This is a genomic window from Halovulum sp. GXIMD14794 (genome assembly GCF_054457455.1).
In genome coordinates this window covers 341,440-451,449 of the sequence record NZ_JBTLNF010000006.1, presented here as the reverse complement: position 1 = coordinate 451,449, position 110,010 = coordinate 341,440, and the positions used below count along the sequence as shown (strand labels likewise).

The window sequence follows — 110,010 nt, the reverse complement described above, 5'->3', positions numbered from 1 at the left end:
AACATGCAGTCTGCTTGATGGCATGGACGGGCCGGTGCTTCCTGCGCCGGCCCTCGCCTAACCGAATGGACGAATGGCGCCGTGGCGGTTTTGCCCCAGATATCTGGAGGAGTTCTGTACCAGGAAGACCGCTACGATCCGAGTCTGCCAGTTCCGTCAGCTGATTGACCTTCGACTAACCGCGCGGCGAAACTGGATCGAAAGCGATCACGCCGCGTTGAAGCAGCGGCTGCGGCCGATGCGGTCTTTTCGAACGTCGGCCGGCACCAAAGCAACCCTCGCCGGGATCGAGATTTTCCGAACAATCAGGAATGGCCAGCTCGAGAACAGCAAAGTCGGCGTAGGTAATGAGATCGTGTTCGTCGCCAATTTCTTCCCCGACGCTGCCTGATCGAAGCGATTACTGCTTGTAATGCACCGAAGCGTGGGTAGCGCAACGGATCGAATATAACGGCTTACTCGAATTCGTGAAGCGCGTTCAGCGCACCGGAATGCCGGACCTGGTCAAGAAAAGCGGTCTGCAGCCGTTTGGGGGGCTCATCCGCTCGGTAGAGCGCGCACACGGGGACTTGCTGATCCGGATAGAGTGGGCGGTACTCCAGTTTGTAGCGCTGACCGGCGGCGGTGAGGGAATCCACTATGGTCGGGCCTATCCCGGCTTCGGCAAGCAGACAGGCGAGCGAGGTGTATCGGACCTCGGCGACGGCATTGGCGCGAAGGTTCTCGGTCAGATAGTTCTCCTGGAGGATCAGGTTCAGTTTGCTGTCTGGCTCGAACAGGACGAGCGGATAGTCGTTGAGATCGTTAGCCGTGATCGCCGACTTTTCCATCAGCGGGTGCCCCGGTGGGAAAGCGCAGACCATCTTCGCAAGTGCCAGTGGTTGGCGCACCAGGTTGGGGCGTTCCGGTGGATTGAGCGCGAAACCGATGTCCGCGCTGCGTGTTTCGAGCGCCTCGAAGAGGCCGTCGATCCGCCGGGAGTCGAGATTGATGCGCACCTTCGGGCGGCCCGCCACGAAGTCGCTGATTGCCGGCGGCATCAGCGCATTGGCCACCGGTGGCGTGCAGACGATCCGCAGCGCGCCAATCGTATTGCTCTTCCGGCTTTCCAGACGTTGCGTGAACACGCTGTAAAGCTCGAAGATCGCTTCGCTGTCGCGAAAGATCTCCTCGGCATCCGGTGTCGGGACCAGGCGTTTCCCTACGCGTTCGAACAGATCGAAACCGATATGCGCTTCCATCTGCCGGATGGCGTTGGAGACGGCGGGCTGTGAAATCCGCAGGGTCTCTGCCGCCGCCTGGGTGGTTCGACTTCGCATGACCTCCCGGAAGGTCTCAAGTTGTCTAAAAGTTAGCAAGCCGGCACCCCTCCTGCCGAATTGTTCGGCAATATCACCTGAAGTTATCAAGTGGGCGCAATTATTAATCAATGGTGATATTGGCAGACGGCAACGCGCGTGCTGACCTGAGCGCACCGGTCCTCGATAGGCCGACGCATCCTCAGGGGCCTCCAAGAAGACAGCTTTCCCGCGGCCCGCTGGCGCGCGTGGCCAGGGCACATGTCGCAAGGAGTCTGATCATGAGTTCGCTACCGAAACTTACCGCTTTTGCCGTCGCGGGGATGATGGCGAGTACCGCCTCGGCCGATGTCCTGCGCTGGTCATCGCAGGGCGATATCGTGACGCTCGATCCCTATGCGCATACCGAGAGCTTCACCTCGAGCGTGCTGCACCACATCTACGAACCTTTGGTGCGACGGTCCCGTACGCTCGAGATCGAACCGGCGCTGGCAACAGGGTGGGAGATCGTCGAGCCGACCCGTTGGCGCTTCACGCTTCGGGAGGGGGTGTCCTTCCACAACGGCAGCCCCTTCACCGCCGACGACGTCGTCGCGTCCGTTGAGCGGCTGCTGCATCCGGACTCGAGGGCGCGTGGCAACCTCTCCACCGTCACCGGTGTCGAGAAGGTCGACGACTACACCGTCGACTTCACGATGGACGGTGCGTACCCGCTGCTGCTGAATGACCTGTCCGGCATCTTCATCATGGACCAGGAGTGGATGGCGGAGCACGATGCGCTCGAGCCGGGGAATATCGCGACCGGCAAGACGTCATTCGCCTCGACGAATGCGAACGGTACGGGGCCATTCGTGCTGGAGTCCTACGCGCCCGACGTCGGTACGGTGATGTCGGTCCACGAAGGTTGGTGGGACGAGCCTGAGCACAACCTCACCGGCATTGAATTTCGGCCGATTACCTCGGACGCGACCCGCGTCGCGGCGCTGATGTCGGGAGAGCTCGACATGATCGCTCCGGTTCCGCTCCAGGATATTGACAGACTGGATGCCGCGCCCGGGTTCAGCGTGGTCCAGGAGCCGGCGTTGCGGCTGATCTTCCTCGGGCTGAACTACCGCGACGAGTTGCTGGCCATGCCCGGCGAGGCTAACCCACTGCTGGACGTAAACGTACGCAAGGCGCTCTGGCACGGGATCAACCATGATGCCCTGCGCGAGAAGGTGATGCGCGGCAACTCCCGCACGGTCGGCAGCATGGTCGCACCGCCGGTGCCGGGCTATGACGAAGCCAGCGATACCCCCCTGCCATTCGACCCCGAAGCAGCGAAATCCATGCTGACCGAGGCAGGTTATGCGGACGGCTTTTCGGTCAAGCTCGATTGCCCGAACGACCGCTACATCAACGACGAGGCGATCTGCGTTGCCGTGAAGGCGATGTGGGAGCAGATCGGCCTGTCCGTCGATCTCAATACCGAGAGCCGGGCAACCTATTTCCCGAAGGCCACCAACGGCGAGACGGACATCTACATGCTGGGTTGGGCGACCCTTCCGGCGATGGATGGTTGGAGCGTCATCCGCGCATTGCTCGCGACCCAGGACGGCGCCCTGGGCGGTAACAACTACAACGGGCTTTCCGATCCCCGGCTGGACGAGATCGCGGCCAAGGTTGCGGTCGAACTGGATGAAGACGCCCGGCGTGCGATGATGTCCGAGGCGTTCCAGATCGTTCATGACGAGGCCTACTACATCCCGCTGCACCAGCAACCCGTCGCCATGGCCCTGCGCGATGGCGTGGAAGTGCCGCAGTTCGCGGACGAGTACATCCGGCTCTGGTTCTCGACGATCGAGAACTGACCCGAATGCTGAAGCTGCTTCTCTCTCGGCTGTCGCAGGCGGTGCTGGTCATGCTTGCCGTGACCGCGCTGTCCTTCGCGATGTTCCGCTTCGTCGGAGATCCGGTGCAATTGATGTCGAGAGAGGACGCTTCCGTCGAAGAGCGCGAGGCGTTGCGCGATCGTCTCGGGCTGAACGACGCTATCATAGTACAATACGGCCGGTTCATCGGCCGTGTTGCCAGCGGCGATCTCGGCGTCAGTTTTCGCAATCAGAGAGATGTGGCGGAATTGATCGCCGAGCGCGCCCCGGCGACCCTGGAACTGGTGTTCGTGGCCACGATCCTTTCGCTGCTGATCGGGATACCGGCGGGTGTGCTTTGCGCACTAAGGCCGAACGGGGTGCTCTCGCGGCTTGTCCAGTCCGGCTCGCTTGTGGGCATATCGGTACCCACGTTTGTCACCGGGACGATGCTCATTCTCATCTTCTCGGTCACGCTTCGCTGGCTACCCTCGTTCGGACGCGGCGAGACAGTCGATCTGGGGTGGTGGTCGACCGGGTTTCTCACGGCCTCCGGCCGAGCGGCGCTGGTCCTGCCGGCGGTGACGCTCGGCCTCTATTCGATGACGCTGATCATGCGTCTGATCCGGTCCGAGATGATCGATATTCTGTCGACCGACTACATCCGGTTCGCGCGCGCGCGCGGCCTGCCAGCGCGGCGCATCCATTTCCGGTTGGCGCTGAAAAACGCGCTGATGCCGGTCATCACGGTGACCGGTCTTCAGATCGGATCGCTGATCGCCTTCGCGATCGTGACCGAAACTATCTTTCAGTGGCCGGGCCTGGGCCTGCTGTTCATGCAGGCGGTAATCTTCGTCGACATTCCCGTGATGACCGCCTACCTGCTGCTGGTCGCCGCGGTCTTCGTGATCATCAACATGCTCGTCGATGTGACCTATGCGGTCGTCGACCCGCGCCTACGGACACGCGGGGTCTGACATGAGTGCGACGGCCAAACGACTGACCAACGCGATGCCACCCTATGTCATCGTTGCCGCAGGCATCGGTGTGCTGATCATTCTTGCTGCGGTCTTCGCGCCCTGGCTGGCGCCGCAGGACCCCACCTCCACGTCCAGTTTCAACCTGATGGACAGCGAACTGCCGCCGTCCTGGATCGAAGGCGGAGATCCACGTTACTTTCTCGGGACGGACAATCAGGGGCGCGACCTGCTGTCCGCAATCCTCTACGGTACCCGGATCTCGGTGATGATCGGCGCCGGCGCGGTGCTTCTGGCCGCCACGCTCGGCGTCTCACTCGGCCTTGTCGCCGGCTATTTCGGCGGCTGGATCGAAACGGTGGTGATGCGGATCGCCGACGTGTTCCTGTCGCTTCCGACAATCCTCCTGGCCCTGTTGGTGGCAGGGATCGCCCGCGCGCTGATCCCGGATGCGGACAGCGTGTTCTGGGCACCGATAATCCTGATCGCCGCCATCGGCATAAACGAGTGGGTGCAGTACGCGCGAACCACACGGGCGTCTACGATGGTCGAGGCGTCCCGAGACTACGTGCGCGCGGTCCGGATCATGGGGCTTCCGAACCGGCGGATCCTATTCCGGCACATCCTGCCCAACATCGTCGGTCCGGTTCTGGTCATCTCGACCATCAACCTGGCTGCGGCGGTGCTGACCGAGGCAACGCTCTCGTTCCTCGGGGTTGGGATGCCGCCGGACTATCCGTCGCTCGGCACCCTGATCCGTATCGGCAACGAGTTCGCGTTCTCCGGCATCTGGTGGATCACGCTCTTCCCGGCAGCGACGCTGGTCGTTCTTGTGCTGTCGGTGAACATCACCGGTGACTGGTTGCGCGACCGCTTCAATCCCAAACTCGAGGGCAAGTCATGACAGCGGCCCTCAAGATCAGCAACCTCCGTGTGGAGTATCCGGCAAGTGACGGCCAGCCCTTCGCGGCGGTCGATGATCTGTCACTTACGATTGCACCCGGCGAGATCCATGCGCTGGTTGGCGAATCCGGGGCTGGCAAGTCGACCGTGGGCAATTGCATCATGGGCTTGCTGGACCCGCCGGGCCGGATCGCCGGAGGTCAGATCAGTGTTGCGGGCCGTGCACTGGATACGGCCACCGGGCGGATCGAGGGGCTGCGGCCCGGCCGGGACATCGGCGCGATCTTTCAGGACCCCATGACCGCGCTGAACCCCCTGTTCACGATCGGGCAGCAGCTGTGCGAGACGATGGCGTTCCATCTGGGATTGGGGCGCGCGGAGGCACGGGAAAGAGCGCTCGATCTGATGCGGGCGGTCGAGATCCCCGAGCCCGAGAAGCGCTTCGAGCAGTATCCGCACCAACTGTCTGGCGGTCAGCGTCAGAGGGTCGTGATCGCTTCGGCGCTCTCATGCGATCCGGACCTGCTGGTGGCGGATGAGCCGACGACCGCGCTCGATGTCAGCGTGCAGGCGACGATCCTCGATCTGCTGCGCGGGCTCGCAAGCCGTCGGAACCTCGGCATCCTGCTGATTACGCACAACATGGGAGTGGTGGCGCAGGTCGCGGACCGGGTGACCATCATGCGCCACGGACGGACCGTTGAAACCGGTCCCGCGCGGCAGGTTCTGGGACAACCAACCGCAGACTATGCCAAATCGCTGATCGGCGCCGTGCCGCGGCTGGACCGCAAGCTCCACCGCTTCCCGGTGATCGAAGACCAACTGCCGGGTGAGGTCGCGGCGCAAGAGAAGGTGGCGGGCCGGGCTCGGCACAGGACCGGCTCTTCCGATGACCTGCTGTCGGTGGATGGAGTCGGTATCACCTATGGTGGCGGTTTCCTCGGTGGGCCGGGGTTCAAAGCGGTCGAGGATGCCCGGTTCTCGGTCAAGCGGGGCGAGATCTTCGGGATCGTGGGCGAATCCGGAAGCGGCAAGTCGACGCTTGCAAGTGCGATCGCCGGGCTCATGCCGATCTCGGACGGTGAGATCCGGTTCGACGGCCAGCCGTTGGGAATGCGTCGCAAGACGGCGGTCCGGCGCGCCATCCAGATGATATTCCAGGACCCTTATTCTTCTTTGAACCCACGGATGAGAACAGGCGCCGCGCTCCAGGAGCCGCTGGCCTTCTTCGGCGCGGGCGGCGAGGTCGATCCGAGCACGCTGGTCGAAGCGGTCGGGCTGCCGGCAGAGTCAGTGGGCCGCTATCCGCATGCGTTCTCGGGCGGTCAGCGGCAGCGGATATCCATCGCCCGAGCGCTTGCGGGTCAGCCGGACCTGCTGATCTGCGACGAGCCCACAAGCGCGCTCGACGTCAGCGTTCAGGCGCGGGTCCTCAACCTGCTCAAGGACCTACGGGACAGAACCGGTCTGACCATGCTCTTCATCAGTCACGATCTGAGCGTGGTGCGTCAGATGTGCGACCGCGTGGCGGTGATGAAATCCGGCCGGATCGTCGAACTCGCCGAGGCCGAGATCCTGTTTAACCATCCGCGCGATCCATACACGCGCGATCTGTTGTCTTTGATCCCGACGCTGGACGAACTCGCACCGGCGCCGCAATTCACTGGAGGATGAATTGGCTGACCTGATCATCACGAACACCATCGTCGTCACCGTGGCCCCGGAAAGGCGCGTGCTGTTCGACGCGGCTGTTGTGATCGCGGGCGACCGGATTGCCGATATCGGCCCAAGCGCGGAGCTCGAGGCGAAATACGCCGGTGCCGAGATACTCGATGGCACAGGAAAGGTCGTTCTTCCGGGGCTCGTCGACGTACATGCTCACGCGGGACACGGTTTGATCAAGACGTTGGCGTCGGGCGACAGCGCCAAATGGTTCGACGCCTGCAAGGTAGCCTACACCACCGCATCCACCCCGGACTTCTGGTATGCCGAGGCCCAGCTGGCGGCGCTCGAGCGTGTGCGGTTCGGGGTCACGACCGGTGTGTCCCTGCTCGGCGGGGGCGACTCGATCATGCGGACGGACGATCCGGACTATGGCGACGCGCATTGCGACGGCGTGGTCGCGGTTGGTACGCGGTCGGTCGTCGCCGTGGGCACCACGCGCCCGCCGCACCCGTTGACCTACGCCCGCTGGGACGGCGATAGCGCGACGGAGTTTGCCGTCGGCTTTGACCGGCAGCTGGCCACGTCCGAGGACCTGATCCGCCGACGGCATGGCAGCGAGGGGAGGCGCATTAATTTCGCCCTGCTGACACCGACGCTGCGGGCCGAGCATGTTGAGTCTCTGGGCGAGGCCAACCTGGACGAGGCTCGTCGGCAGGCGCGCATCGTCTCCGGCAAGGCACGGGAGTACGGGCTCGTGTTCACGCAGGACGGTCACCGGAACGGCTCGGTTGCCTATGCACATGAACTCGGAATCCTGGGCCCCGAGGCGCTACTGTCGCATTCCACGGACCTGACCGAGGAAGAGATCGCGATCTGCGCCGAGACCGATACCAAGATCGCACACAATCCGTCGGCGATCGCGTCCGTCTTCGGCCGGTGTCCCGCGCCGGAGCTCATGGCCGCTGGCGTTACCGTCGGCCTCGGATCCGACGCCACTGCGCCTGACCGCTCGGGCGACATGTTCCGCCACATGCAGCAGCTGATGCACTACCATCGCCGGCACTTCCGGGATCCGTCGTGGATTCCCCCCGGCAAGGCGCTCGAAATGTGCACGATCGACGGCGCAAGGGCCCTGGGGATGGAGGACGACATCGGCTCGCTTGAGGTGGGCAAGAAGGCGGACATGATCTTGGTCGACATGCGCCGGCCCCACCTCTACCCGGCGAACATGCATGTCAGCCACATCGTCAATTTCGCCAACGGAAACGACGTGGACACGGTGATCTGCGATGGACGCGTCCTGATGCAGGGCCGAAAGGTTGCGACCGTCGACGAAGATGCCGTGCTGGACGCGGCTCAGCGCGAGACTGACCTGATGCTCAAGCGCGGCGGGCTCGAGCCACTGTTGGAAACACCCAATGACTTCTGGGGTAAGTTACAGATGAACGCCGGGTCGGCTTGAGTACAACGCCTGAAAGGACGACGGGCGTGTGCGAGTCTCGGTAGCTGGGCGTAGCCGGGCCCTCGATACTGCCGATGTACAAACGGTTTGCGGATATTCGTGGCAGCGGAGCGTGTATTTGGCACTCTGCTGCCGGGACGTTTTGTGCGCGCGGGTTTATGCCGTGGTCGGCGCTGCAACTGTGCGAGCGAATTGAAGTCTGTGCCAACCGAACTTGCGCTCTGCAGGCCTTGAGAGTGCTGGCCGATATGGACTCCGTTCAAAATTGTTGACGCAGTCCAAATAGTACGTACTAATCGCGTAATGTTGAAGTTTTCGATCGATATCGGGGGCACGTTCACGGATGTTGTCGCCGAAACGCCCGAGGGGCTGACTTCGGTCAAGGTCCTGACCACGCCCGAAGCGCCGCAGACCGGCGCGCTGGAAGGGGTCGACTGGTTGCTGAAGCAGCTGGGCCGGACCTATGCCGAGATCTCGGCGGTCATCCACGGAACGACGCTGGCGACCAATGCGCTGATCGAACGGCGCGGTGCGAAGACCGCGTTTGTCACCACCGCCGGGTTCCGCGACGTGCTGGAGATGCGCTATGAGAAGCGCTTCGAGCAATACGATCTGAACATCGAGATGCCGACGCCGCTGGTGCCGCGCCCGCTGCGCCTCGGACTGCGCGAGCGGATCCTGTCGGACGGCAGCGTGCTGGAGGCGCCGCGCGAAGACGAGATCGACGAGCTGGCCGACCGGATCGCCGCCGAAGGAGTCGAGGCGGTCGCCGTCGGCTTCCTGCATTCCTATCGCAACCCCGCGCACGAGGCGCTGGTGGCCGACCGGATGCGCGCCCGGCTGGGCGAGACCGTCACCATCTGCCAAAGCGCAGAGGTCGCAGGCGAGATCCGCGAGTACGAGCGGTTCTCGACCGTCTGCGCCAACGCCTACGTGCGTCCGCTGATGGCGCGCTATCTTGACCGGCTGCGGGCCGAGCTGGTGACGCGCGGCTTCGACGGCTCGCTGCTGATGATGCTGTCGGGCGGCGGGCTGACCACGCTGGATCAGGCGATGCGCTTTCCGATCCGGTTGGTCGAAAGCGGTCCCGCCGGGGGCGTCGCACTGGCGGCGCATGTCGCGCGGGAGGTCGGCTCTACCCGGACGTTGTCGCTGGATATCGGCGGGACGACCGCGAAGATCTGTTTCATCGAGGATGGTGTTCCCCAGACCACCCGCCGGTTCGAGGTCGCCCGCGCCTGGCGCGACGTGAAGGGCAGCGGCCTGCCGGTGCGGGTGCCCACGGTGGAACTGGTCGAGATCGGCGCGGGCGGTGGTTCGATCGCCGAGGTGGACGGGCTGGGGCGGCTGAAGGTCGGCCCGCGGAGCGCCGGGTCCAGCCCCGGACCGGCGGCCTATGGGCGCGGCGGGCAGGATGCGACGATCACCGATGCACACCTGGTCGTGGGCAATATCGGGGCCGAGGGTTTTGCCGGTGGCATGATCGAGCTGACCCCGGCGAACGCGCCGCGCGCCATTGCTGCGCAGGTGCAGGCGCCGCTGGGAATGGACGACGTGGCGGTGGCCGCCGCCGGGATCATCGAACTGGCGGACGAGACGATGGCGAATGCCGCGCGGGTCCACGGGATCGAGCTGGGGCATGACATTGCCGGGTTCGACCTGCTGGTGACGGGCGGCGGCGGTGCGCTGCACGCCGCGAGGATCGCGGAAAAGCTGGGCATCCGGCGGATCATCGTGCCGCGTAACGCGGGCGTCGGCTCGGCCGTTGGGTTTCTGCGCTCGCCCGTCGCGTTCGAGACGGCGATTTCGGTGATGGAGCCGCTGCAGGAGGTCGATGCCGACGCGCTGACCCGCGCCATCGCGGCGCAGTTGGATCACGTGCGCGGGATCGTCGCCAAGGCCGTCCCGCCCGAGCGGGTCGCGACGCTGGTCAAGGTCGAGATGCGCTACAAGGGGCAGGGCATGGAGCTGTCGGTGGAGCAGGGCGGCGACGACGGGTTCACGCTGGACCCGGCGGCGCTGGAGGCGGCTTTCGTGGAGCGGTATCGCGCGATGGTCGGGTTCACGCTGCGCGACATCGCCGTGGAACTGGTGTCTGTCAGCGTCACCGCGCGCGAGCAGCGGGAGGTCGCGGTTCCGGCCGCCGAACCGGCGCAGGCCGAGGCGGGCCATGAGACGCGCGAGGTGTTCGACCTGAACGCCCGCGCGCACCTGGGGTATCGCGTCATAGACCGCGCGGCGGTGTCCTGCGATGCCGTCGCCGGCCCTGCCGTGATCGCCGAGGCGCAGACGACGACGCTGGTCCGCCCCGGCTGGTCGGTCCGCGCGTCCGAGCCCGGACACCTGGTTCTGGAACGGAGCGTGGCATGAGCGGATCGCTGGATATCGTCGCGCAGAACGTGCTGTGGAACCGGCTCGTCTCGGTCTGCGAGGAGCAGGCGAACGCGCTGATGCGCGCGGCTTTCGGTGCCATCGTGCGCGAGGCGGGCGACCTGTCGGCGGGCGTGTTCGATGCGCGCGGCGACATGCTGGCGCAGGCTGTCACGGGCACGCCGGGGCATGTGAACACGATGGCGGCCTCGGTCCGGGCGATGCTGGAGTTCATTCCTGCCGACCGGCTGAAGCCCGGCGACGTGCTGGTCACGAACGACCCGTGGCTGGGCGCGGGGCACGTGTTCGATTTCGTCGTGGTCACGCCCGCGTTCAAGGATGGCGTGCTTGTCGGCTTTCTGGCCTCGACCAGTCATATCGTCGATATCGGCGGGCGCGGCTGGTCCGCCGAGGCCGGATCAGTTTTCGAGGAGGGCGTCACCTTTCCGGTGACCTACCTGCGGCGCGGCGCGGAGCTGAACGAGGATCTGCTGGGCATCGTCACCGCGAACTCGCGCGTGCCGCACGAGGCGCGCGGCGATATCCTGTCGCTGCTGTCGTGCAACGACACCGGCGTCGCGCGGCTGCTGGACCTGATGGGCGAATACGGGCTGGGCTCGCTGGACAGTGTGGCCGGGTTCATCTTCGAACGCTCCGCCGAGGGCACGCGGGCGGCGCTTTCGCGTGCGCCGCAGGGCAGCTATGAGAGCGAGCTGAAGCTGGATGGCTATGACGCGCCGATCGTGCTGCGCGCGAAGATGGTCATCGGTGACGGGCGGATCGACGTGGATCTTGCCGGATCCAGCGCGGCGGTGGCGCGCGGGATCAACTGCCCGCTGAACTACAGCGCCGCCTATGCCGCCTTCGGCATCCGCGCGTTGCTGGCGCCCGAGATCCCGAACAACCGCGCCTCGCTGGAGGCGATCAGTGTCACCGCGCCCCCCGGCCTTGTCGTCAGCGCCGAGCGACCCAGCCCCGTGTCGGCGCGCCATGTCATCGGGCAGGCGCTGCCGGACCTGATGCTGGGCTGTCTCGAACAGGCCTTGCCCGGCGAGGTGCTGGCGGAAAGCTCGGGCGCGCTGTGGACGCTGTCGCTGTCGGGCGCGGGCCGGACGTCTTTCGCCTCGCTGAACGTGGCGCTTGGCGGCATGGGCGCGCGGCCCGGCGCGGACGGGTTGTCGACAACGGCGTTTCCGTCGGGCGTCGGCTCGGTCCCGGTGGAGGCGGCCGAGGTCGCGGCGCCGGTGATCTACCACGCCAAGGAATACGTGACCGACAGCGGCGGGGCCGGGCGCTATCGCGGCGGCCTTGGCCAGCGGATCGAGATCGGCTCGCGGCTGGGCGAGGACATGCTGCTGTCCGCCGCCGCCTTCGAACGGCTGACCACCGGCCCGGCGGGCCGGCAGGGCGGCAGGCCCGGTGCGGCGGGGCGCGTCGAAATCAGCGACGGCACCCGCGTCACCGACAAGGGCATGTACAGTATACCGGCGGGTGAACGCCTTGTGCTTCAGACGCCGGGCGGGGGCGGGTTCGGAGAGCCCGCCGAACGCGACAGGGGTGCGCTTGCGCAGGATCTGTCCCATGGTCTGGTGTCCGAAACGGCTGCCGAGACCCTCTATAACAGCGACAAAACCAACGGGAGTACACGCGAATGACCTGTTCCAAGACCATCCTCGCGGCCATCGCCGGACTGAGCCTGACCGGCGGTGCCGCGCTGGCCGACACCAAGTGGGACATGAGCACCGCCTGGGGCGCGAACAACTTCCACGCCGAAAGCGCCATCGCCTTTGCCGACGCCGTACGCGAGGCGACCGATGGGTCGGTCGACATCACCGTGCACCTGTCGGGCGAGATAGGCGTGAAGATCTCGGAGAAGCTGACCGCGGTCGAGACCGGCATCGTGCAGATGGCCGATATGCTGCTGTTCCTGCAGGCGGGTGACGAGCCCTTCCTGGGCGTCGACACGCTGCCCTACCTGATCCAGGGCCAGGACGAGATGCGGACCTGGCTGGAGGTCGCGGGCCCCACCTATGACGAGATCTTTGCCCGGCATAACCAGAAGGTGCTGTACTACGTGCCGTGGCCCTCGCCGGGTGTCTACACCAAGCAGCCGATCGTCAGTGCCGACGACATGAACGGCCAGCGCATCCGCGCGTTCAACGCCACCTCGTTCACCTTCCTCGAAAAGATGGGCGCGGCTCCGGTCGAACTGCCCTTCGGCGAGCTGGCCGCTGCCGTCGCCGCCGGTACGGTGGACGGGGCCGCCACCTCGACCTCGACCGGCGTGAACTCGAAGCTCTACCAGTTCACCGATCACTTCAATCCGCTGAACTGGTCCATGTCGCCCGACGCCGTCACCGTTAACCTGGACGCCTGGAACGCGCTGACTGACGCGGAACGCGCCGCGATCGAGGGGCTGGCCGACGAGATGGAGGCCGATTTCTGGGCCGCCTCGGCCGGCGAGGACGAGGCGATGACCGCCGTGCTGGTCGAGAACGGCATGACCGTGTCCACCGCCGACGAGAGCCTGACCGCGAAGATGGCCGAAGCCGGCAAGGCGATGTGGGCGGATTTCTTCGCCGATGTCCCCGAGGCGCAGGCCGTCGTCGAGGCCTATGCCGAGAAGACCGGAAAGTGAGCGAGTGCGCCGGGGGCGACCCCGGCGCGCCGCTGTGCCCATGACCCGGTTCCTGTCCCTCATCGACCGACTGTCGCGGCTGGCCGAGACGCTCGCCGTCGTGCTGATCTTCGGCTATTGCGCGCTGATGCTGGCCGAGGTGGTCGCGCGCGCGCAGGCCCGCAGTTTTTCCTTCACGTGGGAGTTCAGCCAGTACGCGATGGCGGCGGTCTTTGCGCTGGCCGCGGGGCCCGCGGTGCGGACCGGGGTGCATGTGCGGATCTCGCTAGTCTCGGACAAGCTTCCGCCGCGCGCGGCGCGGGGGATGGATGGGGCCGCCAACCTTGTGGCGCTGGCCATCGTCGCGCTGCTGGTCGGCGCGATGTGGACCAAGACCGCCACCTCGTGGGAGCGGGGGACGCTGGCGACCAGCGTGACCAAGACGCCACTGTGGATCCCGCAGGTCTTCGTGCTGTGGGGGTTCGCGCAACTCTGGCTGGACCTGCTGGCGCGGCTGATCCGGCTGGGAACGGGCCGGGTGCATGAATGGCGCGGGGCCGACGGGATAGAGACCGATGCTTGAGATCGCCGCCGTCACGCTGCTGCTGTTCGTCGTGCTGCTGGCCGGGTCGGTCTGGATCGGCCTGTCGCTGTTCGCAACCGGCTATATCCTGCTGTCGGTGTTCAAGCCCAACATCCCGATGGACATCTTCAGCAGCGGGGTGATCTGGGGGGCGATCACGCCGACGCCGCTGCTGTCGCTGCCACTGTTCATCCTGATGAGCGAGGTGCTGGTCGCCGCCGGGTTGGGCCGGTCGCTGTTCTCGGGGCTGGCGCCCTGGGTGGGGCGGCTGCCGGGCGGGCTGCTACATGTGAACGTCGTCGGCTCGACCCTGTTCGCCGCCGTCTCCGGGTCGTCCGCCGCTACGACCGCTATCGTCGGCAAGGTCAGCCTGCCGGAGCTAGAGGCGCGCGGCTATGACCGGCAACTGGCGATGGGATCGCTGGCCGGGGCGGGGACGCTGGGCTTCCTGATCCCGCCGTCGATCATCATGATCATCTATGGCGTGGTGGCCGAGCAGTCGATCCTGGAGCTGTTCGTCGCGGGCGTGGTGCCGGGGCTGGCGCTGGCGGCGCTCTACATGGCGTATATCGCCGCGCACCAGGTGGTGACACGCTCGCAGCCGCCGGTCGAGCGGCCCACGGCCCGCGCGCTGCTGCGGGGCCTGCGCGACATCGGCCCGGTCGCGGCGCTGATCTTCGGGATCATGGCGTCGCTGTACCTGGGCATCGCCAGCGTCAGCGAGCTGGCCGCGCTTGGCGTGCTGGGCGCGGTGGCGATCTCGGTCGGGATGGGGCGCTTTTCGGTCGCGTCGATGATCGCGGCGGGGCGGCGGGCGGTACGGACCTCGGCCATGATCGGGCTGATCATCGTCGGTGCCGCGCTGCTGAACTCGGCCTTCGGGTTCCTTGGCATTCCCAAGGCGGTGGCCGGGCAGATTGCCGGGCTGGGCCTGTCGCCCTTTGCATTGATCGTGGTGCTGCTTGTCTTCTATGCCGTGTTGGGAATGTTCCTGGACGGGACCTCGATCATCGTCATGACGCTGCCGATCACCCTGCCGCTGGTCACGGATGCCGGGTTCGATCCGATCTGGTTCGGGATTTTCGTCGTGGTCGCGGTCGAGATCAGCCAGATTACCCCGCCCATCGGCTTCAACCTGTTCGTGATACAGTCCTACACCGGCGAGAGCGTCGGGCGGATCGCCCGCGCCGCGCTGCCGTTCTTCTGCATCCTTCTGGGCTTTGCCCTGCTGCTGGCGCTGGTGCCGGACCTTGCGCTGTGGCTGCCGAGGACGTTGCAATGAGTGCGCTCTACAAGCAGGTCTGCGACGACATCCTGGCCCGGATCGACGCGGGCAGCTTGAAGGTCGGCGACAAGCTGCCCCCCGAAGCGGACTATGCCGCCGAACTGGGCGTCAGCCGCTCGACCCTGCGGCTGGCCTTTGGCGAGTTGGAGCGGGTCGGTGTCCTGCGCCGCAAGAAGCGCGTGGGGACCGAGATCATCGCCGACAAGCCGCGCCCGCAGTTCAACATGAACACCGCCGGTCTGACCGAGTTGCTGAGCCTTGGCCGCGATACGGAAATGGTGATCACCGGCACCGGGATGGTGCCCAGTTCGGTCAGCCCCTATCTCGACGACGAGCGTAGCGAGACCGGGCACTGGCTGGAGATTCGCGGCACCCGGTCGCTGCCCGGTGAGGCGAGACCGTTCAACAGCACCTGCATCTACGTGCCCGCGCGCTATGCCGGGATCGAGCCGGTGCTGCGTCCGGCGGAACTGTCGATCTTCGAGGCGATCGAGCGCACCTTCGGCGTTGCCATCGGCCGGGTCAGCCAGTCGGCCACGGCAATCGCTTGTCCGCCCGAGGTGTCGGCCACCATCGGCCTTGCCCCCGGCGCTCCGGCGCTTCGCATCGTGGCCGAGCTGTTCGGGCAGGACGGCAGCCTGATGGAAATTTCCGTCGCGACCTTCGATCCCGCGCGCTTCCAGCTGCGCACCGATGTCGAGGTCGACTGAGATGGCGCTGCGGACCATCGTTTCGGGGGGCAGCGGGGCCCTTGGCTCTGCCATTCTTGCCGCTGTCGAGGCGCGGGGCGACCGTGCGGTGAACCTCGATCGCGCGCCGGGCGGCGGTGGCGACTGGCTGCCGGTCGATCTGGCCAGCGGCGCGTCGGTGAACGCGGCCGTGACCGAGGCGGTCGAGCGGCTTGGCGGTCTGGACGTGCTAATCAACTGCGCCGGGATCTTCAAGGCCAGCGAGTTCCTCGACGTGGACGAGGCCGAGTTCTCGCGGATCGTGGACGTCAATCTGCTCGGCAGTTTCCGCGCCGCGCAGGCGGCGGTGCGGCACATGCGCCCGAGCAGAGGCGGGCGGGTGCTATTCGTCTCGTCGATCCATGCGCAGCGCGGTGTGCGGGGCCGGCTGGCCTATGCCGCCTCGAAGGCGGGGATCGAGGCGATGACCCGCGTGATGGCGACCGAGCTTTCGGCGCATGGCATCCGCGTCAATGCGCTGGCGCCCGGCGCGGTTTCGGCGGGGATGCAGGGCAGCGGCGGGCTGGTGTCGGACTGGGCGCGGGTGACCCCGGCCGGCCGCAAGGTGACCGCGCAGGAGGTCGCCGAGATGGCCGCGCTGCTGACCTCGGACACGGCGAGCTTCGTTTCCGGGCAGGTCGTCAGCCAGGACGGCGGCGCAAGCGTCTGCCAGATGTTCTGAACTGAGGTTTCGGGGCACGGTTGGCGGCTTGCCCCCTTCGGAAGGTCCGGCTACCAGACCACCGGATGCGTCTGGCCGGTCTGGACCTGTACCAGCCCTTGTGGCGCGTGTCTCGATGGCGCGACCAGGTTCCAGCGCCAGGGCGAGCAGGTGAGCGTTGCGAAGGCGAGACGCTCGGGGAAGCCCGGGGCCCAGCGGGGGTGGAAGCTGGGCTCGTACATCCAGTCGACTTTCTCACCGGCGGCGTAGAGCGCCTGCATATCCGCGTTCAGCGCCTCGGCAGGCCGGGCGGTCATCAGGCCTGCGATCTCGTAGGCGACCGTCGCGACCACCTTGCCGCCATGGACCAGCACCCAGCCGCCGCCCATGTCGGCGCAGGTATTCACAGCCAGCGCCATCGCCGCATCGGATGAGCCGGCGCACCAGATGTTGTGCTTGTCGTGCGCCATCGAGCAGCAAAGCGCCGTGTCGTTGTCGCGTGGACCGCATCCCAGCCAGAACATCTTCGACACCGCCGCCGTACCGCTGAAGCGGTCGACGATGGCGAACTTGGTGATGTTGCGCGTGGCGTCCCGCTGCACCGCGCCCTTAGCGACGGGCAGATCGAACGTCAGGAAGTCGTCGGTCCAGTGGAACGGGCGCAGGACGGCGGCTTGCATGGTCTCGCGCCCCGGCTCGGCGGGGATAGCGAAGTCCTCGGCGATCAGCGTGCGCCCGATGTTGACGGTCTGCCGCGCCCAGTCGGGCCAGTCGATCTGCGGTACCTCAGCCAGGTAGTCCGCCCCGCGCGAAACCTGGCGACCGTCCGCCCAGACCTCGGCGATGGAGAGTGTGCCCACGTCGTCGAGCAACACCATGTCCGCGAACCGCCCCGGCGCGACCGAGCCGACCCATGGGGTCAGCCGCATGTGGCGGGCGGGGTTGATCGTAACCAGCTGGATCGCGGTCTCGGGCGACAGGCCGGCGTCGATCGCCATGCGCACGTTGCGATCCGTCGCACCGGTCTGAAGCACCTCGCCCGCCGGGCGGTCGTCGGTCGCCAGCGCGACCTGCGACCAGTCCTTCAGGCCGCGCTCCAGCAGGCCCGAGATGATCTCGGGGCCGGTGTGGATCCGGATCTCGACGAAAAGCCCCGCCTGAAGCTTGTCGAACGCTTCTTCGGCCGTCCACGCCTCGTGGTCCGAGGCAATGCCCGAAGCGGCGAAGGCATTGATGTTCGGCAGGTCTCGGATCCCGGCAGCGTGGCCCTCGACCACGGCACGGGCGTCCCAGGTGGCGGCGATCATTGACCACAGCCGGTCGTGCGCCGGGTTGTCCCGGTCGCGGACGGCGGGCCAGTCCATCACCTCGTCCAGCCCGGCGCAGGCAATGCTTTCGCGAAGGAACCGGGTCTGGTCGTCGCCGTCCAGATGCGCGCCATGCTCCCACGCGGTCGGCGGCACGGCCGAGCCGGGTAGGGGGAAGATCTTCAGCGGCGAGCCCGCCTTGCGTGCCGCCAGCCAGAAATCCAGCGTCCGCCCCGGCACCACGTTGGAAAACTCGTGGCTCGCCTCGCAGGTCCAGGTGTTGCCGCGCGGGACGACTAGCGCCGCCTCGTATTCCGGGGTCACGTGGCTGCTTTCGATGTGCTTGTGCACCTCGCCAAAACCGGGAACGGCGGCCAGATCGGGGCGCAGGACAGTTTCCGACGCCTGCCCCGGATAGCTGCCGGACTGGCCGACAAAGGCAATGCGGCCGAAGGCCATCGCGATCTCGATATCCTCGCGCCAGAGGCCGGTGTGGGTGTCGAGCAGTCGCCCGACGCGCAGCAGCACCTCGGCCGGTTTGCGGCCGAGCGCCACGTCGATCAGGTCGCGGCGGATGTCGGTTTCGCTGGCGGCATCGATCATGGCTGGACCCATCCTTCCCCGGAGCGTTGCAGGATCGGCGTTCGGAAAGCCGCCTCGACCGGGCGGTCGCCGACCTGCGCCGCCCAGACCTCTCCTTGCAGCATCGCCGCGCCGATGGCCACCGGGGTGACGCCGCGAAGCGCCAGCAGCCGCAGCACCGAGGCGATGGAACTGCCGGTGGACAGCACGTCATCGATCACCGCCACCCGCGCGTCCAGCAGCGGCAGCATCCGCGGATCCAAGTACAACCGCTTGCCCGCGCCCGGCGAGGTGATCGAGGACATATCGACCGACAGCGCGTCGTCGTACCAGAACTTGCGCGAGTTGCTGAGCGGCACCAGCCGCCTGTGCCCCAGCCGCCGTGCGACAGCCTCGGCCAGCGGCAGGCCGAGGGTCGGTACGGCGACGATGACATCGGGCGCGTGGCGCGTGAGCTTTTCGGCCAGCGCGTCGGCGATGGCGTCCAGTACCGCGAAGCTGACCTGGTTCAGGATCAGCGAGGCGACGCCCCGCTGACCGTCCGAAAGCGCCCGGATCGGCAGCAGGATGGTGCGGTCGCCGAAGGGCACGGCATAGGTCTCCTGATCCGGCTGCACCCCGGGCGACAGGTCGTCGTGCAGCACCTGCCAGACGTCGGTTCTCATGCCGTTTCTCCTTGTTTGCCGGGCGATCCTGCGTAGGGTCGGGCGCAACTGAAAGGACCTGCCCCGATGCCCCGACTGATGGATGACGCCACCCTTGCCGAGCTGACCGCGCTGCGCCGCGACCTGCACGCCCACCCGGAGCTGGGCTTCGAGGAGCATCGCACCGCCGCCATCGTCGCCGAGCGGCTGCGCGCGGCGGGGCTGGAAGTCGCCACCGGGATCGGCGGGACCGGTGTCGTGGGCACGCTACGCAAGGGCACGGGCAATCGCGCCATCGCCTTGCGCGCGGATATGGATGCGCTCGCCATGCCCGAGCACACCGGACTGGACTATGCCTCGACCGTGCCGGGGAAGATGCACGCCTGCGGCCACGACGGGCATACGACCATGCTGCTGGGCGCCGCCGAGGCGCTGGCTGCGCGCGATTTCTCGGGGACGGTGCATTTCGTCTTCCAGCCCGCCGAAGAGGGGCGCGGCGGGGCGAAGGCGATGCTGGACGACCGGTTTCTCGACCGGTTCCCCGTCGATGCAGCCTACGGGCTGCACAACATGCCGGGGCTTGATCTGGGCGTCGTCGCGGCGGTCGAGGGGCCGCAGTTGGCAAGTTCCGACAGCTGGACCGTCACTTTTCGCGGCATCGGCAGCCATGGCGCCAAGCCGCATCAGGGGCGCGACGCGGTCACGGCGGCAGGCGTGTTCCTGGCGCAGGTGCACGGCATCGTCGCGCGCGAGGTCGATCCGTTGCAGCCCGCCGTGGTGTCCGCCTGCGCGCTTTCTGCGGGCGATTTCGCGGCGCTCAACGTGATCCCCGCGGAAGTCCGCATCGGCGGCACCGCCCGCGCCTATACGCCCGAGGTTCGCGATCAGCTGGAAGCCGCCATCGGGCGCCATGCGCAGGGCGTTGCGGCGGGCTACGGGATCGAGGTCGATTACGAGTTCATCCGTCGCATCCCGCCGGTGGTGAACGCCGCAGGCCCGGTCGCGCTGGCGCAGGACGCCGTGCGCGCGGCGCTTGGCGACGACCACTTGCGCACGCAGTTCCCGCCCTCGACCGCCGGAGATGATTTTGCCGAGTTCGGCGGCCGCGTTCCCGGGGCCTATGTCTGGCTGGGCATGGGTGCCGAGCGCGAGAACGGGCAGCATCACAACACCAATTACGACTTCAACGACGCCTGCATTCCCCACGGCGTCGCCTGGTGGTGTGCCGTGGTCGAACAGGAACTGGCTCAGCGCGCCAACCCCTGAAGCAGCGCGGCGCGCAAGGGGTCCGCATCCAGACCCATCGCGACGCTCAGCTTGTGCGGACCGGGCACCAGCGCACCGGTGTCCAGCTCGACGTCGAGGCTGCGCTCCTCGATCCGGAACAGGTCCGGGTGCTGCGCCAGAAGCGGCACGCAGGGATCGTGGAGCGGGCGGCTTTCGGCGCCGTTGGTGGCGGCGAAATAGGCCTCGATCAGCGCAGCCGAGGCGATGGCGGGCGCAAAGCCGGTCTCGCGCAGGGCGGCGATATAGGCGGCGTCGGCCCTAAGCTGGCGCGTGGCATCCAGCGGGATCAGCGTCAGCGGTAGGCCGGCGGCCAGCACCGTTGCCGCCGCGTGCGGATCGTGGGCGATGTTGAATTCGGCCTTTGGGCCGACATTGCCCGGCTCGTCCACCGCGCCGCCCATGGCGATCACCCGGCGGATCCGGCGTGCGGCCTCGGGCGCGCGTTGCAGCAGCAGCGCAAGGTTGGTCAGCGGGCCGAGACAGTGCAGGTCGACCGTCTGCGGCGGATGCGCCTCGAGCAGGGCGATCATCGCGGCGACGGCATCCTCGCTGGCCGGGGCTGCCTCGGGCTCGGGGAACTCGACGCCGCCAAGCCCGTCGTTGCCGTGAATGCCGGTTTCGGGGCGCGGCTCCTTGCCCAACGGCGCGGCCGCGCCCGCGTGAACTGGGGTCGGGACATTCGCCAGCGCGCAGATCCGCCCGGCATTGCGGGTGGTCACCGACAGGCCGATGTTGCCCGCCACCGTGGTCAGTGCGACCACGTCGAGGTCCGGATGCCGAAGCGCGTAGAGAATGGCGATCGCGTCGTCGATCCCCGGATCGGTGTCGATGATGACGGTCATTGCGCCAGCCCCTCGATGATCCGCACCCACGAGCGCATGCCGCCGCGGAAGCTGGACAGATCGTATTTCTCGTTCGGGCTGTGGATGCGGTTGTCGAAGCGGGCGAAGCCGACCAGCAGCGCATCGACGCCCAGTTTCTCGCGCAGGGCACCGATGATCGGGATCGTGCCGCCGGTGCCGCAGGTGGTCGAGCGGCCCCATTCCTGCGCCAGCGCCTCAAGCGTCGGGGCAAGGAACGGGTTTGCGGTGTCCATTGCCCAGGCAGGCGACAGGCCGTGGTCGGAGAAGCTGACGCTGCAATCGGCGGGCAACTGCGCGCGGACATGCGCCTGGAAGGCGTCGCGGATCCGCTCGGGGTCTTGCCCCGCGACCAGTCGGAACGACAGTTTCGCGTGCGCCTGGCACGGGATTACGGTCTTGAAGCCCGGATCGGTGTAGCCGCCCCAGACGCCGTGGATCTCGCACGAGGGGCGCGCCCAGACCTGATGCAGCACCGGGCGGCCCTGCTCGCCCGCCGGGACGCTCAGGCCGACGTTTTCGAGGAACCCGGCCTCGTCGAAGGGCAGGGCGGCCCAGTCGGCGGCGGTCGCCTCGGGCAATTCGGTCACGCCGTCGTAGAAGCCGTCGATGGCGACGCCGCCCTGCGCGTCGCGCAGCGAGGCGAGCACTGTCGACATGACCCCCAGCGCATTCGCGGCGGCGTTGCCGAACATGCCGGAATGCAGGTCGCGGTCCCCGGCGGTGATCGTCATCTCCTGCCCGACCAGCCCGCGCAGCATGGTGGTGACGGCGGGCGTCTCGCGGTCCCACATGTCGGTATCGCAGACCAGCACCACGTCGCAGGCCAGCTCGTCCGCCGCGCTTTCGAGGAAACCGGGCAGCGAGGCCGAGCCGCTTTCCTCTTCGCCTTCGAACAGGAAGCTGACGCGGATCGGCAGGCCGCCTTTCGTCTCGATCAGCGCGCGGCAAGCCTCGACAAAGGTCATCAGCGCGCCCTTGTCGTCCGAAGCGCCGCGCCCGACAATATGGGTGTCGCCGTCGACGGGAACCAGCACCGGCTCGAACGGCTCGGTGTTCCACAACTCCAGCGGATCGGGCGGCTGCACGTCGTAGTGGCCATAGAACAGCACGTGCGGCGCGTCCGCCGGGCCGTCGAGATGGCCGACCACCATCGGATGGCCGGTGGTGGGGTGGACCTTTGCCTCGGCCCCCATGTCGCGCAAAGTCTGCGCCAGCCATTTGGCGGCGCGGGCAACTTCTGGCGCGTAGGCAGGATCGGTGGACACCGAGGGGATGCGGATGAAGTCGAACAGCCGCGCCAGGCGGTCGTCCATCGTGGCGTCGATATGCGAGAGCGTGTCGGTCATCGGGTCTGTGCGGTCCTGTCAATTTCGGCGATGCGGGCCTTGAACTGGTTCGCCACCTGCAACGCGTCGGCCAGAGCCTTGTCCGCGTCGAGGGTCGAGACCTGCCGGTCCTGCATCAGCCATTGCCCCGCCACCATCGTGCCGCGCACGTCGGTGGGCATCGTGGCGAAGGTCAGCATGGAATAGATGTCATAGATCGGGTGCAGGCGCGGGTCCTCGAGCGAGATACGGATCAGGTCCGCCTGCTTGCCCGGCTCGAGCGAGCCGATGCGGTCGGCCATGCCAAGCGTCGCCGCGCCCTCGATGGTGGCCATGCGGATCACGTCTGTGCAGGGCAGGATCCCGCGCGAGCGGCCGGCGATCTTCTGGAACATGGCTGCCGGGCCGAACTGGCTGAACAGGTCCAGCGTGTTCCCCGACATCGGCCCATCCGTGGCGATGCCGACTTGGATGCCCCGTTCGCGCAGCGCGGTGATCGGCGCGATGCCCCGCCCCGCCTTGCCGTTGGAGCGGGCGTTATAGGCGACATGGACGCCGCGGTCGGCCATCAGGTCCATGTCGGCCTCGGTCGGGTACATGCAGTGCGCCGCGACCAGCGCCGGGGTCAGTAGGCCGGCGCGGTCGGCCACTTCAACCGTGGTGCAGCCGTAGTTCTTCTGCGCCCATTCCAGCTCGGGTTCGGTCTCGGCCAGGTGCATCTGCACCGGCAGGCCGGGGTGATCGGCGGACCATTGCGCGACGCGGGTCATGACGTCGAGCCCCGTCGAATAGGGCGCGTGCGGCGCGGCCGAGGCAGTGATGCGCGGGTGATCCCGGTACAGGTCCGCCAGCGTGTCGAGCCGGGCGAAGCCCTCGTCCATCGTCGCGTGATCGGGGGCGGCGAAATCGGCCAGCGTCTGACCGACGACACCGCGCAGGCCCGACCTGTCCAGAACCGCGCCGATCCGGTCTTCGAAATAGTACATGTCCGCGACCGTTGTGACGCCACCGCGGATCAGTTCCAGCGCGGCCAGTTCCGCGCCGGTCTCGACCACATCGGCGGTGACCAGCGCCCGCTCCAGTGGCAGGATGTAGCGGAACAGGCGGTCGTCCACGTCCTCGCCCAGACCCCGGAACAGGGTCATCGGCATGTGGCAGTGCGGGTTGACCATGCCCGGCATGACCAGATCGCCGCCCATGTCCTGCACCGCGCCCAGACCTTCGGGCGGGTCCCCCGCGCCGAGCGCTGAAATCCGGTCGCCGTCGAGCGCGATCCAGCCGCGCTCGATCTCGGTCAGCTGCCCGTCCATCGTCAGGATCCGGGCGTTGGCGAGAACCGTCATTCTGCCGGCAGCAGGCAGCACTGCTCGGGTTGCGGGACGAGGGTGACATTGGCGCCGCTCTCCAGCGGGGCCGTCAGCGGGCCGTTGGCCGCGACGCTGCCGCCCGGCGTCTCGCAGGTGTATTGGTAGGCGCGGCCGATATAGGTGCGCAGGCCCAGCGTCGCCGGGATGCCCTCGGCCTCGGGCGTGGGAGAGACCAGCAGCCCGTCGGGGCGGGCGGCGAAGATGAACTTCTTGCTGGGCACGGCGAACTGGCTTTTCGGCAGCACGATCTGGGCACCGCCGTCCATCTCCGCCGTGACGCTTTCGCCGATGTCCGAAATCACGCGCATGTCGAGCATGTTGTCGAAGCCGACGAAATCCGCAACGAAAGCGTTGGCGGGCTTTGAGTACAGCACCTCGGGCGTGTCGAGCTGCATGATCCGCCCGCCCTTCATGATCGCCACCCGGTCCGAGATCGAGAACGCCTCTTCCTGGTCGTGCGTGACATAGAGCGCGGTGGTGCCGTTCGCCTGCTGAAGCCGCCGGATCTCGACCCGCATGTCGACACGCAATTTGGCGTCGAGGTTCGACAGCGGCTCGTCGAACATCAGCAGCGGCGGGTCGATGACCAGCGCGCGGGCAAGCGCCACGCGCTGCCGCTGGCCGCCCGACAGGTTCGCCGGATGCCGGTCGGCCAGCGCGCCGAGGCCGACACGCTCGATCATCTCGTCGACGCGGCGGGTGCGCTCGGCCCCGCTGATCTTGCGCTGCTTCAGGCCGAAGCCGACGTTGTCGCGCACCGTCAGATGCGGGAACAGCGCGTAGGTCTGAAAGACGAGGCCGATGTCGCGGGCATGGGCGGGCAGCCGGGTCAGGTCACGGTCGCCCAGGCGGATCGCGCCCGAGGTCGGCTCGAGGAAGCCGGCGACAAGGCGCAGCGTGGTGGTCTTGCCGCAGCCCGAGGAGCCCAGCAGTGACACCAGCTCGCCCTCGGCGATGTACAGCGACAGATCCTCAAGCACCTTGGTGGTGCCGTAGTGGGCGGTGATGTTCTCAAGCGTCAGGGATTGGGTCATTTTGTCAGGAATGTCAGTCCAAGGGTCCGCTCGACCACCGCCATGACGGCCACGGTCACGCCCATCAGCAGCACCGAGACCGACGCAATGGTCGGGTCGAAGAACTGCTCCATATGGGCCAGAAGCTGGATCGGAAGGGTCGAGACGCCGGGTCCGGTCAGGAAGATCGAAATCGACACGTCGTTGAGCGAAGTGATGAAGGCCAGGATGAAGCCGGCGATGATGCCCGCGCGGATGTTCGGCAGCACGACGATGAAGAACGCCTTGAGCCGGGGACAGCCCAGCGACACGGCTGCCTCTTCGATCGAGAAGTCGAAGCTGTTGAGCGACGCCCCGACCACACGCACCGTGTAGGGCAGCACCAGCAGCGCATGGCCGATCAGCAGCGCCGCCATGATCGGCAGGCCCATGCCCGCGGCCAGCGACTTCATCAGTGAAAAGCCCAGCACGATCTCGGGGATCAGGATCGGCAGCACGAACACGTTGCCCAGGAAGGCGGGTAGCTCGACCCGGTAGCGGGCCAGCGCATAGGCCGCCGGGATGCCGATCAGCATCGACAGCGTGGTGCCGCCGACCGCCAACATGAACGAGGTGCCCATCGTGCGGGTGAATGCGGAGATCTCGAAGATGTTGGAGAACCAGCGCAGGGTCAGTCCCTGCGGAGGGAAGGTCAGGAAGGTCGTGTCCGACAGCGCCGCGCCGATGATGACGACCAACGGGCCCAGCAGGAACAGGAAGGTGACGACCGTGGCGGCAATCAGAAGCGGGTGGATGCGATGTTTCATGTCGTCAGCCCGCCACCGGGTTCAGCTTGCGGGCGATCTTGGACATCACCAGCACCGTGGTCAGCGTCACCACCACCATCACCGCAGCGATGGTCGAGGCCCCGACCCAGTCGAAGGTGACCATCGCCCGCTGGTAAAGGAACGTACCCATCATCATCTGCCGCTCGCCGCCCAGCAGCTGCGGCGTGGCGTATGAGGTGAACGAGCCAGTGAACACCAGAACCGAGCCGACGATCAGCCCCGGCACCGCCATCGGCAGCACGACCTGCCGGAAGGCCGCCGCCGGTGTCGCACCCAGCGAAGCGGCTGCATCGGTCATGTCCTGCGGAATACCCTCGAGCACACCCACCAGCGTCAGGATCATCAGCGGCACGAACAGGTAGACCATCGCGACGATCACCGAGCCTTGCGTGTAGAGCATCGACAGCGGCTCGGCGATGACGCCGATCTTCAACAGGAACCCGTTGAGGATGCCGTTCTTGCCGAGGATCACCAGCCAGGCGAAGGAGCGCACGACCACACCGGTCAGCAGCGGAAAGACGGCGGCGATAATCAGCAGGCTTTTCAGGCGCGATGGTGCACGGGCAACGACCCAGGCGGTGACGAAGCCGATCGCGACCGAGATGATCGTGGTGATCAGCGCGACCTCCATCGTGCGCCAGAGCACGGTCATGCGGAACTTGGAATTGAAGAAGGCGGCGTAGGTCGAGAACGGGCCCTTCGGATCGCCGAAGGTCGTCAGGAACGTCGCTAGCACCGGCAGTCCGAGGAACACGAAGACCAGCAGAGTAGCCGGTGCCGCGAAGAGCCAGGCGCGCAGGCGGGTAGACATAGGGCTTCCTTGAATGGGAATGGCAGGGCGCTGCGAGCGCCCTGCCTGTCAGGCAATCGCCAGGATCAGAGGCCGAAGACCTCGTTCCAGCGATCGATCCAGTCGGTCTTGGCCGCGTTCATTTTCTCGTAGTCCATGCGGTTCAGCTTGCTGATGGCCTCAGGGCCGTAGGTCCAGCCGGCGGCCTCTTCCGGGGTCAGCTCGACCTCGGCGTTCACGGGCGCATCGACGCCTTGCGAGCCGTTGGCGTGCTGGACTTCGGTGGACAGCACGAAGTTGATGAACTCGTAGGCCAGGTCCACGTTTTCGGCCCCGGTGGGGATATTGATCGTGTTCAGCGTGGCGATGTCGCCATCTTCGAGCGTCGCCCAGGTCATCGCCGGAAGCGCCTCTTTCAGCGATGCCAGGGTGAAGTCCTGTGCGATCGCGACCGAGGCTTCACCGGTCGAGATCAGGTTCACCATCTCGGACCCAGTGTTGTAGTTCTTGACCGAATTCGGCTTCAGCGCGGCGACTGCCTCGAAAGCGGCATCGGTGTCTTCGTAAGCATCGACACCGGCATATTTGCCGGCCTGGACGACGACCATCGGGCCGGCGGTGGTGGTGATGCCCGGAAGCGTAACGGCCCCTGCCAGATCTTCGCGCCAGAGATCGTTCCACGAGGTGATTGGCTCGACCGTGTCGGCATTGTAGACAATGCCAGCGCGCCCAACAGCGTAGGCCGGTCCATAGCCGCCCTGCGGGTCCTGCGCGATGTCATAGAGCTTTTCGATATTCGGGATCCGCGAGCGATCGATTTCCTGGAAGGTGCCTGCCTCGATGCCGATCTGAGAGTAGCTGTCGGTCAGGTAGATCACGTCCACGCCGCGCCCGCCGCGCGCCTGCAGCTTGCCCAGACGGTCGGCATTGTTGCCGGTCTCGAAGACGACTTCGCAGCCGCAGATCTCCTGGAACGGCTCGACGATGTTGGCCTGAAGCTTTTCGCCGTTGTAGCCCCACCAGGAGATGGTGAACGTTTCGGCGTGGCTGACACCGGCGCTCATCGCGGCGATGCCCGCAGCTGTCGCAAGCACATGTTTCATCGCAGAATCCTTCTCTTCTCGGGGGACTACTCGAGGCCAATTGCCATACCGGAATCCCCCCCTGTTGCAAGCAAGCAGGGGCAGAATAACGCGCTCCGCTGGTCGGTTCCTCCGTAAAATGCTCACCGGTGCCTATCGAACGGGCGATTGATCAATAGGTGACCTTCGGCCTTGTCGGAGAAAGGACCCTGGCGCGCCGACCATGGTTCGCAGAAGGCACGCGAACAAGCGATGGAAGGTCACGCCAGCGAGGATATTCCCGGGCCATGCCGGGCGCGAATGCTACAAAGCCTCTTGAGAACGCCGTATCCGCAACGCCGCGTCCGGGCGGTCGGTGGTGAAGACCGGCAGGCGCTGGCGGAAGGCCCATTCGATGGCCTCGTCCTCGAGCACCGCGAAGGCGCTGGCCTCGAGCCCGGCGTCGCGCAGCGTTTCAAGGCTGCCGTCGCGCATCAGGCGCTGGTTCGGGGCGACCTGCGTGATCCCGGCGTCACGTGCCAGCAGCGCCACGCCCCCGGGGCCGCACAGCCGGAAGACCTGATCCGAGACCAGCCACAGCAGCCCGGCGAGCGGCAAGGCGTGGCCCGCGACCTCGCGCAGGGTCGGCAGGTGGAAGCTGGTAATGACGGTGCGTTCCAGCAGGCCGCGATCCGCCATCGTGCGGAGTGTCTTGTCGATGATGCCGGGGTAGGGGACCATGTCGACGCCCGGTTTGAGCTCGCATCGAAGGATGATGTCCGAGAGGGCGAGGATATCCAGCCCCTCGTCCAGCGTCAGGATCCGCCCGCCGCCGTTGGAGATTTCGAGCGCCTTCAACTCGTCCAGCGTCTTCGCGCCCATCGGGCCGGTGCCGTTCGTCACCCGGTCAAGCGTGCTGTCGTGGAAGATCATCGGCTCGCCGTCTGCCGAAAGCTGCACGTCGAACTCGATCTGCTCGACCCCCAGTTTCAGCGTCTCGCGGAAGGCGGTTTCGGAGTTCTCGGGCCAAAGCGCGGCGCCGCCGCGGTGCGAGGCGATCTGTGTCATCGGAAACTTCCCATGGTGATGCCCCGGATCAGGTGCCGTTCGGTCACCACATAGGCGATCAGCAGGGGGGCGAGGGTGATCATCGTGCCGGCCATGACCAGTGGCCAGTCGGGGGTCGCGCCGACCTCTTCGTTGCGCAGCAGGTAGCGCAGGCCGATCTGGACGGTGCGCATGTCCTCGGAGGTGGTGGCCAGCAGCGGCCAGATGAACTCGTTCCAGTTGTTCATGAACGAAAACAGCGCCACGACCGAGATCGCCGGCCAGCTGAGCGGGACCACGATCGTCCAGAGGATCTTCCACGGGCCGGCGCCGTCGATGCGAGCTGCCTCGTCCAGGGATCGGGGGATGCCCATCATGTACTGGCGCAGGAAAAAGACCGAGAAGCCCGAGGCCAGGAACGGCAGGATCAGCGCGGCGAAACTGTCCAGCATCTCGAACCGGGCAAAGGTCAGGTAGTTCGGGATCAGCGTGATGTGGCCGGGGATCATTAGCGTGCCGATGACGACCAGGAACAGCAGGTCGCGGCCCGGAAACTCGGCCCGTGCAAAGGCATAGGCGGCGAGGATCGCAGTGAACGTGCTGCCTAGCGTTACCGCCAGCGCTACGGCCAGCGAGTTCAGGAAGTAACGCGGGAAGGGTATACCGGTCCACGCCTCGACATAGGCCGAGACATCGGGCGGCCAAGTGGCGGCCTGCATCGAGCCGAGCCCCGCCTCGGGCATCAGCGAGACCTTCACGATCTGCCACAGCGGGTAAAGCACAACGAAGGCCAGCAGTCCCAGGAAGGCGGCGCGCAGCGGCAGGCGCAGGCGCGGGCGGTGCAGGGGCGTGGCGGCCAGCGGCCGGGCCTCAGTCATAGCCATAGTGCACCTTCCGTCCGATGGTGAGCATTTTCAGAAGCGTGATCGCCAGCAGCACACCGAACAGGAACAGTGCCACCGCCGAGCCGAGCCCGACATCCGCCGCATCGAAGCCGACGCGGATCAGGTAGTAGAGGATCACCTCGGTCGCGCGCGCCGGGCCGCCCTGGGTCATGACCTCGATGAACGTGTAGACTTGGAAGCCGTTGATGACCGAGAGGATCAGCAGGAAAAAGGTCGTCGGCATGATCAGCGGGAAGGTGATGTCGCGGAACTTGCGCCAGGTGCTGGCACCGTCGATACGGGCTGCCTCGTAGATCGTGTCGGGGATCGCCTGCAGGGCCGCCGCATAGATCACGACCGCATAGCCGAACTGTTTCCAGACCTCGACCATCGCGATGGAATAAAGCGCCAGTTGCGGGTCGGTCAGCCAGCGCACGCCGCTGAAGCCGAGGGCGCGCAGCGCGGTGTTGAACGTGCCGATCTCGGTGTTCATCATCCAGTCGAAGACCACGCCTATGGCGACCGCCGACATGATCGTCGGCATGAAGAACACCGAGCGCAGCACCCGGTTCGGCCGCGAGGGCGGCGCGATCAGCGCTGCCACCGCCAGCGCCAGCCCCAGCGTCGGGCCGACCGAGACCAGCGTGAACAGCGCAGTGTTCCACAGCGCCTTCTGGAACTGGCTGCTGTCCAGCATGACGCGGTAATTTTCCAGCCCCACGAACTCGGGCTGAGGCATCAGCCAGTCCCATTGGTGGACGGACAGCCAGACCGAGTAGACGATCGGCCAGTAGATGAACACGCCCAGCACGATTAGCGCCGGGGCGGTGTAGAGATAGGGGGCAAGTCTTTTCATCAGGCCGCAGACACCACGGTTCTGTGACACCGATGTTTCACCCAACTGACAAAAACATGTCACTGACCGTGGCGCATGTAGGGGCCCACATGCTTGCACCTGTAACGAGGGGACCCCCAATGCGCATGATGACCAGTGCCGCCGCGCTTCTGCTGGCGACCGCCACCACCGTTTCCGCCCAGACCGAGATCGAGTTCTGGCACGCCTTTTCGGGCAACAACGGTGAAGCTGTGGACGAGCTCGCCGAGATGTTCAACGAGGCGCAGACCGACTATGTGCTTAAGCCGGTCTACACCGGCAACTATACCGAGGGCACGCAGAAGCTGACCGCCGCCATCGCCGGCAACACCGCACCGGGCCTGGCCATGCTCGAGGTCACCCGCTACGGCCTGTTCGCCGCCCGCAACGTGCTGGAGCCGCTGCAGCCCTATATCGACGAGGCCGGCGAGGAGTGGGTCGGCCAGATCCGTCCCTTCGCGCTGGAGGCGTCGAAATACCTGGGCGAGAGCTATGTGATCCCGTTCAACGTCTCGACCCCGGTCATGTACTACAACAAGGACATGTTCCGCGCCGCCGGGCTGGACCCCGAGACGCCGCCCGCGACCTGGGACGAGTTGCTCGAGGCCGCTCAGGCGCTGACCGTGAAGGACGGCGATACCGTGACCCAGTGGGGCGTGAACACCCCGCCGCAGTGGGTGCGTTGGGCGATGACCAACCAGGCTGGCGGCGGCTGGGTCGATCCTGCGGACAATGCCGTGCAGATCGACATGGACGCTTCGGCCTTCGCCTACCAGACCGCGGCGGACTGGGTGAACGTGCACCACGTTGCCTCGCTGGATGCCGCACTGGACGAGGACGTGGCCGACCAGTATTTCAGCGCCGGCAAGGCGGCGATCGAGTTCAACTCGACCGGTGGCCTGACGCGCAAGCTGACCGAGCTGGAGTTCGACCTGGGCGTGGCGCCGCTGCCTTGCCAGGAGGTCTGCGCGGCCCCGATCGGCGGTGCGACTCTGGGCATCATCGCCAGCGCCGATGACGCGGTGAAGCAGGGCGCGTGGGAGTTCATCCGCTTCGTGACCACGCCCGAAAACAACGCCCATATCTTCACCCGCACCGGCTATCTGCCGATCATCAAGGGTGCGCTGGACACCGACACCGCCCGCGAGCGGATCGAGGCGCATCCCGAGTACCTTGTCGCCAACGAGCAGTTGGAAGTGGCCTTCGGCCGCGCCCGCCCACCCGCGATGCCGGCGATCCGCTCGGAAGAGCCCGCCGTGTGGCAGTCGATTGTTCTGCAGGAGCAGACCGCCAAGCAGGCGCTGGCCGAGTTCGGCGACTGGATGCGCGGCAAGATCGCGACCAACTGATGTGACTGGCGGCGGCCGGGTTTGCCCGGCCGCCTCTGCCGCTCCGGAGGCATCGGGGCAGACGGCGTGCCCGGAGTATAACGCAAATATTCAGGCGTATTCTGTCGCGCAAAGCCAACCTAGGATGCCCCCGATGCCGGTCAACGCGGTGCCTCTCGATCACGCCCGGCGTCGATTGTCAGATCGCTCCAATCTGATCTTCAATGACCTGAGCGAGTTCGAGCAGCGGCAGTTCCGCGCCGGGTCTCGCAGCAAGGTGCACGCTTATGCTCAGGTGCTGGTGGGGGTAGCCATACTTGCAGACAGGCAGACCGATCGCGGGCAAGCCAAGCAACGTGAACAAGCGCTGCGGTTCTCTCAGTCCGGTCCCGCTGCCGATGCCGGGCGGGAGGTCGATCACCGAGGGCATAAGGAGAATCGCGTCCTCGGGCGTGGCCTTGAGCATCTTCATGCGCATGTAGTCGCGGTCTTCAACAGCGTTTAACCGGGCTCGAGCCTTTGTGTAGGCAAATCGACAAAGGCAGTGTACCCGCCGCCGCACTGGAGAAAGTTCTTTAGGCGCGCTTAAGGGCAGGCAAGGAAGAATAGTTGATCTCGCGGTGATACTCGCGACGATGGGTCAGCCTAGATACGATTGAGACAGCGCCGCGTTTGAAAGGGCGTGGAGGCCCTTGCGGAGTTCGCCAAGGTCCAGGGGACCTCCAAGGCAAACTCGCACATTCTCGGCCGGCGTCCCGGAAACGGTGAAAGCGTCGGATGCCACCACACCGAGGCGCTGGCCGGCCATCCGGCCGATGATCTCCGCTCGGGTGGATCCTTTGGGTAGTCTTGCCCACAGACTGAACGCATGTTCTGCCATCGTGTATTCAAGGCCTTCGAGGATCTCCTGTGCCATAGCTTGGCGCAGTGCGGTTTCCCTGCGGATTGTCCTTCGGATCCGATCCGCGGTGCCGTCCTCGATCCATCGGGTTGCAAGGGCCACGGAGAGTGGGGATGGCATGACGTTAAGATCGTGAGTGACCTGGCCCAACTGGAAAGCAGCCTTGCTGCCGGGTGCCACGACAAAGGCAAGCCGGAGCCCCGCCCCAAGGCATTTGGCAAGTCCCCCAACGTAATAGGAAATCTCCGGTATGCTCACAGCGAGCGGAGCTGGCGGCTCGGGGGGAATGAAACCGTAAGCGTCATCCTCGATCAACTTGAGTCCATGGCTTTGCAGGACGTCGGCAATCTCGAGGCGCCGTTCGATGGGCATCGTCAGCGTCGTCGGATTGTGGATCGTAGGGTTCAGATAGAGGGCGCACGGTCTGTGCTCTCGGATCGCGTTTGCGAGCGCATCGGGAAGAATGCCGTGTTCGTCCATATCGATGCCTCGCAGGTCGAGCCTCAGGCGCCGCGCTATCGAGCGGATCCCCGGGTATGTCACCCTTTCGCACAGGATCCGGTCACCGGGCTCCGTCAGCATCGTAAGGATCGCCGTCATCGCGGCGTGCGCGCCAGGGGTGATCGCGATGCGCTCGAGCCCAGGGACAAGACCGTGCATGCCTAGCCAAGTCGAGGCGGCCCGCTTGTCCTTGTCCGACCCGGTCGGAGATTGGTACCGCAGCAGTGGACGAAGGTTGGCAGCGACATAAGAAAGTCCGTCCTGCATTCTGGCCATCAGTTCCGCGTCGTCAGGTTCCGGCGGCATGTTCTTGGATTGATCGGTCGCGCCTTGCCGCTCGGGGTCGATCGTCGCGATCAGGGCTGGCGCGGCCCGGGTTTGTGCGCGGACGAAGCTTCCGCGTCCTACTTGTCGGTCGATCAGGCCGCGGGATCCGGCCTCGGCATAGGCGCGCGCGATGGTGGTAAAGTCGACGCCGAGCCACTCGGCCAACTGACGCTGGGCCGGCAAACGCTCACCCGGCGCAAGGATGCCGCGATTGATCTCTTCCTCCATCTTGTCAGCGATGGCTTTGTAGAGCGCTTTACTCCGATCAATCTCGAGATTTTCCCAGTCAATCATGACCACCTCCACCCCCTCAATTCATATCGTTCCTCCTGGAAGAAGGGAAGGTGTTTCATCGAATCACCTATCCCGACGATGGATGCTGGCAATCGCTCCAAACGCTATCCGAAGCGTTTTCCTGATCAGAGCGGTGAGGAGTGAACTTAGCTGGACGCAGTGTTTTCAACTGCTTCCGCCTCCATATTGTATGCATACAATAAGGTATTTCGTCCAATCATTATTATGGCGTAGAAGGGGTGCATTGATGCCTTTGGGGAGGCCCTCATGCCAAGTACTGTCCGCACTCGAGTCCAATGTCCTGGTCCGAACAGCAAATATGTGGCGACGCGCAGCGTGCGACCACCGGATCCTGCGGCCCTCTCGAGCAGTCTACAATGCCACCCCGCGATTTCATCGAAGCTCGCCGCCGCCAAGGTGGTCGAGGCGCTCGGCCTCGCGCCGGGTGCGGCGGGATATCCGGGGGACGATGCAGCGATCCTGCCGCGATGGGAGGGGGCCGACCTGCTCTCGTGCCAGGGAATTGCCCCTGCTCTGACGGCGCATGATCCCTGGCTTGCGGGGTGGTGCGGGGTTGTGGCCAATCTGTCCAGCATCGCCGCGATGGGTGGTCGGACCGCCGCCCTCGTCAACCAGGTCTCAACACCGAGCATTGCGGCTGCTGCGCCCATGATCGATGGCATGGCCGCGGCGGCGCGGGCCTACGATGTGCCGCTGGTCGGCGGCCATACGGATTGCTCTGGGCGTGACTTGAGCTTCTCGGTCTCGGCTCTTGGTTACGTTGACACGCCGGTGAAGTGCTCTGCTGCCCGACCCGGACATGTCCTGATGGCCGTTGCGGATCATCGGGGTGATCTGAGGGACTTCGATCGCTTTTGCTCGGGGCTCGGTGCTCCGGCAAAGCGTATGCGCGAAGATCTCGAGCTTTTGCCGCGCCTCGCGGAAGATGGCATGCTGAAAGCCTGCAGGGGTATCGGACAGGCCGGTCTCGGGGGAGCTGCCATCGCTATGGCCGATTGCTCGGACGTTGGCGCAGTGCTTGATCTTGAGCACATCGCTCCGCCGGAAGGAATCCCGCTCCAACAGTGGCTCCGCACTTGGCCGAGCTACGGGTTTCTTCTGTCCACAGCGCCCGAACTGACCGAGGCCGTCCGGAATGAGTTTGTTGCGCGGAACATTCGGTGCGATGCCATTGGCGAGGTGATCGAGGGACCCGCGGTGCTTTTCCGCTCCGGGGGCGACTGCGTTCCGTTCTGGAATCATGCCGAGCGCCCTTACATCGGGCTCTCGAGGAAACGACCCGGGGTGCCGGCGGCGTTCGACGGCGCGGTATCTCCGTGACTGGGCGTGTTCGGGTCGAGGCGGGCTGCGTCGATCTCGCCTTTATGAACATCCACAAACTGAGCGACGCTTTGGCAAGCCATTCCGCGAGCGCGCCGTACGAGGCGAGCAGTTGCTCATGCGTCGAGCCCGCTTTCTCCATGCGTCGAAGCCGTCAATTTGGAGGCTCCCGTTGCGCAGCAGCGAGGTCGCGCAGGCCGGCGCTTCGGGTTCGCCTGATGGCACGGCACTGCGTTCGTAAACCAGTATGTTAACCCTGCAGGCTCAGAGGCCGCCTGGTGGGAGAGATTTCTGGAGCCGCACATCACAGAGCTTTGAGGAAATAAGGATTGAAATGAATTACTGATCGGTTCATTTATTGCCCATTAAAGTGAACAGATCGGTAATGATATAGGATCGTGCACATGGGCGACATCGTCAGACCCCCGCTCCCCCCGTTCGACGAGGCGTCGGCCATCGCCAAGGTGCGTGCTGCGGAAGATGCGTGGAACAGCCGCGATCCGGTGCGCGTCGCATCTGCCTATACGCTCGACAGCCATTGGCGGAACCGGGCTGAGTTTCCTCACGGCCGTGCCGAAGTCGAAGCCTTCCTGGCGCGCAAGTGGAAGGGTGAGGATGAGTACCGGCTGATCAAGGAACTCTGGGCCTTCACCGGAAACCGCATCGCCGTTCGCTTTGCCTATGAATGGCGCCGTGCCGGCGGCCAGTGGTTCCGCAGCTATGGGAACGAGAACTGGGAGTTTGCTGCGGACGGGCTGATGGCGGTACGGCGGGCCTCAATCAACGATCTGCCCATCCAAGAAAGCCAGCGCCTGTTCTTCTGGCCTTTGGGGCCCAGGCCCAAATGCCATCCCGGGCTGACGAGCCTGGGTCTCTGACATGGCCCGCGCGTTCGCCCGTATCGCCTTCACCCCCGAGGTTCTGGCGGAGCAGAGATCCGATGGATCCGCTGCGGCCTATGCGCGTCTGCTCGCCCCGGATGTGCCTGCGGCCGACGTGCTGAGCCCCGTCGAGGCCGCCTTCATCTCGGCGCGCGACGGGTTCTACCAAGCCAGCGTTTCGAGTTCGGGCTGGCCTTATGTACAGTTTCGCGGCGGGTATCCCGGGTTCCTCAAGGTGCTCGATGCGCGCACGCTGGCCTATGCGGATCTCCGGGGGAATCGTCAGCATCTGAGCGCCGGGAACCTCTCGAAAGACGGGCGGATTGCCCTGTTTTTCATGGACTATGCCGAACGCCGCCGACTGAAGGTCTGGGGCGAGGCCACTTTGCTGCGTTCCGATCAGGATCCGGGCCTTGCCGCGCAGCTGACAGCGGACGTGCCGCGTACCAAGGTCCAGCGTCTGGTGCGGATCCGCGTACGCGCCTTCGATTGGAACTGCCCGCAACACATTCCCCAACGTTTCACCCTCGAAGAGGTCGAGGCCGGTGTCGCGCACCTCCAGGCCCGGCTTGCGGAGCTCGAGGAGCAGAACGACTGCCTGCGCTCGGCGCTCGAAGCTTGCGACGGGGACCATACATCACGCCCGCCCACACGGAAATCGCAGAAGGACGCATGACATGCCCTCGATGCCTCTTGCCGCCACGGCCGCGCTTGCCTTGGCCATCACCGCTCCGGTTTCCCTGACGATACCCGCCTGGGCAGACGGAACGCAGGACGACACACCGCTTCGCGGGGAAACTCATCACATGATCTTGCTGGATGGCCAACAGGTCGCCTGGCGCGAGGCCGGGGATCAGAGCAAGCCGACGATCGTGTTGGTGCGGTGCAACCGGGACCTTGCCGATCTGCGGATGCTGATGCGGTCGCTTGTCGATCGCTATCATGTGGTCGTTCCCGATCCGGGTCAGGTGAATGGGACGGCCGTCGGGAACGTGGGACTGGTCGCTTCGCTGATCTACGGACAAGCGGGCGATGACTGCACGCTCATGGGCGGCGTGACGCGCGGCCCACACTAACCGCCTTCGACACCCTACGAACTGAGCATGGGCGGCATCAATCGATGCCGTCGCTAAAGCCGTGTACGATTTAAGTATTTGGTAAGTAACGATAATATCTCGTTCTTGTGTATTGCTTGTGCGCCAAGGTGGAGGCATCAAGAACCAGCAAGTGAACAGATCAGTTAGTTTTCTGACGGTCCGCTTGCCGAACCGACCGGAACCGCCGGGCTGCGTGCCCGCCTCGTGAAGGAGCTACCTGATGACCCGCTGCTGCGATCACCATCATCACGACCACTATCACCGGAAAGACGAAACCAACGTCAGCCGCCGCGCCGTGCTGACCGCCGGCGCCGCGACCGGCGCCATTGCCGCCACGGGCATGGCTGCCTCTCGCGCCATGGCCTCGGACAATCCGGCCTATGCCGAACCGGCAGAGGGCGCGCTGCCGCCGTCGAACATGACGTTGGAAAAGGGCCGCGCAGCCCTGCTGGTCGTCGACCCGCAGATCGATTTCCTCAGCCCCAATGGCGTCTCCTGGGGCGTGGTCGGCGAAAGCGTCACCGAACATGACGTCGTGAACAACCTGACCAAGTTGTTTCGCGCAGCCAAGGCTGCCGATATGCCGGTGGTGATCTCGCCGCATTACTACTACCCTCACGATCACGAATGGAGCTTCGAGGGCGCGCTCGAGAAGGTCATGCACGGCATCGGCATGTTCGATCGCCCCGGCCCGCTCGACATGACGGATTTCGAGGGTTCGGGCGCCGACTTCATGCCCGAGTACAAAGACTACATCTTCGACGGCAAGACGATCATCGCCTCGCCGCACAAGGTCTATGGCCCCGAGCAGAACGACGCCTCGCTGCAATTGCGCAAGCTGCGCGTCGACCAGATCGTGCTGGCGGGGATGTCGGCGAACCTCTGCGTGGAAAGCCACATGCGCGAGTTCCTCGAGCAGGGTTTCGAGGTCGCCGTGGTCCGCGACGCCACTGCCGGAGCGAAGGTTCCCGAAGGTGACGGCTACCTCGCCGCGCTCATCAACTTCCGCATGATCGCCAACGCCGTCTGGTCCACCGACGAAGCCGTCGAGCGCATCACCGCGGTCGCTGGCTGATCCCCCTCCCTAGAAAGGAAGTTCGACATGAATCGCATCTCCACCGCTATTGCCCTGCTGGTCGTCACCACGGTTGCGCCCGCCTTCGCCGCCGACGAGTACAACCTGTCGACCGGAACGACCGTAGAGGGCCAGCGCGTCGCCGTACGGGGCACCGACACCGTTGCTCTGGCGCTCGGTCTCGGCGTGACCGAAGGCCAGGCCCGCTTTACCCATGTCCATGACGGCGGGGCCTACTATTTCGCCAGCGAGGCGGCGATGAATGCCTTCGCCGCAGACCCCGAGGCCTACCTTCCGCAGTACGGCGGCTTCTGCGCCCTGGGCGTCGCGCTCGGCAAGAAGCTGGATGCCAACCCACGCTACGCGGACGTGGTGGACGGCAAGCTCTACCTGTTCCTGAACGCGGCCGTTTTCGAGAAGTACCTCGAGGACAAGGAGAGCGTGCTTGAAGGGGCGGCCAAGAACTGGCCCGAGATCCACCATCTCGCCGTGGCTGACGCCAACAGCTGATCCTCAACGCAGAGAGGCACCCCGGCGACTTCAGGAGCGCCGGGGTGCTCGAACCACACTTCAACCCTATCCGAACCGGAGAAAATCATGGCTCGTATTACCTACCCGGACAGTATCGAGGCTGCACCCGAAGCCTCGCGCCCGCTTCTTGAAGAGGTGAACAAGATGCTCGGCAGCACGCCGAACCTGTTCCGCCTCACGTCCGTCAGCCCGGCGGCGCTCGAGGGCTATCTCGGCATCTTCGGCGCGCTTGGCAAAGGCAAGCTGCCCGCGCCCACGCGCGAGCGGGTCGCCCTTGCGATCGCCGAGTACAACAAGTGCGGATACTGCCTCTCGGCGCACACCTATCTGGCGGCGAACCTCGCCAAGCTCTCGCCCGAGGAAATCGCCGCCAACCGCCAGGGACGATCGACCGACGCGAAAGCCGATGCGGCCGTCGCCTTCGCACTGAACGTCGCCGAGAACCGCGGTCACGTGGCCGATGACGACCTCGCCGCCGTCCGGGCCGCTGGATATGATGACGCGCAGGTCGTCGAGATCGTTCAGCATGTCGCGCTGAATGTCTGGACCAACTACCTGAACTCGGTCGCCAGGACCGAGATCGACTTCCCGGTCGCCGACAACATCGCGGCTTGATTCATAACCGCTGGCGGCGAGCATTGCGTCGCCGCCAGCCCCCTCGTTTTCCACGCGTCTGCCCGAGGCCGTCATGAAAGCCGAGATCATTACAGCCATTCTTGCAGCCATGTTCGTTGGCGCCCTCAGCCTGCCGGTCACCCTGCCGCGCGACATAGGATCGGGTGCCGAAGGCGAGCCCATGCCGGGAGGTCCGGTCCGGGTCCTTTTAGTGAACGAACGCAAGCCTATCGAGATCACGGCGCTCTGTGGGTCGAACGTGACATTCCCCTGCCCGGAAGAGTGAGCCAGAGGCTGCTCGACATACGCATCAGATTGACCGGAGGATAAGGTTCATGGGACGGACCATCATCGCTCAGATCGTCAACGGCTTCGTCACCGACGGCCAGGGTGGAAATCCCGCAGGGGTCGTTCTGGATGCTGACAACCTCAGTGAAGGGCAGATGCAGCAAATCGCGCGCAAGATTGGCGTGTCCGAGACCGCTTTCGTATCCGCTTCGGACGAAGCCGGCTTCCGCTTCGACTTCTTCACGCCAAACCGCCGGATCGCGCACTGCGGGCATGCGACCATCGCTGCGTTTTCTCACCTCGCCCAGATCGGCAGGGTGGCCGAGGGCGAAACTTCGAAAATGACTGTCGACGGTCCGCGAAGGATCATTATCCGCGGGACGCAGTCCTTCATGGAACAATTGGCACCCAGTTATTCCGGCCCGGCCGAATGGACAAAATGCGGGGTCACGTCAAACGATGTCCTGGTGTCCCTCGGACTGGTGGAAAGCGATCTGGTCGAGGGTCTCTCGCCGCAGCTCGTAAACACCGGCAACTCATTCATCGTCGTGCCGATCCGGGATGCTGGGACATTGGCCCGTATCGTGCCGGATCAAGCCGCAATCGAAGCGATCAGCGACAAGCTGGATCTGATCGGCCTTTACCCTTTCGCGCCGGTCCGCGATCCGTCCGGGGTTGATGCGACGACCCGAATGTTCGCGCCGCGGTATGCGATCCCCGAAGAAGCTGCGACCGGCATGGCAGCGGGCCCGCTGGCCTGCTACCTCAGAGACGTGTCGGGGGTGTTGCAGACCCACTTCGAGATCGCGCAAGGGCACTTCATGACCCCGCCGTCGCCCAGTCGGATCAGTGTCGATCTCGATTGCGACGCGAACGGGGCCATCCTCGGCCTGATCGCCGGTGGACACAGCAAGTCGATCCGCGAGATCCCGATCACCCTCGACTGAGAGGGGCGTCTCAGGTTGACGCAAACAGGCAATGGAGCCGGATGAAGTCGATCACCTCGTCCGGGCACCATACCCTGTCGCTAACCTCGAGGTAGGCGAGAACCCCGCCAAGGTGCGTATCGACTGTATTCACGTCACGTTCGGAACGCGCCATGTTCACAAGAGCCACGTCGTAGCACAGGTCGAGAAGCTGGCTGATCAGGGGCAGGGTGCCGGGATGACTGCACGTGTCTACCACCACCACCTTGGCGATCCTTCGCGCGCACAGGTGGCGGTTCAGGTCCGGAGCGAACGAGCAAGTGACCTCCTCGCTCGGCCGCCAAGGTTTGAGGTCTGCTTCAGGTAGCCGGAATACCGGGATCTGGGCAGATCTTGCAGTCGCGATCAGCTGCTCGGCCTTGCCCATGGCAGACCGATTTTCCAGGTCGCAATCTGTGCCCCGTTCCGGACCGCGGTGACAAACGGCAGTAGCCGGAGTTGTCCCCGCAATAACGAATGCGGTGCGGCTCAGATCCCCGGTGTTGCAGCTGAAGCGAAGTCGATCTGGATGCATCGGTGACTGGATCATTCGCGGTCCTCCGGGTGATGCGAGCGTGCCGCCACAGCGGCGCGCCGGGCGACATGGTCGACTTCCAACGCGGTCAGGAGTCGGCGATCCGCATTGTCACGAGACGCCTCCCCGACAGCCGGAGCGGAAGCGGACTCGATAATCGGGCTGGGCATGGTTACGGGCAGCGCGAGGATGCTCGCAGCGACCGCCGCGCCTCCCGCGAGGATGAGCGTGAACGTCATGTCGCTCATCTCGCCATGGGCAGCGCGCGGCGTGCGTGTATTGAGTGTGAAACGGCGGGACTGTCCCATCTCGGGCCTCCAGGTTTAGGAGAGCCCGACGAGGTCTACTGCGAATGACGATGGCCGCGCAGTTCCCGGGGGCTTTCCAAGGGTCGGTTGACCATAGCTACCCGGAGGAAGGCTCTTCGGTCTTGGCTGCGCCTGCCAAGGCTTTGGCAGAACCTGCCATCGCGCGGCAGGGGGACGTCAACTGCGGGCTGTCTGAGCCCTGAACTGCGCAGGTGTATTGCCGACCCGACGCTTGAACGCCCGGCTGAACGAGCTTTGCTCCGAGAACCCGGTCAGAAACGCGACTTCGGCGATCGAATTGCTGCCGTTCCCGAGGAGTTCTTGCGCGAGGCGGATCTGCGCGTCCTGCACAACCTCCCGGTAGGTCAGCCCCTCGTCCGAAAGCCTTCGGAACAGCGTGCGCTCGCTCATTCCGAGGGACCGTGCCGCATCGGATGCGGCTGGCGGTCCACTGCTCAGGCCTGGGGTCAGATGGCGTAAGAGAGCGGCCCTTATAGGGGGCTCTGCCGAAACACTCTCCTGCTTCTCCATCTTGTCCATTTCGGCGTCCAGATGCCGCGTAAGGAAGTTGGACACGGCAGGATCGCCGAGGAGGTTAGGCATGTCCAACGTGCGCGCCGCGAAACAGATGGCGTCCCGGTCTGCGTCGAAGTGAACCGGGCAACCGAACCCAGCTACGTACCGGTCAGGGTCAGCTTGGCAGGAATGCCGGAAGGAAACGCCGCTCAACTCGAGGCCTTCGCCGACGAAGCGGCGCATGTTGCGTGCGAAGCCCGCAAGCGCGCATTCATTCCGCACGGGCAAGGCGGGGTGATGTCCGTTTCGGCCTTCGATCACGAAGTAGGCGCTCTCCCGATCCTCTTCCAACCGATACTCCGCGGTATCCGTAACGAGTTGGAAGTAGCGCTCTACGCGCCGGAGTGAGCCGCGCAGCGTCGGGGCTGTCTTGATCGCTAGGCCAAGCACGCCGAGATGATCGACCTGGATCTTGTCCGCATAGGCGAACACGAGAGCTACCATGTCGGGGTGGTTTGCTCGTATCCATTCAATGAGATCGTAAAGGTCTGAGGCAGGGACCTGTCCTTCGTCCGATTGATCCAAGCGATAGACTATGTCTTCTCCGGACCGGACGATGCCGTCCTCGCCGATCGTCAAACCTGCAGCGGACGCCATGGTATATGCGAACGCACTCGTAACACGCGACACCTTGGGCAGCCCCTGTTCCCCCAAACTTCATTACCCAATACACCGGAAATGCCGGTGCGGACAGGCGCAGAAGCTCGCTCGCCACTGCCCAAGGATTGCTAGCGGTCAACGGCAGCTTCTCGAACGAAAGCGCTATACCGTCGCGGTCGGCGGCCAGGGAACCACCAGTCACTGCCTAGCCGTTGAGATCGCACGGGTTTGGGTTCCAAAGCGTCTGCGAGGCAGCTCTTTCAACGCGCCAACCTCTTGAACAAGTCTTGCGTCAAAGCAGGCGCAGAACTACGGGCCGCTGTCTCCGTTCACACACATGGCCACGCTACTTGGCAACTATTCTGCATCAAACCAGCTATTTTTGGGCTTGGGGTGTCAATACTCAATAATAATTCAGTGCAGATTGGTGCATGCTGTGCGGTTCGTCGCAGAAGGCGAATTTGATCACGGCGGATATTGAACCGGAATAGAGGCTCGACAGGGGGGGCACAAACGTCGCCAAAGGTATGGCACCGAACCGCGACCTGGGAACGATAGCCTGGCACGCCGTGGAAAATCCTGAACCAGCGGCTGGCTGTACGGTGCAACAACAATGAACGTGTCGGAACGATTGGACCGTCACGGTTGGGGCGAGCAGCTAGCTGGCCGAGGACCAGACTTTGCGGCCGTTGTCGTCTTCGGATCGGCTGAGGCTCATTTCGAGCTGGTACATGTCCGGGCGATAAAGCACCTCGATGAACTGGATTGGCTGGCCTTTCGCGTCGCGAACGAGGCGGCTGATCTTCAACAGGGGCGACCCCACCGGCAGCTTCAGGGCCTGCGCGACGATCGGGTCTGCGGGCACGGCCGAGATCGTCTGCCTGGCCGAGCTGATCTCGTGCCCGGATTGCTCGATCAGCTGCAGGATCGGGCGGGCGGACAGCTCGCCCTCGCCGAAAGTGCGGCCAATGGCTTCGGGCAGATAGCTGGTGATGTAGGAGAACGGCTCGTCATCGCGGGAACGGCGTCGCTCGGCGCGCTGGACCAGCGCGCCCTCCGGCAGTTCCAGAAGCTCTGCTACCGGGGCGGGGGCGGCGGTGTAGGTCAGCGAAAGCACATCGACTGTAGTTGTCGCGGCGATGTTGACGAGATTTTCCAGTAGTCCCGAGAATCCGTCACCGCCCGCGCGCTCCGGCGCGACATAGGACACGGTCGTGCCCCGGCCGCGGTTGCGCGTGACCAGTCCTTCCTCGGCCAGTTCGTTCATCGCGCGCTTGGCGGTGATCCGCGAGACCGAGAAAGCCGTCGCGATGTCCTCTTCGCTGGGAAGGCGCTCGCCGTTGTTCAGCACGCCTGACAGGATCCGGTGCCGGTAGTGCAGGTAGATCTGGTGGTAGAGCGGCGTCGGGTTGTTCGGGTCCAGCTCGGGCAGGGTGGCGTCGGTCATTGCGCGGCCCTTTCCGGCGGGGCGTAATGCAGCGGCAGTCCGGCGTCGGCCAGAAAGCCGTAGACCGGCGCGTCGGGACGGGCCGCGGTCAACGCCTCGGCCAGGTCCTTGCGGGCCGCGATCAGGGCGGGCAGGTCGATCCCGGTGCTGTGTCCCATCGCCTCGAGCATGTAAACAAGATCCTCGGTCACGATATTGCCGCTGGCGCCGGGTGCAAAGGGGCAGCCGCCCAGCCCGCCGAGAGAGGCGTCGAGCGTGGTGATCCCGCACTCCAGCGCCGCCAGCGCGTTGGCAAGGCCCAGGCCCCGGGTGTTGTGCAGGTGGACGCCGGTGATGTGCCGCGCGCCGATGGCGCTCTGCACCGCGCGCACCCGATCGCGGATCATCTTCGGGTCGGCGTAGCCGGTGGTGTCCGACAAGCCGACCTCGTCGGCCCCGGCCTCCATTAGGCGCTCGGCCAGATCGGTGACTGTGGATTGCGGCACATGGCCTTCTATGGTGCAGCCGAAGGCGGTGGCGATGCCGACCTCGATCGAGGGGCGGACCTCCGTGGGCAGATCGTCGACCAGCGCGCGGATCGCCGCGACCTCGTCGATCATCTGGGCGTGGCTGCGGTTTACGTTGCGTAGCGAGTGGGTTTCGCTGGCGGAAAGCGGGATCGAGAGCTTGTGCGCGCGGGCCTCCACAGCGGCTTGTGCTCCGCGCAGGTTCGGCACCAGAACCGCGACCGCGAGGCCTGGCAGCGTGAGGGCGTGTTTCACCAGCGCGGCTGTGTCCTGCATCTGCGGCAGGCGCTTATAGTTGACGAAGGACCCGACCTCGATCTCGGGGACGCCGGCCGCCGCCTCGGCAGTGATCCAGCGCTTTTTCACCTCGATATCGACAATGAAATCAAGGCTCTGAATGCCGTCACGGGGGCCGACTTCGCTGATCGTGATCACGGGTCTTCCATTTCTCTTTGATCTATTGGTATGTTATTATATCATTTAACCGCGAATGGCAATCGGAGCAGGCATCGCATGGCATATCTGGAGGGCGTCCGCGTCCTGGAATTTTCGCACATGGTGATGGGGCCGACAGTCGGCATGATCCTGGCGGACCTGGGCGCCGAGGTCATCAAGGTCGAGCCGGTGGGTGGTGACAAGACCCGGACCCTGCCGGGGTCCGGCGCGGGCTATTTCGCGATGTACAACCGGAACAAGCGCAGCGTCGTGCTGGACCTGAAATCGCCCGATGGGATGGAAGTCGTGCGGGCGCTGCTGAAGCGCTCCGACGTGATGGTCGAGAACTTTCGGGGCGGGGCGCTGGACAAGCTGGGCCTTGGCTACGAGGACGTGAAGGCGATCAATCCGGGCATCGTCTACCAGTCCTGCAAGGGGTTCCTGTCGGGTCCCTACGAGAACCGCACCGCGCTGGACGAAGTCGCGCAGATGATGGGCGGGCTGGCCTACATGACCGGGCCCAGCGGGCGGCCGTTGCGCGCCGGGGCGAGCGTGATCGATGTCACCGGCGCAATGTTCGGAGTGATCGGCATCCTGTCGGCGCTGCTGGCACGCAAGGACACGGGGCAGGGGGCCGAAGTACGGGCGTCGCTGTTCGAGACGACGGCTTTCCTGGTCGGGCAGCACATCGCGCAGGGGGCCGTCACCGGCACGCCCGCGCCGCCGATGCCCGAGAGGATCTCGGCCTGGGCGGTCTATGACGTGTTCAACACCGCCGACGGGCAGATGTTCGTGGGCGTGGTCAGTGACGGCCAGTGGAAGGCGCTGTGCGGCGCCTTCGGACTGGGTGACTGGGCGCGCGATCGGGAGATGGCCGACAACCGAGGTCGCGTTGCCCGGCGGGACGAGATCATGCCGCGGTTGCGCGGCATTTTCGGCGCGCTGAGCACCGAGGCGCTGAGCGCAAGGCTGGAAGAGATCGGCCTGCCCTTCGCGCCGATCCGCAAGCCCGATGATCTGCTTGAGGACCCGCAGCTTGCTGCCGGGGGCCTGCACGAGATGGAACTGCCCGACGGCAAGCGAGTGCGCCTGCCCGCGCTGCCGTTGGAATTCGACGGCGCCCGCCCCGCACTACGCGCGTCCCCGCCGAAGGTCGGGGCCGACACCGCGGCGATCCTGGCGGAGCTGGGGTTGGGCTGAGATGGGCGAAACGCTCTACCAGAAGATCCGGGCCGCGCACGAGGTGCGGCGGTTCGAGGACGGCTCGTCGCTGATCTACATCGACCGGATCATGCTGCACGAGCGGACGGGATCCATCGCGTTGTCGAACATGATCGACGAGGGGCGCGGGATCATGTCGCCCGAAATGGTGTTCGCGACCATTGACCATATCGTGGACACCCGACCGGGCCGGCCCGGAGGCACGCGGATGCCCGGGGGACAGGTCTTCATTGATGAGATGCGGCGCACCACCGGGCAGCTTGGCCTGCGGTTGTTCGGCACCGATGATGCGCGGCAAGGCATCGTGCATGTCATCGCGCCCGAGCAGGGGATCGCGCTGCCGGGCATCACCATGGTCTGCCCGGACAGTCACACCTGCACGCTGGGCGGGCTGGGCGCGCTGGCCTGGGGGATCGGATCGACCGATTGCGAACATGCGTTAGCGACGCGGACTCTGCGGATCGCGGGGCATCGGCAGATGCGGATCCGGCTCGAAGGCAGGCGCCCCGGCTGGCTGACCGCGAAGGACATCATCATCCACCTGATCGGCCGTTACGGCGCGGGGTTCGGCGCGGGCCATGCGATCGAGTTCGCCGGGCCGGTGATCGAGGCGATGGAGGTCGAGGAGCGGCTGACGCTCTGCAACATGGGGGTTGAGTTCGCGGCGTTCACGGCGCTGGTGGCGCCGGATCGCAAGACGCTGGACTATGCGCGCGGGCGGGCTTTCGCGCCGCGCGCCGAGGATTTGCCCGCGGCAGAGGCACAGTGGTTGGCGCTTGCCAGCGACGCGGATGCGGTGTTCGACCGGGACATCGCGGTGAACGTCTCGCGGATCGCACCCACGGTCAGCTGGGGTACCAGCCCAGAACATGCCACCCCTGTGGACGGGCTGCTACCCGGCGCGCCGGGGCTGGAGGCCGCCTATCGCTACGTCGGGCTGGAACCGGGGACGCCGATCCTTGGTCAGCCGATCGACGGCGCCTTCATCGGATCGTGCACCAACAGCCGATTGAGCGACCTGCGCCGGGCCGCGCATATCTTGCGCGGGCGAAAGGTGCCCGAAGGCGTTCGCGCGGTCTGCGCGCCCGGCTCGACAGAGGTTAAGCGCGCCGCCGAGGCTGAGGGGCTGGACGCCGTGTTCCGCGACGCCGGGTTCGAGTGGCACGAGGCGGGCTGCGCCTTCTGCTTCTATGCGGGCGGCGAAACCTTTCCACCCGGCGCGCGGGTCGTATCGTCGACCAACCGAAATTTCGAAGGGCGGCAGGGGCCGGGTGTGCGCACCCATATCGCCAGCCCCGAAACCGTCGCCTGGAGCGCGGTCAACGGACGGATCAGCGACGTGCGCGAGGTGCTGTCATGAAAGGGTTCACGGCGCATACCGGTGTCGCGCTGCCGCTGATGACGGACAACATGAACACCGATGTCATCATCCCCTCGCGCGAAATGAAGCGCGTCTCGAAGGCGGGGCTGGCGGACGGGCTGTTCGGAAACATCCGCTATGCGGACGGCAAGCGGCAGCCGGATCCGGAGTTCCTTCTGAACCGGGCGGAGTATGCCGATGCCTCGGTGTTGATGCTGGGGCGGAACGCAGGCTGCGGCTCGTCGCGGGAACATGCGGTCTGGGCGTTGGTTGACTACGGCTTCCGTGTGGTGCTGGCCGAGAGTTTCGCGACGATCTTCCACGACAATTGCGTGGCAAACGGCATCCTGCCGGTGGTGTTGCCGCGCGCGGCGCTGGACGGGATCGCGGGTTGGGTCGCGGGTGATCCGCAAGCACGGCGCGTGACCGCGGACCTGAACGCCGGGCGGGTGGAAGCAAACGGGGCGCATGAGTTCGAAATCGCCCCGCTGGCGCGGCGGATGCTGATCGAGGGGCTGTCGCCGATCGACCTGACGCTTGAGGACCGCCCGCTGATCGAGGCCTTCGCCGCAGAGGACCGTGCACGGCGCGGTTGGCTCTACCGCGCGGGGCAGAGCTGAGAGTTCAGCCCGCCGCCGCCGGGAACAACGCCTTGAAGCGCGGCATCCATTCGGCCCCGTCCACCCAGTTCATCAGCGTTCCCTCATTAAGCGGGCGGCCCCGCTGCGGCTCGACGCAGGCCCAGGCGAGGGCGAGGTTGCACGAGATCGGCACCGGGCCGTCGCCGCGTTCCCCGGCGACCAGCGGCAGCAGCGTGGGCATTCCGGTACCCAGCATCGCGATGGCGTCGCAATCGAGCTGTTGCAGCTCCTTCAGTGAGGCAAGCGTTGCCGCACCGGTCATCGCGTAGATCGGGTGGAACTTCTCGGTCACCAGCTTGGGGCCGGTGCAGGCGACGACCTCGTAGCCGAAGCTTTCCCAATAGGGCACGCACTTGGCGTTCAGGGTGTCCGGGTAGGGCGAGAGCAGGGCGATCTTCTTCGCGCCGATCGCGTCGAGCGCCTTCACAGTCGCGGCGGCAGCGGTCCAGCAGGGCATGTCGTGGGCCTGGGAGATCTCTGCCATCAGACGCTGTTCGGTCTCGCGACCGATCAGATAGGACGCGCCGGTGCAGCCGATGCCGATCACGTCGATCGGGGCATTGGCGAACTGCTGGGCGGTGTCGACGAATCGGGTGGTGTAGTCGACGAGCCGCTCCTCAATGGTGCCCTTGTCGCTGGTCAGTCGCGCGTTGATCATCGACCAGTCGTAGGGCAGCAGTGACCAGAATTCCGGCTCGACGGTGGTGTTGGCCTGCGGGGTCAGCATCCCGATGATGCCGCCCTCGCCATAATCCGACTGGCTCATGCGGTTTCCTTCAGCAGTTCGAGCGCCTCGGCGCAGGTGAGGCAGGTGGCGACGGTCGAGAGGTCCGCGATGGCGGTCTGGTGCACGGTCTCCGAGAACGCGCCGCAGCCGTCGCTGAGCACATAGGTGCTAAAGTCGCGCAGGTGCGCGTCTCGCACGGTCGAGGCGACGCCACCGTTGGTGACGATGCCGCAGATGAAAAGCGTGTCGATCCCCGCCTTGCGCAGCACCCATTCGAGGCGGGTCATATAGAAGGCCGAATAGGCGACCTTCTCAATGGTGAAATCCGCCGGTTGCAGCATGTCGACCAACTGGTGCCCCCATTCGCCGGGGGTGAAATCGCCCTTCCCGAGGAACGGGCGCAACGCCTTCAGATGCGGCGAAATCAGCGGCTCACCGCCCTTTCCGGGTACCAGTGTGAACTGGGTGGAGAGGATGGTGCCGCCTGCATCGCGCATTGCCCGCACCACCGGGGCGACCCGTTCGGGCAGCGCGGCGATCTGCGGCGCGCTTTGGCCTGCGCGCCCGTAAGCGCCTGCAGAGTCTAGGAAATCGTTCTGAAGATCGACGATCAGAACGGCGCTTGTCCGGGGGTCTGGAGAGGTGTTGTGCATGGCTCCGATCAAGTGGCTTGACAGCTTCTCAAAAGATATAAGAGTATATCCTTATGTCAATTGCCATTCCCCCAGCCCGGCAAGGAGGCCCCGCATGAGCAAATCCGTCATCATCGTCGGCGCCGGACCCGTTGGGCTGACGCTGGCCTGGCGGCTGCACGGGCAGGGCGTTCCCGTCACCGTGTTCGAAGCCGAACCGGCGGTGCCCGACCAGCTGCGCGCCTCGACCTTCCATCCGCCGACGCTGGACATGCTGGACGACAGCGGCATCACCGCCGAGCTGATCGATGCCGGCAGGATCACTCCGCGTTGGCAGATACGCCAGCACGAAAACCGCGACATGGCGGAATTCGATCTGAGCGTCCTGAAGGACGACACCGCGCATCCCTATCGCCTGCAATGTCGCCAGGCGCGGCTGTGCGAGGCGCTGCTGCGGCGGCTGCCCAGCGACATGGTCCGATTTTCGACCGAGGTCGAGGCTGTGGGGCAAAGCGATAACGGCGCTTGGGTCGAGGCTGGCGGCGCGCGGCATGACGCGGCCTATGTCGTGGGTTGTGACGGCGCGCGCAGCATCGTGCGCGGCGCCATGGGTGTGCATCTGGAAGGGCAGACCTACCCCGAAAGCACCGTGCTGGCGACGACTCACCTGCCGTTCGAGGAATTCATCCCCGGCCTGTCGGGCGTGAACTACATCTGGTTTGCCCGCGGCACCTATTCGCTGCTGCGGCTGCCGGACGTCTGGCGGATTTCGCTGCATCCGACCGAGGGCGAGACGCCCGAGGATGCGCTGACCGACGCCTCGATCCAGGAGAAGACGCGGGCGATCGCACCGCACGCGCCAAAGATCGAAGTGGTCGAGAAGCGGATTTACCGGGTGCACCGGCGGATCGCCGAGAGTTATCGCCGGGGTAGGCTCCTGCTTGCGGGTGACGCTGCGCATCTGAACAGCCCCAAGGGCGGCATGGGCATGAACGGCGGCATCCACGACGCCTTCAACCTGGCCGAGAAGCTGGTCCATGTGCTGGACGGCGGCAACGACGGTCTGTTGGATCTGTATGAGCGGCAGCGCCGCCCGATCGCCGCCGAGGAAATCTTGGCGCAGGCCGACGCCAACCGGGCGCGGATGAACACCGTCGACCCCGAGAAGCGCCGCGCCCACCTGGCCGAACTGCAGGCCATCGCCGCCGATCCCGACCGGACGCGGACCTTCCTGCTGCGCTCGTCGATGATCGCCGGGCTGCGCCGCGCGGCCGAGATCGCATGACCGGGCGCATGCTTGTCCTCGGCGGCGCGGGTGGCATTGGGCGCTGCCTGGTGCGGATGGCCTGTGAGCGGGACTGGCAGGTTTCTGTGGTCGACCTCGATACTTCTCTGGCGCGGCATCCGGTGCCCGACGGCGTCACCGCCTGCGGGTTTGCGCTGGCCGAGAGCGGCGCGCTGGACACGGCATTGGAGGCAGCGGGCGATACGTTCGACGCTTTTGTGAACCTTGCGGGTTATGCCGCGCCCTCGGCGCCGCTGGCCGAGGTGGACGACACCGGCTGGCACGAGGTGATCTCGGGCAATCTTGGCACCGCTTTCCGGGCCGCGCGTGCCGTCGCGCCGCGGCTGCGGAAGGGCGGGGCGATCGTCAACACCGGTTCGGGACTGGGCAGCCATGCGCGCCCCGGCTATGGCGCCTATGCGGTGGCCAAGGCGGGGATCGCGGCGCTGACCCGGCAGTTGGCCGTCGAGATGTCCCCCCACATCCGCGTCAACTGCGTGGCCCCGGCCGCCGTGGACACCGCCTTCCTGACGGGCGGCACCGGCCACGGCGACGAAACCGCCCCGCCCAGACTTGACCGCGAGGCCTATGCCGCCGCCAACCCGATGCGCCGCCTGGCCTTGCCCGAGGATGTTGCTGGCCCGATCCTGTTCCTGACTTCGCCCGATTCCGCGTACATCACCGGCCAGACGTTGCACGTCAACGGTGGCGCCTACATGACCTGAGGACGACCAGACGTGACCTATCAGCACCCCATCACCGCCCCGGAACGCATCGGCGGCCTTGTCGCGGGCTCAGCTTCTACCGGCGGCGGCGCGGACATCCCCGTGTGGTATCCGGCGACCGGTGCGCAGGTCTCGACCCTGACCGAGGACGGCCCCGAGGCGGTGGACCGCGCTGTTGTCGCCGCGCGCCGGGCCTTCGATGCAGGCAGCTGGCCGAAGCTGGGCGCCGAGGCGCGGATGCAGGTGCTGCGCCGCTGTCAGTCGATCATCCTGGAGCATGCCGACGAGTTGGCCCGGCTTGAGTGCCTGAATACAGGCCTGCTGCTGCGCGAGCTTAAGGCGCGGCACATGGTGCGCGCGGCTTACAATTTCGGGTTTTTCGCGGACTACATCGGGCAAGCGACCGGGCAGCGCTATGACCAGGCGGCGGACTACGTGACCACCGTGACCCGCGACCCGGTGGGCGTCGCGGCGCTGATCGCGCCCTGGAACGCGCCGGTCGCCTTGGCCTCGATGAAGATCGCCGCCGCCCTGGCCTTCGGGAACACCTGCGTCGTGAAACCCTCCGAGCAGACCCCGCTGGCGGTCGCCCGGCTGGTGGAGCTGTTGCAGGAGGCGCTGCCCGAAGGGGTGCTGAACCTCGTCAACGGGCGCGGCACCATCACCGGCGCGGCGCTGGTGGCGCACAAGGGCGTGGATCTGGTCAGCTTCACCGGCGGGACCGAGACCGGCCGCGCGATCATGTCTGCCGCCGGTCAGAACCTGGTGCCCTGCACAATGGAACTGGGTGGCAAGTCGGCCAATATCGTCACCGAAAGTGCGGATCTGGACCGGGCACTGGACGGTGCGCTGCTGGGGATCTTCTCGAACAACGGGCAGCAGTGCCTGGCGGGCTCGCGGATCCTGGTGCACCGCTCGATCATGGATGAATTCGTGGCCCGCTTCGTGGAACGGGCCGAGCGCATCCGGGTCGGCGACCCTACCTCCGACGAGACCGAGCTGGGGCCGCTGGCCTCGGCGCCGCACCGGGACCGGGTGCTGGGCTTTGCCGACATCGCCCTGGCCGACGGCGGGTCCGTCCTGACCGGCGCGGCGCGGCGCGAGGATCTGGGCGAGGGATATTTCGTGACACCAACGGCGGTACGGGCCTGCTCGAACGCCGACCGGGTGGCGCAGGACGAGATCTTCGGCCCGTTCGCGACCTTCCTGCCCTTCGACAGCAATGACGAGGCCGTCGCGATGGCCAATGACACCGCCTTTGGGCTGGTGGCCTATGTCTGGTCCGACGACCTGCCTACGGTCATGCAGATGACCGACGGGCTGCGCGCAGGCGTTCTGTGGGTCAACACCCCGATGATGCGCGAGCTGCGCGCGCCCTTCGGCGGCTATGGCGCGTCGGGCGTGGGGCGCGAGGGCGGCGCGGCATGCGAGAATTTCTATACCGAACAGAAGACCATAACGATCCCTCGGCGTCCGGTTCCGCTGCGCGCCCTGGGGCAGAAAAGCTGACGGCGGAACCCCAACAGGAGGCTAGACCAATGAAGATGATACGGACCCTGGCGGCAGCGACTGCCCTTCTTGCCGGAAGCGTCGCGGGCGCGGCAGCGCAGGAGCTGGTGAAGGTCGCGACCTTCGTGCCCGAACAGTCCACCGGCGTCGCGGGCGTCATCAAGCCCTGGATGGAGGCCGTTCAGGCCGACGCGGGCGATGCCGTACGCATGCAGGGCTTCTGGGGCGGCACGCTGGGCAAGAGCCCGGTCAAGCAGTTCGAGCTGGTGCAGAACGGCGTCGCCGACGTGACCTGGGTGCTGCCGTCCTACACCGCCGGGCAATTCCCCGAGATGAGCCTGTTCGAGTTGCCGTTCCTGTTCCAGACCGCCGAGGAAGCCTCGATCGTGGGCTGGAAACTCCACGAGGCGGGGCTGCTGACCGGCTTTGACGGCGTGCACGTGATCGGCATCTTCGCGACCGAGCCGAACGCGCTGTTCATGGAAGAGCCGATCGAGGGTCTCGAGGAGCTGTCGGGCAAGAAGATCCGTTCGGCCGGTGCGATCCAGGCGAAATGGCTGGAAGAGTTCGGCGCGTCGCCGCAGGCGCTCAGTTCGGCCGAGTACAACGAGGCGCTGAACCGGGGCACCATCGATGGGGTGATCCAGGGCTGGACCGGCATGAACACGTTCAAGTCCTTCCCGCTTGTGAACCAGGCGGTCGAGGTGCCCGCAGGCACCATCCCTTTCCTGCTGCTGATGAACGAGGCCAAGTGGAACGGCCTGCCCGCCGAGGTGCAGGAGGCAATGATGACGCATGGCGGTCTGAAGATGGCCGAGACCGGTGCCGGTGCCTACACCGCCGCCGGGCAGAAGGTCGTCGAGGAGCAGAAGACCGAAGGCCGGCTGCAGATCCTGACCCCGGATGCCGACAAGATGGCCGCGCACGAGGAAACCACGCAGGCCGTGCACCAGTGGTGGATCGAGCGGACCGAGAACGGCCAGGCGATCTATGACCAGACGCTGGCCATCCTAGCCGAGCTGCGGGGCGAGAGCTGATGGACCGGAGCGCCTCGCTGCCGGGGGCGGACATGGCGCGTCGGATCGACCGCCTGACCCAGACCGTCGCGCTGACCGGCTTTGCCGGGCTGGTGGTGGTGGCGCTCCTGACCTTCTATGACGGCTCGGCACGCTATATCGGCGTGCCGCGCATCTCGGGCTTCCACGATTATGGCGAGCTGGTCTATCCGATCGTCATCGCCAGCTGCTTCCCGGCGGGCCTGCTGCGCCAGAGCAACGTGACCGTGCGCGTGCTGGGCAAGCTGGTCGGGCCGCGCGGCTCGATGGCGCTGGAGGCCTTTGCCGGCCTGCTGACGCTGGCCTTCTTCGCGGTGCTGGCCTGGCAGTTCGTTGTGCTGACCGCAAACTATGCCGAGGCCGGGCGCACCACCCGCACCGTCGAGATCCTGCTGGCCCCGTGGTGGTGGATCGCGACCGCGATCATGTCGCTGTGCGTTCCGGTTCAGGCCTATGTCACCTGGGCTTGGGCGCGTGCCGCGCTGACCGGCCGACCGCCTGCGCTGGCGGCCCTGAAATCCGGCGACGCCGCCGAAGCTGCTTAAGGTAAAGACGTGACCGATCCATTCCTCGTGGGCTCGCTGGGCCTGCTGGCCATGTTCGCGCTGATCATCCTGCAGGTGCCCGTGGGCGTCGCCATGGGCATCGTCGGCGTCGTCGGCACCGGCCTGATCATCGGCTTCGGCCCGGCGCTGTCGCTTCTGGGGACCGAACCCTCGGCGGCGATGGCCTCCGAAGGTCTGGCTGTGGTCGCGATGTTCCTGCTGATGGGCAACCTTGCCAATGTCGGCGGCCTGTCGTCCGAGCTTTACCGTCTGGCGCATGTCTACCTGGGCCACCGCAAGGGCGGGCTGATCTTCGCGACCATCGGCGCCTGCGCGGGCTTCGGCGCGGTCTGCGGCAGCTCGGTCGCCACGGCGGCCACGATGGTTAAGATCGCCATGCCCGAGATGATCCAGCGCGGCTATTCGCGGTCGCTAGCCGCCGGCTCCATCGCCTCGGGCGGAACGCTGGGCATGATCATCCCGCCGAGCGTGGTGATGATCCTTTACGCGATCCTGACCGAGAACTCGATCATCACCCTGTTCCTGGCCGCGATCATCCCCGGCATCCTGGCGGTGGTGTTCTATTTCATCGCCGTCGCGATCACGGTGCGCCTCTACCCCGAAACCGCCCCCGTCGGCCCGCGCAGCACCTGGGCCGAACGGCGGAAGGTCACCAGGCAGAACTGGGCCGTGCTGCTGCTAGCCGTCGCCGTTTCGGGCGGGATCTACAGCGGCATCTTCACCGTGACCGAGGCCGCATCGGTCGGCGCGACCATCGCGCTGGGGCTCGCCCTGCTGCGCCGCCGCCTGACGGTGGGCAGCTTCCTGTCCTGCCTTGGCGATACCGCCGCGAACACGGGGCTGATCTTCGTCATCATCATCGGGGCGTCGGTGTTCTCGTATTTCGCCACGCTCTCAGGCCTGCCGATGGCCGCTGTAGCCTGGATCGAGGGGCTGGGACTGCCGGACCTGCTGGTAATCTTCTGCCTGCTGGGCTTCTACCTGGTGCTGGGGTCGATCTTCGACACGATCGCCGCGATGGTGCTGACGCTGCCCTTCGTCTATCCGCTGGTCGTCGGCATGGGCTACGATCCTGTCTGGTGGGGCGTGGTCAACGTGGTGGTGATCGAGCTGGGCATGATCACCCCGCCCATCGGCATCAACGTCTTCGTACTGCACGCGATGGCGGACGACCTGCCACTGGGCAAGATCTTTCGCGGCGTAATCCCCTTCATCTTCGCAGACCTCGCGCGACTGATCCTGCTGGTCTTCGTGCCGGGATTGAGCCTCTGGCTGCCCGGCGCACTGGGTTGGCTGTGAGGGTCGCAGTGCCTGTATAGAATGCGCGTGCTCATTGGCCGAGGCTTGGTTAGCCAGAATAGACTTTCTGCCTGCTCATTTCAGGCCGCATCGCACATCTGCTCATGAGGGCCTTCCGGTAGGGCGCACTCCTCATCCGTGAAATTGTGTCTCCACATGAGAGTCGAAGGGCTCTGTCGCGAATTTCGGCCATAGTCGAGAATGCTGTCATATGAGGCCGAACCTAAGCCGCTAGTTAGGCAAATTACGCGAATGGACAGACTCCCGGTGTAGGCTGATCCTTGTGGATCATGTTCGCGACCTCGACCCCATCTAGCGTGGCGCAGGCCGTCGCAGATGACTTGAACACAAGCATTGGTCGAATGCGCGTCGTGATGCTCCGATGTTCTGGCTTGATCAATTTGGTCAGACACTTGGCCCGGACGATCTCGATCCGGACCGGTTCACCGAACCGCTTCAGCACCGTGTTGATGTCCCTCGTTGCCGCCGGTTCCGTAAACGACGGTATCGCCGGTGCTACGCAGGGAAGAGTTGCGAGAAAGCCCTTATGCGCGGCGTTTCGCCCGGGAGAGTACCCCCGGGCAGATATTCTTCCGGAAGCGACGCTCAGTTCAGCCGGCGCAGTAGGTCGAGCGAGGGCTCTCCGGTCGTGGGCAGGCCCTGGCTGGCCTGAAAAGCGGCGATTGCCTCGCGCGTGTTGGGGCCGATGACCCCGTCTGCGCCGCCTGTGTCGAAGCCGCGCGCCGTCAGACCGCGTTGCAGTGCGATCCGGTCGGCCTTGGTCATGCCGTTCTTATCGGGCGGGAAGCTGCCGCGCAGGGGCGGGCCACCGGCGATCCTGTCGGCCAGAAGGCCGACGCCGAGCGCGTAGGAATCCGAGTTGTTGTAGCGCTTGATGACGCGGAAGTTCGACGTAGTGGCAAAACGCGGCCCGCCTGCCTGGGGCTGAATCACCCCACCCTGGGCCGGGCCGTAGCCGAGCTCGTTGCCCCACGAAAGACCCGTCCGCCAGCCGTTGCGCGCGAGGTACTGGGCGGTCGAGGCCAGCGCGTCGCTCGGGTCGTTGGACCAGACGTCGCGGCGGCCGTCGCCGGTGAAGTCTACCGCGAAGGCAAGGTAGGATGTCGGGATGAACTGCGTGTGCCCCATCGCGCCCGCCCAGCTGCCGGTCATGGCCTGGGGCGCGACCTCGCCCGCCCGCAAGATCTTCAGCGCGGCGATCAACTGGTCTTCGAAGAACTTGCCGCGCCTGCCGTCATAGGCCAGCGTCGAGGTCGCAGACACGACCGGGACATTGCCACGGCGTTCGCCGTAGAAACTTTCGACGCCCCAGATCGCGGTGACGACGGAGGCATCGACGCCGTAGGCGCGCTCGATGGCCTCGAGGGTCGAGCGGTGCCGGGCGTAAGCTGCGCGGCCCTTGGCGACGCGCTCGTCCGAGACGGTGATCGACAGGTAGTCTTCCAGCGTCCGGCTGAACTCGGCCTGGTTGCGGTCGCGCGAGACGACGCCTGGAAGGTAGCCGGTGCCGCGGAAAGCCGATGCCAGTAGCTCGTCCGAGAAGCCCTGGCTGCTGGCGCGGGACCGGAAGGCCGCGACCCAGCCTTCGTAGCCCGAATTGGGCACCGGGCGCAGGTCGTCCGGAAGATCCGTCGAACGCCGGGAGCCGCCGCTGCCGGAGGGGCTCGATCCGGCGCATCCGGCCAAACCGAAGGCCGCCAGGCCGGCGGAGAAATGTCGCCTGTTCAGGAGCAAGGTGAAACCTTCAAGCAAGCCACGCGATGAAATCGAAACCGGAGAGAGCCGCCGGTTGCGGGCATGATGGCAGTCTGCCCGAGAAAACCCAAGGGGAAGGGCGTTTCTCGGGGGCAATCGGCGCCAGACCAGTCGAAAAGCACTATGTGCGAAGACCCGCATCGGCCTCGGGTCGCCTGACATCGGCCGGGGCTTGATGTACTCCGAAGCCGTACCTCTCGTATAACGGACCGGAGGGCGGCTGGAGAGCAGCATGGCGGAGATCGAGCGGGGTATCCCGCGCATACTGAAGGCGGAGATCGCCGCGGCGCGGATCGAAGGCATCCTGCTGGCTGATCCGGCGCTGGCTCGTCACTGGCGTACCGGGCAGATCTTCGTCGAGGCGGCGGCCTCGGTCGGGATGGAGGACATCCGCCTGTCCGAGGCCGCGATCATGATGCGCCTGACCTCGAACCGGACCCAGGACATCGATGCGCGCGGGGCGGAGCAGGGGCGGCGGTTGATCTCGGTCATGGCGCGGCCGCCATTGCTGGCCACCGATCCCGAGGCGGGCATGCGTCGTATCGAGGCAGCGGCGTCCCCGGTCGGGCAGCGCACACCTTTCGAGGACCGGTTGGAAAGCGACGAATATGCCGGACTGGTCGCGCGGGCGCTGGCGCTGGAGGAAACCCCGGTCATCGCCGGTCTGAGAGCCGCGGCGGAATATGCGCTGCGCTCGCGCCGGACCGCGCCGGCGGCCGAACGGCTGCTGTTCATGGCGGTCGAGAGCGAGGCCCGCGCCCGGTCGCGCGGGGTCAAGGCTGCGGCGGCGCGCTGGGACGGGCCGGACCTGCTGACCCCGGCCGAGGCGCACTGGATCGCCGCGCCCTCGGCCGCTCTGACCTACGGGCGCTACCAGATCTGGTCGCCGATCAGCGGCGTGGCCACGCTGGTCGAGGCGGTGGCGGCGCAGCTGACCCGCGAGTTGGGACAGCTGGGCACGCTGCGGCACGAGCTGTCCAAGCTGGATGCGGCGGCGGCGGCGGCGCGGGGCCGCTCGCGCATGGCCGATTTCGTGGAGTTCGTGAAACGGCAGCCGATCCTGACTTCGGCACAGGTGATGGCGGATCTCGGTGTCACTCGGGCGACCGCCTTGGGACTAATCGCCGCGCTGGAGGGGCAGGGGAGCCTGGTGAATTTCACCGCCCGCCGCTCGGCCCGCTTCTGGGCCACGCCAACGCTGGCCGCGCGGCTCCGGCACGGGCCGGGCCGTCCGGCGAAGCGCGCTACAGCGGAAAAGCTGGACGATCCGCGCAGCCGGGAGGACGAGGAGGCGCGGCTCGCTGAGGTCTTCGATGAGCTCGAGGCGGCGATGCGGGGAGTAGATGACGCGCTGCGACGGTCTCCGGAGTAGGCGTCAGTCGCCGGTCATCGTGGTCAGCGTCTCGGCGATGGTGGTAGTCGGAACAGCGATGCTGCGGAGACCAGAGGCGTTCGGGGCGACCGCCGAGAGCAGCCCCGCGAGGTGGAGCGTGTCATCCTTCCGGACGAAAAGCGGCCCGCCGCTATCGCCCATCATAGCGGCGCAACCTGTCACGATCACGCCTGCCGTCTGGCCGGGAGCCGCCCCGCAATCCTCGGCGATGGACAGGACGTGCGGGCGCAGCCCGGCGTAACCGGCAAGCGACATTGGGCCGGGCGCGGGGTCCAGCACCGCGACGCCGGTTTCGCGCCCGATCGGATTTTCGAGGACGAGCAGGGCCCAATCCTGCGCTGGCTCGTTCCGCCAATCGCGGCTCTGCGCATCGAGGCCGGGGGCAAGCACGTAGCGCGCGACCGGGGAGACGGCGACGCTCGCGCCGCGTTGATAACCGGCCGCGAAGCGCAGCGCCCGCGGCGCGATCCAGTGTGCGCGCGCCTCGTTGTAGAGGCAATGGGCCGCGGTCAGCACAACCCGCTCGGCGACCATAGTGCCGGTGCAATGGCTGCGCATCTCGACCCCGGCGAAGTTGACGCGGCCGATCATCCGCCAGGGAGCTGCCGAGGCGTCGACGATGCGGCGGTCCCGGATTGCCGCGCAGCCTTGCCCGGCGGCCTCTCCGGCGGCGCAGAGGTTGTTGCGCGCAGGCGTATAGATGTCCGTCCGCGGAGCCTGTGCCGCGAGGGGCGCGGACAGGGTCAGTGCCGCTAAAAGGGTGGCGAGCAGTCGTTGCATTCGGATCCCAGCCGATCGGGTGGCGCCGCTGGCTGGCTATGCCGCGACCGGCAGGGGTTCAACAGGTCACGCCGCGTGTGCGGTTTCATGCCGAACGAAGCCGGCGAGATCGCCGATGGTGAATATCTGTTCCATCGCGTCGTCCGGAAACTCGATCCCGAACGTATCTTCGATTCCCATCATCACCTCGATCGCGTCGAGGCTGTCGATGCCGAGGTCGAAGGTAAAATGCGTGCCGAGACCAAGGGTTTCGGGGGCGCAATGCAGCGCGCGCGATACGGTTTCGAGAACGCGTGTGGTGAAGTCGGACATCTGGTCTCCCCTCCAGCTGCTACCGAGCGAAACCAGCCTAGCGTGAGGAGAGACATTGTGGAAATGGAATGTTTGGTTCGGTGCCACGGCCTTGCCGCGGGTGCGAAGGAATCACCGGGCCAGGCTATTGCTGGGTGCGGATCCGGTGGCCGGGCGCGAAGCTCATGTCGACCTGGGTGATCGGCTTGTCGCCCAGCCAGGTGCGGCGGCGATGGACGATCAGCGCATCGCCGGGGCGGGCGTTCAGTGCCTCACCCCGTGCGCCGGACGCCGGGACGGCCGAGAATTCGGACTCGGCGCGGGTGAAAGGCAGGTGGCGGACCAGCCATTCGTTGGCGCTGAGCGCCTCGAAGCTTTCGTCGCGCGCCTCGGGGACGGTGCCGAGGTCGATCCAGCGATCTTCGAGCGCGTAAGGCGCGCCACCCGCCTCGTGCAGCGAGACGACGTGCAGGAAGGGCTCGCCCTCGGCCGCGCCCAGCGAGGCGGCGACGGTTTCGGGGGCGGCGCGCTGCTGCCGTTCGAGCAGGCGGTAGCCGTAGTCTGCGCCGCGCTCGGCGATTTCGGTTCGGATCAGGGGGATTTCGATGGTGGCCCTGCCGACCGGCTGGCGGGCGATGCGGGTGCCGCCCTTTCGGCGGCGGTCGAGCAGGCCGTCGTCGGAAAGCGAGCGCAGCGCGCGGTTCACCGTCGCCCTCGCGCAGCCGAGTTCTGCGGCAAGATCGACCTCGTTCGGGATCGGGTCGCCGGGCAGCCAGATCTTCTCGGCGATGCGGCGCAGCACCTCTTCGCGAACCGACTGCCAGCCGTGCGCGGGGCGGTCGCTCACAACGTATCCCTCAGGCCCTTCACCGCCGCGCGGTAGCGGTCTGTGATCGCGTCGTGCGCGACGTGTCGGCCGCCCTTGACCATGTGCCGGCCCGCGGCCCAGACATCGGCGACGGCATCGCCCGAGGCGAAGGTGAAGCTGTCGAGCAGCAGGTCGCCGCTGAGGCCTTCGAGGTCGGGGGCCGACGTGTCGAGGGCCAGCAGGTCGGCCCAATGGCCCGGCGCGATGGCGCCGCTGTGCCGCCCGGCCGAGGCCGCACCGCCTTCGGTCACCGCCTCGAACAGCCGCCGCCCGGTGGAGCGGTCCGCCGTGGCCAGCGCGGCGCGGGAGTTGTCGCGCAAGCGCTGCGACAGGTCGAGCGTGCGCAGTTCTTCGGACAGCGAGATACGGATGTTGCTGTCCGAGCCGACCGCAATCCGCCCGCCGTGCGCAAGGTAGCGCACGCCGTCGAAGATACCGTCGCCCAGTGAGGATTCGGTGATCGGGCACAGACCGGCCACCGCGCCCGTCGCCGCGAGCGCCGCGGTCTCGTCCGGGGTCATCTGCGTCACGTGGATCACGCACCAGCGCTCGTCCAGCAGTCCGTTATCCAGCATGAACTCCACCGGGCGCCTGCCGTAGGCGGCGAGGATTTCGTCCACCTCTCCAGGCTGTTCGGCAAGGTGCATATGAACCGGACCTTCGGGAATGAGTTTCGCTGTCTCGGCCAAGGTCTCGGGGGCTACCGCGCGCAGGCTGTGCGGCGCGACACCGAGCCCGGCGTCAGCGGGCAGGCTGGCCAGCGCGGCGCGGCTGCCCTCGACCAGCCGGGCGAAGCGCTCGGGGTCGTTGCCGAACCGGGCCTGGCCTTGCGTCAGCGGGCGCCCGTCGCAGCCGCCGAACTGGTAGTGCACCGGCAGCAGCGTCAGGCCGATGCCCGTGGTGGCCGAGGCGGCGGCGATCCGCTCGGCCATCTCGGCGAGGTTGGCATAGGGCACGCCCTCGGGCGCGTGGTGCAGGTAGTGGAACTCGACATTGGTGCCGTAGCCCGCCTCGAGCATCTCCATCTGCACGAAAGCGGCGATAGCCTCGACCTGGTCCGGATCGAGCCGGTCGAGGAAGCGGAACATCAGCCGCCTCCAGGTCCAGAAGCTGTCGCGGGGATCGGGGCCACGCCGCTCGGTCAGGCCCGCCATCGCACGCTGGAAGGCGTGGCTGTGGCAGTTCACCGGCGCAGGAAGCAGGCAATCGACGCGCTGCCCCTGCGCCGGCTGGCCGGCGGCGACATCGCGGATTTTTCCATCCTCCCCAAGGGTTACAAGGACGCTGTCCTTCCATCCCTCCGGTGTCAGTGCGGTTTTTGCCCAGAGCGTCGTCATCGAACCACCTTGACTTATTATGTATGCACATATTACCAAAACGGTGTGCCGAGACAAGAGGGACCCGCCATGATTCTGTGGAACACGACGGTCGCGACGGTGACGCCCGAGGGCGGTTATGGCCTGATCGAGGGCGCCGCGATCGCGCTGGACGGCGACCGGATCGCCTGGGTCGGTGCCCTTGAGGAACTCCCTGCCGAATTTGCCGACACGCCCCGGACCGATCTGGGCGGGCGGCTGACGACCCCGGCGCTGATCGACTGTCACACCCATATTGTGCATGGCGGCAACCGCGCCCGGGAGTTCGAGATGCGGCTTCAGGGCGCCAGCTATGAAGAGGTCGCGCGGGCGGGCGGGGGCATTGTCTCGACCGTCACGGCGACGCGCGAGGCCGGCGTCGAAGCGCTGGTCGAAGGCGCGCTGCCCCGTGTCGATGCGCTGATCGCCGAGGGCGTGAGCCATATCGAGATCAAGTCGGGCTATGGGCTGGACCGGGACACCGAGCTTGCGATGCTGCGCGCCGCACGGCAGGTGGCCGAGCGTCGTCCGGTGCGCGTCAGCACGACCTTCCTTGGTGCGCATGCGGTACCCGCCAACTACAAGGACCGCGCCGACGTTTATATCGACGAGGTCTGTATCCCCGCGCTGCGCGCCGCCCATGCCGAGGGACTGGTCGATGCCGTCGACGGGTTCTGCGAGGGGATCGCCTTCACGCCGACGCAGATCGAGCGCGTCTTCAAGGTCGCAGCCGAGCTTGGCCTGCCGGTTAAATTGCATGCCGAGCAGCTGTCCTGGCTGGGCGGCACTCTGCTTGCGGCGCGCTATGGCGCGCTGTCTGTCGATCATATCGAATATGCAAATGAGGCGGATGCCCGCGCGATGGCCGAGGCGGGTTCCGTCGCCGTGCTGCTTCCGGGGGCGTTCTATACCCTGCACGAAACGCAGAAGCCGCCGGTTGCCGCGCTGCGGGCCGAGGGCGTGCCGATCGCGCTGGCAACCGACTGCAATCCCGGCTCGTCTCCGTTGGCCTCGCTATTGCTGACCATGAACATGGGCTGCACCCTGTTCGCGCTGACGCCCGAGGAGGCCTTGGCCGGGGTGACGCGCCACGCCGCGCGGGCGCTGGGGCTGGACGATGCCGGGTTCATCGCGCCGGGCGCGCGGGCCGACCTTGCGGTCTGGGACGTGGAGCATCCGTCCGAGCTGGCCTATCGCATCGGCTTCAACCCGCTGAACCGCCGCATCTTCGGGGGCCATGCATGACCGTCACCCTGCAACCGGGCGAGACCGGCCTTGCCGCGCTCGAGGCGATCTGGCGCGAGGCCCTGCCGGTGCGCCTTGCCCCCGAGGCGCGGGCGGCGGTGGACCGCGCGGCGGCGCTGGTGCGCGATGCCGCGCAGGGCGAGACCGCCGTCTACGGCGTGAACACGGGCTTCGGCAAGCTGGCCTCGGTCAAGATCCCCCCGGCTAGGACCGAGACCCTGCAACGCAACCTGATCCTGTCGCATTGCTGCGGCGTGGGCGAGGCGCTGGATGCGCCGACCACCCGGCTGATGATGGCGCTGAAGCTGCTGTCGTTGGGGCGCGGCGCCTCGGGCGTGCGGTGGGAGATCTGCGCGCAGATCGAGGCGATGCTGGCGGCGGGCGTGGTCCCGGTGATCCCGGCGCAGGGTTCGGTCGGCGCGTCGGGCGATCTGGCGCCGCTGGCGCATCTGGCCGCCGCGATGATCGGCGAGGGCAGGGCGGTTTTCGACGGCGAGGACCTGCCGGGCGGCGAGGCGCTGGCCCGCGCCGGGCTGACGCCGGTGGTGCTGGGCCCCAAAGAGGGGCTGGCGCTTATCAACGGCACGCAGTTTTCCACGGCCTGCGCGCTGGCGGGTCTGTTTGACGCTTGGCGCAACATGACGGCGGCGGTCGTCACCTCGGCCCTGTCGACGGACGCAATCATGGGTTCGACCGCGCCGCTGCACCCGGCGATCCACAGTTTGCGCGGCCATCCCGGGCAGATCGGCATTGCCGCCGCCATGCACGACCTTATGGCGGGCAGCCAGATCCGCGACAGCCACCGCGACGGCGACAGCCGTGTGCAGGACCCGTATTGCATCCGCTGCCAGCCACAGGTGACCGGCGCCGCGCTGGATCTGCTGCGCTTCGCCGCCCGCACGCTGGAGATCGAGGCCAACGCCGTCACCGACAACCCGCTGGTCATCACGGACGATGGCAGCATTGTCTCGGGCGGCAATTTCCATGCCGAGCCGGTGGCCTTCGCCGCCGACCAGATCGCGCTGGCCCTGTCCGAGATCGGCGCCATCGCGCAGCGCCGCGTTGCGTTGATGGTCGACCCGACGCTGTCCTTCGACCTGCCGCCGTTCCTGACGCCGGAGCCGGGTTTGAACTCGGGGCTGATGATCGCCGAGGTGACAACCGCCGCGCTGATGAGCGAGAACAAGCACCTGGCGAACCCGTGTTCGACCGACAGCACGCCGACCTCGGCCAACCAGGAGGATCACGTCAGCATGGCCGCCCATGCCGCGCGCCGGCTGGAGCGGATGAACCGGAACCTGAACGTGATCCTCGGGGTCGAGCTGCTGTGCGCCGCACAGGGGGTAGAGTTCCGTGCGCCGCTGAAGACCTCGGGCAAGTTGCAGACGGCTGTTGCCAAGCTTCGCGCCACGGTCCCGGCGCTGGCCGAGGATCGCTACATGGCGGGGGATATCGACGCCGCCGCCGGGCTGGTGCGCTCGGGCGCGCTGGCCGCCGCCGCCGAGTTGCTGGAGATCGGTCGATGACCCCCGTCGAGATCGTCCGGGGCGACAGCCCCGTCATCCTTGGCCTGCCGCACACCGGTACTTTCGTGCCCGAGGACATGCGCACCCGCCTGAACGACCGGGGGCGGGAACTGGCCGATACCGACTGGCATATCGACCGGCTGTATGACGGGCTGCTGGAGGGCGCGACCACGGTGCGCGCAACCTTCCACCGATACGTGATCGACGCGAACCGCGATCCGTCGGGCGAGAGCCTTTACCCCGGGCAGAACACCACCGGGCTGGTGCCTCTGATCGACTTCGACGGGCAGGACATCTGGGACGTACCGCCCGAGGCGGACGAGGTCGCCGAGCGTGCGAAGGCGTACCACGCGCCCTATCACGCCGCCCTGCGCGCCGAGATCGAGCGGGTGCGGGCGAAACATGGCGTCGCGATCCTCTACGACTGCCACTCGATCCGCTCGCTGATCCCGTTCCTGTTCGACGGCAAGCTGCCCGACTTCAACATCGGCACCAACAACGGCGCGACCTGCGCATCCGCGATCGAGCAGGCCGTGGCTGCGATCTGCGGCGGGGCCGAGGGATACACCTCGGTCAGCAACGGGCGGTTCCGGGGCGGCTGGACGACACGGCACTATGGGCAGCCCGAAACTGGCGTTCACGCGATCCAGATGGAGTTGGCGCAGTCCACCTATCTGGCCGCCGAGGCCGCGCCCTGGACCTATGACCCCGAGGCGGCGGCGCGCCTGCGCACGCATCTTGCCGCCATTCTGACCAAGCTGGCTGATCTGGCCCCGACCCTGAGAGGCACATCATGAACACCCGCCACAATACCCGCGACGTCTATCCCGCAACCGGCACCGAGATCACCGCCAAAAGCTGGCTGACCGAAGCGCCGATGCGGATGCTGATGAACAACCTGCATCCCGACGTGGCCGAGAACCCGCACGAGCTGGTGGTCTATGGCGGCATCGGCCGCGCCGCCCGCACCTGGGAGGATTTCGACCGGATCGTGGAGTCGCTGAAGACGCTCGAGGACGACGAGACGCTGCTGGTGCAATCGGGCAAGCCGGTCGGCGTGTTCCGGACCCATGCGAACGCGCCGCGCGTACTGATCGCGAACTCGAACCTTGTGCCGCATTGGGCGACCTGGGAGCATTTCAACGAGCTCGACCGCAAAGGGCTGGCGATGTACGGCCAGATGACCGCCGGCTCGTGGATCTACATCGGCAGCCAGGGCATCGTTCAGGGCACCTATGAAACCTTCATGGAGGCGGGCCGCCAGCACTATGGCGGCGACCTGAAGGGCAAGTGGATCCTGACCGCCGGTCTGGGCGGCATGGGCGGCGCGCAGCCGCTGGCCGCGGTGATGGCTGGGGCCTGCTGCCTGGCCGTCGAGTGCGACGAGACCCGCGCCGACTTCCGCCTGCGCACCCGCTATGTCGACGAGAAGACCCACTCGCTGGACGAGGCGCTGGAGATGATCCGCCGCTGGACCGAGGCGGGCGAGGCCAAGTCGGTCGCGCTGATCGGCAATGCGGCGGATGTCTATCCGGAACTGGTCAAGCGCGGCGTGCGGCCCGACATCGTGACCGACCAGACCAGCGCGCACGACCCGGTGCACGGCTATCTGCCGCAAGGCTGGACCGTTGCCGAATGGCGGGCAAAGCAGGAAAGCGCGCCGGCCGAGGTCGAGAAGGCCGCCCGCGCCTCGATGAAAGTGCATGTCGCGGCGATGGTGGATTTCCACAACGCGGGCATCCCGACCGTCGACTATGGCAACAATATCCGGCAGGTCGCGCTGGATGAGGGGCTCGAGGACGCCTTCGCCTTCCCCGGTTTCGTGCCTGCCTATATCCGCCCGCTGTTCTGCCGGGGTATCGGCCCGTTCCGATGGGCGGCGCTGTCGGGCGATCCCGAGGATATCTACAAGACCGACGCCAAGGTGAAGGAGCTGGTGAACGATCCGCACCTGCACAACTGGCTGGACATGGCGCGAGAGCGGATCTCGTTCCAGGGCCTGCCCGCGCGGATCTGCTGGGTGGGCCTTGGCCTGCGGCACAAGCTGGGCCTGGCGTTCAACGAGATGGTCCGCACGGGCGAATTGTCCGCGCCGGTGGTGATCGGCCGCGATCACCTCGACAGCGGCTCGGTCGCCAGCCCGAACCGCGAGACCGAGGCCATGCGCGATGGCTCGGACGCGGTGTCCGACTGGCCGCTGCTGAACGCGCTTCTGAACACCGCCAGCGGCGCGACCTGGGTCAGCCTGCACCACGGCGGCGGTGTCGGTATGGGCTACAGCCAGCATTCGGGCATGGTGATCTGTTGCGACGGTACCGCAGAGGCCGACGAACGGCTGTCGCGGGTGCTTTGGAACGACCCTGCCACTGGTGTCATGCGCCATGCCGATGCAGGCTATGACATTGCCATCGACTGTGCCCGGGAGCACGGACTTAACCTCCCGGCAATACTCGGATAATCAGACCACCAACATGGAGAACCGATCATGAAGAGACGCGACTTTATCGCCGCAGGCGCCGTGGGCGCCGCCTCGACCGCGCTGGCCGCGCCGGCCATCGCGCAGGACGTGATGAAGTGGAAGATGGTCACCGCCTGGCCGAAGAACCTGCCCGGACCGGGTGTCGCCGCGCAGATGCTGGCGGACCGGATCACCACGCTGTCGGGTGGCCGGATCGAGGTGCAGCTGTTCGCCGCCGGTGAACTGGTGCCGGGGCCGGGCGTGTTCGACGCGGTCTCCGAAGGTACGGCGGAACTGTACCACGCCGTTCCCGCCTACTGGGGTTCGAAGTCCAAAGGCATCCTGCTGTTCGGCTCGCAGCCGTTCGGCCTGCGCGCGGACGAGCAGTTCGGCTGGCTGGCGCACGGCGGCGGGCAGGAGCTTTACGACGAGATGTACGCCCGTTTCGGCCTGAAGCCGTTCCTCTGCGGCAACTCGGGTCCGCAGATGGCCGGCTGGTTCCGGGACGAGATCACCTCGGCCGAGGATCTCAAGGGCATGAAGTTCCGCACCACCGGTCTTGCGTCGGAAATGGCGTCCAAGATGGGCATGGCGGCACAGGCCATGGGCGGCGGTGACATGTTCCAGGCGCTGCAGACCGGCGCGCTGGACGCGGGCGAGTTCATCGGCCCTTGGACCGACTCGGCGCTCGGCTTCTACCAGGTGGCCAAGAACTACTACTGGCCCGGCGTGGGAGAGCCGTCCTCGGCTGAGGAATGCGCGGTCAACGCCGAGGTCTACAACAACCTGCCCGACGATCTGAAGCAGGCCGTCGCGATGGCCTGCCAGAGCCTCTACAACCCGGTCTGGACCGAGTACACGACGAAGCACGCGCAGTCGCTGAAGGTGCTGGTCGAGGAGCACGGCGTGCAGGTCAAGAAGCTGCCCGACGACGTGATCGCCGCCATGGGCACCGCCGCCGAAGAGGTGATCGACGAGCTGCGCCAGGACGAGGACGAGCTGGTCCAGCGCATCGTCGAGAGCTTCCTCGGCTACCGCGACTCGGTGGGTCGGTACATGACCTATGCCGACAACGGCCAGATGAATGCCCGGGCGGCGGTCCTGGGCTACTGATCAAATGCCCGGCGCGGCTAGGCCGCGCCGGGCTTGTTCCCCGAGGTGCGCATGGAACGACTGGCCGATGCCCTAGACGGCATCAACCGCGGCATCGCCCGCGGCGTCCGCTGGCTCGTGGTGGCGATGGTGCTGATCCAGTTCGCCATCGTGATCGGGCGCTATGTCTTCGGGGTGAACTCGATCGCGGTGCAGGAGAGCGTGCTCTACCTGCATGCCGCCTTCTTCATGCTTGCGGGTGGGTACACACTGCTGGTGGACAAGCATGTGCGTGTCGACGTGTTCTACGCGCACCTGTCACCGCAAGCGAAGCGGCGTATCGACATCTTCGGGCACCTGTTTCTGCTGCTGCCGTCAATGTTGGCGCTACTCTACTGGTCGTGGCCGTCGGTACGGAACTCGTGGAAAATCCTCGAAGGGCCGATGTCGGTCGGCGGGATCGAGGCGGTCTACCTGATGAAATCGCTGATCCCGGCGTTCTGCGTGCTGGTGATGCTGCAATCTGTCGCCATCCTGATCCGCCTTCTTCGCAGCCGCGGGACGTCATGACCGAATACCTCGACATCATCATGTTCGCCGCGCTGATGGCGGGCATCCTGCTGGGCTTCCCGGTGGCGTTCACCATCGCGGGCGTCGCGGTGATCTTCGGGTATCTCGGCTGGGCGCTGGGGGCGATGGACATTTCGCTGATGGGCGCACTGGGGCAGCGGGCCTTCGGCCTCCTGAGCAACCAGGTGCTGATCGCGATCCCCCTGTTCGTGGTCATGGGCGCGGTGCTGGAGAAAAGCCGTATCGCCGAGGACCTGCTGGACACGATGGGCCGGTTGTTCGGGCAGCTGCGCGGTGGCCTTGGCATTTCGGTGGTGCTGGTCGGCGCTTTGCTGGCGGCCTCGACCGGCATCGTCGGGGCGACGGTGGTGGCGATGGGGATGATCGCGCTGCCGTCGATGTTGCGCGCCGGCTATGACGCGCGCGTGGCGTCGGGCATCGTCTGTACGGCGGGCACGCTGGGCCAGATCATCCCGCCCTCGACACTGCTGATCATCCTGTCGGACGTCATGTCCAATGCCTACCAGCAGGCGCAATACGAGCAGGGCAAATTCTCGGTCGAGACGATCTCGGTCGGGCAGGTCTTTGCCGCCGCCATCGTTCCGGGGCTGCTGCTGGTGGTGCTTTATATCCTCTACATTCTGCTGCGCGGTCTGATCCGCCCGGCAGACATGCCGCCCGTGGCTGAGGGTGGCGCGCGGGTGCCGCTGTCCGAGGTGGCCTCGGCGATCCTGCCGCCGGTGATCCTGATCTTCGCGGTGCTGGGCGCGATCCTGGGCGGCGTCGCCACGCCGACCGAGGCCGCCGCCGTGGGCGCCATCGGCGCGCTGCTGATGGCTGCGCTGCGGCTTGGCGCGAACCGGCGGTTCATCCTGGCCGGGGCGGTTGCTTTCGGTGTGCTGGCCGTGGCGGCGGGCGTCTTCCCGGTGCGCCTGCAGCGCAGCGATCTTGACATGGTGCAGATGGTCGCGGGCGGGCTCTACGTGGTGCTGGCCGCCGTGGGCGGCATCGCGGTGCTGCTGGCGCTTCGCAACGTGATCGTGCGAAAGGTGATCCAGGACGCGCTCGAGTCGACAATGACGATGACGGCGATGATCTTCGCCACCATCCTTGCCGCCAGTTTCTTCTCGCTGGTGTTCATCGGCCTCGGCGGAGAGGAGCGCGTGGCGCATATCCTCGAGTCGATGCCGGGCGGACCGACCGGCGCGCTGGTCTTCAGCATGCTGCTGATCTTCGGCCTAGGGTTCTTCCTTGATTTTGTCGAGATCGCGGTGATCGTGCTGCCGCTGGTCACGCCCGCGCTGATCCTGATGGGGCATGATCCGATCTGGTTGGGCGTGCTGATCGCGATCAACCTGCAGACCAGCTTCCTGACGCCGCCGTTCGGCTTCTCGCTGTTCTACCTGCGGGGGGCCGCGCCGCCCGAGGTGCGGACCGGCCAGATCTATGCCGGAGTGGTTCCGTTCATCGCGATCCAGATCCTCGCCGTTCTGCTGGTCTGGAACCTGCCGTGGCTGGCGACCTGGCTGCCGGACGTCGCCTTCTGAACTCGATCAGGCGCCGACCCGGCGCAGGAAACGTTTCAGGCGTTCGTCCTTCGGCGCGCCGAGCACCTGTTCAGGCGGGCCGCTTTCGACGATCTTGCCGCCGTCCATGAAGATAATCCGGTCGGCGATCTCGCGGGCGAACTGCATCTCGTGGGTGACGATCAGCATGGTCTGGCGCTGCGCGGCGACACGGCGCATCAGGTCCAGCACCTCGCCGACCCATTCCGGGTCGAGCGCCGAGGTCGGCTCGTCGAAGAGCATGAGTTCGGCCCCGAGCGCCATCGCGCGGCCGATGCCGACGCGCTGCTGCTGACCGCCCGACAGCGCCGACGGATAGCTGCCCGCCTTGTCCGAAAGCCCGACCTCGGCCAGCGTGTCGAGCGCGATGCGCTCGGCCTCGGCGCGGGGGTGTTTCTGGACCGTGACCAGCGCCTCCATGATGTTCTCCTTCGCGGTCTTGTTGGCGAAGAGCGCGTAGTTCTGGAACACGAAGGCAGTGCGGCGGCGCAGAGCCAGGACCTCGGCCCGGCTGGCCTTGGCCACGTCGACCGACAGATCGCCGATGGCGATTCGCCCGGCCTGCGGGCGGTCGAGGAAGTTGAGGCTGCGCAGGAACGTCGACTTGCCGGTGCCCGAGGGGCCGATCACGACGACGCGTTCGCCCTCGGCAATGCTGAGGTCGATGCCGTCCAGCACCGGCGCGCGGTCGAAGCGCTTGGTCAGTCCGCTGATCTCGATCATCGTTCGTATGCCTTGTTCAGCCGGGTTTCGAGCCGCTTCTGCCCCTGGTTCAGCGCTTCGACGATGAACCAGTAGATCACCGCGACGACCAGGAACGCCTCGAAATAGAGAAAGCTTCCGGCGGCCTCTTTCTGTGCGGCGCCCATCATCTCGGTCACGCCGAGGGTGAAGGCCAGCGAAGTGCCCTTGATCATGTCGATGAAGTAGTTGACCAGCGTCGGCGCGGCGATCCGCGTGGCCTGCGGCAGCACGACCCGGCGCATCATCTGCGACTGGGTCATTCCGACGGACCGGGCGGCCTCCCACTGGCTGCGGTCTACGCCCTCGATCGCGGCGCGGATGCTCTCGGCCATGTAGGCCGCGAAGTGCAGCGTGAGCCCCATGATCGCGGCGGTGACACCGTCGATCTTGCTGAGGAACGACAGGACCTGCGGCAGCCCGTAGTAGAACAGGAACAGCTGCACCAGTAGCGGTGTGCCGCGGAAGAAGCTGATGAAGCCGACCACCAGCCAGTCGAGCACCGGCACCCGGAACACCCGCTCCACCGCCAGCAGCGAGGCGAGGATCAGCGCGAGCACCATCGCCGCCACCGCCATGAACAGCGTCAGCGGCACGTAGCCCAGGATCACGGGCACCAGCCCCAGCATGTAGTCGAGGTCGAGCGCCCGCATGGCCTACCTCATTCCGCCGAGGTGATGTCGCTGTCGAACCACTTCTGCGAGATGTCGGCCAGCGTGCCGTTCTCGCGCAGGGTGGTCAGGGCGGCGTCCACGCGGTCGCGCATCGCGGTGCCCGCGTCGTCGCTGCGGAAGGGCAGGGCGTTGCGGATTTCCGAGAACGGCGCGCCGGCCAGTTCCAGCGGCAGCGGGCTTTCCTTGATCAGCTGCGCCGAGGACACCCGGTCCATCACGAAGGCGTCGACGCGGCCGAGCGCGGTGTCCTGCGCGATGTTGGATTCGTAGGTCTTGATGGTGATCTCGTCCGCGTTAGGCAGCTCGCGCAGCAGCTGCTCGAAGTTAGATCCGAGGTTCACGGCGACGGTGCGCCCGCTCAGATCCTCGACGCCCGAGATCTCGTCATTGCCCTCGCGGGTCACGACCTGCGCGCCGTCGATGACATAGGGCTGGGTGAAGACGAACTTCGCCTCGCGCTCGGGGGTGACGGTGATCTGGTTGGCGATCGTGTCGATCCGCCCGGCGTCGAGCGCGCCGACCAGCCCCGAGAAGGACATGGTCACGAACTCGACCTCGAGCCCGGCTTCCTCGCCGACGGCGTTCATCACGTCGACCTCGAAGCCCTGCAGCCTGTCCTGCTGGACGAAGGTGAAGGGGAAATAGCCGCCGGACATGCCGACGCGCAGCGTGTCGGTCTCCTGGGCGGTGGAGGCGCCGGCCAGCGACAGTGCAAGCGCGGCGGCGGTGGCGATAGTCCTGAGCATCGGGTCACTCCTCTTGGGTCAGGGTCAGGACCTGTTGCGCTGCAGCGCGGGTTTCAACACATGCGCCAAATCAGGAACGCCTGCCGCCTCACGGGCCGCGAAGGCGAACGATCGGCTCCATCCGTCAGGGAAGGCGAACGCCTGTTCTGCTGCAGGGTTCCATGGCGGGACAGGCGTTTGCGCGGGGTGCATGCAGAGTTCTCAACCCCGCCATGCGCGCGCGGAATAGGGAGCTGTCAGGCCGGCGGGCGGCCCGGGGTGAGCCCTGTCACACGCGCAACGATGCCAGCCGCGTCGATGCCGTGGTGCCGGTAGAGATCGCCGATGGTGCCGGTCTGGCCGAAATGCTCGACGCCCAGTGCGAGGGTGCGATGACCGGCGACCGCGCCCAGCCAGGACAGGGTTGCCGGGCGGCGGTGCGTGACCTGGAGGAGTTCGAGCGGTTCCTTACCGGCCGCCTGACGAGGATCGTTTGCGTGGCCTCGCTGGAATCCTCGATCCCGATCCGGCGGGTGAAGAACATGCCGGGGCGGCTGCGGTAGAGAAGGGCCCGGGCAATCTGCGGCGCGTCCTCCCTGATCGTGCGGGCTTCGCCGGTGCCGCTTCAGATTGGGACGGCAGGTCCTGAACGACTCGCTGAACCGCAACTCCAGAATCACTTATTGTCTTACAAATTTTGAGATGATGTAATATACTTATGACTCTGGAGGTTACCCGTCGTGGCGCGAGAGCAAGCTCACATCTCTTTCCAGCCGGGCCTGCGCCTGGAAGAGCAGATCTATTACGACCTGCTCGGGCGGATTCAGTCGGGAGCTTATCCACAGGGCAGCAGACTGCCAACAGAAAAGGACTTTTCTGAAGAGTTCGGAGTATCCCGCCCGGTGGTCCGCTCGGCGCTCGCGCGGCTGCGGGAGGCGGGGCTGGTGGTTTCACGGCGCGGCGCCGGCAGTTTCGTCGAGGGGACAGGGATAGACCACTCACACGGGTTCAAGAGCCTGACCAGCATCGAAGATATAATGCAGTATTACAAATTCAGGCATCTGCTCGAGGTCGAGACCGCCGCCGAGGCCGCGCGCAAGTGTACCGCCCCGCAGGCCAGAGAGCTTGACGAGTTGCAGGCCCGTATGGACAGGGATATCGACGCGGGGCAAGCGACGATCGAGAGCGACATCCTGTTTCACGCCGCGATCGCGCGAATATCCGGAAACCGGTTCATCACCGAAAGCCTCGAACTCCTGCAGCCGCACATGCGCTTCGTTGCGCGGTTTCTGCGCAGCCTGACACCGGATGGCTACGCCGCTGCCAAACAGCATCTGCAGGCCGAGCACCAGGCGGTGATCGACGCACTGCGTGCCAATGACCCGGACGCGGCGCGCCGGGCGATGCGGGACCATATCCATTCCTCAGAAGTGCGGATTTTCAAGGGGGCCGACAATGACGTCTGAAAGCAGAGCTCAGGAGCGTTCCCTGTCGGGGAACTTGGAGAATGCGGCATGAAGATCGTCGGACTGCGCAGCTTCATGACCCGGGATCGGGACCGGCCCCGGGTGCTGGTCGCCATCGACACCGACGAGGGCATCACCGGATGGGGCGAGTGCTACAACCACGGACCGGACAAGGCGCTGCCGCCGTTGCTCGACTACCTCTACCTGCAGATCGAGGGCGAGGACCCGACCCGGATCGAGCGGCTGATCCTCAAGCTGCTCCAGCAATCGCGCTTTCCTCCGGGGGCGCTGGGGCTGGCGGCGATCTCGGCGATCGATCATGCGCTCTGGGACATTTCGGCCAAGGCCTTGGGGGTGCCGGTCTACCGGCTGCTGGGCGGCCATGTCCGCGACCGGGTGCGGGTCTACCTCGGCGTCTACACCGCGCCGGAGCCCGAAGATGTGCGCGACCATTGCGCCGCCATGCAGGAGCAGTACGGGCTGACCGCGTTCAAGCTGTCGCCCTATCGCATCGACATACACGCCAATCCCTGGGGCAAGGTGCTGGGCGCGACCTCGGACTGGGTCGAGAAGATCGTGGAGCTTTGCCCGGACCACGAGTTCGCTTTCGACGCCCATGCCAAGCTGTTCGAGCCTTGGCAGGCGGCGCAGCTGGGCAACGCGCTGGCGCCGTTCCATCCGCTCTTCTACGAAGAGCCGATGCGCCCCGAGAACATCGAGGCATGGGGGCCGCTCAAGGCGCAATTGAACGTGCCGCTGGCGACGGGTGAGAGCCTGTATTCGCGGTTCGAGTTCACCCGGCTGCTCGACTGCGGTGGTGCGGACATCATCCAGCCGGACATCTGCGCAATCGGTGGTCTGCTGGAGATGCGCAAGATCGCCGCCATCGCCGAGGCGCGCTATGTCACCGTGGCCCCGCACAACCCGATGGGCCCGCTGGCGACGGCGGTGAACCTGCATTTTTGCGCCGCGCAGCCGAACTTCAAGATCTTGGAGTACCGTCTGCCGATGGGGGCCGCCTATCACGGCGACGGCATGAGCCAGGATGGCGACCGGACCGAGTACGTTCGGGATCCCTATCTGCCGGTGGATGGCCACCTCGAATTGCGCCCGGACCGCCCGGGCTGGGGGGTCGAGATCGACGAGGATTACCTCAAGACCGACCGTTACATCCATTGGGAGCGCAAACTACCCGTGCGCCCCGACGGGTCCACCGCTTATGTTTAAGCGCTGAATGACGGCGTGGACTGCTATACTGCCTTGCGGAGCACGCGGCGGGGCTCACCGCGGGGCTGAGTGGAACCTCGTACCGGGTCGTGCGTTGTCTCGGGCGCCGGCGTACGGCGGGCGGGTCCGTGTGCAGGTTGTGGGGCATCCCTGGATTGGCAGCACTACTCGAAATCGTGACGGTCGCTTTCGGCGACGAACTCGCCTTCCTGCGGTTGCAGGCGCGATCCCTTGACCGCTTTTTCGACACGCATGGCCTGGGGCGCATCATTGTCGTCGTGAACGACCGCCGTGAACGGGAGACGCTTGAGGCGTTCAGGGCGATGCGCGCGGAATATGGACGCCTCGCCGATCGGGTGGACATCGTCACACCGGAGAGCCTGCTGAACGCGCCGCGCTCGCTGCGCTACCGGATTGAGCGCCATTGGGTCTCCGAGGTTCGCGGCCGCTGGAAGGCCCATGCAGGGTGGGCCGGAAACCACGGCTGGCGGATGCAGCAGGCGTTCAAGCTGCTGGCGGCGAACCGGGCCACGGCTGACAATATCCTGATCCTCGACGCGAAGAACCACTTTGTCCGGAAGACCGGGGCGCCCGATTTCCTGACCGAGGACGGCGTGCCCCGGACCGCCCTCGTGGCACCGTCAGGCAAGTTCGCGACCTGGGCCGAGCATTCGTTTCGGCTGTTGCAGCCCGGCCATCGCGGCGCGTTGGACCGGATCCCTCGCTCGGTCACACCGTTCGTTGTGCGGCGCAGCCTGCTGCTTGACTTGGTGGCGCATCTCGAAGGGCGGTTCGGGCCCGTCGACTGCTTCTTCGCGCGGCGCAATCGGCGTACGACCGAGTTCATGCTGATCTTCGCCTTCGCCGAGCTTTTCCGCGGTGGCTGGCTGGCCGTCGCGCGCGAGGGCCTGCCGCAGGCGCGGACGATCTTCCGGTCCACGCCCGAGCAGGCGGCAGTCGCGTTCGCTCGGGAAGCCGCGGAAACCGGCGCCGGTGGAGCTACAGAGGACTCGCCGATCTTCTCGATACACCGGAGCCGGCTCAGCGGCGCTTCCGCAGCCCTGCGCACGGCGGTTGTGGAACTCTGGCTGCACTGCGAGCTGATCGCTTCGCCCGCCGAGGGGCATGCCCTGTTCGAACCGATAGGCGAAGGCCGCGCCCCGACCGGCAGCTAGCCGGTCAGCACGGCAGCAAGCGGGTGGTCGGCAGCGCAGATCGCCAAAGTCGGGCCGGGCTTGTCGAGCATCTCGGCCAGCGGCGGCGTCGTGACCGAACCGCCCGCGCCGCGCACCAGCGCGATCCCGGCGGCGGCGTCCCAGATGTTGAGATAGTGCTCGTAGTAGGCCTCTGACCAGCCGGCGGCGACGCCCAGCAGGCCGATGGTCGCGGCACCGACGCGGCGGTATTCCGAGCCCGCGCCGACGACACTGGTCAGCATGTCGGTGTGCCAGTCGAAGGGCGCGCGGCGCGACCAGCCGACCTGCACCATCGACTGTGCCAGGTCGGTGCGGGTCGAGACCTTCATCGGCTGGCCGTTCAGCGTTGCGGTCTCGCCGTCGGACACCGCCATCGCGTCGAGGTCGGGGGCGAAGATCACGCCCATCCGCACCTCGGTCTCGTCGGCCCAGCCGATCGACACCGCCCATTCGGGCATGCCGCGCATGAAATTCGTGGTGCCGTCGATCGGGTCGATGATCCAGAGCCGCTCGCGCGGGCCGTCGAAGCCGCCTTCCTCGCCCAGAATGCCGTCCTCGGGAAAGGCCTCGGCGATGCGCTTGCGCACAAGGTCCTCGACCGCGCGGTCGGCGGCGGTGACAAAATCCTGGTGCCCCTTCATGTCGACGGTCAGGCCCGGATCGCGGCGCATCTGCCGGGCGAGCGACCCGGCCTCGCGGGCAATGTCGGTGGCAAGGGTCAGGCGGGCTGAAATCGTCATGTGTCTGGTCCGTTCCGGGTGGTGCCGCGGGGCACGGCGGTCAATGTCTGATTGCGCAGCGTGAAGGGCGCGTCGGGATGGTCGAGCCGGGCCCGCATGGCCGAGACCGCCAGCGCAACCTGTTCCGGCACGTCCTGGCGGATGGTCGAAAGATCATAGGCGCCCCACCCGGCCTGCTCGATGTCGTCGAAACCGACGACCTGCATGGTTTCGGGCACCGGGACGCGCTTGTCCAGCCGCAACCCGTCCAGCGCTCCGCAGGCGATCAGGTCGGTGGCGGCGAAAAGCCCGTCGCAGCGGGACAGCCGGTCCCAGTCGCGGGTGATCGCGGCACGCCCGTCGGCATAGCCTTGCCGGGGGATGGCGATTATCTCGAACGGCAGGCCGGCAGCGAGGGCGGCATCGCGGAAGGCCAGTACCCTGCCCGCGACGGTGTAGGTGCGGTCGTCCGACAAGAGCGCGGCCATCCGGCGTGCGTACAATGGCGTCGCGGGCCCCGGGGCACGAGATCGGCGCACGCAACAAGACGCCGAACACGCTCGAACTGGGCGGGAAAAGCCCGACGCTGGTCATGGCGGACGCGGATCTGATCAAGACGGTGCCTCTGGCGGCCCGCTTGATCTTCATGTTCGCGGGGCAGGCCTGCATCGGCACCAGCCGGTTCTATGTCGAGCGGCCGATCCACGATGAATTCGTGAACCGCTTCGCCATGATCGCCTAGAACGTCGGCATGGGGGATCTGCGCGATCCGAACACGGTCATCGCACCCATCATACCAGAGCAGCCTCGGGCCCGTGTTCGTGAGCACATCGCCGTCGCCGAGGGCGCGACCGTCGTCACCGGCGGCGCATGGCAGGGCAACCACCGCCAGCCCACGCTGCTGACCGGCGTCACCGAGGAGATGACCGTCTGCCGGACCGAGACCTTCGGCCCGGTCACCGCGATCTACCCGATCGGCACCTACGAAGAAGGACTCGAGAAAGCCAATGACACCGACTACGGCCTGTCCTCGGCGATCTTCACCAAGGACATCGACCGCGCCTTCCACTTAGCGCGCTGCCTCCGGCGCTGAGTGTTCGAGCGGAAGCGGTAGAGTTCGAGCAGCCCGAGCGGAATGAAGTGCACGAGCGCCGGCGCCAGGCCGCCCCAGTCGTGCAGCGCCGCCCAGTGCAGAAGCGTCAGCACCGCAGCGCCGTAGACGAAGCGTTGCAGCGTCTTCCAGCGCGTGCCCAGTTTGCGCACCCAGCCGTCGGTCGACGTCACCGCGAGCGGCACGAAAATCAGGAAGGCCAACCAGCCAGTCCAGATGTAGAGCTGCGAAAGCTCGGCGCTAGTGAACGCCAGCGCGCCCTCGTCGATCAGGTAGAGAACCGTGTGCAGCGCCGCATAGCCGAAAGCCGCGACGCCAAGGTAGCGGCGGCGCCTCATCAGCCAGCGCGGGCCGCGCCAGCCTTTCAGCATCAACATTAGTGGCGTGATCATCATGGCAATGATCATGAACCGCGTGGCGAACTCGCCGGTCGGGTGCAGCAGTTCGTGGATGGTTTCCGGGTCGCCGGAGGCAAGCCCGGCGACCATCGGGATCGCGGGAAGGCTGAGCAGCGCCCAGAATGTGTAGGGGTGGTTAAGGAACGATCTTGCCAGGGACATGGTCGATGCTCCGGATCTTTCTTGCGGTGCGCAGGATCTGCCCGCGGGTGGGCGCACCTCTAGGTATCGCCGCGAGGGGTGATCCGGTATTCGGCAATCTCGGAAGAAATAGTTCCGCGAAACGGAACAATGACCGTGGCATCACGCAGCGCGTGCGGTTCCCATGCGCCGCGACAAGCCCGCTTCGAGCCGGACCAGCGCGTCATGAATCAGCACGGCGAACAGGCCCACGATCAGCCCGCCCTGAAGCACGAAGGCAGTGTTGTTCGTGAGCAGCCCGGCAATGATTACCTCGCCCAGCGTGCGCGCCGCTACGGTCGAGCCGATCGTCGCCGTGCCGAGTGCGATCACCACCGACAGCCGGATGCCCGTCAGGATCACCGGAAGCGCCAGTGGCAGTTCCACCTGGAGCAGGCGCTGCCGGCGGGACAGGCCGATGCCGCGCGCCGCCTCCATCGTCGTGGGGGGCAGGGTGGAGAGCGCGGTGACGGCGTTCTCGAAGATCGGCAGCATGCCATAGAGGAAAAGCGCGACCAGCGTCGGGCCGGTGCCGAATCCCAGCACCGGGACTGCCAGCGCCAGCACGGCGACGGGTGGAAAGGTCTGCCCCATGTTGGTCATGGTGCGCGAGAGCGGCCGGAACGCCGCGCCCTCGGGCCGCGTCACGAGGATCGCCAGCGTCACCGCCACCAGCGTGGCTGCGCCCGAGGCCAGTGCAACGATGCCGAGGTGGCTCAGCGAAAGCGACAGCAGCGAGGCACGCTCGTATATCACCGGCCCGCCCTGCGGCGCGAACGGCGCAAATATGGGCACGAACCACGACGGGCGCAGCACCAGCGCCAGCAGCAGCGTGATCAGCGCCCCGCGTAGCAGCGCTCCCCGGCTCATCCGTGGCACCGTGCCCGGCCTCGGATCGCATCCAGCGTCACGCGGCCGACCCGCACGCCGTTCTCCTCGACCGGCAGCGCGTCGCGCCCGGTCCAGAGGCAGGCGGACAGCGCGTCGCGCAGGCTGGTCTGCGAGGTCACGGCCGCGCCCTCGGCCGGGCCGTCCTGGATCACGTCGGAGACGGGGAACAGCGAAAGCAGGCGCAGCGGGCGCTCGACGCCGCCGACCATCTCGGCCACGAAGCCGGTCGCCGGATTGCTTATGATCTCAGCCGGGGTGCCATGCTGCACCAACTGCCCGGAATCCATCACGGCGACCCGGTCGCCAAGCTGAATAGCCTCTTCCATATCGTGGGTGACGATCAGGATCGTCGAGCCGAGTGCGTGCTGGATCCGGCGCAGATCCTCCTGAGCGCGGGCTCGGATGATCGGGTCGAGCGCACCGAACGGCTCGTCCATCAGCAGCAGGTCCGGCCGCGAGGCCAGCGCCCGTGCCACGCCGACGCGCTGCTGCTGGCCGCCGGATAGCTCGGCGGGGTAGCGGTCCCGGAATTCCGACGGGGGCATCGAGAACAGCTCCAGAAGCTCGTCCACCCGCGCGCGGATCCTCTCCTCCGGCCAGCCCAGAAGGCGTGGCACAGCGGCGATGTTGCGCGCGACACTGTGGTGCGGGAACAGGCCGTGGCCCTGGATCGCATAACCGATGCGTCGCCGCAGGACATGTTTCTGTAGCCCCGTCGTGGGCTCGCCGTTGATCCGCACTTCGCCTGAACTCGGCTCGACCAGCCGGTTGATCATCCGCAAGAGGGTCGTCTTGCCGGAACCCGAAGTTCCGACGATTGCGGTGATCGTTCCGGTGCCGACGGTCATCGACACTGCGTCAACTACCGCGCGTCCGTCGTAGAGCTTGGTGATCCGGTCGATCTCGATCATGTGGGCCTCCGGCGGGTCGGCCTGGCCAGCTCGACAAGCATGTCCATGACCAGCGCGGCTATCAGCGCCAGCGCCACGGTTGGCAGTGCGCCCAGCAGGATCAGGTCGGTAGCCGTCTGGTTGAGCCCCTGGAAAACGAAGGTGCCGAAGCCGCCGCCGCCGATCAGCGCCGCGATCACTGCGAGCCCGATGTTCTGTACGAGCACGATGCGCAGCCCCGCGAGGATTACCGGCAGCCCGAGGGGCAGTTCTACCCGCAGCAGGCGCTGCGAGGCGGTCATGCCCATGCCGCGCGCCGCCTCGAGCGTAGTGGGCGGCGTGGTCTCGAGGCCTGCCACGGTATTCGAGACCACCGGCAACAGTGAGTACAGCACCAGTGCCAGGAACGCGGGGGCGAAGCCGATGCCGGCAATGCCGATGGCCTGCGCGCCGGGAAGCGTGTCGCCGACCCAGCCGAGGATCGGGATCATGATGCCAAACATGGCCAGCGAGGGGATCGTCTGCAGGAAGCTGAGCACCGGCAGCAGGGTCTCGCGCAGACGCGGGCGGCGGTGGCACATCACGCCCAGCGGAAAGCCGATCGCCGCCGCCACGCCGAGGGAGCCGAAGGCAAGGCCAAGGTGACGCCAGAGCGCGTCACGAAACGCATCCTTGCGGCTAGAGTATTCCTGCAGAATCGACAGGTCAGACAGCGCGTCCCATTGCAGCACCAGCGCTGCGCCTGCCAGCACTAACGCCAGCAGTCCGGCGCGGGCCAGCGGTCCGGGTGCCAGGTTCGAGAGCGCGTCGGCCATCAGCAGGGCGAACACCACCAGCAAGCACCAGAACCCGGTCCCGGGCGAGACGCGCGCGAACTCGCCCGCATCCTCCAGCAACGCGGCGGCGCCCATTCCCAGCAGCCAGACCAGTCCGGCCAGTCCGAGCGCCGCGCCCACCAGCTGAAGCCGGGGACGGTTGGCGGGCAGGCCCATCAGCAACCCGGTGCACAGCGCGGCGAGGCCCGGCAGGACCGCACCCGGAGCGCCCATGCCCCAGGCCGGGACCCCCTCGCCCGCGACGATGCGGTTCGCGGCGAGGGTCATGAACGGTGCCGCAAGCGCCGCCAGCCCCAGCACCGCAAACAGCACCCCCGGCGCCGAGAGGGTGGGGGCGTTTTGCTGAGGTATCGCCCCGGCGGGGGCGTTCGGGCTGGTCATTCCGCTGACGATCAGTCGAGGATGCCGATCTCGGTGAGATAGGCGCGGGCCACCGCCTCAGCCGGCTCGCCGCCGACCTGGATGCGGCCGTTGAGCTTCTGTAGCGTCGCCATGTCAAGTCCGTCGAAGATCGGGTTCAGCACCTCCGCGATGGCGGGATATTCCTCAAGAACCTCCGCGCGCACCACGGGCGCGGGTTCGTAGACCGGCTGCACACCCTTGTCGTCCACCATCACCACCAGCCCGGTGGCGCCAACGCCGCCGTCAGTACCGTAGGCCATCGCCGCGTTCACCCCCGAGGTGCCGCGGGCGGCAGCCTGGATCGTCGCCGCGGTGTCGCCGCCCGCCAGGACCACGGTCTGGTCGGCGGAAAGGACGAAGCCGTAGGCCTCCTGCATGGCGGGCAGGACCGCCGGAGAGGACACGAACTCGGACGAGGCGGCCAGTTTCACCGCGCCGCCCCCCGCGACCCAGTCGCCGAAATCGGACATGGTGGCAAGATCGTTCTCGGCAGCCAGTGGGCCGGTCACGGCAATGGCCCAGGTGTTGTTCGCCGGGGCCGAGTTCAGCCACATCAGATCGTTCTCGGCAGCGTCGAGCTCGGCCGCGCGGGCGTGTGCCGCCTCGGCGTCTTTCCAGATCTCGCTGTCGGCCTCGTTGAAGAAATAGGCGGCGTTGCCGGTGTACTCTGGATAAAGATCGATCTGCCCGGCGAGCAGCGCCTCGCGCACGACCTGCGTGGCGCCCAGTTGCAGGCGGCGTTCCACCGGCAGGCCGGCGTCCTCTAGCGCCAGCGCGATGACGTTGCCCAGAAGGCCGCCTTCGGTGTCGATCTTCGAGGAAATCACGATGTCCGCCTGCGCGGCAGCGCTCAGCGCGCCGGTAAGGCCGACGACGGCGACGAGGAAATCAAATTTCATGGTGAGGGCACTCCTTGAGCCTGTCTGCTCGGTCGTATCGCGGTGCGATTCGGTTTGGAGTCTAGTGCCTCCTGCTGCTGCGCCAAGGGCATGGGATCACGTTCGCGTATCCTGCTGACAAAACTCACCGCCCGCATCGGCAGGCGCCGGTTTCAGGTGTTCGGCCAGACGCGCCTGCAGATAGCGGTCCGGCAATTGGATGATCCCGATGCCGCGCAGCGCCGCGTCCTCCAGCGCCCAGCCGCTTTTGTAACGCGGGCTGCCGTTGACCCGCACCGAAACCCGGGCGCCAACCGGACGTCACGCGTCGCGTAGCGCGTCGAAGTAGGCATCCCAGCCTTGGTGCGATCGAGCGGCGGCGGCCTCGTAGTCGCTGGCGTTGTCCAGCGCACCGTCCCGGATGCTCTGGTAGATGCCGGCGATGATCGGGCCGAAGAATTCGCCCAGTTCGGCAATGCGGTCGGCCCTGTAGTCCTCGATCGACATCGGGCGATAGACCAGTGCCGTGTCGAAGGCGCGGCTCATGTAGGCGGCAAGCTCGGTCTGGGTGATCGGCGTGCCGTTCAGATTGTAGGTCTTGCCGTTGTGCTCGGCGCCCGTCAGCAGGCAGGCATAGGCGTAACCCAGTTCCGAGCGGGTAGTGTAGCCGCATTTGCCGTCGCCCGCGCAGTTGGCGATCTCGCCCGCCTTCCGGTAGCTGTCGATGTATTCGACGTCCGGCTCGATGTAGACACCGTTGCGACCGATCACCCAGTCGAGCCCGCTGGCGCGGACGTCCGCCTCGGTCCTGCGGTTGCTCTGGATCACAGGAGAGAAGCTGGTGCCTTCCTCGGCTCCCTGGACGCTGGTGTAGACGATCTTTTGCACGCCCGCAGTCTTGGCGGCTTCGATCACGGTGCGGTGCTCGGCAATGCGGTCCTCGGGCGCGCGGTTGCCCGAGACCAGCAGAAGCGCATCCACCCCAGCCAGCGAAGCCTCCAGTTGCGCCCGGTCGGAATAGTCTCCGGGCCGCACCTCGATGCCCAGGTCCGCGACATGGGACCGGGTGCGGGCAAGGCCGATGACGGGCCGACCGGTGCCGGTGGCGACTACGGCCCGCGCGATCGCGGCTCCGAGTTGGCCGGAAACGGCGGTAATGGCGATGGTCATGCGGTCTCTCCTTCAATGGACGGGCCTGCCCCCGCGGGGACAGGCCAGAGCGTTTGCATCAGTAGAGGGGTAACGGGGCGTCGGCGCCCGGTGTCAGCCGTGATATGCTTTGCTGACGGCGTAGCTGTCCTCGAACCAGTTCCACAGCGTGACCTTACCGTCGCGGACCTTGGCGCGGAGCGCGAAGGTGAACGGGCCGGTCACCTTGCCGGATTTCGTGGTGATCGCGTTCATGTTTCCGAAGACGGCGACCGTATCGCCCGAGGCGAAGGCGTCGGTATTCTCCCACGCGGTGGTCTGGAAGTTCTCACCGAAGATGCCCATGAACTCGAAGACCTTCTCCTTGCCTTCCCAGGTCCCGATCCAAGGCAGCGAGCCGTCGCCCTCGTTCTGCCAGACCATGTCGTCGGCCATCAACTCCGCGACCTTGGCGCTGTCTCCGGCGCCCATTGCGCCCATGAAGGCCATGACGGTGTCAAAGCTCGCCTGCGTTTCGCTGTCCATTTCCTGTGCTCCTGCTTGGGTTCCAAGGATCGCCACGAGCGTGGCGCCGATCGAGGTGGTGAGTAGGGTTCTGCGGTCCATATGGTCCTCCGATTTCAGAACTTGCCGGATTCGTTGTGGGGGGCGTCCGGGCCGGGCATCGGCGAGATGACGTCCCAGTGCTCGACGATCAGCCCGTCTTCGAGGCGGAACAGGTCGTAGAACGCCATGTGCTGGTCGCCTAAGGAGCCGTCCGAGAGGGTCAGCACGAAGTTGCCTTCGCCGATGACCATGTGCACCTCGTTGTAGGCCATCGGCGCGCCCTTCTCGGCGCTGTCCTGCAGGAAGGCGCCGAAAGCGGCGAGCCCGTCGCCGACCATCGAGTTGTGCTGGATGTAGGTCTCGGGGCTGACGTATTGGGTGAAGTCGATCTTTTCGCCGTTGATCAAGCCGCGGGTCAGCAGTTCGGTCACAACGGCCTTGTTCGCTTCGGTCTTGTCGAGATCGGTGATCTCGGTCGCGCCGTCGATCTGGCTATGGCCCGAGGGATTGGGCGCGGCCTCCGGTGTCAGGTTGTCCCAGTGCTCGACGATCTTCCCGTCTTCCAGCCGGAAGACGTCGAAGGCGATCATCGGCGTCTCGCCGAAACCCTCGTAGCGACCATGGAATGCGACCAGGTCGCCCTCGGCGATGACGCGGGCGAAGTCGGCCTTGAATTCGCCGCTCTGGCCGAGCATCCCGATGAGGGCCTTGAGCGCGTCCGTCCCGTCGGCAACCTCGGGATTGTGCTGAATGTAGCCCGGCGCAAAGTACTGATCGACTGCGTCGGGGTTGCTTTCGGCAAGCGTCGCGGTCAGCGCCTCGATGGCGAGTGCCTTGTTGGCAGCGGTGTCTGCGGGTGCGGCAAGCGGCTGGGCTGCCAGCAACAGAGCAGAGGTGAGAAGGCCTTTGGTCGTCATGTCTCTTCGCAGTCCTTTGCGTCTCGAGCGATGATGGTTCGAACGACACGAGGGGGCGGAGGATCCCGGCCGGCTTCGTGCTCGCAGTGAACCTATTGACGCATGGTCACTTTCAGTATCCGGTCATTCCGGAAGGGATAGTTCGGCCAGGCGGAACAATGATCGACCATCTGAGAAACATGGCCGTCTTCGCGCGGGTGGTGGACGAGGGCTCGTTCCGGGCGGCCGCGAAGTCCATCGGGCTGGCCCCGTCGCGCGTCAGCCAGACCGTTTCCGACCTCGAGCATCACCTAGGCGTCACGCTGCTCTACCGGACCACGCGCAAGATCGCCCTGACCAACGAGGGCCGGATCCTGCATGCCCGCGTGACCGAGATGCTGCGCAGCGCCGAGACCGGGATCAACGAGTTGAACGCCCTGTCGGATGAGCCGACTGGCACGCTCAGGGTCTCGATGCCGGCATTCCTGTCGGCCTCGCGTTTTTCCACGGCGATCGCCGAGTTCACCCGGCGGCATGCGCATGTCTCGCTATCGGTGTCCTGCACCGATCACCGCCGCGACCTTCTGGAGGATGGGTTCGACGTCAACATCCGGGCCGGCTGGCTCGACGACAGCTCGATGATGTCCCGAAAGCTGGACGTCATCGAGCGCAGCCTCGTCGTTGGCGCCGACTATGCGCGGGCGCGCCCTGCCGTCAGCCATCCCTCGGATCTGGAGGACTGGGACTGGATCCGTTACCAGCAACGCTCCGACGCTGCCGAACTGACCACGGCCTCGGGCGAGAAGGCGCGGGTTCTGGGTCAGTCGCGGCTGTCGGTGGACAGTGTCGGCGCGCTCTATCATTTCACCTGCCGCAATCACGGCGTGACGATCCTGCCCGCGTTCCTGGCGGAACAAGGCGAGGCTTCGGGCGACCTGGTCCGCCTGCTGCCCGATTGGAGCCTGCGCCCGCTGGGCATCTATGCGGTGTGGCCGGACAACTCGCGCAGGAACAACCTGACGCTCGCCTTCGTACGGTTCCTGGCCAGCGCGCAACAGCAGCCGGACGCTTGACGCTTTCGGCCCTTGGGGGCGTGTCAGTCAGTACTCGGTCCAGCGGTTATCGCGCCCGCTTGAGGCGAAGGCAGGAAGGCGACGGTGCAGGCAATCTGATCGAACGCCGGCAACCGGCCGATGAACCGGCACTTGGTGCCCGGCCTCGGGTTGCCGGAGTCACCCACATTCTACTTCCTGACACCGGCGGTTCCTGCCTGGTCCAGACTGCTCAAGCTGGCGCTTTTCGGAAAGGTGCGAACCGGTTTGGTGATGGCCGCGAGAATGTGGCGGAGCATCGAGCGGGCCGCCTCGGCTTGCAGTTCGCGCACGTTCTGCCGCCGGGTCTCGGTAATGTCGGTGTAGTGGGTCAGGGTGTGGGCTTCCTGGCGGTTCATGTCGTTTCCTCCGATCCATCGTGGGTTGCAGTGCATGAACAGAAGGTGCCACCGATGGCGTGCCGGCGCTTTCAGGAGGCATCCTGAAAGCGTCCAGATTGTCTTCATTCGCCTTGAGAAACGGCCCTTCGCGTGCTCATCTCGATAGATGGGCGATGGGACACTCATTTCGTTCGAAGATGTGCAGATCGATACCGCGCGTGGCGAGCTGAGCCGGGACGGAGTGCCCGTCGCGCTCGAGCCACAGGTCCTGGATCTGATCGTCTATCTTGCCTCGAACCCCGGAACGGTCCTGACGAGGGACGATCTGATCGCGCACGTCTGGGCCGGGCGTATCGTGTCCGACAGTGCGATCTCTAGCCGTATCAACGCGGCGCGAACCGCGCTTGGCGACGACGGCCAGGCGCAGCGGCTGATACGGACGATCCCGCGCCGGGGCTATCGGTTCGAGGGCACTGTGGTGGATGGTCCGGCCTCGATCGAGGCTATCGCAACCGGCAAGCCCTCGGTCGCGGTGCTGCCGTTCCGCAATCTGTCGGGGGAGCCCGAGGAGGCGTATTTCTGTGACGGGATAACGAACGACATCATCATCGGGCTGGCGCGATGCCGGGAATTGTTCGTGATCGCGCGGCAGTCGTCCTTCGCCTATCGCGATGGCGAGCTTCCTCTGCCTCAGATTGCCCGCGAGTTGGGGGTGCAATACATATTGGAAGGCGGAGTCCGACGGGCGGGGGACCGGATCCGCGTCACCGCGCAATTGATCGACCCCGAGAGCGGCGCCCATCTGTGGGCCGATCGGTTCGACCGGAACATCGTGGATATCTTCGAGGTTCAGGACGATATCACCTCAACCATCGTCAACACGTTGACCGGCGAGATCACTCGGGACAGGTATCGGCGGTCGCTGGCCAAGTCCTCCGACAAGGTGGATGCCTACGATCACTTCCTTCGAGCGTCCGAATTCAACTACGTGGGCGGCAGGGACGATGTAATTGCGGCGCGCGACGAGGCGCTGAAAGCCATTGCGATTGACCCGCTGTTGGCGCGGGCGCATGCCCTTATCGCCTGGACCTATATCGCGGATTTCCTGAACGCCTGGGGAGAGGGACCGGACCATGCCATCGCCAAGGCGCGCGACTATGCCCTGGCCGCGGTCAAGGCTGATGGGCAGGAGCCGCTCGGTTATGCCGTGCTCGGCTGGGTCTACATGTGTCTGAAGGATTTCGACCGTGGCCTGGCTGAACAGCGCCGCGCCATCGGGGACAATCCCGGCAATGCGCATTACCGCAGTCTCTATGCTTTTACGCTCGCCTATGCCGGGCGGTCGGAGGAGGCGATCGAAGAACTGGAGAAAGCGATGGTTCTCAACCCACGCTATCCCGATCTTTATGACGCCCACTATGGCCGCGCGCTCTTCAATCTGCGGCGATACGAGGAAGCGATCCGTCCGCTGCAGAAAATCCGGACATCTCAGCCCGGGAACGGCAACGCGATCGCGGTGGCGGCCGCCTGCTATGCAGCCTTGGGCAGGCTTGACGAGGCACATGCGGCAGTTGACGAGGTCCGCGCTGCAAATCCGAAGTATACGCTTGAATATGCGCGGCGATACATTCCGTTCGCAAAGAAGGAAGACCTGGAACATTTCCTGACAAACCTTGAGCGTGCGGGGCTCTAGCGGGCTGGTCAGTTCCGCCGATCATTCGCTGCGTCCAAGGGAAAAATATAAGGCTGGCTTATAGATCAATCTGAATAAAAATAAGTATTGACCCATTTTGGCAGTGAAACCTGCGACCGAGCTTATAATGTTGCAGCGCAGAACAAAGCCAACAGGGATCTGAAATCATGCTTGCACGGAAAACGACGGCCGCAATGGCCGCGGTGCTTGCGCTTGCCACCGCGGCTCAGGCGCAGGACACGACCTACAAGGTTGCGCTCGACGGAACCTTCGCGCCCCACGCCATGCCGAAGTTGGGTGGTGGCATAGAGGGGTTCAACGTGGATCTCGCGAACATCATCGGCGAGCGCCTCGGGGCCGAGATGGACATCGTCGCGACCCAGTTCTCGGGGATCCTGCCGGGCCTGCAGGCCGGAACATACGATTTCGTCGTCGCGCCCACGACCATAACCGAGGAACGGGCGGCGAACCTTCTGTTCTCTGAGGGCTACCTGAACACCGACTTCCAGTTCGTCGTGGCCAACGATGCGCCGGAGATTACCGACATGGACGGGTTCGCCGGCAAGGTCATCGCCGTCAACAAGGGCTCGGTCTATGATAGCTGGGCGCGGGAGCTCGAAGGCGAGATCGGCTGGACGGTGGAAAGCTATGGCACCAACACCGATGCGGTGCAGGCGGTTGTCTCGGGGCGGGCGTTCGCCAACGTGGCGGGCAACACCGTCTCGGCCTGGGCGGCGAAGCAGAACCCGAACGTGAAGCTCAGCTACCTGTTCTCGACCGGCAAGGTCTGGGGCATGCCGTTCCGCAAGGGCGACGAGGAACTGCGCGCCACGGTCGAAAGCGTGATCGAGTGCATGAAGATCGACGGCACAATCGCCGAACTGCACGAGAAATGGTTCGGAACGGCCCCGGCCGAGGGCTCGGCCGCTGTTACACCCGTCGCCGGTTTTGGTGAACCTGGTTTCGAAGGCTATGTCGATGACGGTCACGAGCCGTCCTGCTGAGGCCATGTGGCCAGGCCCCCGGCGCCTGTTGCGCGCCGGGGGCCTGGCCCGAACCGGAAGGAGCCAGGGCATGACCGAGCCCCGTGCCGCCGTCTCGGCTGCCTCCGCGCAGGGGCGGCGCCAACCGGCGCTGGAGATCGCGGCGCTGTACAAGTCCTATGGCGACACACAGGTGCTGAGCGGCATCAACCTCAAGGTCGCGCCAAGCGAACTGGTCTTCGTGCTCGGTCCCTCGGGCAGCGGCAAGTCGACCATGCTACGCTGCTGCAACCGGCTGGAAGAACCGGATTCCGGCGAGATCCTTCTTAAGGGCTCGCGGGTCACCGGGCCCGGCGTCAACCTCAACCAGATCCGCCAGCGGATCGGAATGGTGTTCCAAGCGTTCAACCTCTACCCGCATCTGACCGCGCTGAAGAACGTCACACTGGCGCTGCGCAAGGTCCGGGGCATGTCCCGCGCCGAGGCCGAGGCCCGCGCCATCGAGGCGCTGACCCAGGTCGGGCTTGCGGACAAGGCGGGCAACCATCCCTCGGCCCTGTCCGGCGGGCAGCAGCAGCGCGTCGCCATCGCCCGCGCCTTGGCGCTGGAGCCCGAGGTGATGCTGTTCGACGAGCCGACCTCGGCACTGGACCCGGAACTCGTGGGCGATGTGCTGGCGGTGATGCGGGACATGAAATCGGCGGGCATGACCATGCTTGTCGTCAGCCACGAGATGAAGTTTGCGCAAGAAGCGGCCGACCGGGTGATTTTCATGGATGGTGGCAACATCATTGAGCAGGGCCCGCCCGAGCAGATCTTTGGTGCTCCGCAGCACCAGCGCACACAGGCGTTCCTGTCGCGCGTGACCGGGGCGTGAAATGACCCAGCTGGAGCGGTTTCTCGACACGTTTTTCAACGCCGAGGTGCTGGCGAAATACGCGCCCGCGATCCTGCAGGGCGTCTGGGTGACGATCGAGCTGTCTGTCCTGATAGTGCTGTCGGGCATCGCGCTAGGCGGGTTCCTGGCCTGTCTGCGGGCCTACCGCGTGCGGCTTCTGTCCTTCGGCATCGTCATCTTCGCGGACATCTTCCGTGCGCTGCCGCCGCTGGTGCTGATCCTGATCGTCTATTTCGGCCTACCGAACGCGGGGATCTTCCTGTCCAGTTTTGTCGTGCTCTACGCGATCCTGACGCTGATCCTCGCCGCCTTCGCCGAGGAGATCATCTGGGCCGGCATCACCTCGGTGCCGAAAGGCCAGTGGGAGGCCGCGCGCTCGACCGGGCTGGGGTTCACACAGGCGCTGGTCTGGGTGGTGCTGCCGCAAGCGGTGCGGCTGGCGATCCCACCGCTGACCAACCGCGCCATCGCGATCACCAAGATGACCGCGCTCGGCACGGTGATCGGCGTGCCAGACATCCTGAACCAGGCGACGACGGCGCAAAGTTTCTCAGGCAATGCATCGCCGCTGATACTGGCTGCGGTCGCCTATGTCCTGCTGTTCATGCCCTTCGTGGTGCTGTCACGCTGGCTGGAAAGCCGCTTTGCCTGGCGGAAGGTGTAGGCAATGGAAAAGTTTGCCGAGCAGTTCCTGAACCTGGAGATCATGGCCGCTGCCTGGCCGACGGTCGTTCAGGGCCTGTGGGTCACGCTGCTGATCTGCGCCGTGGTAATCCCCATGGGCATGGCCGGAGGGCTGCTTACGGCCCTCGGCTCGCTCTCGCCGCTGCGCGCGGTGCGCTGGCCGGTCATCGCCTTCGTCGACCTCTTCCGCGCGATCCCGCCCTTGGTGCTGCTGATCTTCGTCTATGCCGGGCTGCCCTTCGCCGGGCTGGACATCAGCCCGTTCACGGCGGTGGCGGTCGCGTTCTTCCTGAACAACTCTGCCTATTACGGCGAGATCTTCCGGGCGGGGCTGCTGTCGGTCGGTACCGGCCAGACCGAGGCCGCGCGCTCGACCGGGCTCAGCGCGGGGCAGGCGCTGGCGCACGTGGTGCTGCCGCAAGCGGTGCGCAACGTGCTGCCCGACCTGATCTCGAACACGGTCGAGGTGGTCAAGCTGACCTCGCTCGCCTCGGTGGTTTCGCTGGGCGAGATGCTGCACCAGGCGGACCTGGCGCGCTCGGTCACCTACAACGCCTCGCCCATCGTGCTGGCGGCGGGGATCTACCTTGCACTTCTTTGGCCCTGCGTCCGGCTGATCAGCCGGTTCGAGCGGCGCATCGCAACATAAGTCATCGGAGGAACAACATGCGGGAAATCGTGATCGGAGGCGCGCAGATGGGCCCGATCCAGCGGGCCGACAGCCGCGATGCTGTGGTCGCGCGGATGATCGCGCTACTGGAGCAGGCGGCCGGAAAGGGCTGCGATCTGGTAGTCTATCCCGAGCTTTGCCTGACGACCTTCTTCCCGCGTTGGATGATGGAAGACCAGGCCGAGGTCGACGCGTGGTTCGAGCGCGAGATGCCGAACGCGGCGACCCAGCCGCTGTTCGACCGGGCGCGCGAACTGGGGATAGCGATGAGCTTCGGATATGCCGAACTGACCCCCGAGGGCCGGCATTTCAACACCTCGATCCTCACAGACCGGCAGGGCAACATCGTCGGCAAGTACCGCAAGGTGCATCTGCCGGGGCATTCGGAATACGACACCGAGCGTGCGTTCCAGCACCTCGAGAAGCGCTATTTCGAGCCGGGCGACCTGGGCTTCCCGGTCTGGCGCAACATGGACGCGTGGATGGGCATGTGCATCTGCAACGACCGCCGCTGGCCCGAGACCTATCGCGTCATGGGCCTACAGGGCGTGGAGTTGATCACGCTGGGCTACAACACGCCCTCGGTGAACAGCCAGATGTCTGACGAGGGGCCGGAGCATCGGCTCTATCATTCCGAGCTGTCGATGAAGGCTGGGGCCTATCAGAACTCCGCCTGGGTCGTCGGCGTCGCCAAGGCCGGGGTCGAGGACGGTCACCCGCTGATCGGCGGCAGCGTCATCGTCGATCCCAACGGCTTCGTCGTGGCGCGCGCCGAGACCGAAGAGGATGAGTTGATCGTCCACGCCTGCGACATGGACGCCTGCACTTTCGGCAAGGAAACCATCTTCGACTTCAAGCGTCACCGGCGGATCGAGCACTACTCGCGGATCTGCAACCAGACGGGCGTCGTCCACCCGGGGGAATGAGATGCACCTGGATCTCGACGCGCTCGCGCCCCGGGACCGCTACAAGCTGCTCACGGCAGTGGTGATCCCGCGCCCGGTGGCCTGGGTCACGACCCAGAGCCCTGAGGGCGTGGTAAACGCGGCGCCGTTTTCATTCTTCAACGTCTTCGGAGAGGACCCGGCCACCATCGTTCTGGGCCTTCAGCATCGCGAAGGCGGTGAGCGCAAGGACACCACCCGCAATATCGACGCGACCGGCGAGTTCGTGGTCAATATCGCGACGCCCGACCTGACCGGGGCAATGGTCGCGACCGCCGCCGCCTATGGCGCGGACGAGGGCGAACCGGAGGCGCTGGGGCTGGAGGTCGCGCCGTCGGTCAAGGTGCGCCCGCCCCGGCTGGCCGCCGCGCCAGTCTCGATCGAATGCCGCAAGATCGTCTCGCTGGCCTTCGGGCCGGGGCGCGAGATCCTGATCGGCGAGGCTATCGGCCTGGCGGCCCGGGACGGGCTGATCGACCCAGACCGTTTGCATGTCGATTGGGGCGATGATTGGCCCGTCGCGCGTCTGTTTGCCGACCGCTACGCTCGGCTGGAAGAGATTGACCGGCACGCGATCCCACCCGCGCCGGCGAAATGAACATCACGGGAGTGAACATGAGCAACCTGATCCACCGGGAGTCCGCGGGCGTCTTCGTCATCGCCGCGACCCCGTTCGCCGGGAACGGCGCGCTGGACCTCGAAAGCACCGATCGCATGGTCGATTTCTACCTCGAGACGGGCGTCACCGGCATGACCATCCTCGGCATCATGGGCGAGGCGCCCAAGTTGGCCGGGGACGAATCTCAGGCTTTTGCCCGCCGGGTACTGGACCGTGTTGCAGGCCGGGTGCCGGTGATTGTCGGCGTCTCGGGCGCGGGGCTCGACAACATGGCGCGGCTGACGGGTTCGGTAATGGATGCCGGCGCTGCAGGCGTGATGGTCGCGCCTCCTCAGGGCCTCGCGCCGGAGGACAGGCAGCGGGGCTATTTCGCGCAGGTCTGCAGGACGCTGGGCGAGGATGTTCCGGTCTGCCTGCAGGACTATCCGTTGACCCTGAACAGCTGGTTCTCGGTCGAGACGATCCTGCAGTTGACGGTCGACCATCCGCAGATCGTCATGCTGAAGCACGAGGACTGGCCGGGTCTGACCAAGCTTTCCCGCGTCCGCGCAGAAAGTGGAACCGGCGACGTGCCGCGCCTGTCGATCCTGACCGGCAATGCGGGCCTGTTCCTGCCGATGGAGATGGCGCGCGGCGCGGATGGCGCAATGACCGGCTTCGCGTACCCCGAGATGATGGTGCAGGTCGTGGCGCGTCATAAGGCGGGCGACGTGGACGGGGCCGAGGATCTGTTCGACGCCTATCTGCCGCTGGTCCGCTACGAACAGCAGCTGGGCCTCGGGCTGGCGATCCGCAAGGAAATCCTGCACCGTCGGGGCGTGCTGGCCGCGCCGGCTGTCCGCGCGCCGGGACCGAAGCTGACCGATCTCGACATGGCCGAGTTGACCCGGCTGATGACACGTCTCGACAAGCGACTGAAGGAGCTGGGCTGATGGATCTGGGACTGAAGGGCAAACGTGCGCTGGTGATGTCGTCAAGCCGGGGCCTGGGCCTTGGCATCGCGCAGGCGCTGGCCGCCGAGGGCGCAGAGGTGCTGATGACCGGCCGTTCCGAGGACAAGCTGAAGGCGGCAGCCGATGCGATCAACGCGAAAGGCCAGGGCTCGGCGCGCTGGGTCGCCTGCGATCTGAACGATCCCACCTCGGTCGACGTGCTGGCGCAGGCGGCCGCCGATATGGGCGGGGCGGATATCCTTGTCGCCAACACCGGCGGACCGCCTCCGGGGCGGATGGCGGATGCGGATCAGCAGGTGCTCGAGACGCAGATGCAGGCCATGGTGTTTCGCGTGACCGCGCTGGCGGCAAAGCTGGTGCCGCACATGCAGGCGCAGGGCTGGGGGCGGATCATCGCGGTCGGCAGCTCGGGCGTTATCCAGCCGATCCCGAACCTGGGCCTGTCGAACCTGATCCGCTCGGCGCTGGTCGGCTGGGCCAAGTCGATGTCGAACGACCTCGCCGCCGACGGGATCACCGTGAACATGCTGCTGCCGGGCCGGATCCACACCGAACGGGTGGACGAGCTGGATGGCGCCGTAGCCAAGCGCACCGGCAAGGACCTGGACGAGGTCCGCGCCGCCAGCCGCGCGACGATCCCAGCAGGCCGCTATGGCACCGTGCAGGAGTTCGCGGACGTTGCGACCTTCCTAGCCAGTGAACGCGCGTCCTATGTCACCGGCAGCCTCGTGCGCTGCGACGGTGGCCAGATACGCTCGGTCTGAAGGGGGGAGACATGGAATTCGACCTGGTCATTCGCGGCGGCACCGTCGCCACCGCCTCGGACACGTTCCGCGCCGATATCGGTATCCGCGACGGCCGCATCGCCGCGCTGGCCGAGGGGTTGGAGGCTCCGGACATGATCGATGCCACCGGCAAGCTGGTGCTGCCCGGCGGGATCGAGGCGCATTGCCACATCGCACAGGAAAGCGCGACCGGGGGCATGACGGCGGACGATTACCGATCCGGCTCGATCAGCGCGGCCTTTGGCGGCAACTCAAGCTTCGTGCCGTTCGCCGCGCAGCATCGCGGTATGGGCGTGATAGAAACGCTGGACCTTTACGACAGCCGCGCGAAGGGCGCCTCGGTGATCGACTACGGCTATCATCTGATCGTCGCCGACCCGACCGAGAAGGTGCTGACCCAGGAGCTGCCGCAGGCTTTCGCCCGGGGCGTGACCTCGTTCAAGGTCTTCATGACCTACGATCTGATGCGGATCGACGACAGCCAGTTCCTGGACATCCTGACCGTCGCCCGCGAGAACGGCGCACTGACCATGGTCCATGCCGAGAACAACGGCATGATCAAGTGGATGTCGGACCGGCTGCTGGCGGGCGGAAACGCGGCGCCGCGCTATCACGCCATCAGCCATCCCGCGCTGGCCGAGGCCGAGGCGATCAACCGCGCGATCATGCTGGCGCGACTGGCCGATGCACCGCTGCTGATCGTGCATGTCTCAACGCCCGAGGGGGCGGGGCTGGTGCATGACGCGCGACTCGCCGGGGCCAAGATCTTCGGCGAGACCTGCCCGCAGTACTTCTTCCTGACCCGCGAGGATCTGGACCATCCAGGGATGGAGGGCGCGAAGTTCATGTGCTCGCCGCCGGTGCGCGATACCGCCACGCAGGAGGTCCTGTGGCGGCACTTGCAGGCCGGAACGTTCAGCCTGTTTTCGTCCGATCACGCGCCCTATCGCTTCGACGACAGCGGCAAGCTGTCGAAAGGGCCGGACGCCACGTTCAAGCAGATCGCCAATGGTATGCCGGGGCTGGCCGTGCGGCTGCCGCTGCTGTTCAGCGAAGGCGTCGCCGCCGGGCGGATCACTTTGCAGCAGTTCGTGGCGCTGTCCTCGACGAATGCCGCGAAGATCTACGGGATGCACCCGCGCAAGGGGACGATCGCGGTCGGCTCGGACGCCGATATCGCGATCTGGGACCCGAACCTGACCCGAACCGTCCGACTGGCGGATCAGCACGACAACATGGATTACACCCCCTATGAGGGGCGGGAGCTGACCGGCTGGCCCGTCACCGTGCTGTCGCGGGGCGAGCGTGTCGTCTATGGTGGTGAGCTGGTCGCCGAACCCGGACGCGGACAGTTCATCAAGCGCGACCGGATCGACCTGACCGGGATGCCCGGCCACCTCGCCCCCGAGGTGATCCCAGCGCAAAACTTCGGCGCGCACATCCTGCCGGAGGGTCCGGCATGAGCGGGCCGATCCTTGTCATCAACCCGAACTCGAACGAGGCCGTCACCGAGGGCCTGCGGGGTGCCGTCGCCGCCTTCGCCTTGTCGGGGGGTCCGCAGATCGAATGCGTGACGCTGACCGAGGGTCCGTTCGGCATCGAGAGCCAGCTCGACAGCGACAGCGTCACGGTGCCACTTGCCCGACTGGTCGAGGCGCGTTCCGACGCGGCGGCATTCGTCATCGCCTGCTACTCCGACCCCGGGATCGACACCTGCCGCAGCGTGACCGCCGCGCCGGTCTTCGGCATGCAGGAGGCCGGGGTGATGACCGCGCTGGCCCGTGGCGACCGCTTCGGGGTGATCGCCATCGCCGACGCTTCGATCCGGCGGCATCTGCGCTACCTCCGACGCCTCGGCGTGACGGACCGGCTGGCGGGTGAGCGGCCGCTGGGCATCAGCGTCGACGAAAGCGCGCGCGGCACGGGCACGTTCGACCGGCTGGTCGAGGTTGGCACCGCACTCAAGGGAGACGGGGCCGACGTGATCCTGCTGGGCTGCGCGGGACTTTCGGTGCACCGCGCCCGGCTGGAGGCAGAGCTATCCGTTCCGGTCATCGACCCCACTCAGGCCGCCGTCGCGATGGCCCTCGGCACGCTGCTGGCGGCTGGCTGATGCGGATCGACCGGCGCAATGACCTGTCGCTCAGGCTGCTGGAAATCTTCGGCTCGATGATGCTGCGCCAGACGACGGTAGACACGGCGGCGGACCTCGGGATTTCGCAACCCGCCGTGTCGCTGGCGATCAAGCAGTTGGAAGGCCAGCTGGGCTTTCCACTGTTCGAGCGCCGCAATCGCCGCCTTCTTCCGACCGAAGAGGCGCGTAGCCTGTTCGCCGAGATCGAGCCGATCTTCCTGCAGCTCCGGGCTGTCGAGGGCCATGTGCGCGACCTGCGCAAGGGCACCGCCGGCAAGTTGCGGGTCATCGCCACGCCGCCGCTGGGGCATTCGGTGATCCCGGTGGCGCTACGGAACTTCCTCGCGGACCGGCCCGGCGTTTCGGTGCACTACGATGTGCGCCGGCTGGAGAACGTGATCGAAGAGGTCGAGGCGGGGGCCTCGGAGCTTGGCGTGGTGTTGGGGCTCTACAGCCATCCCGCGGTGGAGGTCCGGGTGCTGCGACGGGACGATATGGTCGCGCTTGTCCGCCACGACCATCCGCTTGCCAGCGCGGACGATATCACCCCGAAGGATTGCGAGGAGTACGGACATATCGGGCTGGATATCGCCTCTCGCCTCGGCCAGGCCACGCAGGCCTCTTTCGACGAGGCGGGCGTGCCGTACCTGCCGCGCGTCGAGGTGCGCTATTGCCATACGGCAGCGGTGATGGCGAACGCGGGTCTGGGGATCGCGGTGGTCGACCGCTACACCGCCGGGTTCCTTTCGAATCTCGAGCTTTCGGTTCATCCGTTCACGCCGGCGGTCTCGGTCGGGGCCTGCCTCATCACGCGACGGAACGTGCCCCTGTCAAGGATGGCGCAGGGGTTCATCGACGAGATCGAGGCGGCGCTGAACCGGTCCTGAGCCCGGCGCCCCGCGCCGCTGGCGGCGCGAAGCAGTTGCATCAGGGCCTGGATCACTCCGCGGCGGTCACGTCCGTAGTCTCTCCGGAAACGGGCGCGGCGGGCAGAGCATCGGCGACGGTCTTGCCCAGCTTCTCGGTAGAGAACTCGTTCTCAATGATTGCAGCGAGCCCGGTGTCCATGTTCACCCCGACCGATTTCCCGATGGCGGTAAGTGCGGGCAGTTCGAACGCGTTGCGGCGGATCTCGTCGAAGGCCTGGTTGATCAGCCCCTCGCTGCCGCTGGTGCGCGCACCGTCGAGTGTCCCGCCGTCGCGCCCGCCGTTCAGGCCGTCGACCTTGTGAATGGTGATGCCCTGGATCTTCTCGGCCGGCTTGACCATCTCGGCGACGATGCCGGGCAGGGCGTCCAGCCGCGCCTTGGCGAGGCGGAAGTCGATTATCTCGCCCGACAGCGAGTTTTCGGCGTCGATCTGGGCACGTGTGCCCTCGGCGTCGGCCAGTTTCTCTTCCTTCATGGCCGCGGCCTTGATGGTGATCTGGTCGGCCTCGGCCTGGGCGAGTTCGCGCATCGCAGCGGCGCGGTCCTCGGCAGCCTGGCGCTCGGCAGCGGCCGAGACGCGGATCGAAGTGGCGTTGCGCTCGGCTTCCTCCTCGGCGGCGAGGATGGTCAGGCGCTTCTGGCGCTCACCCTCGGCCAGTCTGCGCTCGGTCTCGATCGACTCGGTCGCCTTGATCGCCTCGGCCTTGGCACGGTCGGCGGCGGCGCGGGCCTCCGACTCGGCCTGGCTCTTCTCGGCGATGGCGATCTGCCGGTTCTGCTCGGCGATTTCGATCGCCTGCTGGCGCGCGATCCGGGCCTCCTCGGCGGCCTTCTCGGCTTCCTCGCGACGATACGCCTTCTCGGCGGCCTCGCGGGCGGCGAGCGCCTCCATCTTCACCCGCTGCTCGACGCGGGCTTCTTCCTGCTCGCGCTCGACCGCATATTTCTGCACCTCGGCGTCCTGCCGGTGACGGGCGACGGCGACCTCGGCGTCAGCTTCGATCTCGGCGCGGCGCTTGCGACTTTCGGCTATGCGCTCGGCCTGGTGCTTCAGGCCCTCGGCGTTGAAGACGTTGTTCTCGTCGAGACCCTCCAGCGGTGTCTGGTCGAGCGCGGTCAGCGAGACCGACTCCAGCGCAAGGCCATTTTTGCGCAGATCCTCGACCACCGTCTGCTGCACCTGCTGCACGAAGTTCGAGCGGTTCTCGTGCAGGTCATCGAGGTCCATTTTGGCGGCCACGGCGCGCAGGCCGTCGACCAGCTTGCCCTCGATCATCTCGCGCAGCGCGTTCTCGTCGAAGGTGCGGTCACCCAGCGTCTGCGCGGCCTTGGCTATGCCTTCCTCGGTGGTCTCGCCAGTCACGTAAAATTCGACACCGACGTCGACACGCATCCGGTCCTTGGTAATCAGCGCGGACTCGCCCGAGCGTTTTACCTCGAGTCGGGTGGTCCGCATGTTGATCCGGGTCACCTCGTGCAGGACCGGGATAACCATGGTCCCGCCGTCGATGATGACCTTGCGCCCGCCTGTGCCGGTCTTAACGAGGCTCACCTCGCGGGTGGAGCGCTTGTACATGCGCGCGAAGGTCAGGCCGATCACGAGAAGCGCGCCGAACAGGATGGCCGCCGGAAGGGTTATGCCCATGAATACTGTTTGCATGTCGATTTCTTTCTGGCTTGGAGAGTTTGGTTGGAATGGATGGCGACCCGGTCCGGCCCGCCGCTTGGAATGGGGTTGAGGTCAGCCGATCTCGACAAGGCGTAGACCGCGGCGGGGCAGGCACAGCACTAGCACCTCGGAACCCTCCGCGATCACATCCGCGTCCGCGAGCGGTTCGACCATGATGTAATGGGTGTTGCCGTAGCGGTCGCTGACCCGGACCTGCGCCGGGTGGCCCTTGCGCGCGGTGCCAACAGTCACGATGCCCTTGCGGCGGCCGAGGCTACGTTCCGACACGGCGGCAGTCTCGTCGCGGGGGATCAGCCGGGCGACGAAGCCCGAGAGCCTGCGGGTCAGGGCCGCCGCGCCGATGAAGGCGACCGGTGCCATTATCCAGACCGGCAGCATGATGCCGAACGCGCCGTAGAGCAGGATCTGCGGCGACAGCCCGAGGCTGGCGAAGCAGGCGGCGAAGAGCGCCAGCGACGCCGAGAGTGGCAGCGCACGCAGCCCAAGCAGGTCGAGTGCGGTTCCGAGGGTCGAGGTCGCTTCCGCGCCGCTTGCAGCAGGGGTTCCAACGTCTATGGCCCCGACCTGCGCGGCGATTTCCGCCTCAATACTGGCGGCGATACCGGGGTCGATGTCCATCTCGGTGGCGATGTCGGCAGCGCCCATGCCGATGAAGTCGCCCGTATCGGGGGCGTTCAGTTCCGGGGCGTCGGCCTTAACGCTGCCGGACAGGCCGACCGCGAGCAACAGGATCTCCAACCCGAGAAAAGCGAAGACCAGGACCGCTGAAACGAGGAACGGTCGAAGTCCGTCTTGTGAAAGTATCTCGATCATCCAAATGCACCCGTCGTGAATGTTCTTGGGCAGGACGCACTGCCTGCGGAGTAATTGATAAAAGTGGCGTCTTCATGACTATAGGTGGTGGTTGATGGCCCTTTATACAATGATAGATTGCAAAGGTCCGGGTCTTGCCAGACCTGCACGGTGCATTCTGCCACGGTTCCCAAGCGGAGATGCGACCTCTGAGCCTGTAATACAGGTTGACACCTTGGCGATCCTGCGTCACTGCTGAGCAAATCGCGCGGAGGGGCCGGTGCTTCGTCAGATTCGCCTTTCGGACCAGGTGGTGCAGCATATCCAGGCTCTTATCGTCGAGCAGGAGCTGCACTCCGGCGACCGGCTTCCCAGCGAGTCGGAACTGGCCCGGACCCTCGGTGTCGGGCGGCCCACAGTCCGCGAGGCGATGAACCTGCTGGCTGGCGCCGGGCTGGTGCGGGTCTCGACGGGCAAGCCGCCTGTAGTCGGGGCCATCACCGGCGATGCGATCAGCCTGATCGTCACCCATGCGATGGCCGTAAAGCAGATCGCGCCGCCCGAGGTGCTGGAGTTTCGGCGGCTCCTCGAAACCAGCGCAATCACGCTTGTCTGCGAGCGGCGGACAATGGCGGACGTGGACGGGCTTTTTGCAATCGTAGAGGACATGCAGCACCGGGTCGGCCAGTTCGAGGAGTTTTCACGGGCCGACACCGCGTTCCACACGCTGCTGTCAGAGGCGACGGGAAACCCCGTTTCGGAGATCGTCGGCGCCGGGATTTCGCAGGTGGTGCTGTCCTCCAGCCGGAACGGGCTGCGGGCGGTGCGGTCCGCCGAAGAATGGGACATGGTCCCCCGGCTGCACCGGGACATCGCCGAGGCCGTGCGCGACCGGAACGTCGAGGCTGCGCGCGCGGCGATGACGGCTCACTTCGACGTTGCCGCGTCCCGGCTGAGACGTTTGACTGAAGAAGCCGAAGGGACAACCGAATGATGAACCAATCTTTCTGGGACGCAGTCTGACCATGCCGCAAGTCAGAATGGCAGCCCTTCTGCGGCTTCACGCAACCGACAACGTCCTGGTGGCGACCGGCCCCGTCGCGCCTGGCCCGGCCCCCGTCATGGAGGGCGGCAGCCTCGAGGTGCTGACGCAGGTCACGCTGGGTCACAAGCTCGCCGCGCGCGACATACGGGCGGGCGAGAAGATCGTGAAATACGGTGTGCCCATCGGCTCGGCGACGCGGGATATCGCGGCCGGGGCACATGTCCACGTCCACAACATGCAAAGCGACTACACGCCGACGCATGTGCTCGACGCCACCGCGGGAGGGGCAGGCTGATGCAGGGCTATCTTCGGCAGGACGGGCGGAAGGGCATCCGCAACTACGTGGCCGTCGCCTATCTGGTGGAATGTGCGCACCATGTCGCGCGCGAGATCGTGCAGCCGCACCGCGAGGACGGCGCGCAGGTCATCGGCTTTCCCGGATGCTTTCCGAACGAATATGCGCTGACCATGATGGAGCGGCTGTGCACGCATCCGAACGTGGGCGCCGTGCTGCTGGTCTCGCTGGGCTGCGAGAGCTTCAACCGCTTTCAGCTGGCCGAGACCATCGCCGCAAGTGGCCGCCCGGTCGAGACCATCGTGATCCAGCGCAGCGGCGGCACCCGCAGCTCGATCGAGGCCGGGCGCCACTGGGTCGCCGGGCAGATCGCCGCGCTGGCCGCGCAGGAAACCGTGCCAATGGCAGTGGACGAACTGATCGTCGGCACCGTCTGCGGTGGCTCGGACGGCACCTCAGGGATCACCGGCAACCCAGCCGTGGGCCTGGCCTATGACCGGTTGGTCGCCGATGGCGCGGCCTGCATATTCGAGGAAACGGGCGAGCTGATCGGCTGCGAGGCGATCATGGCCGCCCGCGCCCGCACGCCCGAACTCGCCACCGAGCTGACGCAGGCGGTCGAGAAGGCGGCGCGATACTATGCAACGCTCGGCTATGGCAGCTTCGCGGCCGGCAATGCCGAGGGGGGGCTGTCCACCATCGAGGAGAAGTCGATGGGCGCCTACGCCAAGTCCGGCTCGTCGGCGATCGACGGGCTGATCAAACCGGGGGACATCCCGCCGCGCGGAGGGCTCTACCTGATGGACGTCATCCCGGACGGCGAGGTACGCTTCGGCTTCCCGAACATCGCTGACAATGCCGAGATCGTCGAGATGATCGCCTCGGGCGCCCACCTGACGCTGTTCGTCACCGCCCGCGGATCGGTCGTGGGCTCGGCACTGGCGCCGGTAATCAAGATCTGCGCCAACCCCGAGACCTATGCGCGGCTCTCGGAGGATATGGACGTGAACGCGGGCCGGATCCTGTCCGGCACGCCACTGCGCGAGGTCGGGGACGAGATCTACGACCTGACGCTCGCGGTCGCGGGCGGCGCGAAAACCAAGTCCGAAGAGCTTGGCCACGCCGAGTTCATCCTGACCTACAAGTCGTTCGAGCCGATCGGCCCGGCCTGCCTGCCGGCCTGACCCGCCTGTCAGCGTACGGTGCACAGGAGCGCGGCGGCTTTCCCGAGGTCTTCGCGGAACCGGTCTTCTTCGATCTCGCGGGCTGCGGAGTCGGGCAGGCGCAGCAGGTAGGACGGATGGATGGTCAGCAGGACCGGCGTGCCGTCCGGAGTTGTTTCGATCTGTCCACGGCGGGCGGTGATGTTCTTGCTGTTGCCGGTCAACGCGCCTGCTGCCGTCGCACCCGTGGCGATGATCAGTTCGGGCTTCACCACCTGTTGTTCGAGGTTCAGCCACCAGCGGCAGCTCTGCACCTCGCCCGGGTCCGGGCGCTGGTGGATCCGGCGCTTGCCGCGTGGCTGGTATTTGAAGTGCTTCACCGCGTTCGTGACATAGCTGGCGGATCGGTCGAGCCCCGCTTCCGCGGCGATCCGGTCGAAAAGCTGGCCTGCCGGACCCACGAAGGGCCTGCCGGCAAGATCCTCCCGGTCGCCGGGCTGCTCGCCCACGATCATCAGCCGCGCGGTCGCAGGCCCTTCGCCGGGGACCGCCTGCGTGGCGGGGCCGTGCAGGGGACATCGGCGGCAATGATCAAGCGCCCGGGCCAGGTCGGGGAGCGTGCCGGGCACATCCTCAGCCGGGGCCTCGGGCCGTTCCGTTCGCGACAGGATCCGTTCCGCGCGGACCGGCGGCAGGCTGGGTGCCGCGGCGCGCATTTCGGCGGCGCGGGCCTCGGCGGTCGCGATCAACTCGGGGATGGCGGCGGCCTCGGGCATGTTCTTCCAGTACTTCTTCGGCATCTCGGCGGTCATCGCCTTCACCTTCAGCCGCGCCGGGTTGAAGATGTTCCGGAAATAGGTGGTCCACAGCTCCTCGGCGCCGTCTTCGGGCAGCGGGGGCTTATCCTGACCCGACTCGAAGCTCACCCCGCCATTCTGGAAGCGCGCCGTCACCGTCGGAGTCACGATCAGCCAGTCCATGTCGCCGAACCGGCGGGCGAAGAATTCGGCGTTCGGCTCGGTGATCCGGTGCTGCGGCTCGAACCAAGCGGCGAAGCTCCGTCGGGGGGCTGACGGATCGCCCACCTCGCGGAAGCGCAGGAAGGCACGCATCTTGTGCTTGTCGCGGCGGACGGATTTCTCCATCGCCCAGAGCTTCGTCAGCGCCGGATCGGCGCGGTCGGCCATCAGTCCGGGCCTGGCCCGCAGCCGCCAGAGGAGCGCGTAAAGCCGGGCAAAGCGCTCTGGGTCGGCGTGCCAACAGACGGTCTCGGCCAGCGACAGGAAACTTTTGGGGACCGTCAACTCGCCTGTCACCTTGGCGACATGGGCAGGCGCGGCGAATAGATCGGCAGGAGCCTCGCCCAGCGACCATGTGACCTCGTGCGGCGGAGTGCCGGCCAGCACCAGCGCCCGGGCATGATCGCGCCACGCCTGGGCGGTGCCGGTCTCGGGAAGGGCGACATGGGGCATCAGAATAGTGAAAGTTGCTCGGCCTTGGGCGCGAAGCGGGCGCGCAGGTCGGCCGAGTCGATCAGCGTGCCGGGGCTCCAGCCACGGGCGGTGATAAAGGGTTTCGCCTGTTTCATCCGCGCGCCCATCCGGGTCAGGTCCTCGTAGCCCAGCGTCCGGTGCCGCCGCGTTGCGAGAAGCCGGTTCACGGTCTTGGTGCCGAAGCCGGGCACGCGCAGCAGCGTCTCCCGGTCGGCACGGTTCACGTCGACCGGAAACAAGTGCCGGTTCGCCAGCGCCCAGGCCAGCTTGGGGTCGACAGCAAGATCGAGGTTCCCGTCGCGCGTGACCCCGGTGATCTCGTCCAGTTCGAACCCGTAGAACCGCAGCAGCCAGTCGGCCTGATAGAGCCGATGCTCCCGCTCCAACGGCGGACGGATCAGGGGCAGGGCGGCGGAGCTGTCGGGGATCGGCGAGAAAGCCGAGTAGTAGACCCGCTTCAGCCCGTAGCTACCGTAGAGATTGGTGGCCCGCCCCAGGATGGTGCGATCGTTCGCCCCATCGGCACCGACAATCATCTGCGTGGACTGACCTGCGGGCGCGAACTTTGCGCCGCGCCGGCCCTTCCAGGATTTTTCCTTGCGCTCGTCCTGCCCCAGCCGGACCTGCGCCATCGCCTTGCGGATCGTGCCGGGGTTCTTTTCGGGCGCGTAGGTCTGCACTGCGGCGTCGGTCGGCAGTTCGATATTGATCGAGATCCGATCGGCCAGCAGCGCCGCCTCGTCGATCAGCTCCTGCGCCGCGTCGGGGATGGTCTTTAGATGGATGTAACCGCGGAACCCGTGCTCGTGGCGCAGCTTGCGGGCGATCCGGACCATGTCGGACATGGTCTCGTCGGGTGAGCGGATGATGCCCGAGGACAGGAAAAGCCCCTCGATGTAGTTGCGGCGATAGAACTCCAGCGTCAGCGTCACCACCTCGTCGACCGAGAACCTTGCGCGGGGCACGTTCGAAGATACCCGGTTCACGCAATAGGCGCAGTCGTAGATGCAGAAGTTGGTCATCAGGATTTTGAGCAGGCTGATGCAGCGCCCGTCGGGCGCGTAGGCGTGGCAGATCCCCGAGCCCTCGGTCGATCCCAATCCCGAGCCGTCGCGCGAGTTGCGTTTCGCCGTCCCGCTGGACGCGCAGGAGGCGTCGTATTTCGCAGCGTCCGACAGAATCGCCAGTTTTTCCTTGAGAGTGCGCTGTGCCATATGTTCATGATATGTTCACAAGCGCTTCACTGCAATAATCCATGATATGCCTGCATGGATCATGCGCGATGTTTTGCGCTGCCCGGGTGCGGGTCTATTCGCGCGGCGGATACTTGGCGCTCGGCAGGACCCGCCCGGAGCATTCGCCGAAGCCCACGCGGAATGCGGCGTTTGACGCGGCGCCGCGCAGGGTGACGATGTCGCCGTCCTCGAGGAAGGTCCGGGTTTCGCCGGTGTCCAGTTCGACCGGTTCCGTCCCGCCCCAGGTGAGTTCCAGAAGGCACCCGCGCGAGGATTTCCCGGGGCCCGAGATCGTGCCCGAGCCCAGCAGGTCGCCCACACGCATCGGACAACCCGAGGTCGTGTGGTGCGCCAGCTGTTGCGCGGCGGAATAGTACATGTGCCGGTAATTGGTGCGGGCGACGATGGTCTCCTGGCCCGAAACGGGGGTGATGCAGACCTCTAGATCGATGTCGAAGAGCATCGGCGCGTCCTCGTGCAGATAGTCGAGCAGGGGGAGCTCGCGGTCCGGCGTCGGCGTGCGGAACGGCTCCAGCGCGGCGGAGGTCACGATCCATGGGCCGATCGTGGTCGCGGTCGCCTTGGACTGGAACGGGCCCAGCGGGGCATATTCCCACGCTTGGATGTCCCGGGCAGACCAGTCGTTCAGAAGGACGTAGCCGAAGATATTGTCATAGGCGGTGGCGGTGTCGATCATGCCGCTCGACGGCTGACCGACCACCGCGCCAAGCTCGAGTTCATAGTCGAAGCGTTCGCAGGGGCCGAACCTCGGGCGCTCGTCCGTCGGGGCTTTCAGCTGGCCCAGCGGCCGCCGCACGTCGGCCCCTGAGACCACGACTGAGGATGCCCGGCCGTTGTAGCCGATGGGGATGTGCAGCCAGTTCGGCGGCAGCGCGTTATTGGCGCCCCGGACGATGGTGCCGACGTTCGTCGCATGATGCCGCGAGGCGTAGAAATCCGTGTACTCGGACAGCTTGAACGGCATCAGCAGCCGGACGCCCTCCATCGGGAGCAGGTGGGGCGATAGCGCGTCCTGATCCGGGGCGTCTTTCGCCAGGGCGCTCTGCAGCCACGCCCGCAGGCGGGTCCAGTCCGCGCGGCCCCGCGCCATGAACGCGGACCAGTCGCCCTGCAGAAGCGCACCGCCGAAGTCGATCGTGCCCGCTTCCTCGAGCCCGTGCAGGTCGAGGATCCGGTCGCCGATCGCGGTGCAGCAGCGGCCGGACGCGCCCTCTTGCGCGAAGACCCCGCAGGGCAGGTTGTTCAGCGGGAAATCCGAGGTCGCAGCGTTTGCGCTTTCGATCCAGGACGGCAGCAGTCCGGTCATGTCTTGGTCTCCTGAGGGGCGTCGGGTTGCACTTCGGGCCGGGCGGCGTCGAAAGCGGGCAGGGCAAGGCAAAGCGACTCGATCCCGGTCAACCGCTCGAAGCGCGACAGGTCGAGCGCCCAGCGGCGCGCGTTGTAGAGCTGCGGCACCAGGCAGAGGTCCGCAAGGGTGGGGCTGTCGCCGAAGCAGAACCCGCCGATTTCGGGGAGTTGCGCCTGGAACGAGGTCAGGCCGCGGTCCATCCAGTGATGCATCCAGTCCCGCCGGGCAATCTCGTCATGTCCCATCTCGTGAAGCCGTCCGAGCACCGCCAGGTTGTTGAGCGGATGCACGTCGCAGGCGATGGTCTGCGCGGCCGCCCGGACATGCGCGGCGCTCAGCGGGTCCGGCGGCAGCAGCGGCGGTTCGGGGTGCCGCGCCTCCAGCCATTCGATGATCGCCAGCGATTGCGTCAGGGGGCCGTGCTCGGTCAGCAGGGTGGGCACCAAGCCCGAGGGGTTCAGTGCCGCATACGCCGCCCCGGTCTGTTCGCCGGTGCGAAGGTCGACGCTGCGCGTGTCATGAGCCAGCCCTTTGAGGTTCAGCGCGATGCGCACCCGGTAGGCGGCAGAGGACCGCCAGTAGCCGTACAGTGTCAGCAAGGCCCGCCACCCCCATCCTCGCCGCCATCCTCGCCCCCGTCCTCGGCTGCGGTCCGGGCGTAGATCGCGCGGGCGGCATAGAGATGCGCGCTCATGACCGCGTCGGCCCAGTCGGGGTCCCCGGTCCTGAACGCGTCGATCAGTTCCCGGTGATGGTTCTGGCTGCGCTCCAGCTCGTGGCGGGTCCAGCGGGCGAAGGTCGGGCTGGTGATCCGGTGCCGCGCGACCTGCTTGACGGCGGTGGCCACCGCGCTGTTTGCCGACTGGGTGAGGATGCGCCAGTGGAAGTGTTCATTCTGCTGGCGATAGAGCCTGCGATCCGGTTCCGAGGCCCGCGCGGCCCGGTCCATCTCGCGCGTGAAGCCGGCCAGATCGTCGAGAAACTCCGCCGTGACGTTCTGCGCCGCCAGCCGCGCCGCGAGGGGTTCGAGCCGCGCCCGGACGGCGAAGATCTCGACCACGGTCATCGGGTTGACGGCGGCCAGATAGACCCGCCGGTTCGTCCGGCGCTCGACCACACCTTCCGCGATCAGCTGCTGCAGCGCATCCCTGACCGGGGTACGGCTGATGTTCAACCGCTCGGCCAGCGTCTCCTCTGGCATCGGATCGCCGGCGACGAAATCACCCGAAAGAATCAGGCTGCGGATCCCGTCATAGGCGTCCTGCTTGGCAAGGCTCATTCGGTTTCCGTTCTTTGACATTGCGCGGGTAGGGCGCCGGCAAGGCGAGAATGCCCCACGGCGCGACCGCTGCCCCAGCCCTAGTCGTGCAAATTTGTATACAAATTTCCTTGAGTCAACAGGCAAGCCTCTCGTGACCCGCATTCATAGCCTGTAACTCAAAGGTTTTCTGGCTGTACCGTAACTAAGATGGCGAGCAGGACAGGCTTTATGTACATGAATAGCACAATACTCCAGCCCGCCAGGAACGCCTTTCAGGCGTCCTGCAGCTCGCTGAGTTGCGTCAGGATGCTGGCGTAGTTCGCCTCGCCCTGCGCCCCGGTGACGAGGTGCCGGCGTTCGAAGACCATGGCGGGGACACCGCGGATCCCCTGTTGTAGCCAGAACTGCTGCTTCTCGCGCACGCCCTCGGACCGCTCGCCGCTTTGCAGCACGGCAAGCGCTGCGGCGGGGTCCAGACCGATGGCGCCCGCTACATCCGCCAGAACCGCAGGGTCCGAGACGTTCTCGCGCCGGGTGAAATAGGCTGAGAGCACCGCCATCTTGGCCTGATGGCCCTTGCCCTGGTCATCGGCCCAGTCGATCAACTGGTGCGCGCGGAACGTGTTCCACATCCGCATGTCATCCGCGAAAGCGAAGGTGAACCCGAGGTCGGCCCCCATCGTGGTCAGCCGCTCGCGCGCCTTGATCGACTCCTCCGGGGTCGTGCCATACTTCGCGGCAAGGTGCTCGCGCAGGTTCTCGCCCTCTTCGGCCATGTCCGGGTTCAACTCGAAAGGGTGCCAGTGCACGTCCAAGGCGATGCCGGTCTCGCGCGCGGCCTTGGCCAGCTGGTGATAGCCGATTGCGCACCAGGGACACACCACGTCCGAGACGATATCCACGCGGGTCGGCAATTGCTGGGCGGTCATGTTCTCTATCCTTGTGACTTGCCGCGTTCGCGGCAGCGGCGTCGTCGGTCTCTCTCGGGCCGTGGGCATGGCTCGGGCGATTTTGGCGCGGACCGGGTCGTTGGCGGCGTATCCAACCGTTCGAACCAACCTTGGAGGTTGCTAAGCCCAGATAGGTCGCCGCTTACCCGATGCCAAGGCCGCGCCGCGGGCTTGGTAGCGGATCCGCGGCTGCGATATCCGCATCGGGTCAGGCCCTCACGTCCGAGGCGAAGCGGGCCGCATTCTCTGTCAGGAACTCGGTCTCGTCCGCCTGTCCCCAGAATGCCGGCTGCGCCTTGGGAATGGTC

Annotated in this window: 112 protein-coding genes and 2 pseudogenes (2 of these 114 cut by a window edge); 62 read left to right on the top strand and 52 right to left on the bottom strand. The window is 66.2% G+C overall.

All coding sequences use genetic code 11. The annotated features are described in order from the left end of the window. Positions 1-18: the end of an SDR family oxidoreductase gene (locus ACW9UR_RS16945; protein WP_458918234.1), read on the top strand. The gene continues 585 nt to the left of window position 1, outside the view; only the last 18 of its 603 coding nucleotides appear in the window; the start codon falls outside the window, past its left edge; its stop codon occupies positions 16-18. Between the two features lie 55 nt (positions 19-73). After that, entirely contained in the window at positions 74-391 is a 318-nt protein-coding gene (locus tag ACW9UR_RS16940) for a DDE-type integrase/transposase/recombinase (RefSeq protein WP_458918233.1), read from the top strand. 64 nt (positions 392-455) lie between these two features. On the opposite strand, the gene ACW9UR_RS16935 is transcribed toward ACW9UR_RS16940, so the two are convergent. Beyond that, complete coding sequence (locus tag ACW9UR_RS16935; protein WP_458918283.1) at positions 456-1,475, bottom strand: LysR family transcriptional regulator; 1,020 nt, start codon at positions 1,473-1,475, stop codon at positions 456-458. A gap of 104 nt (positions 1,476-1,579) precedes the next feature. On the opposite strand from ACW9UR_RS16935, the gene ACW9UR_RS16930 reads away from it, so the two are divergent. The 12 genes from ACW9UR_RS16930 to ACW9UR_RS16875 all read left to right on the top strand — a co-directional run bounded on the left by ACW9UR_RS16930 (position 1,580) and on the right by ACW9UR_RS16875 (position 16,420). Continuing rightward, the gene (locus ACW9UR_RS16930) at positions 1,580-3,148 is read left to right on the top strand and encodes an ABC transporter substrate-binding protein (protein ID WP_458918232.1); all 1,569 of its coding nucleotides are present in this window, start codon (positions 1,580-1,582) and stop codon (positions 3,146-3,148) included. A gap of 5 nt (positions 3,149-3,153) precedes the next feature. Next, positions 3,154-4,125 (top strand): ABC transporter permease, encoded by a 972-nt coding sequence (locus ACW9UR_RS16925; protein WP_458918231.1) that lies wholly within the window; start codon positions 3,154-3,156, stop codon positions 4,123-4,125. A 1-nt stretch (position 4,126) separates the two neighbouring features. Continuing rightward, positions 4,127-5,029 carry an ABC transporter permease gene (locus tag ACW9UR_RS16920; protein ID WP_458918230.1) on the top strand — a complete coding sequence of 301 codons (903 nt, stop codon included), beginning with the start codon at positions 4,127-4,129 and terminating at the stop codon, positions 5,027-5,029. Continuing rightward, positions 5,026-6,702: a dipeptide ABC transporter ATP-binding protein gene (locus ACW9UR_RS16915; RefSeq protein WP_458918229.1), complete on the top strand. Its 1,677-nt coding sequence runs from the start codon at positions 5,026-5,028 to the stop codon at positions 6,700-6,702. The genes ACW9UR_RS16920 and ACW9UR_RS16915 overlap by 4 nt, the downstream gene beginning before the upstream one ends. Before the next feature lies 1 nt (position 6,703). Beyond that, positions 6,704-8,155 (top strand): amidohydrolase family protein, encoded by a 1,452-nt coding sequence (locus ACW9UR_RS16910; protein ID WP_458918228.1) that lies wholly within the window; start codon positions 6,704-6,706, stop codon positions 8,153-8,155. Between the two features lie 303 nt (positions 8,156-8,458). Beyond that, entirely contained in the window at positions 8,459-10,525 is a 2,067-nt protein-coding gene (locus ACW9UR_RS16905) for a hydantoinase/oxoprolinase family protein (protein WP_458918227.1), read from the top strand. Then, on the top strand, positions 10,522-12,180 hold the full coding sequence (locus ACW9UR_RS16900) for a hydantoinase B/oxoprolinase family protein (RefSeq protein ID WP_458918226.1): 1,659 nt from the start codon (positions 10,522-10,524) through the stop codon (positions 12,178-12,180). Before ACW9UR_RS16905 ends, ACW9UR_RS16900 begins: the two co-directional genes overlap by 4 nt. Continuing rightward, complete coding sequence (locus ACW9UR_RS16895) at positions 12,177-13,163, top strand: TRAP transporter substrate-binding protein (RefSeq protein ID WP_458918225.1); 987 nt, start codon at positions 12,177-12,179, stop codon at positions 13,161-13,163. The genes ACW9UR_RS16900 and ACW9UR_RS16895 overlap by 4 nt, the downstream gene beginning before the upstream one ends. Positions 13,164-13,203: 40 nt before the next feature. Beyond that, complete coding sequence (locus tag ACW9UR_RS16890) at positions 13,204-13,725, top strand: TRAP transporter small permease subunit (protein WP_458918282.1); 522 nt, start codon at positions 13,204-13,206, stop codon at positions 13,723-13,725. Further along, positions 13,718-15,007 carry a TRAP transporter large permease gene (locus tag ACW9UR_RS16885; protein WP_458918224.1) on the top strand — a complete coding sequence of 430 codons (1,290 nt, stop codon included), beginning with the start codon at positions 13,718-13,720 and terminating at the stop codon, positions 15,005-15,007. Before ACW9UR_RS16890 ends, ACW9UR_RS16885 begins: the two co-directional genes overlap by 8 nt. Beyond that, on the top strand, positions 15,004-15,720 hold the full coding sequence (locus ACW9UR_RS16880) for a GntR family transcriptional regulator (RefSeq protein ID WP_458918223.1): 717 nt from the start codon (positions 15,004-15,006) through the stop codon (positions 15,718-15,720). The genes ACW9UR_RS16885 and ACW9UR_RS16880 overlap by 4 nt, the downstream gene beginning before the upstream one ends. Continuing rightward, positions 15,704-16,420, top strand: coding sequence for an SDR family NAD(P)-dependent oxidoreductase (locus ACW9UR_RS16875; protein WP_458918222.1), 717 nt, complete (start codon positions 15,704-15,706; stop codon positions 16,418-16,420). Before ACW9UR_RS16880 ends, ACW9UR_RS16875 begins: the two co-directional genes overlap by 17 nt. A 50-nt stretch (positions 16,421-16,470) precedes the next feature. On the opposite strand, the gene ACW9UR_RS16870 is transcribed toward ACW9UR_RS16875, so the two are convergent. Then, positions 16,471-18,309, bottom strand: coding sequence for an adenine deaminase (locus ACW9UR_RS16870; RefSeq protein WP_458918221.1), 1,839 nt, complete (start codon positions 18,307-18,309; stop codon positions 16,471-16,473). Then, positions 18,306-18,953 (bottom strand): phosphoribosyltransferase, encoded by a 648-nt coding sequence (locus tag ACW9UR_RS16865; RefSeq protein ID WP_458918220.1) that lies wholly within the window; start codon positions 18,951-18,953, stop codon positions 18,306-18,308. Before ACW9UR_RS16865 ends, ACW9UR_RS16870 begins: the two co-directional genes overlap by 4 nt. 66 nt (positions 18,954-19,019) lie before the next feature. On the opposite strand from ACW9UR_RS16865, the gene ACW9UR_RS16860 reads away from it, so the two are divergent. Continuing rightward, a complete protein-coding gene (locus ACW9UR_RS16860) occupies positions 19,020-20,198 on the top strand; it encodes an amidohydrolase (protein ID WP_458918219.1) in 1,179 nt (392 codons plus the stop codon). Here the strand turns inward: ACW9UR_RS16860 and ACW9UR_RS16855 are convergent. From ACW9UR_RS16855 to ACW9UR_RS16810, 10 genes are all read right to left on the bottom strand, one after another. Beyond that, positions 20,180-21,061, bottom strand: coding sequence for a nucleoside hydrolase (locus ACW9UR_RS16855; RefSeq protein ID WP_458918218.1), 882 nt, complete (start codon positions 21,059-21,061; stop codon positions 20,180-20,182). The genes ACW9UR_RS16860 and ACW9UR_RS16855 overlap by 19 nt on opposite strands. Beyond that, the gene (locus tag ACW9UR_RS16850; protein WP_458918217.1) at positions 21,058-22,428 is read right to left on the bottom strand and encodes a M20/M25/M40 family metallo-hydrolase; all 1,371 of its coding nucleotides are present in this window, start codon (positions 22,426-22,428) and stop codon (positions 21,058-21,060) included. The genes ACW9UR_RS16855 and ACW9UR_RS16850 overlap by 4 nt, the downstream gene beginning before the upstream one ends. Next, positions 22,425-23,750 (bottom strand): amidohydrolase family protein, encoded by a 1,326-nt coding sequence (locus ACW9UR_RS16845; protein WP_458918216.1) that lies wholly within the window; start codon positions 23,748-23,750, stop codon positions 22,425-22,427. Before ACW9UR_RS16845 ends, ACW9UR_RS16850 begins: the two co-directional genes overlap by 4 nt. Then, a complete protein-coding gene (locus ACW9UR_RS16840) occupies positions 23,747-24,808 on the bottom strand; it encodes an ABC transporter ATP-binding protein (protein ID WP_458918215.1) in 1,062 nt (353 codons plus the stop codon). The genes ACW9UR_RS16845 and ACW9UR_RS16840 overlap by 4 nt, the downstream gene beginning before the upstream one ends. Further along, the gene (locus ACW9UR_RS16835; RefSeq protein ID WP_458918214.1) at positions 24,805-25,593 is read right to left on the bottom strand and encodes an ABC transporter permease; all 789 of its coding nucleotides are present in this window, start codon (positions 25,591-25,593) and stop codon (positions 24,805-24,807) included. Before ACW9UR_RS16835 ends, ACW9UR_RS16840 begins: the two co-directional genes overlap by 4 nt. Before the next feature lie 4 nt (positions 25,594-25,597). Next, positions 25,598-26,425, bottom strand: coding sequence for an ABC transporter permease (locus ACW9UR_RS16830; protein WP_458918213.1), 828 nt, complete (start codon positions 26,423-26,425; stop codon positions 25,598-25,600). Between the two features lie 65 nt (positions 26,426-26,490). Next, positions 26,491-27,507 carry an ABC transporter substrate-binding protein gene (locus ACW9UR_RS16825; protein WP_458918212.1) on the bottom strand — a complete coding sequence of 339 codons (1,017 nt, stop codon included), beginning with the start codon at positions 27,505-27,507 and terminating at the stop codon, positions 26,491-26,493. Positions 27,508-27,789: 282 nt separating this feature from the next. Then, the gene (locus ACW9UR_RS16820) at positions 27,790-28,533 is read right to left on the bottom strand and encodes a glycerophosphodiester phosphodiesterase family protein (RefSeq protein ID WP_458918211.1); all 744 of its coding nucleotides are present in this window, start codon (positions 28,531-28,533) and stop codon (positions 27,790-27,792) included. After that, entirely contained in the window at positions 28,530-29,396 is an 867-nt protein-coding gene (locus ACW9UR_RS16815; protein WP_458918210.1) for a carbohydrate ABC transporter permease, read from the bottom strand. Before ACW9UR_RS16815 ends, ACW9UR_RS16820 begins: the two co-directional genes overlap by 4 nt. Next, positions 29,383-30,252 (bottom strand): carbohydrate ABC transporter permease, encoded by an 870-nt coding sequence (locus ACW9UR_RS16810; protein ID WP_458918209.1) that lies wholly within the window; start codon positions 30,250-30,252, stop codon positions 29,383-29,385. Before ACW9UR_RS16810 ends, ACW9UR_RS16815 begins: the two co-directional genes overlap by 14 nt. A 119-nt stretch (positions 30,253-30,371) precedes the next feature. On the opposite strand from ACW9UR_RS16810, the gene ACW9UR_RS16805 reads away from it, so the two are divergent. Then, positions 30,372-31,619 (top strand): ABC transporter substrate-binding protein, encoded by a 1,248-nt coding sequence (locus ACW9UR_RS16805; RefSeq protein WP_458918208.1) that lies wholly within the window; start codon positions 30,372-30,374, stop codon positions 31,617-31,619. A gap of 178 nt (positions 31,620-31,797) precedes the next feature. Here the strand turns inward: ACW9UR_RS16805 and ACW9UR_RS16800 are convergent, their stop codons facing one another. Together ACW9UR_RS16800 and ACW9UR_RS16795 are read right to left on the bottom strand one after the other, a co-directional pair. After that, on the bottom strand, positions 31,798-32,076 hold the full coding sequence (locus ACW9UR_RS16800; protein ID WP_458918207.1) for a hypothetical protein: 279 nt from the start codon (positions 32,074-32,076) through the stop codon (positions 31,798-31,800). 162 nt (positions 32,077-32,238) lie between these two features. Continuing rightward, the gene (locus tag ACW9UR_RS16795; protein WP_458918206.1) at positions 32,239-33,621 is read right to left on the bottom strand and encodes an aminotransferase-like domain-containing protein; all 1,383 of its coding nucleotides are present in this window, start codon (positions 33,619-33,621) and stop codon (positions 32,239-32,241) included. A gap of 267 nt (positions 33,622-33,888) precedes the next feature. Here ACW9UR_RS16795 and ACW9UR_RS16790 point away from each other — a divergent pair, with 267 nt between their 5' ends. From ACW9UR_RS16790 to ACW9UR_RS16750, 9 genes are all read left to right on the top strand, one after another. Further along, entirely contained in the window at positions 33,889-34,962 is a 1,074-nt protein-coding gene (locus tag ACW9UR_RS16790) for an AIR synthase related protein (protein WP_458918205.1), read from the top strand. Between the two features lie 404 nt (positions 34,963-35,366). Continuing rightward, positions 35,367-35,840, top strand: coding sequence for a nuclear transport factor 2 family protein (locus ACW9UR_RS16785; protein ID WP_458918204.1), 474 nt, complete (start codon positions 35,367-35,369; stop codon positions 35,838-35,840). Between the two features lies 1 nt (position 35,841). Then, complete coding sequence (locus ACW9UR_RS16780; RefSeq protein ID WP_458918203.1) at positions 35,842-36,519, top strand: pyridoxamine 5'-phosphate oxidase family protein; 678 nt, start codon at positions 35,842-35,844, stop codon at positions 36,517-36,519. A 1-nt stretch (position 36,520) separates the two neighbouring features. Then, positions 36,521-36,919, top strand: coding sequence for an alpha/beta fold hydrolase (locus ACW9UR_RS16775; RefSeq protein WP_458918202.1), 399 nt, complete (start codon positions 36,521-36,523; stop codon positions 36,917-36,919). Positions 36,920-37,160: 241 nt separating this feature from the next. Beyond that, on the top strand, positions 37,161-38,015 hold the full coding sequence (locus tag ACW9UR_RS16770) for a cysteine hydrolase family protein (protein WP_458918201.1): 855 nt from the start codon (positions 37,161-37,163) through the stop codon (positions 38,013-38,015). A 27-nt stretch (positions 38,016-38,042) separates the two neighbouring features. Further along, entirely contained in the window at positions 38,043-38,525 is a 483-nt protein-coding gene (locus ACW9UR_RS16765) for a YHS domain-containing (seleno)protein (RefSeq protein WP_458918200.1), read from the top strand. A gap of 87 nt (positions 38,526-38,612) precedes the next feature. Beyond that, the gene (locus ACW9UR_RS16760; protein WP_458918199.1) at positions 38,613-39,161 is read left to right on the top strand and encodes a carboxymuconolactone decarboxylase family protein; all 549 of its coding nucleotides are present in this window, start codon (positions 38,613-38,615) and stop codon (positions 39,159-39,161) included. A gap of 73 nt (positions 39,162-39,234) precedes the next feature. Then, positions 39,235-39,447, top strand: a complete 213-nt coding sequence (locus tag ACW9UR_RS16755; RefSeq protein WP_458918198.1) for a hypothetical protein — start codon at positions 39,235-39,237, stop codon at positions 39,445-39,447. Between the two features lie 49 nt (positions 39,448-39,496). Further along, a complete protein-coding gene (locus tag ACW9UR_RS16750) occupies positions 39,497-40,396 on the top strand; it encodes a PhzF family phenazine biosynthesis protein (RefSeq protein WP_458918197.1) in 900 nt (299 codons plus the stop codon). Positions 40,397-40,406: 10 nt separating this feature from the next. On the opposite strand, the gene ACW9UR_RS16745 is transcribed toward ACW9UR_RS16750, so the two are convergent. The 5 genes from ACW9UR_RS16745 to ACW9UR_RS16725 form a co-directional block, all read right to left on the bottom strand. Further along, positions 40,407-40,964 carry a hypothetical protein gene (locus tag ACW9UR_RS16745; protein ID WP_458918196.1) on the bottom strand — a complete coding sequence of 186 codons (558 nt, stop codon included), beginning with the start codon at positions 40,962-40,964 and terminating at the stop codon, positions 40,407-40,409. Beyond that, positions 40,961-41,257 carry a hypothetical protein gene (locus ACW9UR_RS16740; protein ID WP_458918195.1) on the bottom strand — a complete coding sequence of 99 codons (297 nt, stop codon included), beginning with the start codon at positions 41,255-41,257 and terminating at the stop codon, positions 40,961-40,963. Before ACW9UR_RS16740 ends, ACW9UR_RS16745 begins: the two co-directional genes overlap by 4 nt. 177 nt (positions 41,258-41,434) lie before the next feature. Next, on the bottom strand, positions 41,435-42,430 hold the full coding sequence (locus ACW9UR_RS16735; RefSeq protein ID WP_458918194.1) for an AraC family transcriptional regulator: 996 nt from the start codon (positions 42,428-42,430) through the stop codon (positions 41,435-41,437). 661 nt (positions 42,431-43,091) lie between these two features. Beyond that, complete coding sequence (locus ACW9UR_RS16730; protein ID WP_458918193.1) at positions 43,092-43,880, bottom strand: GntR family transcriptional regulator; 789 nt, start codon at positions 43,878-43,880, stop codon at positions 43,092-43,094. Then, positions 43,877-44,821, bottom strand: coding sequence for a hydroxymethylglutaryl-CoA lyase (locus tag ACW9UR_RS16725; RefSeq protein WP_458918192.1), 945 nt, complete (start codon positions 44,819-44,821; stop codon positions 43,877-43,879). The genes ACW9UR_RS16730 and ACW9UR_RS16725 overlap by 4 nt, the downstream gene beginning before the upstream one ends. A 78-nt stretch (positions 44,822-44,899) precedes the next feature. Here ACW9UR_RS16725 and ACW9UR_RS16720 point away from each other — a divergent pair, with 78 nt between their 5' ends. From ACW9UR_RS16720 to leuD, 3 genes are read left to right on the top strand one after another with little or no spacing between them, the layout of a single operon-like run. After that, complete coding sequence (locus ACW9UR_RS16720) at positions 44,900-46,021, top strand: CaiB/BaiF CoA transferase family protein (RefSeq protein WP_458918191.1); 1,122 nt, start codon at positions 44,900-44,902, stop codon at positions 46,019-46,021. A 1-nt stretch (position 46,022) separates the two neighbouring features. Beyond that, positions 46,023-47,402: a 3-isopropylmalate dehydratase large subunit gene (locus tag ACW9UR_RS16715; protein WP_458918190.1), complete on the top strand. Its 1,380-nt coding sequence runs from the start codon at positions 46,023-46,025 to the stop codon at positions 47,400-47,402. Then, positions 47,399-48,022 (top strand): 3-isopropylmalate dehydratase small subunit, encoded by a 624-nt coding sequence (leuD, locus tag ACW9UR_RS16710; protein ID WP_458918189.1) that lies wholly within the window; start codon positions 47,399-47,401, stop codon positions 48,020-48,022. The genes ACW9UR_RS16715 and leuD overlap by 4 nt, the downstream gene beginning before the upstream one ends. Positions 48,023-48,026: 4 nt before the next feature. Here the strand turns inward: leuD and ACW9UR_RS16705 are convergent, their stop codons facing one another. Beyond that, positions 48,027-48,809, bottom strand: a complete 783-nt coding sequence (locus tag ACW9UR_RS16705) for a maleate cis-trans isomerase family protein (RefSeq protein WP_458918188.1) — start codon at positions 48,807-48,809, stop codon at positions 48,027-48,029. Next, positions 48,806-49,423: a cysteine hydrolase family protein gene (locus ACW9UR_RS16700; protein WP_458918187.1), complete on the bottom strand. Its 618-nt coding sequence runs from the start codon at positions 49,421-49,423 to the stop codon at positions 48,806-48,808. The genes ACW9UR_RS16705 and ACW9UR_RS16700 overlap by 4 nt, the downstream gene beginning before the upstream one ends. 94 nt (positions 49,424-49,517) lie before the next feature. Here ACW9UR_RS16700 and ACW9UR_RS16695 point away from each other — a divergent pair, with 94 nt between their 5' ends. Genes ACW9UR_RS16695 through ACW9UR_RS16670 form a run of 6 tightly spaced genes read left to right on the top strand, consistent with a single transcriptional unit; the run spans position 49,518 to position 55,841 of the window. After that, on the top strand, positions 49,518-50,687 hold the full coding sequence (locus ACW9UR_RS16695; RefSeq protein ID WP_458918186.1) for an FAD-dependent oxidoreductase: 1,170 nt from the start codon (positions 49,518-49,520) through the stop codon (positions 50,685-50,687). Beyond that, the gene (locus ACW9UR_RS16690; RefSeq protein WP_458918185.1) at positions 50,684-51,412 is read left to right on the top strand and encodes an SDR family NAD(P)-dependent oxidoreductase; all 729 of its coding nucleotides are present in this window, start codon (positions 50,684-50,686) and stop codon (positions 51,410-51,412) included. The genes ACW9UR_RS16695 and ACW9UR_RS16690 overlap by 4 nt, the downstream gene beginning before the upstream one ends. 12 nt (positions 51,413-51,424) lie before the next feature. Next, entirely contained in the window at positions 51,425-52,921 is a 1,497-nt protein-coding gene (locus ACW9UR_RS16685; protein WP_458918184.1) for an aldehyde dehydrogenase, read from the top strand. Between the two features lie 29 nt (positions 52,922-52,950). Next, positions 52,951-53,958 carry a TRAP transporter substrate-binding protein gene (locus tag ACW9UR_RS16680; protein ID WP_458918183.1) on the top strand — a complete coding sequence of 336 codons (1,008 nt, stop codon included), beginning with the start codon at positions 52,951-52,953 and terminating at the stop codon, positions 53,956-53,958. Beyond that, a complete protein-coding gene (locus ACW9UR_RS16675) occupies positions 53,958-54,521 on the top strand; it encodes a TRAP transporter small permease (protein WP_458918182.1) in 564 nt (187 codons plus the stop codon). The genes ACW9UR_RS16680 and ACW9UR_RS16675 overlap by 1 nt, the downstream gene beginning before the upstream one ends. A gap of 9 nt (positions 54,522-54,530) precedes the next feature. After that, on the top strand, positions 54,531-55,841 hold the full coding sequence (locus ACW9UR_RS16670) for a TRAP transporter large permease (RefSeq protein WP_458918181.1): 1,311 nt from the start codon (positions 54,531-54,533) through the stop codon (positions 55,839-55,841). Positions 55,842-56,447: 606 nt separating this feature from the next. On the opposite strand, the gene ACW9UR_RS16665 is transcribed toward ACW9UR_RS16670, so the two are convergent. After that, complete coding sequence (locus ACW9UR_RS16665; RefSeq protein ID WP_458918180.1) at positions 56,448-57,596, bottom strand: lytic murein transglycosylase; 1,149 nt, start codon at positions 57,594-57,596, stop codon at positions 56,448-56,450. A 253-nt stretch (positions 57,597-57,849) separates the two neighbouring features. On the opposite strand from ACW9UR_RS16665, the gene ACW9UR_RS16660 reads away from it, so the two are divergent. Beyond that, entirely contained in the window at positions 57,850-58,989 is a 1,140-nt protein-coding gene (locus tag ACW9UR_RS16660) for a hypothetical protein (protein WP_458918179.1), read from the top strand. Positions 58,990-58,992: 3 nt separating this feature from the next. Here the strand turns inward: ACW9UR_RS16660 and ACW9UR_RS16655 are convergent, their stop codons facing one another. The 4 genes from ACW9UR_RS16655 to ACW9UR_RS16640 all read right to left on the bottom strand — a co-directional run bounded on the left by ACW9UR_RS16655 (position 58,993) and on the right by ACW9UR_RS16640 (position 62,286). Further along, the gene (locus ACW9UR_RS16655; RefSeq protein ID WP_458918178.1) at positions 58,993-59,790 is read right to left on the bottom strand and encodes a trypsin-like serine peptidase; all 798 of its coding nucleotides are present in this window, start codon (positions 59,788-59,790) and stop codon (positions 58,993-58,995) included. 66 nt (positions 59,791-59,856) lie between these two features. Next, positions 59,857-60,102: an acyl carrier protein gene (locus tag ACW9UR_RS16650; RefSeq protein WP_458918177.1), complete on the bottom strand. Its 246-nt coding sequence runs from the start codon at positions 60,100-60,102 to the stop codon at positions 59,857-59,859. Positions 60,103-60,226: 124 nt separating this feature from the next. Next, the gene (locus ACW9UR_RS16645; RefSeq protein WP_458918176.1) at positions 60,227-60,928 is read right to left on the bottom strand and encodes a GntR family transcriptional regulator; all 702 of its coding nucleotides are present in this window, start codon (positions 60,926-60,928) and stop codon (positions 60,227-60,229) included. After that, the gene (locus ACW9UR_RS16640; protein ID WP_458918175.1) at positions 60,925-62,286 is read right to left on the bottom strand and encodes a formimidoylglutamate deiminase; all 1,362 of its coding nucleotides are present in this window, start codon (positions 62,284-62,286) and stop codon (positions 60,925-60,927) included. Before ACW9UR_RS16640 ends, ACW9UR_RS16645 begins: the two co-directional genes overlap by 4 nt. A gap of 69 nt (positions 62,287-62,355) precedes the next feature. On the opposite strand from ACW9UR_RS16640, the gene hutI reads away from it, so the two are divergent. The 7 genes from hutI to ACW9UR_RS16605 are packed head-to-tail and all read left to right on the top strand — an operon-like array spanning position 62,356 to position 70,742. Next, the gene (hutI, locus tag ACW9UR_RS16635) at positions 62,356-63,549 is read left to right on the top strand and encodes an imidazolonepropionase (RefSeq protein WP_458918174.1); all 1,194 of its coding nucleotides are present in this window, start codon (positions 62,356-62,358) and stop codon (positions 63,547-63,549) included. Further along, on the top strand, positions 63,546-65,075 hold the full coding sequence (hutH, locus tag ACW9UR_RS16630) for a histidine ammonia-lyase (RefSeq protein ID WP_458918173.1): 1,530 nt from the start codon (positions 63,546-63,548) through the stop codon (positions 65,073-65,075). The genes hutI and hutH overlap by 4 nt, the downstream gene beginning before the upstream one ends. After that, complete coding sequence (hutG, locus tag ACW9UR_RS16625) at positions 65,072-65,872, top strand: N-formylglutamate deformylase (protein ID WP_458918172.1); 801 nt, start codon at positions 65,072-65,074, stop codon at positions 65,870-65,872. The genes hutH and hutG overlap by 4 nt, the downstream gene beginning before the upstream one ends. After that, on the top strand, positions 65,866-67,533 hold the full coding sequence (gene hutU, locus ACW9UR_RS16620) for a urocanate hydratase (RefSeq protein WP_458918281.1): 1,668 nt from the start codon (positions 65,866-65,868) through the stop codon (positions 67,531-67,533). Before hutG ends, hutU begins: the two co-directional genes overlap by 7 nt. A gap of 27 nt (positions 67,534-67,560) precedes the next feature. Further along, positions 67,561-68,646, top strand: coding sequence for a TRAP transporter substrate-binding protein (locus ACW9UR_RS16615; RefSeq protein ID WP_458918171.1), 1,086 nt, complete (start codon positions 67,561-67,563; stop codon positions 68,644-68,646). A gap of 51 nt (positions 68,647-68,697) precedes the next feature. Beyond that, positions 68,698-69,195, top strand: coding sequence for a TRAP transporter small permease subunit (locus tag ACW9UR_RS16610; RefSeq protein ID WP_458918170.1), 498 nt, complete (start codon positions 68,698-68,700; stop codon positions 69,193-69,195). Then, positions 69,192-70,742: a TRAP transporter large permease gene (locus tag ACW9UR_RS16605; RefSeq protein ID WP_458918169.1), complete on the top strand. Its 1,551-nt coding sequence runs from the start codon at positions 69,192-69,194 to the stop codon at positions 70,740-70,742. Before ACW9UR_RS16610 ends, ACW9UR_RS16605 begins: the two co-directional genes overlap by 4 nt. Positions 70,743-70,748: 6 nt before the next feature. On the opposite strand, the gene ACW9UR_RS16600 is transcribed toward ACW9UR_RS16605, so the two are convergent. The 4 genes and pseudogenes from ACW9UR_RS16600 to ACW9UR_RS16585 form a co-directional block, all read right to left on the bottom strand. Further along, positions 70,749-71,483, bottom strand: coding sequence for an amino acid ABC transporter ATP-binding protein (locus ACW9UR_RS16600; protein WP_458918168.1), 735 nt, complete (start codon positions 71,481-71,483; stop codon positions 70,749-70,751). Then, positions 71,480-72,154 (bottom strand): amino acid ABC transporter permease, encoded by a 675-nt coding sequence (locus ACW9UR_RS16595; protein WP_458918167.1) that lies wholly within the window; start codon positions 72,152-72,154, stop codon positions 71,480-71,482. The genes ACW9UR_RS16600 and ACW9UR_RS16595 overlap by 4 nt, the downstream gene beginning before the upstream one ends. Positions 72,155-72,162: 8 nt before the next feature. Further along, positions 72,163-72,921, bottom strand: coding sequence for an amino acid ABC transporter substrate-binding protein (locus ACW9UR_RS16590; RefSeq protein WP_458918166.1), 759 nt, complete (start codon positions 72,919-72,921; stop codon positions 72,163-72,165). Positions 72,922-73,157: 236 nt separating this feature from the next. Continuing rightward, positions 73,158-73,337, bottom strand: a pseudogene (locus ACW9UR_RS16585) (hypothetical protein); the annotation flags it as partial. A 303-nt stretch (positions 73,338-73,640) separates the two neighbouring features. Between ACW9UR_RS16585 and ACW9UR_RS16580 the strand changes: the two are divergent. The 3 genes from ACW9UR_RS16580 to ACW9UR_RS16570 all read left to right on the top strand — a co-directional run bounded on the left by ACW9UR_RS16580 (position 73,641) and on the right by ACW9UR_RS16570 (position 76,768). Beyond that, positions 73,641-74,366, top strand: coding sequence for a FadR/GntR family transcriptional regulator (locus tag ACW9UR_RS16580; protein WP_458918165.1), 726 nt, complete (start codon positions 73,641-73,643; stop codon positions 74,364-74,366). 48 nt (positions 74,367-74,414) lie between these two features. Further along, a complete protein-coding gene (locus ACW9UR_RS16575; RefSeq protein ID WP_458918164.1) occupies positions 74,415-75,593 on the top strand; it encodes a mandelate racemase/muconate lactonizing enzyme family protein in 1,179 nt (392 codons plus the stop codon). Positions 75,594-75,748: 155 nt separating this feature from the next. After that, positions 75,749-76,768 (top strand): DUF6492 family protein, encoded by a 1,020-nt coding sequence (locus ACW9UR_RS16570; RefSeq protein ID WP_458918163.1) that lies wholly within the window; start codon positions 75,749-75,751, stop codon positions 76,766-76,768. Here ACW9UR_RS16570 and ACW9UR_RS16565 read toward each other — a convergent pair. Both ACW9UR_RS16565 and ACW9UR_RS16560 read right to left on the bottom strand, forming a co-directional pair. Further along, positions 76,765-77,529 (bottom strand): inositol monophosphatase family protein, encoded by a 765-nt coding sequence (locus ACW9UR_RS16565; protein WP_458918162.1) that lies wholly within the window; start codon positions 77,527-77,529, stop codon positions 76,765-76,767. The genes ACW9UR_RS16570 and ACW9UR_RS16565 overlap by 4 nt on opposite strands. Beyond that, a complete protein-coding gene (locus ACW9UR_RS16560; RefSeq protein ID WP_458918161.1) occupies positions 77,526-77,996 on the bottom strand; it encodes a substrate-binding domain-containing protein in 471 nt (156 codons plus the stop codon). Before ACW9UR_RS16560 ends, ACW9UR_RS16565 begins: the two co-directional genes overlap by 4 nt. Positions 77,997-78,010: 14 nt before the next feature. On the opposite strand from ACW9UR_RS16560, the pseudogene ACW9UR_RS16555 reads away from it, so the two are divergent. Continuing rightward, positions 78,011-78,601, top strand: a pseudogene (locus ACW9UR_RS16555) (aldehyde dehydrogenase family protein). Here ACW9UR_RS16555 and ACW9UR_RS16550 read toward each other — a convergent pair. The 9 genes from ACW9UR_RS16550 to ACW9UR_RS16510 form a co-directional block, all read right to left on the bottom strand. Further along, complete coding sequence (locus ACW9UR_RS16550) at positions 78,526-79,179, bottom strand: protein-methionine-sulfoxide reductase heme-binding subunit MsrQ (protein WP_458918160.1); 654 nt, start codon at positions 79,177-79,179, stop codon at positions 78,526-78,528. The pseudogene ACW9UR_RS16555 and the gene ACW9UR_RS16550 sit on opposite strands and share 76 nt — an antisense overlap. A 141-nt stretch (positions 79,180-79,320) precedes the next feature. After that, the gene (locus tag ACW9UR_RS16545) at positions 79,321-80,067 is read right to left on the bottom strand and encodes an ABC transporter permease (RefSeq protein ID WP_458918159.1); all 747 of its coding nucleotides are present in this window, start codon (positions 80,065-80,067) and stop codon (positions 79,321-79,323) included. Further along, positions 80,064-80,999 carry an ABC transporter ATP-binding protein gene (locus ACW9UR_RS16540; protein ID WP_458918158.1) on the bottom strand — a complete coding sequence of 312 codons (936 nt, stop codon included), beginning with the start codon at positions 80,997-80,999 and terminating at the stop codon, positions 80,064-80,066. The genes ACW9UR_RS16545 and ACW9UR_RS16540 overlap by 4 nt, the downstream gene beginning before the upstream one ends. Further along, positions 80,996-82,195, bottom strand: a complete 1,200-nt coding sequence (locus ACW9UR_RS16535; RefSeq protein ID WP_458918157.1) for an ABC transporter permease — start codon at positions 82,193-82,195, stop codon at positions 80,996-80,998. Before ACW9UR_RS16535 ends, ACW9UR_RS16540 begins: the two co-directional genes overlap by 4 nt. Positions 82,196-82,206: 11 nt before the next feature. After that, on the bottom strand, positions 82,207-83,115 hold the full coding sequence (gene osmF, locus ACW9UR_RS16530; protein WP_458918156.1) for a glycine betaine ABC transporter substrate-binding protein OsmF: 909 nt from the start codon (positions 83,113-83,115) through the stop codon (positions 82,207-82,209). A 96-nt stretch (positions 83,116-83,211) separates the two neighbouring features. Further along, a complete protein-coding gene (locus ACW9UR_RS16525; protein ID WP_458918155.1) occupies positions 83,212-83,391 on the bottom strand; it encodes a hypothetical protein in 180 nt (59 codons plus the stop codon). Between the two features lie 24 nt (positions 83,392-83,415). After that, the gene (locus ACW9UR_RS16520; protein ID WP_458918154.1) at positions 83,416-84,264 is read right to left on the bottom strand and encodes an NAD(P)H-binding protein; all 849 of its coding nucleotides are present in this window, start codon (positions 84,262-84,264) and stop codon (positions 83,416-83,418) included. 93 nt (positions 84,265-84,357) lie between these two features. Continuing rightward, a complete protein-coding gene (locus ACW9UR_RS16515; RefSeq protein WP_458918153.1) occupies positions 84,358-84,849 on the bottom strand; it encodes a nuclear transport factor 2 family protein in 492 nt (163 codons plus the stop codon). Positions 84,850-84,863: 14 nt separating this feature from the next. Further along, complete coding sequence (locus ACW9UR_RS16510) at positions 84,864-85,706, bottom strand: nuclear transport factor 2 family protein (protein WP_458918152.1); 843 nt, start codon at positions 85,704-85,706, stop codon at positions 84,864-84,866. Between the two features lie 158 nt (positions 85,707-85,864). On the opposite strand from ACW9UR_RS16510, the gene ACW9UR_RS16505 reads away from it, so the two are divergent. Further along, positions 85,865-86,758 (top strand): LysR family transcriptional regulator, encoded by an 894-nt coding sequence (locus tag ACW9UR_RS16505; RefSeq protein ID WP_458918151.1) that lies wholly within the window; start codon positions 85,865-85,867, stop codon positions 86,756-86,758. 170 nt (positions 86,759-86,928) lie between these two features. Here ACW9UR_RS16505 and ACW9UR_RS16500 read toward each other — a convergent pair whose 3' ends face one another. Beyond that, positions 86,929-87,135: a hypothetical protein gene (locus ACW9UR_RS16500; protein ID WP_458918150.1), complete on the bottom strand. Its 207-nt coding sequence runs from the start codon at positions 87,133-87,135 to the stop codon at positions 86,929-86,931. Positions 87,136-87,316: 181 nt separating this feature from the next. Here ACW9UR_RS16500 and ACW9UR_RS16495 point away from each other — a divergent pair, with 181 nt between their 5' ends. From ACW9UR_RS16495 to ACW9UR_RS16440, 12 genes are all read left to right on the top strand, one after another. Then, on the top strand, positions 87,317-88,810 hold the full coding sequence (locus ACW9UR_RS16495; RefSeq protein ID WP_458918149.1) for a winged helix-turn-helix domain-containing tetratricopeptide repeat protein: 1,494 nt from the start codon (positions 87,317-87,319) through the stop codon (positions 88,808-88,810). 167 nt (positions 88,811-88,977) lie between these two features. Further along, a complete protein-coding gene (locus ACW9UR_RS16490) occupies positions 88,978-89,814 on the top strand; it encodes a transporter substrate-binding domain-containing protein (RefSeq protein WP_458918148.1) in 837 nt (278 codons plus the stop codon). 70 nt (positions 89,815-89,884) lie between these two features. Continuing rightward, positions 89,885-90,670: an amino acid ABC transporter ATP-binding protein gene (locus tag ACW9UR_RS16485; protein ID WP_458918147.1), complete on the top strand. Its 786-nt coding sequence runs from the start codon at positions 89,885-89,887 to the stop codon at positions 90,668-90,670. A 1-nt stretch (position 90,671) separates the two neighbouring features. Beyond that, positions 90,672-91,355 (top strand): amino acid ABC transporter permease, encoded by a 684-nt coding sequence (locus ACW9UR_RS16480; protein ID WP_458918146.1) that lies wholly within the window; start codon positions 90,672-90,674, stop codon positions 91,353-91,355. Positions 91,356-91,358: 3 nt separating this feature from the next. Then, a complete protein-coding gene (locus ACW9UR_RS16475) occupies positions 91,359-92,024 on the top strand; it encodes an amino acid ABC transporter permease (protein WP_458918145.1) in 666 nt (221 codons plus the stop codon). Positions 92,025-92,041: 17 nt separating this feature from the next. Next, positions 92,042-92,971: an N-carbamoyl-D-amino-acid hydrolase gene (locus ACW9UR_RS16470; RefSeq protein WP_458918144.1), complete on the top strand. Its 930-nt coding sequence runs from the start codon at positions 92,042-92,044 to the stop codon at positions 92,969-92,971. Between the two features lies 1 nt (position 92,972). Further along, positions 92,973-93,587, top strand: coding sequence for a flavin reductase family protein (locus ACW9UR_RS16465; protein ID WP_458918143.1), 615 nt, complete (start codon positions 92,973-92,975; stop codon positions 93,585-93,587). Positions 93,588-93,604: 17 nt separating this feature from the next. Beyond that, positions 93,605-94,540 carry a dihydrodipicolinate synthase family protein gene (locus ACW9UR_RS16460; protein WP_458918142.1) on the top strand — a complete coding sequence of 312 codons (936 nt, stop codon included), beginning with the start codon at positions 93,605-93,607 and terminating at the stop codon, positions 94,538-94,540. Continuing rightward, positions 94,540-95,325: an SDR family oxidoreductase gene (locus tag ACW9UR_RS16455; RefSeq protein WP_458918141.1), complete on the top strand. Its 786-nt coding sequence runs from the start codon at positions 94,540-94,542 to the stop codon at positions 95,323-95,325. The genes ACW9UR_RS16460 and ACW9UR_RS16455 overlap by 1 nt, the downstream gene beginning before the upstream one ends. A gap of 11 nt (positions 95,326-95,336) precedes the next feature. Next, positions 95,337-96,809 (top strand): dihydropyrimidinase, encoded by a 1,473-nt coding sequence (hydA, locus tag ACW9UR_RS16450; protein WP_458918140.1) that lies wholly within the window; start codon positions 95,337-95,339, stop codon positions 96,807-96,809. Continuing rightward, positions 96,806-97,459: an aspartate/glutamate racemase family protein gene (locus ACW9UR_RS16445; protein ID WP_458918139.1), complete on the top strand. Its 654-nt coding sequence runs from the start codon at positions 96,806-96,808 to the stop codon at positions 97,457-97,459. The genes hydA and ACW9UR_RS16445 overlap by 4 nt, the downstream gene beginning before the upstream one ends. After that, entirely contained in the window at positions 97,459-98,367 is a 909-nt protein-coding gene (locus ACW9UR_RS16440; protein ID WP_458918138.1) for a LysR substrate-binding domain-containing protein, read from the top strand. The genes ACW9UR_RS16445 and ACW9UR_RS16440 overlap by 1 nt, the downstream gene beginning before the upstream one ends. A gap of 52 nt (positions 98,368-98,419) precedes the next feature. Here the strand turns inward: ACW9UR_RS16440 and ACW9UR_RS16435 are convergent, their stop codons facing one another. Next, the gene (locus ACW9UR_RS16435; RefSeq protein WP_458918137.1) at positions 98,420-100,069 is read right to left on the bottom strand and encodes a flotillin family protein; all 1,650 of its coding nucleotides are present in this window, start codon (positions 100,067-100,069) and stop codon (positions 98,420-98,422) included. Positions 100,070-100,150: 81 nt separating this feature from the next. Continuing rightward, a complete protein-coding gene (locus ACW9UR_RS16430; protein ID WP_458918136.1) occupies positions 100,151-100,912 on the bottom strand; it encodes an OB-fold-containig protein in 762 nt (253 codons plus the stop codon). A gap of 259 nt (positions 100,913-101,171) precedes the next feature. Between ACW9UR_RS16430 and ACW9UR_RS16425 the strand changes: the two genes are divergently transcribed. From ACW9UR_RS16425 to ACW9UR_RS16415, 3 genes are read left to right on the top strand one after another with little or no spacing between them, the layout of a single operon-like run. Next, positions 101,172-101,885, top strand: a complete 714-nt coding sequence (locus ACW9UR_RS16425) for a FadR/GntR family transcriptional regulator (protein ID WP_458918135.1) — start codon at positions 101,172-101,174, stop codon at positions 101,883-101,885. Between the two features lie 46 nt (positions 101,886-101,931). Further along, a complete protein-coding gene (locus ACW9UR_RS16420) occupies positions 101,932-102,231 on the top strand; it encodes a UxaA family hydrolase (protein ID WP_458918134.1) in 300 nt (99 codons plus the stop codon). Beyond that, complete coding sequence (locus ACW9UR_RS16415; RefSeq protein WP_458918133.1) at positions 102,231-103,415, top strand: UxaA family hydrolase; 1,185 nt, start codon at positions 102,231-102,233, stop codon at positions 103,413-103,415. The genes ACW9UR_RS16420 and ACW9UR_RS16415 overlap by 1 nt, the downstream gene beginning before the upstream one ends. Positions 103,416-103,423: 8 nt before the next feature. Here the strand turns inward: ACW9UR_RS16415 and ACW9UR_RS16410 are convergent, their stop codons facing one another. The 7 genes from ACW9UR_RS16410 to ACW9UR_RS16380 all read right to left on the bottom strand — a co-directional run. After that, positions 103,424-104,866, bottom strand: a complete 1,443-nt coding sequence (locus tag ACW9UR_RS16410; protein ID WP_458918132.1) for a UdgX family uracil-DNA binding protein — start codon at positions 104,864-104,866, stop codon at positions 103,424-103,426. Continuing rightward, a complete protein-coding gene (locus tag ACW9UR_RS16405) occupies positions 104,866-106,101 on the bottom strand; it encodes a putative DNA modification/repair radical SAM protein (RefSeq protein ID WP_458918131.1) in 1,236 nt (411 codons plus the stop codon). Before ACW9UR_RS16405 ends, ACW9UR_RS16410 begins: the two co-directional genes overlap by 1 nt. A 94-nt stretch (positions 106,102-106,195) precedes the next feature. Then, positions 106,196-107,449, bottom strand: coding sequence for a fumarylacetoacetase (fahA, locus tag ACW9UR_RS16400; RefSeq protein ID WP_458918130.1), 1,254 nt, complete (start codon positions 107,447-107,449; stop codon positions 106,196-106,198). Further along, positions 107,446-108,090, bottom strand: a complete 645-nt coding sequence (gene maiA, locus ACW9UR_RS16395) for a maleylacetoacetate isomerase (protein ID WP_458918129.1) — start codon at positions 108,088-108,090, stop codon at positions 107,446-107,448. The genes fahA and maiA overlap by 4 nt, the downstream gene beginning before the upstream one ends. Continuing rightward, positions 108,084-108,770 (bottom strand): GntR family transcriptional regulator, encoded by a 687-nt coding sequence (locus ACW9UR_RS16390; RefSeq protein ID WP_458918128.1) that lies wholly within the window; start codon positions 108,768-108,770, stop codon positions 108,084-108,086. Before ACW9UR_RS16390 ends, maiA begins: the two co-directional genes overlap by 7 nt. Before the next feature lie 254 nt (positions 108,771-109,024). After that, positions 109,025-109,681 (bottom strand): DsbA family oxidoreductase, encoded by a 657-nt coding sequence (locus ACW9UR_RS16385; RefSeq protein ID WP_458918127.1) that lies wholly within the window; start codon positions 109,679-109,681, stop codon positions 109,025-109,027. A gap of 229 nt (positions 109,682-109,910) precedes the next feature. Further along, positions 109,911-110,010: the 3' portion of a glutathione S-transferase family protein gene (locus tag ACW9UR_RS16380; protein ID WP_458918126.1), read on the bottom strand. Its footprint extends 614 nt past the window's final position; 100 of the gene's 714 nt are visible here — the last part of the coding sequence; the start codon falls outside the window, past its right edge — the gene reads right to left on this strand; it ends in the stop codon at positions 109,911-109,913.

What these genes read in the sequence shown, in the direction of transcription:
- ACW9UR_RS16940 (WP_458918233.1), top strand. Translation starts at nt 74, where the DNA reads ATGGCGCCGTGGCGGTTTTGCCCCAGATATCTGGAGGAGTTCTGTACC.
- ACW9UR_RS16930 (WP_458918232.1), top strand. Translation starts at nt 1,580, where the DNA reads ATGAGTTCGCTACCGAAACTTACCGCTTTTGCCGTCGCGGGGATGATG.
- ACW9UR_RS16925 (WP_458918231.1), top strand. Translation starts at nt 3,154, where the DNA reads ATGCTGAAGCTGCTTCTCTCTCGGCTGTCGCAGGCGGTGCTGGTCATG.
- ACW9UR_RS16920 (WP_458918230.1), top strand. Translation starts at nt 4,127, where the DNA reads ATGAGTGCGACGGCCAAACGACTGACCAACGCGATGCCACCCTATGTC.
- ACW9UR_RS16915 (WP_458918229.1), top strand. Translation starts at nt 5,026, where the DNA reads ATGACAGCGGCCCTCAAGATCAGCAACCTCCGTGTGGAGTATCCGGCA.
- ACW9UR_RS16905 (WP_458918227.1), top strand. Translation starts at nt 8,459, where the DNA reads ATGTTGAAGTTTTCGATCGATATCGGGGGCACGTTCACGGATGTTGTC.
- ACW9UR_RS16900 (WP_458918226.1), top strand. Translation starts at nt 10,522, where the DNA reads ATGAGCGGATCGCTGGATATCGTCGCGCAGAACGTGCTGTGGAACCGG.
- ACW9UR_RS16895 (WP_458918225.1), top strand. Translation starts at nt 12,177, where the DNA reads ATGACCTGTTCCAAGACCATCCTCGCGGCCATCGCCGGACTGAGCCTG.
- ACW9UR_RS16890 (WP_458918282.1), top strand. Translation starts at nt 13,204, where the DNA reads ATGACCCGGTTCCTGTCCCTCATCGACCGACTGTCGCGGCTGGCCGAG.
- ACW9UR_RS16885 (WP_458918224.1), top strand. Translation starts at nt 13,718, where the DNA reads ATGCTTGAGATCGCCGCCGTCACGCTGCTGCTGTTCGTCGTGCTGCTG.
- ACW9UR_RS16880 (WP_458918223.1), top strand. Translation starts at nt 15,004, where the DNA reads ATGAGTGCGCTCTACAAGCAGGTCTGCGACGACATCCTGGCCCGGATC.
- ACW9UR_RS16875 (WP_458918222.1), top strand. Translation starts at nt 15,704, where the DNA reads ATGTCGAGGTCGACTGAGATGGCGCTGCGGACCATCGTTTCGGGGGGC.
- ACW9UR_RS16870 (WP_458918221.1), bottom strand. Translation starts at nt 18,309, where the DNA reads ATGATCGATGCCGCCAGCGAAACCGACATCCGCCGCGACCTGATCGAC.
- ACW9UR_RS16865 (WP_458918220.1), bottom strand. Translation starts at nt 18,953, where the DNA reads ATGAGAACCGACGTCTGGCAGGTGCTGCACGACGACCTGTCGCCCGGG.
- ACW9UR_RS16860 (WP_458918219.1), top strand. Translation starts at nt 19,020, where the DNA reads ATGCCCCGACTGATGGATGACGCCACCCTTGCCGAGCTGACCGCGCTG.
- ACW9UR_RS16855 (WP_458918218.1), bottom strand. Translation starts at nt 21,061, where the DNA reads ATGACCGTCATCATCGACACCGATCCGGGGATCGACGACGCGATCGCC.
- ACW9UR_RS16850 (WP_458918217.1), bottom strand. Translation starts at nt 22,428, where the DNA reads ATGACCGACACGCTCTCGCATATCGACGCCACGATGGACGACCGCCTG.
- ACW9UR_RS16845 (WP_458918216.1), bottom strand. Translation starts at nt 23,750, where the DNA reads ATGACGGTTCTCGCCAACGCCCGGATCCTGACGATGGACGGGCAGCTG.
- ACW9UR_RS16840 (WP_458918215.1), bottom strand. Translation starts at nt 24,808, where the DNA reads ATGACCCAATCCCTGACGCTTGAGAACATCACCGCCCACTACGGCACC.
- ACW9UR_RS16835 (WP_458918214.1), bottom strand. Translation starts at nt 25,593, where the DNA reads ATGAAACATCGCATCCACCCGCTTCTGATTGCCGCCACGGTCGTCACC.
- ACW9UR_RS16830 (WP_458918213.1), bottom strand. Translation starts at nt 26,425, where the DNA reads ATGTCTACCCGCCTGCGCGCCTGGCTCTTCGCGGCACCGGCTACTCTG.
- ACW9UR_RS16825 (WP_458918212.1), bottom strand. Translation starts at nt 27,507, where the DNA reads ATGAAACATGTGCTTGCGACAGCTGCGGGCATCGCCGCGATGAGCGCC.
- ACW9UR_RS16820 (WP_458918211.1), bottom strand. Translation starts at nt 28,533, where the DNA reads ATGACACAGATCGCCTCGCACCGCGGCGGCGCCGCGCTTTGGCCCGAG.
- ACW9UR_RS16815 (WP_458918210.1), bottom strand. Translation starts at nt 29,396, where the DNA reads ATGGCTATGACTGAGGCCCGGCCGCTGGCCGCCACGCCCCTGCACCGC.
- ACW9UR_RS16810 (WP_458918209.1), bottom strand. Translation starts at nt 30,252, where the DNA reads ATGAAAAGACTTGCCCCCTATCTCTACACCGCCCCGGCGCTAATCGTG.
- ACW9UR_RS16805 (WP_458918208.1), top strand. Translation starts at nt 30,372, where the DNA reads ATGCGCATGATGACCAGTGCCGCCGCGCTTCTGCTGGCGACCGCCACC.
- ACW9UR_RS16800 (WP_458918207.1), bottom strand. Translation starts at nt 32,076, where the DNA reads ATGCGCATGAAGATGCTCAAGGCCACGCCCGAGGACGCGATTCTCCTT.
- ACW9UR_RS16795 (WP_458918206.1), bottom strand. Translation starts at nt 33,621, where the DNA reads ATGATTGACTGGGAAAATCTCGAGATTGATCGGAGTAAAGCGCTCTAC.
- ACW9UR_RS16790 (WP_458918205.1), top strand. Translation starts at nt 33,889, where the DNA reads ATGCCAAGTACTGTCCGCACTCGAGTCCAATGTCCTGGTCCGAACAGC.
- ACW9UR_RS16785 (WP_458918204.1), top strand. Translation starts at nt 35,367, where the DNA reads ATGGGCGACATCGTCAGACCCCCGCTCCCCCCGTTCGACGAGGCGTCG.
- ACW9UR_RS16780 (WP_458918203.1), top strand. Translation starts at nt 35,842, where the DNA reads ATGGCCCGCGCGTTCGCCCGTATCGCCTTCACCCCCGAGGTTCTGGCG.
- ACW9UR_RS16775 (WP_458918202.1), top strand. Translation starts at nt 36,521, where the DNA reads ATGCCCTCGATGCCTCTTGCCGCCACGGCCGCGCTTGCCTTGGCCATC.
- ACW9UR_RS16770 (WP_458918201.1), top strand. Translation starts at nt 37,161, where the DNA reads ATGACCCGCTGCTGCGATCACCATCATCACGACCACTATCACCGGAAA.
- ACW9UR_RS16765 (WP_458918200.1), top strand. Translation starts at nt 38,043, where the DNA reads ATGAATCGCATCTCCACCGCTATTGCCCTGCTGGTCGTCACCACGGTT.
- ACW9UR_RS16760 (WP_458918199.1), top strand. Translation starts at nt 38,613, where the DNA reads ATGGCTCGTATTACCTACCCGGACAGTATCGAGGCTGCACCCGAAGCC.
- ACW9UR_RS16755 (WP_458918198.1), top strand. Translation starts at nt 39,235, where the DNA reads ATGAAAGCCGAGATCATTACAGCCATTCTTGCAGCCATGTTCGTTGGC.
- ACW9UR_RS16750 (WP_458918197.1), top strand. Translation starts at nt 39,497, where the DNA reads ATGGGACGGACCATCATCGCTCAGATCGTCAACGGCTTCGTCACCGAC.
- ACW9UR_RS16745 (WP_458918196.1), bottom strand. Translation starts at nt 40,964, where the DNA reads ATGATCCAGTCACCGATGCATCCAGATCGACTTCGCTTCAGCTGCAAC.
- ACW9UR_RS16740 (WP_458918195.1), bottom strand. Translation starts at nt 41,257, where the DNA reads ATGGGACAGTCCCGCCGTTTCACACTCAATACACGCACGCCGCGCGCT.
- ACW9UR_RS16735 (WP_458918194.1), bottom strand. Translation starts at nt 42,430, where the DNA reads ATGGCGTCCGCTGCAGGTTTGACGATCGGCGAGGACGGCATCGTCCGG.
- ACW9UR_RS16730 (WP_458918193.1), bottom strand. Translation starts at nt 43,880, where the DNA reads ATGACCGACGCCACCCTGCCCGAGCTGGACCCGAACAACCCGACGCCG.
- ACW9UR_RS16720 (WP_458918191.1), top strand. Translation starts at nt 44,900, where the DNA reads ATGGCATATCTGGAGGGCGTCCGCGTCCTGGAATTTTCGCACATGGTG.
- ACW9UR_RS16715 (WP_458918190.1), top strand. Translation starts at nt 46,023, where the DNA reads ATGGGCGAAACGCTCTACCAGAAGATCCGGGCCGCGCACGAGGTGCGG.
- leuD (WP_458918189.1), top strand. Translation starts at nt 47,399, where the DNA reads ATGAAAGGGTTCACGGCGCATACCGGTGTCGCGCTGCCGCTGATGACG.
- ACW9UR_RS16705 (WP_458918188.1), bottom strand. Translation starts at nt 48,809, where the DNA reads ATGAGCCAGTCGGATTATGGCGAGGGCGGCATCATCGGGATGCTGACC.
- ACW9UR_RS16700 (WP_458918187.1), bottom strand. Translation starts at nt 49,423, where the DNA reads ATGCACAACACCTCTCCAGACCCCCGGACAAGCGCCGTTCTGATCGTC.
- ACW9UR_RS16695 (WP_458918186.1), top strand. Translation starts at nt 49,518, where the DNA reads ATGAGCAAATCCGTCATCATCGTCGGCGCCGGACCCGTTGGGCTGACG.
- ACW9UR_RS16690 (WP_458918185.1), top strand. Translation starts at nt 50,684, where the DNA reads ATGACCGGGCGCATGCTTGTCCTCGGCGGCGCGGGTGGCATTGGGCGC.
- ACW9UR_RS16680 (WP_458918183.1), top strand. Translation starts at nt 52,951, where the DNA reads ATGAAGATGATACGGACCCTGGCGGCAGCGACTGCCCTTCTTGCCGGA.
- ACW9UR_RS16675 (WP_458918182.1), top strand. Translation starts at nt 53,958, where the DNA reads ATGGACCGGAGCGCCTCGCTGCCGGGGGCGGACATGGCGCGTCGGATC.
- ACW9UR_RS16660 (WP_458918179.1), top strand. Translation starts at nt 57,850, where the DNA reads ATGGCGGAGATCGAGCGGGGTATCCCGCGCATACTGAAGGCGGAGATC.
- ACW9UR_RS16655 (WP_458918178.1), bottom strand. Translation starts at nt 59,790, where the DNA reads ATGCAACGACTGCTCGCCACCCTTTTAGCGGCACTGACCCTGTCCGCG.
- ACW9UR_RS16650 (WP_458918177.1), bottom strand. Translation starts at nt 60,102, where the DNA reads ATGTCCGACTTCACCACACGCGTTCTCGAAACCGTATCGCGCGCGCTG.
- ACW9UR_RS16640 (WP_458918175.1), bottom strand. Translation starts at nt 62,286, where the DNA reads ATGACGACGCTCTGGGCAAAAACCGCACTGACACCGGAGGGATGGAAG.
- hutI (WP_458918174.1), top strand. Translation starts at nt 62,356, where the DNA reads ATGATTCTGTGGAACACGACGGTCGCGACGGTGACGCCCGAGGGCGGT.
- hutH (WP_458918173.1), top strand. Translation starts at nt 63,546, where the DNA reads ATGACCGTCACCCTGCAACCGGGCGAGACCGGCCTTGCCGCGCTCGAG.
- hutG (WP_458918172.1), top strand. Translation starts at nt 65,072, where the DNA reads ATGACCCCCGTCGAGATCGTCCGGGGCGACAGCCCCGTCATCCTTGGC.
- ACW9UR_RS16615 (WP_458918171.1), top strand. Translation starts at nt 67,561, where the DNA reads ATGAAGAGACGCGACTTTATCGCCGCAGGCGCCGTGGGCGCCGCCTCG.
- ACW9UR_RS16610 (WP_458918170.1), top strand. Translation starts at nt 68,698, where the DNA reads ATGGAACGACTGGCCGATGCCCTAGACGGCATCAACCGCGGCATCGCC.
- ACW9UR_RS16605 (WP_458918169.1), top strand. Translation starts at nt 69,192, where the DNA reads ATGACCGAATACCTCGACATCATCATGTTCGCCGCGCTGATGGCGGGC.
- ACW9UR_RS16600 (WP_458918168.1), bottom strand. Translation starts at nt 71,483, where the DNA reads ATGATCGAGATCAGCGGACTGACCAAGCGCTTCGACCGCGCGCCGGTG.
- ACW9UR_RS16595 (WP_458918167.1), bottom strand. Translation starts at nt 72,154, where the DNA reads ATGCGGGCGCTCGACCTCGACTACATGCTGGGGCTGGTGCCCGTGATC.
- ACW9UR_RS16590 (WP_458918166.1), bottom strand. Translation starts at nt 72,921, where the DNA reads ATGCTCAGGACTATCGCCACCGCCGCCGCGCTTGCACTGTCGCTGGCC.
- ACW9UR_RS16575 (WP_458918164.1), top strand. Translation starts at nt 74,415, where the DNA reads ATGAAGATCGTCGGACTGCGCAGCTTCATGACCCGGGATCGGGACCGG.
- ACW9UR_RS16565 (WP_458918162.1), bottom strand. Translation starts at nt 77,529, where the DNA reads ATGACGATTTCAGCCCGCCTGACCCTTGCCACCGACATTGCCCGCGAG.
- ACW9UR_RS16560 (WP_458918161.1), bottom strand. Translation starts at nt 77,996, where the DNA reads ATGGCCGCGCTCTTGTCGGACGACCGCACCTACACCGTCGCGGGCAGG.
- ACW9UR_RS16550 (WP_458918160.1), bottom strand. Translation starts at nt 79,179, where the DNA reads ATGTCCCTGGCAAGATCGTTCCTTAACCACCCCTACACATTCTGGGCG.
- ACW9UR_RS16545 (WP_458918159.1), bottom strand. Translation starts at nt 80,067, where the DNA reads ATGAGCCGGGGAGCGCTGCTACGCGGGGCGCTGATCACGCTGCTGCTG.
- ACW9UR_RS16540 (WP_458918158.1), bottom strand. Translation starts at nt 80,999, where the DNA reads ATGATCGAGATCGACCGGATCACCAAGCTCTACGACGGACGCGCGGTA.
- ACW9UR_RS16535 (WP_458918157.1), bottom strand. Translation starts at nt 82,195, where the DNA reads ATGACCAGCCCGAACGCCCCCGCCGGGGCGATACCTCAGCAAAACGCC.
- osmF (WP_458918156.1), bottom strand. Translation starts at nt 83,115, where the DNA reads ATGAAATTTGATTTCCTCGTCGCCGTCGTCGGCCTTACCGGCGCGCTG.
- ACW9UR_RS16520 (WP_458918154.1), bottom strand. Translation starts at nt 84,264, where the DNA reads ATGACCATCGCCATTACCGCCGTTTCCGGCCAACTCGGAGCCGCGATC.
- ACW9UR_RS16515 (WP_458918153.1), bottom strand. Translation starts at nt 84,849, where the DNA reads ATGGACCGCAGAACCCTACTCACCACCTCGATCGGCGCCACGCTCGTG.
- ACW9UR_RS16510 (WP_458918152.1), bottom strand. Translation starts at nt 85,706, where the DNA reads ATGACGACCAAAGGCCTTCTCACCTCTGCTCTGTTGCTGGCAGCCCAG.
- ACW9UR_RS16505 (WP_458918151.1), top strand. Translation starts at nt 85,865, where the DNA reads ATGATCGACCATCTGAGAAACATGGCCGTCTTCGCGCGGGTGGTGGAC.
- ACW9UR_RS16500 (WP_458918150.1), bottom strand. Translation starts at nt 87,135, where the DNA reads ATGAACCGCCAGGAAGCCCACACCCTGACCCACTACACCGACATTACC.
- ACW9UR_RS16490 (WP_458918148.1), top strand. Translation starts at nt 88,978, where the DNA reads ATGCTTGCACGGAAAACGACGGCCGCAATGGCCGCGGTGCTTGCGCTT.
- ACW9UR_RS16485 (WP_458918147.1), top strand. Translation starts at nt 89,885, where the DNA reads ATGACCGAGCCCCGTGCCGCCGTCTCGGCTGCCTCCGCGCAGGGGCGG.
- ACW9UR_RS16480 (WP_458918146.1), top strand. Translation starts at nt 90,672, where the DNA reads ATGACCCAGCTGGAGCGGTTTCTCGACACGTTTTTCAACGCCGAGGTG.
- ACW9UR_RS16475 (WP_458918145.1), top strand. Translation starts at nt 91,359, where the DNA reads ATGGAAAAGTTTGCCGAGCAGTTCCTGAACCTGGAGATCATGGCCGCT.
- ACW9UR_RS16470 (WP_458918144.1), top strand. Translation starts at nt 92,042, where the DNA reads ATGCGGGAAATCGTGATCGGAGGCGCGCAGATGGGCCCGATCCAGCGG.
- ACW9UR_RS16465 (WP_458918143.1), top strand. Translation starts at nt 92,973, where the DNA reads ATGCACCTGGATCTCGACGCGCTCGCGCCCCGGGACCGCTACAAGCTG.
- ACW9UR_RS16460 (WP_458918142.1), top strand. Translation starts at nt 93,605, where the DNA reads ATGAGCAACCTGATCCACCGGGAGTCCGCGGGCGTCTTCGTCATCGCC.
- ACW9UR_RS16455 (WP_458918141.1), top strand. Translation starts at nt 94,540, where the DNA reads ATGGATCTGGGACTGAAGGGCAAACGTGCGCTGGTGATGTCGTCAAGC.
- hydA (WP_458918140.1), top strand. Translation starts at nt 95,337, where the DNA reads ATGGAATTCGACCTGGTCATTCGCGGCGGCACCGTCGCCACCGCCTCG.
- ACW9UR_RS16445 (WP_458918139.1), top strand. Translation starts at nt 96,806, where the DNA reads ATGAGCGGGCCGATCCTTGTCATCAACCCGAACTCGAACGAGGCCGTC.
- ACW9UR_RS16440 (WP_458918138.1), top strand. Translation starts at nt 97,459, where the DNA reads ATGCGGATCGACCGGCGCAATGACCTGTCGCTCAGGCTGCTGGAAATC.
- ACW9UR_RS16435 (WP_458918137.1), bottom strand. Translation starts at nt 100,069, where the DNA reads ATGCAAACAGTATTCATGGGCATAACCCTTCCGGCGGCCATCCTGTTC.
- ACW9UR_RS16430 (WP_458918136.1), bottom strand. Translation starts at nt 100,912, where the DNA reads ATGATCGAGATACTTTCACAAGACGGACTTCGACCGTTCCTCGTTTCA.
- ACW9UR_RS16420 (WP_458918134.1), top strand. Translation starts at nt 101,932, where the DNA reads ATGGCAGCCCTTCTGCGGCTTCACGCAACCGACAACGTCCTGGTGGCG.
- ACW9UR_RS16415 (WP_458918133.1), top strand. Translation starts at nt 102,231, where the DNA reads ATGCAGGGCTATCTTCGGCAGGACGGGCGGAAGGGCATCCGCAACTAC.
- ACW9UR_RS16410 (WP_458918132.1), bottom strand. Translation starts at nt 104,866, where the DNA reads ATGCCCCATGTCGCCCTTCCCGAGACCGGCACCGCCCAGGCGTGGCGC.
- ACW9UR_RS16405 (WP_458918131.1), bottom strand. Translation starts at nt 106,101, where the DNA reads ATGGCACAGCGCACTCTCAAGGAAAAACTGGCGATTCTGTCGGACGCT.
- fahA (WP_458918130.1), bottom strand. Translation starts at nt 107,449, where the DNA reads ATGACCGGACTGCTGCCGTCCTGGATCGAAAGCGCAAACGCTGCGACC.
- ACW9UR_RS16390 (WP_458918128.1), bottom strand. Translation starts at nt 108,770, where the DNA reads ATGAGCCTTGCCAAGCAGGACGCCTATGACGGGATCCGCAGCCTGATT.
- ACW9UR_RS16385 (WP_458918127.1), bottom strand. Translation starts at nt 109,681, where the DNA reads ATGACCGCCCAGCAATTGCCGACCCGCGTGGATATCGTCTCGGACGTG.